The organism is Kitasatospora acidiphila, from assembly GCF_006636205.1.
In the GTDB taxonomy this organism is placed as follows: domain Bacteria; phylum Actinomycetota; class Actinomycetes; order Streptomycetales; family Streptomycetaceae; genus Kitasatospora; species Kitasatospora acidiphila.
On the sequence record NZ_VIGB01000003.1, the window covers coordinates 2,519,534 to 2,634,876 of the forward strand.

Annotated in this window: 92 protein-coding genes, 1 tRNA gene, 3 rRNA genes and 3 pseudogenes (2 of these 99 running past the window's edge); 37 read left to right on the plus strand and 62 right to left on the minus strand. The window is 72.1% G+C overall.

The annotated features are described in order from the left end of the window. From kdpC to E6W39_RS12100, 5 genes are all read left to right on the plus strand, one after another. Positions 1 to 389: the 3' portion of a K(+)-transporting ATPase subunit C gene (gene kdpC, locus E6W39_RS12080; protein ID WP_141633553.1), read on the plus strand. The gene continues 232 nt to the left of window position 1, outside the view; only the last 389 of its 621 coding nucleotides appear in the window; its start codon lies off the left edge, out of view; its stop codon occupies positions 387 to 389. 176 nt (positions 390 to 565) lie between these two features. Then, positions 566 to 3,115: a sensor histidine kinase gene (locus E6W39_RS12085; protein ID WP_228718108.1), complete on the plus strand. Its 2,550-nt coding sequence runs from the start codon at positions 566 to 568 to the stop codon at positions 3,113 to 3,115. 27 nt (positions 3,116 to 3,142) lie between these two features. After that, on the plus strand, positions 3,143 to 3,820 hold the full coding sequence (locus E6W39_RS12090) for a response regulator (protein WP_141633555.1): 678 nt from the start codon (positions 3,143 to 3,145) through the stop codon (positions 3,818 to 3,820). Positions 3,821 to 4,257: 437 nt separating this feature from the next. Beyond that, positions 4,258 to 5,625 (plus strand): hypothetical protein, encoded by a 1,368-nt coding sequence (locus tag E6W39_RS12095; RefSeq protein ID WP_141633556.1) that lies wholly within the window; start codon positions 4,258 to 4,260, stop codon positions 5,623 to 5,625. Between the two features lie 55 nt (positions 5,626 to 5,680). Next, positions 5,681 to 5,893: a hypothetical protein gene (locus E6W39_RS12100; protein ID WP_141633557.1), complete on the plus strand. Its 213-nt coding sequence runs from the start codon at positions 5,681 to 5,683 to the stop codon at positions 5,891 to 5,893. A gap of 153 nt (positions 5,894 to 6,046) precedes the next feature. Here the strand turns inward: E6W39_RS12100 and E6W39_RS12105 are convergent. Both E6W39_RS12105 and E6W39_RS12110 read right to left on the minus strand, forming a co-directional pair. Next, positions 6,047 to 7,908 (minus strand): annotated as a pseudogene (locus E6W39_RS12105) (APC family permease). A gap of 676 nt (positions 7,909 to 8,584) precedes the next feature. Beyond that, positions 8,585 to 11,113: an ATP-binding protein gene (locus tag E6W39_RS12110; RefSeq protein WP_220140206.1), complete on the minus strand. Its 2,529-nt coding sequence runs from the start codon at positions 11,111 to 11,113 to the stop codon at positions 8,585 to 8,587. A gap of 525 nt (positions 11,114 to 11,638) precedes the next feature. Here E6W39_RS12110 and E6W39_RS12115 point away from each other — a divergent pair. Then, positions 11,639 to 12,859 (plus strand): site-specific integrase, encoded by a 1,221-nt coding sequence (locus tag E6W39_RS12115; RefSeq protein WP_220140207.1) that lies wholly within the window; start codon positions 11,639 to 11,641, stop codon positions 12,857 to 12,859. A gap of 159 nt (positions 12,860 to 13,018) precedes the next feature. Here the strand turns inward: E6W39_RS12115 and E6W39_RS12120 are convergent. The 8 genes from E6W39_RS12120 to E6W39_RS12155 all read right to left on the minus strand — a co-directional run bounded on the left by E6W39_RS12120 (position 13,019) and on the right by E6W39_RS12155 (position 20,492). Next, a tRNA-Pro gene (locus tag E6W39_RS12120) sits at positions 13,019 to 13,092 on the minus strand. Between the two features lie 123 nt (positions 13,093 to 13,215). After that, entirely contained in the window at positions 13,216 to 14,499 is a 1,284-nt protein-coding gene (locus tag E6W39_RS12125; protein WP_228718109.1) for an MFS transporter, read from the minus strand. A gap of 53 nt (positions 14,500 to 14,552) precedes the next feature. Then, positions 14,553 to 15,383: a DUF1684 domain-containing protein gene (locus E6W39_RS12130; RefSeq protein ID WP_141633559.1), complete on the minus strand. Its 831-nt coding sequence runs from the start codon at positions 15,381 to 15,383 to the stop codon at positions 14,553 to 14,555. Between the two features lie 282 nt (positions 15,384 to 15,665). Then, positions 15,666 to 16,532: an acyl-CoA thioesterase gene (locus E6W39_RS12135; protein ID WP_141633560.1), complete on the minus strand. Its 867-nt coding sequence runs from the start codon at positions 16,530 to 16,532 to the stop codon at positions 15,666 to 15,668. Positions 16,533 to 16,665: 133 nt separating this feature from the next. Next, positions 16,666 to 17,406: an alpha-ketoglutarate-dependent dioxygenase AlkB family protein gene (locus E6W39_RS12140; RefSeq protein ID WP_141633561.1), complete on the minus strand. Its 741-nt coding sequence runs from the start codon at positions 17,404 to 17,406 to the stop codon at positions 16,666 to 16,668. Further along, a complete protein-coding gene (locus tag E6W39_RS12145) occupies positions 17,403 to 18,425 on the minus strand; it encodes a ribokinase (RefSeq protein ID WP_228718110.1) in 1,023 nt (340 codons plus the stop codon). Before E6W39_RS12145 ends, E6W39_RS12140 begins: the two co-directional genes overlap by 4 nt. A gap of 189 nt (positions 18,426 to 18,614) precedes the next feature. Then, positions 18,615 to 19,259 (minus strand): transglycosylase family protein, encoded by a 645-nt coding sequence (locus E6W39_RS43485; RefSeq protein ID WP_323809010.1) that lies wholly within the window; start codon positions 19,257 to 19,259, stop codon positions 18,615 to 18,617. A 489-nt stretch (positions 19,260 to 19,748) separates the two neighbouring features. Further along, positions 19,749 to 20,492 (minus strand): LysM peptidoglycan-binding domain-containing protein, encoded by a 744-nt coding sequence (locus E6W39_RS12155; protein ID WP_141633563.1) that lies wholly within the window; start codon positions 20,490 to 20,492, stop codon positions 19,749 to 19,751. 595 nt (positions 20,493 to 21,087) lie between these two features. Here E6W39_RS12155 and E6W39_RS41440 point away from each other — a divergent pair. Continuing rightward, positions 21,088 to 21,402: pseudogene (locus E6W39_RS41440) on the plus strand (hypothetical protein); the annotation flags it as partial. Between the two features lie 293 nt (positions 21,403 to 21,695). After that, positions 21,696 to 22,244 carry a hypothetical protein gene (locus tag E6W39_RS12165; protein WP_181799230.1) on the plus strand — a complete coding sequence of 183 codons (549 nt, stop codon included), beginning with the start codon at positions 21,696 to 21,698 and terminating at the stop codon, positions 22,242 to 22,244. Between the two features lie 969 nt (positions 22,245 to 23,213). Here the strand turns inward: E6W39_RS12165 and der are convergent. The 3 genes from der to E6W39_RS12185 form a co-directional block, all read right to left on the minus strand. Beyond that, positions 23,214 to 24,659: a ribosome biogenesis GTPase Der gene (der, locus tag E6W39_RS12175; protein WP_141633566.1), complete on the minus strand. Its 1,446-nt coding sequence runs from the start codon at positions 24,657 to 24,659 to the stop codon at positions 23,214 to 23,216. Positions 24,660 to 24,829: 170 nt separating this feature from the next. After that, complete coding sequence (gene cmk / locus E6W39_RS12180) at positions 24,830 to 25,546, minus strand: (d)CMP kinase (RefSeq protein ID WP_141633567.1); 717 nt, start codon at positions 25,544 to 25,546, stop codon at positions 24,830 to 24,832. A 102-nt stretch (positions 25,547 to 25,648) separates the two neighbouring features. Next, a complete protein-coding gene (locus E6W39_RS12185) occupies positions 25,649 to 26,860 on the minus strand; it encodes a prephenate dehydrogenase (protein ID WP_323809011.1) in 1,212 nt (403 codons plus the stop codon). A 177-nt stretch (positions 26,861 to 27,037) separates the two neighbouring features. On the opposite strand from E6W39_RS12185, the gene E6W39_RS41445 reads away from it, so the two are divergent. The 4 genes from E6W39_RS41445 to E6W39_RS12200 are packed head-to-tail and all read left to right on the plus strand — an operon-like array spanning position 27,038 to position 31,104. Continuing rightward, positions 27,038 to 28,345, plus strand: a complete 1,308-nt coding sequence (locus tag E6W39_RS41445) for a DUF4139 domain-containing protein (RefSeq protein WP_228718111.1) — start codon at positions 27,038 to 27,040, stop codon at positions 28,343 to 28,345. Further along, a complete protein-coding gene (locus tag E6W39_RS41450) occupies positions 28,267 to 29,136 on the plus strand; it encodes a DUF4139 domain-containing protein (protein ID WP_228718112.1) in 870 nt (289 codons plus the stop codon). The genes E6W39_RS41445 and E6W39_RS41450 overlap by 79 nt, the downstream gene beginning before the upstream one ends. A gap of 3 nt (positions 29,137 to 29,139) precedes the next feature. Continuing rightward, a complete protein-coding gene (locus E6W39_RS12195) occupies positions 29,140 to 30,726 on the plus strand; it encodes a mucoidy inhibitor MuiA family protein (RefSeq protein WP_141633569.1) in 1,587 nt (528 codons plus the stop codon). 15 nt (positions 30,727 to 30,741) lie between these two features. Then, the gene (locus tag E6W39_RS12200; RefSeq protein WP_101382940.1) at positions 30,742 to 31,104 is read left to right on the plus strand and encodes a DUF952 domain-containing protein; all 363 of its coding nucleotides are present in this window, start codon (positions 30,742 to 30,744) and stop codon (positions 31,102 to 31,104) included. 27 nt (positions 31,105 to 31,131) lie between these two features. Here the strand turns inward: E6W39_RS12200 and E6W39_RS12205 are convergent, their stop codons facing one another. The 12 genes from E6W39_RS12205 to E6W39_RS12260 all read right to left on the minus strand — a co-directional run bounded on the left by E6W39_RS12205 (position 31,132) and on the right by E6W39_RS12260 (position 44,312). Further along, on the minus strand, positions 31,132 to 32,112 hold the full coding sequence (locus E6W39_RS12205; RefSeq protein ID WP_181799231.1) for a helix-turn-helix domain-containing protein: 981 nt from the start codon (positions 32,110 to 32,112) through the stop codon (positions 31,132 to 31,134). A 173-nt stretch (positions 32,113 to 32,285) separates the two neighbouring features. Beyond that, the gene (locus tag E6W39_RS12210; RefSeq protein ID WP_141633571.1) at positions 32,286 to 33,458 is read right to left on the minus strand and encodes a pseudouridine synthase; all 1,173 of its coding nucleotides are present in this window, start codon (positions 33,456 to 33,458) and stop codon (positions 32,286 to 32,288) included. 54 nt (positions 33,459 to 33,512) lie between these two features. Beyond that, positions 33,513 to 34,070, minus strand: a complete 558-nt coding sequence (scpB, locus tag E6W39_RS12215; protein ID WP_181799685.1) for an SMC-Scp complex subunit ScpB — start codon at positions 34,068 to 34,070, stop codon at positions 33,513 to 33,515. A 311-nt stretch (positions 34,071 to 34,381) separates the two neighbouring features. Next, complete coding sequence (locus E6W39_RS12220; protein ID WP_141633572.1) at positions 34,382 to 35,257, minus strand: segregation and condensation protein A; 876 nt, start codon at positions 35,255 to 35,257, stop codon at positions 34,382 to 34,384. Between the two features lie 89 nt (positions 35,258 to 35,346). Beyond that, positions 35,347 to 35,520, minus strand: coding sequence for a hypothetical protein (locus tag E6W39_RS41455; RefSeq protein WP_228718113.1), 174 nt, complete (start codon positions 35,518 to 35,520; stop codon positions 35,347 to 35,349). 378 nt (positions 35,521 to 35,898) lie between these two features. Further along, a complete protein-coding gene (locus tag E6W39_RS12230) occupies positions 35,899 to 37,059 on the minus strand; it encodes a ParA family protein (protein ID WP_407658382.1) in 1,161 nt (386 codons plus the stop codon). A gap of 286 nt (positions 37,060 to 37,345) precedes the next feature. Continuing rightward, on the minus strand, positions 37,346 to 38,473 hold the full coding sequence (gene ald, locus E6W39_RS12235) for an alanine dehydrogenase (RefSeq protein WP_141633573.1): 1,128 nt from the start codon (positions 38,471 to 38,473) through the stop codon (positions 37,346 to 37,348). A gap of 141 nt (positions 38,474 to 38,614) precedes the next feature. Further along, positions 38,615 to 40,102 (minus strand): hypothetical protein, encoded by a 1,488-nt coding sequence (locus E6W39_RS12240; RefSeq protein ID WP_141633574.1) that lies wholly within the window; start codon positions 40,100 to 40,102, stop codon positions 38,615 to 38,617. Positions 40,103 to 40,188: 86 nt separating this feature from the next. Further along, positions 40,189 to 40,587, minus strand: a complete 399-nt coding sequence (locus tag E6W39_RS12245) for an ATP-binding protein (RefSeq protein WP_141633575.1) — start codon at positions 40,585 to 40,587, stop codon at positions 40,189 to 40,191. A gap of 241 nt (positions 40,588 to 40,828) precedes the next feature. Further along, positions 40,829 to 41,773 (minus strand): hypothetical protein, encoded by a 945-nt coding sequence (locus E6W39_RS12250; RefSeq protein WP_141633576.1) that lies wholly within the window; start codon positions 41,771 to 41,773, stop codon positions 40,829 to 40,831. A 140-nt stretch (positions 41,774 to 41,913) separates the two neighbouring features. Continuing rightward, a complete protein-coding gene (locus E6W39_RS12255) occupies positions 41,914 to 42,540 on the minus strand; it encodes an NUDIX domain-containing protein (RefSeq protein ID WP_141633577.1) in 627 nt (208 codons plus the stop codon). A gap of 98 nt (positions 42,541 to 42,638) precedes the next feature. After that, positions 42,639 to 44,312, minus strand: a complete 1,674-nt coding sequence (locus E6W39_RS12260; RefSeq protein WP_407658383.1) for a CTP synthase — start codon at positions 44,310 to 44,312, stop codon at positions 42,639 to 42,641. Positions 44,313 to 44,997: 685 nt separating this feature from the next. On the opposite strand from E6W39_RS12260, the gene E6W39_RS12265 reads away from it, so the two are divergent. After that, positions 44,998 to 46,926 (plus strand): glycoside hydrolase family 15 protein, encoded by a 1,929-nt coding sequence (locus E6W39_RS12265; RefSeq protein ID WP_141637693.1) that lies wholly within the window; start codon positions 44,998 to 45,000, stop codon positions 46,924 to 46,926. Positions 46,927 to 46,967: 41 nt separating this feature from the next. On the opposite strand, the gene E6W39_RS12270 is transcribed toward E6W39_RS12265, so the two are convergent. The 3 genes from E6W39_RS12270 to yczE form a co-directional block, all read right to left on the minus strand. Beyond that, a complete protein-coding gene (locus E6W39_RS12270; RefSeq protein ID WP_141633578.1) occupies positions 46,968 to 48,140 on the minus strand; it encodes a glycosyltransferase family 4 protein in 1,173 nt (390 codons plus the stop codon). Between the two features lie 73 nt (positions 48,141 to 48,213). After that, complete coding sequence (gene recN / locus E6W39_RS12275) at positions 48,214 to 49,947, minus strand: DNA repair protein RecN (protein ID WP_141637694.1); 1,734 nt, start codon at positions 49,945 to 49,947, stop codon at positions 48,214 to 48,216. 22 nt (positions 49,948 to 49,969) lie between these two features. After that, positions 49,970 to 50,665, minus strand: coding sequence for a membrane protein YczE (gene yczE / locus E6W39_RS12280; RefSeq protein ID WP_181799232.1), 696 nt, complete (start codon positions 50,663 to 50,665; stop codon positions 49,970 to 49,972). Between the two features lie 121 nt (positions 50,666 to 50,786). Between yczE and yczR the strand changes: the two genes are divergently transcribed. After that, positions 50,787 to 52,295, plus strand: a complete 1,509-nt coding sequence (gene yczR, locus E6W39_RS12285) for a MocR-like transcription factor YczR (protein WP_141633579.1) — start codon at positions 50,787 to 50,789, stop codon at positions 52,293 to 52,295. A gap of 108 nt (positions 52,296 to 52,403) precedes the next feature. Here the strand turns inward: yczR and E6W39_RS12290 are convergent, their stop codons facing one another. From E6W39_RS12290 to E6W39_RS12305, 4 genes are all read right to left on the minus strand, one after another. Then, a complete protein-coding gene (locus E6W39_RS12290; protein ID WP_181799233.1) occupies positions 52,404 to 53,306 on the minus strand; it encodes an NAD kinase in 903 nt (300 codons plus the stop codon). 65 nt (positions 53,307 to 53,371) lie between these two features. Further along, on the minus strand, positions 53,372 to 54,178 hold the full coding sequence (locus E6W39_RS12295) for a TlyA family RNA methyltransferase (RefSeq protein WP_228718654.1): 807 nt from the start codon (positions 54,176 to 54,178) through the stop codon (positions 53,372 to 53,374). 13 nt (positions 54,179 to 54,191) lie between these two features. Then, the gene (locus E6W39_RS12300; protein WP_141633582.1) at positions 54,192 to 54,443 is read right to left on the minus strand and encodes a hypothetical protein; all 252 of its coding nucleotides are present in this window, start codon (positions 54,441 to 54,443) and stop codon (positions 54,192 to 54,194) included. Further along, the gene (locus tag E6W39_RS12305; RefSeq protein ID WP_141633583.1) at positions 54,436 to 55,332 is read right to left on the minus strand and encodes a histone H1-like repetitive region-containing protein; all 897 of its coding nucleotides are present in this window, start codon (positions 55,330 to 55,332) and stop codon (positions 54,436 to 54,438) included. Before E6W39_RS12305 ends, E6W39_RS12300 begins: the two co-directional genes overlap by 8 nt. Before the next feature lie 138 nt (positions 55,333 to 55,470). Between E6W39_RS12305 and E6W39_RS12310 the strand changes: the two genes are divergently transcribed. Next, on the plus strand, positions 55,471 to 55,818 hold the full coding sequence (locus tag E6W39_RS12310) for an SCP2 sterol-binding domain-containing protein (RefSeq protein ID WP_101382926.1): 348 nt from the start codon (positions 55,471 to 55,473) through the stop codon (positions 55,816 to 55,818). 52 nt (positions 55,819 to 55,870) lie between these two features. On the opposite strand, the gene E6W39_RS12315 is transcribed toward E6W39_RS12310, so the two are convergent. Together E6W39_RS12315 and E6W39_RS12320 are read right to left on the minus strand one after the other, a co-directional pair. After that, the gene (locus E6W39_RS12315) at positions 55,871 to 56,902 is read right to left on the minus strand and encodes an HAD-IIA family hydrolase (protein ID WP_141633584.1); all 1,032 of its coding nucleotides are present in this window, start codon (positions 56,900 to 56,902) and stop codon (positions 55,871 to 55,873) included. After that, the gene (locus tag E6W39_RS12320; RefSeq protein ID WP_141633585.1) at positions 56,899 to 57,447 is read right to left on the minus strand and encodes a tetratricopeptide repeat protein; all 549 of its coding nucleotides are present in this window, start codon (positions 57,445 to 57,447) and stop codon (positions 56,899 to 56,901) included. Before E6W39_RS12320 ends, E6W39_RS12315 begins: the two co-directional genes overlap by 4 nt. A 204-nt stretch (positions 57,448 to 57,651) precedes the next feature. Between E6W39_RS12320 and E6W39_RS12325 the strand changes: the two genes are divergently transcribed. Beyond that, complete coding sequence (locus tag E6W39_RS12325) at positions 57,652 to 59,031, plus strand: DUF1015 family protein (protein WP_141633586.1); 1,380 nt, start codon at positions 57,652 to 57,654, stop codon at positions 59,029 to 59,031. A 114-nt stretch (positions 59,032 to 59,145) separates the two neighbouring features. Here the strand turns inward: E6W39_RS12325 and E6W39_RS40375 are convergent, their stop codons facing one another. From E6W39_RS40375 to E6W39_RS12365, 7 genes and pseudogenes are all read right to left on the minus strand, one after another. Further along, positions 59,146 to 60,060, minus strand: coding sequence for a tetratricopeptide repeat protein (locus tag E6W39_RS40375; RefSeq protein ID WP_228718655.1), 915 nt, complete (start codon positions 60,058 to 60,060; stop codon positions 59,146 to 59,148). Between the two features lie 474 nt (positions 60,061 to 60,534). Beyond that, positions 60,535 to 61,263: pseudogene (locus E6W39_RS44125) on the minus strand (tetratricopeptide repeat protein); the annotation flags it as partial. A 323-nt stretch (positions 61,264 to 61,586) separates the two neighbouring features. After that, positions 61,587 to 61,703 (minus strand): 5S ribosomal RNA (gene rrf, locus E6W39_RS12340). Positions 61,704 to 61,844: 141 nt separating this feature from the next. Beyond that, positions 61,845 to 64,958, minus strand: a 23S ribosomal RNA gene (locus E6W39_RS12345). 280 nt (positions 64,959 to 65,238) lie between these two features. Then, positions 65,239 to 66,760 (minus strand): 16S ribosomal RNA (locus E6W39_RS12350). The 16S, 23S and 5S rRNA genes sit together here, the layout of an rRNA operon. Before the next feature lie 642 nt (positions 66,761 to 67,402). Further along, complete coding sequence (gene tyrS, locus E6W39_RS12360; RefSeq protein ID WP_141637696.1) at positions 67,403 to 68,668, minus strand: tyrosine--tRNA ligase; 1,266 nt, start codon at positions 68,666 to 68,668, stop codon at positions 67,403 to 67,405. Between the two features lie 103 nt (positions 68,669 to 68,771). Then, the gene (locus E6W39_RS12365) at positions 68,772 to 69,437 is read right to left on the minus strand and encodes a DNA-3-methyladenine glycosylase (protein ID WP_141633589.1); all 666 of its coding nucleotides are present in this window, start codon (positions 69,435 to 69,437) and stop codon (positions 68,772 to 68,774) included. A gap of 153 nt (positions 69,438 to 69,590) precedes the next feature. Between E6W39_RS12365 and E6W39_RS12370 the strand changes: the two genes are divergently transcribed. Further along, positions 69,591 to 70,109, plus strand: coding sequence for an HNH endonuclease (locus E6W39_RS12370; protein WP_101382919.1), 519 nt, complete (start codon positions 69,591 to 69,593; stop codon positions 70,107 to 70,109). Between the two features lie 88 nt (positions 70,110 to 70,197). Here the strand turns inward: E6W39_RS12370 and E6W39_RS12375 are convergent, their stop codons facing one another. The 6 genes from E6W39_RS12375 to E6W39_RS12400 all read right to left on the minus strand — a co-directional run bounded on the left by E6W39_RS12375 (position 70,198) and on the right by E6W39_RS12400 (position 76,091). Further along, positions 70,198 to 72,057, minus strand: a complete 1,860-nt coding sequence (locus tag E6W39_RS12375; protein WP_141633590.1) for an outer membrane protein assembly factor BamB family protein — start codon at positions 72,055 to 72,057, stop codon at positions 70,198 to 70,200. A gap of 65 nt (positions 72,058 to 72,122) precedes the next feature. Next, complete coding sequence (locus E6W39_RS12380; protein ID WP_141633591.1) at positions 72,123 to 72,419, minus strand: 4a-hydroxytetrahydrobiopterin dehydratase; 297 nt, start codon at positions 72,417 to 72,419, stop codon at positions 72,123 to 72,125. A gap of 115 nt (positions 72,420 to 72,534) precedes the next feature. Beyond that, entirely contained in the window at positions 72,535 to 73,293 is a 759-nt protein-coding gene (locus E6W39_RS12385) for a sulfite exporter TauE/SafE family protein (RefSeq protein ID WP_141633592.1), read from the minus strand. Between the two features lie 219 nt (positions 73,294 to 73,512). Beyond that, complete coding sequence (locus E6W39_RS12390) at positions 73,513 to 74,574, minus strand: SPFH domain-containing protein (protein WP_141633593.1); 1,062 nt, start codon at positions 74,572 to 74,574, stop codon at positions 73,513 to 73,515. A 66-nt stretch (positions 74,575 to 74,640) separates the two neighbouring features. Then, positions 74,641 to 75,063: an NfeD family protein gene (locus tag E6W39_RS12395; protein ID WP_141633594.1), complete on the minus strand. Its 423-nt coding sequence runs from the start codon at positions 75,061 to 75,063 to the stop codon at positions 74,641 to 74,643. A 236-nt stretch (positions 75,064 to 75,299) separates the two neighbouring features. After that, positions 75,300 to 76,091, minus strand: coding sequence for an ABC transporter ATP-binding protein (locus E6W39_RS12400; protein ID WP_101382914.1), 792 nt, complete (start codon positions 76,089 to 76,091; stop codon positions 75,300 to 75,302). A gap of 183 nt (positions 76,092 to 76,274) precedes the next feature. On the opposite strand from E6W39_RS12400, the gene E6W39_RS12405 reads away from it, so the two are divergent. Next, positions 76,275 to 77,078: a hypothetical protein gene (locus E6W39_RS12405; protein WP_141633595.1), complete on the plus strand. Its 804-nt coding sequence runs from the start codon at positions 76,275 to 76,277 to the stop codon at positions 77,076 to 77,078. A 120-nt stretch (positions 77,079 to 77,198) separates the two neighbouring features. Here the strand turns inward: E6W39_RS12405 and E6W39_RS12410 are convergent, their stop codons facing one another. The 3 genes from E6W39_RS12410 to E6W39_RS42905 form a co-directional block, all read right to left on the minus strand. Continuing rightward, positions 77,199 to 77,858: a response regulator gene (locus E6W39_RS12410; RefSeq protein WP_141633596.1), complete on the minus strand. Its 660-nt coding sequence runs from the start codon at positions 77,856 to 77,858 to the stop codon at positions 77,199 to 77,201. Next, positions 77,851 to 78,990, minus strand: a complete 1,140-nt coding sequence (locus tag E6W39_RS12415; RefSeq protein WP_141633597.1) for a GAF domain-containing sensor histidine kinase — start codon at positions 78,988 to 78,990, stop codon at positions 77,851 to 77,853. Before E6W39_RS12415 ends, E6W39_RS12410 begins: the two co-directional genes overlap by 8 nt. A gap of 139 nt (positions 78,991 to 79,129) precedes the next feature. Then, the gene (locus tag E6W39_RS42905) at positions 79,130 to 82,249 is read right to left on the minus strand and encodes an AfsR/SARP family transcriptional regulator (protein WP_181799235.1); all 3,120 of its coding nucleotides are present in this window, start codon (positions 82,247 to 82,249) and stop codon (positions 79,130 to 79,132) included. A gap of 268 nt (positions 82,250 to 82,517) precedes the next feature. Here E6W39_RS42905 and E6W39_RS12425 point away from each other — a divergent pair, with 268 nt between their 5' ends. After that, positions 82,518 to 85,340 carry an AfsR/SARP family transcriptional regulator gene (locus tag E6W39_RS12425; protein WP_141633599.1) on the plus strand — a complete coding sequence of 941 codons (2,823 nt, stop codon included), beginning with the start codon at positions 82,518 to 82,520 and terminating at the stop codon, positions 85,338 to 85,340. Positions 85,341 to 85,364: 24 nt separating this feature from the next. Here the strand turns inward: E6W39_RS12425 and E6W39_RS12430 are convergent, their stop codons facing one another. Together E6W39_RS12430 and E6W39_RS12435 are read right to left on the minus strand one after the other, a co-directional pair. Continuing rightward, the gene (locus tag E6W39_RS12430; protein WP_228718114.1) at positions 85,365 to 85,943 is read right to left on the minus strand and encodes a sigma-70 family RNA polymerase sigma factor; all 579 of its coding nucleotides are present in this window, start codon (positions 85,941 to 85,943) and stop codon (positions 85,365 to 85,367) included. A 244-nt stretch (positions 85,944 to 86,187) separates the two neighbouring features. Next, on the minus strand, positions 86,188 to 86,547 hold the full coding sequence (locus tag E6W39_RS12435) for a hypothetical protein (protein WP_141633600.1): 360 nt from the start codon (positions 86,545 to 86,547) through the stop codon (positions 86,188 to 86,190). 390 nt (positions 86,548 to 86,937) lie between these two features. Here E6W39_RS12435 and E6W39_RS12440 point away from each other — a divergent pair, with 390 nt between their 5' ends. After that, a complete protein-coding gene (locus tag E6W39_RS12440; RefSeq protein ID WP_141633601.1) occupies positions 86,938 to 87,669 on the plus strand; it encodes a hypothetical protein in 732 nt (243 codons plus the stop codon). Here the strand turns inward: E6W39_RS12440 and E6W39_RS12445 are convergent. Both E6W39_RS12445 and E6W39_RS12450 read right to left on the minus strand, forming a co-directional pair. Then, a complete protein-coding gene (locus tag E6W39_RS12445; protein WP_141633602.1) occupies positions 87,662 to 88,198 on the minus strand; it encodes an RBBP9/YdeN family alpha/beta hydrolase in 537 nt (178 codons plus the stop codon). The two genes, E6W39_RS12440 and E6W39_RS12445, sit on opposite strands and share 8 nt — an antisense overlap. A gap of 67 nt (positions 88,199 to 88,265) precedes the next feature. Beyond that, entirely contained in the window at positions 88,266 to 89,117 is an 852-nt protein-coding gene (locus E6W39_RS12450; RefSeq protein WP_141633603.1) for an NAD(P)-dependent oxidoreductase, read from the minus strand. A 58-nt stretch (positions 89,118 to 89,175) separates the two neighbouring features. Between E6W39_RS12450 and E6W39_RS12455 the strand changes: the two genes are divergently transcribed. Further along, positions 89,176 to 90,117 (plus strand): LysR family transcriptional regulator, encoded by a 942-nt coding sequence (locus E6W39_RS12455; protein WP_228718115.1) that lies wholly within the window; start codon positions 89,176 to 89,178, stop codon positions 90,115 to 90,117. On the opposite strand, the gene E6W39_RS12460 is transcribed toward E6W39_RS12455, so the two are convergent. Then, positions 90,077 to 90,355 (minus strand): hypothetical protein, encoded by a 279-nt coding sequence (locus tag E6W39_RS12460; RefSeq protein WP_141633605.1) that lies wholly within the window; start codon positions 90,353 to 90,355, stop codon positions 90,077 to 90,079. The two genes, E6W39_RS12455 and E6W39_RS12460, sit on opposite strands and share 41 nt — an antisense overlap. On the opposite strand from E6W39_RS12460, the gene E6W39_RS39305 reads away from it, so the two are divergent. From E6W39_RS39305 to E6W39_RS12490, 7 genes are all read left to right on the plus strand, one after another. Next, on the plus strand, positions 90,332 to 90,502 hold the full coding sequence (locus E6W39_RS39305) for a hypothetical protein (protein ID WP_181799236.1): 171 nt from the start codon (positions 90,332 to 90,334) through the stop codon (positions 90,500 to 90,502). The genes E6W39_RS12460 and E6W39_RS39305 overlap by 24 nt on opposite strands. Positions 90,503 to 90,700: 198 nt before the next feature. Next, positions 90,701 to 93,766: a CHAT domain-containing protein gene (locus E6W39_RS12465; protein WP_228718116.1), complete on the plus strand. Its 3,066-nt coding sequence runs from the start codon at positions 90,701 to 90,703 to the stop codon at positions 93,764 to 93,766. 76 nt (positions 93,767 to 93,842) lie between these two features. Continuing rightward, complete coding sequence (locus E6W39_RS12470; protein WP_141633607.1) at positions 93,843 to 94,214, plus strand: hypothetical protein; 372 nt, start codon at positions 93,843 to 93,845, stop codon at positions 94,212 to 94,214. A 4-nt stretch (positions 94,215 to 94,218) separates the two neighbouring features. Then, positions 94,219 to 95,124 (plus strand): hypothetical protein, encoded by a 906-nt coding sequence (locus E6W39_RS12475; RefSeq protein ID WP_141633608.1) that lies wholly within the window; start codon positions 94,219 to 94,221, stop codon positions 95,122 to 95,124. A gap of 137 nt (positions 95,125 to 95,261) precedes the next feature. After that, on the plus strand, positions 95,262 to 95,789 hold the full coding sequence (locus E6W39_RS12480) for a GNAT family N-acetyltransferase (RefSeq protein WP_141633609.1): 528 nt from the start codon (positions 95,262 to 95,264) through the stop codon (positions 95,787 to 95,789). Positions 95,790 to 95,926: 137 nt separating this feature from the next. Next, positions 95,927 to 97,462: an MFS transporter gene (locus E6W39_RS12485; RefSeq protein WP_141633610.1), complete on the plus strand. Its 1,536-nt coding sequence runs from the start codon at positions 95,927 to 95,929 to the stop codon at positions 97,460 to 97,462. 127 nt (positions 97,463 to 97,589) lie between these two features. Next, positions 97,590 to 98,345 (plus strand): TetR/AcrR family transcriptional regulator, encoded by a 756-nt coding sequence (locus tag E6W39_RS12490; RefSeq protein ID WP_181799237.1) that lies wholly within the window; start codon positions 97,590 to 97,592, stop codon positions 98,343 to 98,345. A gap of 15 nt (positions 98,346 to 98,360) precedes the next feature. Here E6W39_RS12490 and E6W39_RS12495 read toward each other — a convergent pair whose 3' ends face one another. Together E6W39_RS12495 and E6W39_RS12500 are read right to left on the minus strand one after the other, a co-directional pair. Beyond that, complete coding sequence (locus E6W39_RS12495; protein ID WP_141633612.1) at positions 98,361 to 99,890, minus strand: helix-turn-helix domain-containing protein; 1,530 nt, start codon at positions 99,888 to 99,890, stop codon at positions 98,361 to 98,363. A gap of 90 nt (positions 99,891 to 99,980) precedes the next feature. Then, positions 99,981 to 102,608 carry an FHA domain-containing protein gene (locus tag E6W39_RS12500; RefSeq protein WP_141633613.1) on the minus strand — a complete coding sequence of 876 codons (2,628 nt, stop codon included), beginning with the start codon at positions 102,606 to 102,608 and terminating at the stop codon, positions 99,981 to 99,983. Between the two features lie 259 nt (positions 102,609 to 102,867). On the opposite strand from E6W39_RS12500, the gene serB reads away from it, so the two are divergent. Together serB and E6W39_RS12510 are read left to right on the plus strand one after the other, a co-directional pair. Next, on the plus strand, positions 102,868 to 104,106 hold the full coding sequence (gene serB / locus E6W39_RS12505) for a phosphoserine phosphatase SerB (RefSeq protein WP_141633614.1): 1,239 nt from the start codon (positions 102,868 to 102,870) through the stop codon (positions 104,104 to 104,106). Positions 104,107 to 104,184: 78 nt separating this feature from the next. Then, positions 104,185 to 104,721 (plus strand): Uma2 family endonuclease, encoded by a 537-nt coding sequence (locus E6W39_RS12510; RefSeq protein ID WP_228718117.1) that lies wholly within the window; start codon positions 104,185 to 104,187, stop codon positions 104,719 to 104,721. Between the two features lie 19 nt (positions 104,722 to 104,740). Here the strand turns inward: E6W39_RS12510 and E6W39_RS12515 are convergent, their stop codons facing one another. The 3 genes from E6W39_RS12515 to E6W39_RS12520 are packed head-to-tail and all read right to left on the minus strand — an operon-like array spanning position 104,741 to position 106,799. Continuing rightward, positions 104,741 to 105,271, minus strand: coding sequence for a SixA phosphatase family protein (locus E6W39_RS12515; protein ID WP_141633616.1), 531 nt, complete (start codon positions 105,269 to 105,271; stop codon positions 104,741 to 104,743). Positions 105,272 to 105,318: 47 nt separating this feature from the next. Further along, positions 105,319 to 105,441 (minus strand): SGM_5486 family transporter-associated protein, encoded by a 123-nt coding sequence (locus E6W39_RS42910; protein WP_267286692.1) that lies wholly within the window; start codon positions 105,439 to 105,441, stop codon positions 105,319 to 105,321. Positions 105,442 to 105,488: 47 nt separating this feature from the next. Then, the gene (locus E6W39_RS12520; RefSeq protein WP_141637698.1) at positions 105,489 to 106,799 is read right to left on the minus strand and encodes an MFS transporter; all 1,311 of its coding nucleotides are present in this window, start codon (positions 106,797 to 106,799) and stop codon (positions 105,489 to 105,491) included. Between the two features lie 171 nt (positions 106,800 to 106,970). Between E6W39_RS12520 and E6W39_RS12525 the strand changes: the two genes are divergently transcribed. Next, entirely contained in the window at positions 106,971 to 107,648 is a 678-nt protein-coding gene (locus tag E6W39_RS12525; protein WP_141633617.1) for a FadR/GntR family transcriptional regulator, read from the plus strand. Between the two features lie 88 nt (positions 107,649 to 107,736). On the opposite strand, the gene fabI is transcribed toward E6W39_RS12525, so the two are convergent. Further along, complete coding sequence (gene fabI / locus E6W39_RS12530) at positions 107,737 to 108,507, minus strand: enoyl-ACP reductase FabI (RefSeq protein WP_101382874.1); 771 nt, start codon at positions 108,505 to 108,507, stop codon at positions 107,737 to 107,739. Positions 108,508 to 108,512: 5 nt separating this feature from the next. Next, positions 108,513 to 109,232 carry a 3-oxoacyl-[acyl-carrier-protein] reductase gene (gene fabG, locus E6W39_RS12535; RefSeq protein ID WP_141633618.1) on the minus strand — a complete coding sequence of 240 codons (720 nt, stop codon included), beginning with the start codon at positions 109,230 to 109,232 and terminating at the stop codon, positions 108,513 to 108,515. A 304-nt stretch (positions 109,233 to 109,536) separates the two neighbouring features. On the opposite strand from fabG, the gene E6W39_RS12540 reads away from it, so the two are divergent. From E6W39_RS12540 to E6W39_RS12565, 6 genes are all read left to right on the plus strand, one after another. Continuing rightward, a complete protein-coding gene (locus E6W39_RS12540) occupies positions 109,537 to 110,676 on the plus strand; it encodes an MBL fold metallo-hydrolase (protein WP_141633619.1) in 1,140 nt (379 codons plus the stop codon). A 126-nt stretch (positions 110,677 to 110,802) separates the two neighbouring features. Next, the gene (locus E6W39_RS12545) at positions 110,803 to 112,353 is read left to right on the plus strand and encodes a TldD/PmbA family protein (protein ID WP_141633620.1); all 1,551 of its coding nucleotides are present in this window, start codon (positions 110,803 to 110,805) and stop codon (positions 112,351 to 112,353) included. Then, a complete protein-coding gene (locus tag E6W39_RS12550; protein ID WP_141633621.1) occupies positions 112,353 to 113,750 on the plus strand; it encodes a metallopeptidase TldD-related protein in 1,398 nt (465 codons plus the stop codon). The genes E6W39_RS12545 and E6W39_RS12550 overlap by 1 nt, the downstream gene beginning before the upstream one ends. Before the next feature lie 13 nt (positions 113,751 to 113,763). Next, a complete protein-coding gene (locus E6W39_RS12555; RefSeq protein ID WP_141633622.1) occupies positions 113,764 to 114,318 on the plus strand; it encodes an RNA 2'-phosphotransferase in 555 nt (184 codons plus the stop codon). A 119-nt stretch (positions 114,319 to 114,437) separates the two neighbouring features. Beyond that, complete coding sequence (locus E6W39_RS12560; RefSeq protein WP_101382869.1) at positions 114,438 to 114,788, plus strand: DUF3099 domain-containing protein; 351 nt, start codon at positions 114,438 to 114,440, stop codon at positions 114,786 to 114,788. A gap of 399 nt (positions 114,789 to 115,187) precedes the next feature. Continuing rightward, positions 115,188 to 115,343 carry the 5' portion of a hypothetical protein gene (locus E6W39_RS12565; RefSeq protein ID WP_101382868.1) on the plus strand. Its footprint extends 87 nt past the window's final position, so only the first 156 of its 243 coding nucleotides appear in the window; its start codon is at positions 115,188 to 115,190; its stop codon lies off the right edge, out of view.

The window sequence follows — 115,343 nt, forward strand, 5'->3', positions numbered from 1 at the left end:
CGGACCCGAAGTTCTTCCAGCCCCGGCCCTCCGCCGCCGGCACCGGCTACGACCCGCACGGCTCCAGCGGCACCAACCTCGGCCCGAACAGCGACAAGCTGCTCAAGTCGGTCAACGACACCCGCGCCGCCGTCGCCGCCTTCGACGGCGTCGACCCGGCCAGCGTGCCGGCCGACGCGATCACCTCCTCCGGCTCCGGCCTGGACCCGCACATCTCGGTCGCCTACGCCAAGGAGCAGGTCAACCGGGTCGCCAAGGCCCGCAACCTCTCGCCGGACGTGCTCAACCAGCTGATCGACAAGTACACCGACGGCCGTTCGCTCGGCTTCCTCGGCAACCCCGGCGTCAACGTCGTTCTGCTCAACAAGGCACTCAGCGAGCAGCAGTGACGACTCCATATCCAACCGACAAGTGATCCGGCCGACCCGGGCACAGGGCCTCATCCCCCTGTGCCCGGGTCGGTCGCCCATGTGCCGAGTCCGCTGAGCGGGGCCGACCGTCCCGCCCGGCTGCAGCATCATCCACCCTCATGTCCGGCCCTCTCTCGCAGGAAAGAGCAGCGCCCATGTCCCGTGACCTCACGCCCGGCTCCTTGAAGCGCCGGGGACAGCTGAGGGTCTACCTCGGTTCGGCCCCCGGCGTCGGCAAGACCTACCGGATGCTGGACGAGGCCCACCGCAGACATGACCGCGGGACGGACGTCGTGGTGGGCTTCATCGAGTGCCACGGCCGCCGGCACACCGAGAACCTGCTCCAGGGTCTGGAACTCATCCCGCGCCTCACCCGCCACTACCGGGACACCGACTTCCCGGAGATGGACCTCGACGCGATCCTCGCCCGCAGGCCCCAGGTGGTCCTCGTCGACGAGCTCGCGCACACCAACATCCCCGGCGGCCGGCACGGCAAGCGCTGGCAGGACGTCGAGGAACTCCTGGACGCCGGGATCGACGTCATCACCACCGTCAACATCCAGCACCTGGAATCGCTCAACGACGTCGTCCAGAAGATCACCGGCATCCCCCAGCGCGAGACCGTCCCCGACGACGTCGTCCGCCAGGCCAACCAGATCGAACTCGTCGACATGGCCCCGCAGGCCCTGCGCCGCCGAATGGCCCACGGCAACGTCTACAAGGCCGAGAAGGTGGACGCCGCGCTCTCCAACTACTTCCGCGTGGGCAACCTGACGGCCCTTCGCGAGCTCGCCCTGCTGTGGGTTGCCGGCCGCGTGGACGAGGGTCTTCGCGACTACCGCGCCACCCACAACATCGACCGGGTCTGGGAGACCCGCGAACGCGTCGTGGTCGCCATCACCGGCGGGCCCGAGGGCGAGACCATCATCCGCCGGGCCGCCCGCATCGCCGACCGCACCGCCGGCGGCGAACTGCTCGCCGTGCACGTGACCAAGAGCGACGGCCTGGCCGGCGCCTCCCCCGGCGCGCTGGCCCAGCAGCGCCAACTGGTCGAATCCCTCGGCGGCACCTACCACGTGGTCGTCGGCGACGACATCCCCACCGCGCTGATGGCCTTCGCCCGCGCCCACGACGCCACCCAGCTGGTCCTCGGCACCTCCCGGCGAGGGCGGATCAACCGCTTCCTCACCGGCCCCGGCAACGGACAGACCACCATCGACCTGTCCGAAGACATCGACGTCCACATGGTCACCCACGAGTTCACCGGACGCGGCCGGCTTCCCTCCCTCGGCCGGCGGCACTCCAAGCGGCGCACCATCGCCGGCTACCTCTCCGGCCTCGTCCTACCCGTGCTCCTGACCGCCTGCCTCTCACCCTTCCGACATGCCATCAACCTGACCACCGACGCGCTGATCTTCCAGCTCGGCGTCGTCGCCGTGGCGCTGCTCGGCGGCGCGTTCTCCGCACTGGTCGCCTCGCTCATCGCCTCACTCCTGCTCAACTACTACTTCATCCCGCCGATCCACACCTTCACCATCGCCGAACCCAACAACATCGTCGCCCTCCTGGTCTTCGCGACGGTCGCACTCACCGTCTCCTCCGTCGTCGACCGAGCCGCCCAACTGGCCGCCCGCGGCGCCCGCGCCACCGCCGAGGCCGAGACCCTCTCCACCCTCGCCGGAAGCGTGCTGCGCGGAGCCGACGCCGTACCCGCGCTCCTGGACAAGACCCGCACCGCCTTCGGCATGGACTCCGTCGCCCTGCTCGACCGCACCACCGGCGAGGCCATCGCCCGCAGTGACAGCGACGACGCGGCCACCGGCGACCGCGAGGTCAGCGAAGTCCCGGTCAACGGGAACGCGTTGATGGTCCTGGCCGGACGGCGGCTGCCCGCCTCCGACCAGCGCGTGCTGACCGCCTTCGCCGCCCACGTCGCCGCCGCGCTGGAGCGCGACCGGCTCGCCACCGTCGCCGCCGAGATCGAACCCATCAAGGCCGCCGACAAGATGCGCACCGCCCTGCTCGCCGCCGTCAGCCACGACCTGCGCACCCCGCTGGCCGCCGCCCTCGCCTCCATCGGCTCGCTGCGCAGCCCCGACGTCGAGTTCTCCCCCGAGGACCAGGCCGAACTCCTGGACCTCGCCGACGAATCCCTGGTCAAGCTGACCCGCCTGGTGGACAACCTGCTCGACATGAGCCGCCTCCAGGCCGGCGCCCTCACCCTCCACCTCGCCCCCACCGAGCTGACCGACGTCCTCATGGGAGCCATGGACTCCCTCTCCCGCCCCGACGCCGCCGTCCAGCCGCTCGACCTGGACACCGCCCCCGCCGTGCTCGTCGACCCGCCCCTGCTGGAACGCGTGTTGGCCAACGTCATCACCAACGCCCTGCGCCACAACGCCCCCGGCGCACCCGTCCTGGTCACCGCCAGCCACCACCAGGACCGCGTCGAAGTGCGCGTCATCGACCACGGACCCGGCATCGCCGCCGAAGACCGCGAGCGGGTGTTCCTGCCGTTCCAGCGTCTTGGCGACAACGACAACACCACCGGCCTGGGTCTCGGGCTCGCCCTCTCCCGCGGCCTGGCCGAGGCCATGGGCGGCACGCTCGACGTCGAGGACACGCCCGGCGGCGGCACGACCATGCTCCTGGTCCTCCCGGCCGCCCCGGACGACGCAGAGCAATTGGTCGCGGAGGAGGGGTAGTGATCACCAGTCGAGAGGGGGAAGGCGATGAGCCACATTCTGGTGGTGGAGGACGAGCCCGGGCTGCTGCGGGCCCTGCGGATCAACTTCCACGCCCGGCGCTACTCCGTGCTGACGGCGAGCACCGGGCAGCAGGCCCTGGACTCCGCCAGTCAGGACGCACCCGACGCCGTGCTACTCGACTTGGGCCTGCCGGACTTCGACGGCATCGACGTCATCAGGGGGCTGCGCTCCGCCCTGGCGGTGCCGATCATCGTCCTGTCCGGTCGCAGCGGGCTCCAGGAGAAGATCCGGGCGCTGGACGCGGGCGCCGACGACTACCTCACCAAGCCGTTCGAAGTCGACGAGCTCTTCGCCCGGCTACGCGCAGCCCTCAGGCGCGCGGCCACCGACACCAGTCCGCTTGAGACGGCGAGGATCGGCGACCACACCGTGGACGTCGCGGCAGGTACCGTCACCGGTCCGGACGGCGTCGTCCGGCTCACTCCCACCGAGTGGCAGATCCTGAAGGTGCTGCTCGCCGCGCCCGGGCACCTGGTGCCCGGCCGGGAGATCCTGCGCCAGGTCTGGGGTCCGGAACAGCAGCACCGCACCAACTACCTGCGCGTCTACATCGCGGGACTGCGCCGCAAACTGGAACCCGACCCAAGCCGGCCGCGCCACCTGATCACCGAACCAGGCATCGGCTACCGCTACCAGCCCTGAACCCCGCCGCCCCGATCCGAGGCCGACCGACGCCGACCGGATCAAGGAACCGTCAAGACCGTCCCGGCCGGCGCGAAGATGCCGTCAGGAAATCCGGCATCAGGATTTCCGGCACCTAGCGTTCTTCACGGAAGCCCGGTTCCGCTCCGTGGGGGAGCAGAGACCGGGACCAGTTCCGCCGGTGGGCGAAAGGGCTTCGGACCACCGGTGGTCGGGGTGACGGGGAGCACGCGGCAATGAGAGAGCGGATACCGGCCGGAACGACCGGGCTCGGGAAGACGAGCCTGACGGGGGCGGCACGTCCCGGTACGGTATCCGCGCCGCGTGCCTCCCGCACACCGTTCACGGGGGCACCGTTCGCGGGCCGGACCGCACGGCCCGGCCCGCGGAGGTGGTCGGCACCGCTGAACCGGACCTGGTGGAACACCCCGCGCCTGGTGCGCGGCCTCACCGGCCTCTGCCTCGTCGCGCTCCTCGCCACGGCCACCGCGATCGCCGGCGTCCTCAGCGACGCACGGGACGGCATCGACGACATCGGCCACCGCGACGCCCCGCAGGCCGTCCGCACCGCTGACCTGTACTTCGCCCTCAGCGACATGGACGCCCAGGTCGCCAACCTCCTCCTGCTCGGCGCCGATCCGGGGTACGCCACCCAGCGCCAGCAGACCCTCGAAACCTACGACCAGCGCCGCACCCAAGCCGACGGCGACCTCCAGAAGGCCGCCGAAGCATCCGCCGACGACCCGAACGGACAGCGGGCCGTCCAGACCGTCCTCGACCAACTCGGCCAGTACGAGGCCCTCGTCGCGCGCGCCCGGCTCCTCGAAGACCAGGCCCATGCCCCGGCCGGCCAGCCCTCGGCCGACGCCCTCGCCGCCTACCGCCAGGCCACCGACCTACTCCGCCAGCAGCTCCTGCCGGCCGCCGACCAGGTCACCGCCGCCAGTGCCGCCACCGTCGACCGCACCTACACGGCCCAGCGCAGCGCCATCACCGGCGGCTGGTGGTGGATTCTCATCACCATGGCGCTCGCCCTGGCCGCCCTCGTGCTGCTGCAGCGCCTGCTCTCGGTGCGCTTCCACCGCATCATCAACCCACCGCTGGCCGCCGTCACGCTACTCGCCGTCCTCGCCGCGGCCGCGGGCCTCACCCTCGCCTCAGGCGCTGAGGACCACCTCATCGTCGCCAAGAGCAACGCCTACGACTCGGTCATAGCCCTCAGCCGTGCCCGCGCGGTGGCCTACGACATGAACGCCGACGAGAGCCGCTACCTCACCGACCCGGCGCGCGCCGCCGCCTACCAGCAGAGCTTCCTCGACAAGAGCCAGTCCATCGCCCGCCTCGACGGCGCCACGATCGACACCTACGACGCCAAGCTCGCCCAGGCCGCCGACCAGCACCGCGCCGACCACCGCACCGTCCCGTTCGGCGGCTACCTCGGCACCGAACTCGACAACATCACCTTTCCCGGCGAACAGGACGCCGCCGAACGCCTCCTGACCACTTTCCAGCAGTACGAGAAGGACGACCGGACGATCCGCAGCCTGCGCAACCAGGGGAAGCTCAAGGACGCCGTCACGTTCGACACCGGCACCGCCGCCGGCCAGTCCGACGCCGACTTCGCCCAGCTCAGCCACGCCCTCGACGATGTCCTGGCGATCAATCAGCACGCCCTCGGCCAGGCCGTCACAGACGCCGATGACGATCTCGGTCTCGGCGTCGCCCTCACCGGCGGCCTCACCCTGGCGGCCGCCCTCGCCCTGACCGTGCTCGGTGTCCGCCCGCGGCTGCGGGAGTTCCGCTGACGAGCCGCCCGCTCCCGCGGTGCCCGCACCTCGTGGATGCGGAGCGGGAGATGAAGTGGTCACCGCCCCTGCGATCGAGGGCGGCGACCTCACGGGCAGCCTGGGCAGCGGCGCCGAAGTCCCCGCGCCGGATCGCACCGTGGCGACTCGCGACGTTCGCGCTGATCCGGATGTTTGGGTTGCGGGCGGTCGCCCCGGCGAGGCCGACCCGTATCCGTTCCTGCTCGACACCGCGGCTTCCGACGACAACTCCGACGCGCCCGCGTAGCGCGCCGGGACGGTGATGCTGTCCACCACCGGTCCAGAGGCGCTCGCGGTGCGATCACGCGGGCCGCGATGCTGTTCACGAGGGCCCATCGAGACCTCGATCGCGGGCAGGCAGCACATGCCCACCAGCAGGTGCGCTGCGCGATCGATTCCCCTACATGCGCATGCGGAGCCGGCAGACCACGGCGTCGGTGTGGCGGCGCAGCGCGCGGTCGATGACGGCGCCGCGCTGGTTCTGCAGGGCACGCTGCCAGAGACGGACGGGTTCGACCTCGGGGATGAGGACGGTGACGCGGTCGTAGGCGTACTCGGCGGCGAGGTCGTTGACGAAGGCAGCCAACGGGGTACCGAGACGGCGGCGGGCGTCCGGGACCTCGACGAGCGGGACGCCCGGCTGCCAGAGCTCCCAGTCGCGGCGCAGCGCCTCGGCAGCTTGGCGGTCCTCGGCGTCGGGCGCGGTGTGGACGACGGTGACGGCGAAGACCTCGTCGCCGAGCGAGAGCGCGGTCGACAGGGCGTCGCGGGTGAGCCGGGTGATCGAGGTGACCGGGACGACCACGAGCGAGCGCTGCGGGGTGAGCGGGCCGGGGATGCGGCCGAGCCGCAGCCGGTCGCCGATCCGGGCGTAGCTGCGGTGGATGAGCTCGAAGAGCAGGACCAGCAGGGCAGGGCCAGGACGATGGCCCAGGCGCCCTCGGTGAACTTGGTCCCGGCCACGACCAGCGTGGCGGTGCCGGTGAGCAGGGCGCCGAAGCCGTTGAGTGCCGCCTTCCCGCGCCAGCCGGAACAGCGACAGCGGTTCCAGTGCCGGACCATGCCGATCTGGCAGATGGTGAAGCCGACGAAGACGCCGATCGAGAAGAGCGGCACCAGGCTGTTGACGTCGCCGCCGGAGGCGACCAGCAGGCCAGCGGAGACGGCGGAGAGGAAGAGGACGCCGTGCCGGTGCACCTGGCGGTCGGCACGCAGGGCGAAGACGTGCGGCAGGTGGTTGTCCCGGGCGAGCAGGTGCATCAGGACCGGAAGACCGCCGAAGGAGGTGTTGGCGGCCAGGGCGAGCAGGACGACGGTGGCGAACTGGACGACGTAGAAGCCGAGTCCGTGGCCGAGGGAGGCGTCGGCGAGCTGGGCGAGGACGGTCACCCCCTCGACCGGCTGGAGGTGGAAGCGGCCGATCAGCACGGCCAGCCCGATCAGCATCACGCCGAGGAGGGCGCCGAGGGCGACCTCGGTGCGCTGGGCCCGCTTGGCGCGCGGGGTGCGGAACTCGGGAACGGCGTTCGCTACCGCCTCGACGCCCGTCAGGGCGGAGCAGCCGGCGGCGAAGGCCCTGAGCAGCAGCAGCGCACCGACAGTGGTCGCGTTGCCGGCGAGGGCCGAGGCATGTCCGGCGGCGGCAACGGTGGAGGCCGGTGCGTCGCGGAACAGGCCGATCACGATGATCGCCAGAATGGAGAGCACGAAGACCGCCGTCGGCGCCATGAACCAGCGGGCCGACTCCGCGATCCCGCGCAGGTTGACCGCTGTCACCAGGATCAGCACGCCCAGGCAGAGCCAGAGCCGGTCGCCGTACAGGCCGGGGCACGCGGAGGTCAGCGCGGCCACGCCGGCGGTGACGGAGACCGCGACGTTCAGGATGTAGTCGATGACCAGGGAGGCGGCGGCGGTCAGTGCAGCCCTGCGTCCCAGGTGCGCCTTGGCCACGGCGTAGGAGCCGCCACCGTCCGGGAAGGCCGCGATCACCTGGCGGTAGGAGGCCACCAGCACCGCCAGCAACACCGCGATCGCCAACGTGACCGGCAGCGTGAACCCCAGCCCGTATCCGCCGGCGGCGGCCAGCACCAGGACGATCGACTCCGGCCCGTACGCCACCGACGCCATCGCGTCCAGGGAAAGGGCGGCCAGGCCACCAAGGGCGGTGAGCCGGTGGCGCTCGTTCGGCGCGCCGGTATCAGGAGGCACCGGTTCGGCGGTCTCCTGGACCGCGGCGGGCAACGGATCGGCGGTGCCGGACATCGATCGACCTCCATGGGACGGCTGTCGTCCGATCGTGAGGCACCCGTGGGAGTGGGCGCAGCAGTCCGTACGGCGTCCTGACAGCTGGATGGGCGATCCTGACAAGATCTTGACGCTCCGAACGGCTCGATGTCCCGGAAGCCGGTGGGCTCCCGGGACATCGAGAACACCTATCGGTCATCGCTACGGCGCCGGAGGATCAGGACGGTTGATCCACGGGCTCGCGACCGTGGTCAGGGCGAGTCGTCCGCACAAGTCACCATTGGTGTTGTGGACCGCCGTATGCAGAGTCGGCGGCTCCCTCAGCCGGTGGGACACAGGCCCACCCGTACCGCGGGAACAGCGCGGTATCAGCGATGCCGGGGGCGCGCGGCGCGGTATTCGGATCCGTCGTCACCTGACCCGCCAACGCGGGCTGGCTTACTTCCGGCCTCACCCGTGTCTCGCCGCGCGCCCCCTCCCTCAACACCTGGCCGCCGATGTCGGACCCGGTGGAGGGTCCACCGAGCTTGGTTGTCATCAGCGTGGCCCGGTCCCCGCCCTCACGGGCGGAAGCGGGCCCTCTCGCACAGCTCACGCTATGCGACGGGGACGATTGCGGCCGGGCCCTGACGCTTCCTTGGCGCTCCGGGGGCTCGTCTTGACGCATCACTGGCGCGACAGCGGCCGTGACGCGTCAGCTGTGGGCGGTCGGTGGCCCTGCCCGCAGACCGAAGACGAACGTGGTTCCCCCACCCGGAGTGGTCTCGACCGTGAGCTCGCCGTCCATGGCCTCGACGAACCCCCGAGCGACCGTCAGGCCCAGTCCCACCCCGCCGGCCGTGCCGTCGGGATGCCGCTCGGTGCGGCGGAAGGGCTGGAAGAGGCTCTCCGGGTCCGTCGCCGCGATCCCTGGTCCCCGGTCGATGACGCGAACGTCGATGCGACCGGCGACGGCGCCGGCATCGATCCTCACCTCCGCGCCCGGCGGCGACCACGTCCGGGCGTTGGCCACCACATTGGCCAACGCCCGCTCCAGCAGGCCCGGATCGGCCTCGACCTTCGGCAGGCCGTCGGGAAGCGCGATCCTCACCCCGACCGCGCGCTCCTCGTCCGGAAGGCTCGCGAGCGCCGCGTCGACGACCGCTGCCAGCTCGGTCGGACGCGGCGTCACCGGCACGGCGCCGACCTGCAGCCGACTCAGGTCGAGCAGGTTCGCGACCAGGTGCAGCGTTCGAGCCGACTCCGTGCCGATCCCGGCGCCGAGCCTGCGGATCTCGCGCGGCCCGGTGCCCTCGTCGACCGCCTCCAGGCGGGCTGCCGCCGTGGCGATCGCCGCCAGCGGTGTGCGCAGGTCGTGCTCGACGGCCTCCAGCAGGGTGATGTGGAGCCGGTCGGTGTGGGCCAGCGCCTCCGCCGTCGAGGCGGCAGCGGCAAGCCGCTCCCGTTCCCGGGCCAGCCGCAGCTGGGTGACGAACGGCCCGAGCAGCCGCGCGTCCTCCTGGCTCAGCGCCGGACCGGCCAGGACGAGCACGGCACCCTGCCCGAGGTCGGCGGCGAACGCGGCGTCCTGCGGCTGCTGTGGCAACGGTCCGCCCGAGGCCACCACCGGCCGCCACTCCTCACCCGCGCGGACCAGGACCCCGGCGCCGTCGAGGGCGAAAACCTCCCGCAGTTCCGCGAGCAGCTCGGGCAGCGCCCGCGCACCGGACTCGACGGTCTCGCCGGCGAGTCGGGCCAGCACCTGGGCCTCCGCCTTCGCCCGAGCGGCCTGCTGCGAACGCCGCGCCAAGCCGTCGATCAGGTGCGAGATGATCCCCGCGACGGCGAGAAAGACCAGCAGCGGCGCGACATCCGCGGCCCGGTCGACGACCAGGCTGTGCACGGGCGTGGTGAAGAAGAAGTCCGCAGCCAGCGCCGCCGCCGCGGTCGTCCCGGCGGCCGGCAGCAGGCCGCCCAGCCGGGCCACCCCGGCGACCGCCAGCAGCAGGCACAGCAGGGCCCCGGACAGACCCAGCGAGCCGCGCAACGGGGACAACACCGCGGCCAGCGCGATCGCCTCGGCCGGACCGAGCAGCCACGCCGCCCACTGCCGCCGCGCGGACACCGGCGCGGGCCGGCGCCGGCGAGGCCCCGGCGGCACCGCGAGCAGCTGCGAGTCCAGCGGCGGCAGCACCCGGACATCGATCGGCCCGGCGATGCGGATCACCCGGTTGATCACCGAGCCGCTGACCAGCTCCCGCAGCCGCGAGCGGCTGGTCGGCCCGAGCAGGATCTGCGTCGCGCTCTCCGTCCGGGCGAAGTCCACCAGCGCCTGCGCCACGTCACTGCCGCTGATCTCCACGTAGGCGCCGTGCAGCTCCCGTAGCAGCCGTCGCTGCACCTCCAGCCCGGGCGGCTCGGACTGCAGGGTGCCGTCGTCCGGCCGGACGTGGACACCGATCAGATCGCCGTGCACGCGGGTGGCCGTGCGCGCGCCCCGGCGGATCAGGTTCTCTCCCTGCGGTGCGCCGTTCAGGGCCACCAGGATCCGCTCCTTGGTCTCCCACGGTGCGCGGATGCCATGCCGGGCCCGGTAGTCCGCGAGCTCCTCCTCCACCCGGTCGGCCAGCCACAGCAGCGCCAACTCGCGCAGCGCGCCGAGGTTGCCGGCCCGGAAGTAGTTGCCCAGCGCCACGTCGATCTTGTCGAGGGCGTAGATCTCTCCCCGCGTCATCCGGGTGCGCAGCGCCTCCGGGCTCAGGTCCACCAGCTCGATCCGGTCAGCCGCCCGGACCACCTCGTCCGGGATCCGCTCGCGCTGCACGATCCCGGTGATCTGCTCGACCACGTCGTTCACGCTCTCCAGATGCTGGATGTTCAGCGTGGTCGCCACGTCGATCCCCGCCCGCAACAGCTCCGACACGTCCTGCCAGCGCTTCCCGTTCCGGCTGCCCGGCACATTGGTGTGCGCCAGCTCGTCCACCAGCGCCAACGCCGGACGACGGGCCAGCAACGCGTCCACATCCATCTCGGACAGCTCGATCCCCCGGTACCGCACCACCCGCCGCGGCACCACCGGCAGATCACCGAGCTGCTCCTCGGTCCCCCTGCGGCCGTACGTCTCGACGAAACCCACGACCACGTCCAGGCCCTCCGCACGCTGCCGACGGCCCTCGGCGAGCATCCCGTACGTCTTGCCCACCCCAGGCGCCGCCCCCAGGAACACCCGCAGTTTTCCACGCACGGCCCTCTCCCTCACGCCACGGACCAGGGGGCACCTACCCGTGGAGCCACCGGGGGCTGCCCCGCAGCTCCATGGTCACTCCGCCTTCCCCGCACCGGCGCGTCGGCAGCCACCGACCCCGAACACCTACCCGACCCAGCCGACGAGAGTCACGTTGAGTGACCGAACTCGCGAGAAGAAACGAGAAGTCCCCGCAGACCGCCGACACGGACCACTACATATGGAAACGGCGGCCTCGCTTCAGAAGGCATGCCCGAAAGGAATGACATAAAGGGCTTCACGCCTTCGCCTTCCAGCATGCCGCCCTTGATCCTCCGAACCTCGGAATTGAGTCGCCGAGTACTCGAAATTCCCGCCGAATGGGGAAACGCCGTGCCCTTGTGCGCTTTCCAAGGGGATCACCGCAGCTCACGGACCCAGGTGGTCGCCCGGTTCGCTGCCCCTGCGCCATGATCCGCCCCCTGCCACGCCAGGCCACTCCGCCGTGAAGCTAGGTCCAGCTGATCACACAAGGAGTCGAATCCCGTGAACCTGACCGATCCTCAGCGCGGACGCGTCTACCGGCGCTGCGGCTGCCGTGACACAGACGGCCGCCAGTACGGAGCCCACTGCCCGAAACTGAACACCGTCCCCGACCACGGCAGTTGGGCCTACGCCGTGGACATACCCTCCCTGACCGGCAAGCGTGAGACCCGGCGCCGCAGCGGCTTCCCCGACCAGACCACAGCCCTCACCGCTCTGCAGAACTTCCTGCTGGCCGAGCGCACCGGCATCGCGGTGGACGAGGCCCTGACCGTCGCCGACTACCTGAGGGAGTGGCTGCTCTCCAAGCAGGAGTTCCTCAAGGCCACCACCTATGCCGGCTACCACCGCCACGTCCACCACGACCTCATACCGGCCTTCGGCCCCCTACCCCTGACCGGCTTGCGCGACCGGCACGTCACTACCTGGTCCCGCCGACAGCTGGCCGCAGGCCGCGGACGCCCCACCGTCCACCGCTGCTGCGCCATCCTGTCCACCGCCATGAACGCCGCGGTCAACGCCGACCTGCTGGCCAGCAACCCTGCCCGCACCGCCGCGCTGAGGCGACCCGCCGCACCCGAGCGGCTGTGCTGGACCCCGCAGCAAGCCTCCGCCTTCCTGCACCACAATGCCGAGACCTACAACGACGTCTACGCCGACATCTTCGAGGTCATCCTCGGCACCGGCATGCGTCGCGGCGAAGTCCTGGGCCTGCACTGGCCCGACATCCACTTCCAGCAACGCGTCCTGTTCATACGCTGGACCCTCGCCTCAGTGAACAACGCCCGCCTACACCTCCAAGCACCCAAGACCCTCTCAAGTCGCAGCTGGGTCAGCCTCTCCCCTCGCGTCACGGCCGCTCTACGCCGCCAAGCCGCCCGCCACCGCAGCACGCACCCCGACCAGCCCCGCCTGCAGGGCATGGCCTTCACCCGCCCCGACGGCAAACCCATCAACCCCGAGCGCCTCCTGCACACCCTGCGCCAACGCTCGGCCGAGATCGGCCTACCCAAGATCGGCCTTCACGACCTCAGACACACCGCCGCCACCATCATGATCAGCTCCCAGGTACCCCTCGCCGTTGTCTCCAAGACCCTGCGCCACTCCACCCTGGCCACCACCGTCAACATCTACGGCCACCTACTCCCCCAAGCCGCCCGAGAAGCCGTCACCGCCCTCGCCGACGCGCTCGACCATGCAGACCTCCCCCGCGAGATCAACTGACGGATCATCAGACGGTGCGATCACCTCGCACCCACCTAGCCCACAAACCGCCAGGTCAGCGCGCCGGACGCGACCACCCTGCGACCACGCGCCCTCCGGAAACGAGTGAGAGCGGGCACCTGGTTTCCCAAGTACCCGCTCTCACAACCGACTTCACAGTCGGGACGACAGGATTTGAACCTGCGACCCCTTGACCCCCAGTCAAGTGCGCTACCAAGCTGCGCCACGTCCCGTGGTCTCGCCGCCGATCAGCCTTGGCTGGTCTGCTTTGCGACCTTCGCGCCGATCTCTCGGCGACGTGGAAAACAATACAGCACGGTGGGGGGTGCTCGCTGCCAGGTATGGGTGCAGGTCAGTCAGGGGGTCGGGTGGCGGGCGTCGTAGCGGAGGAAGGCGGGGCGGCGGGCGGCGAGGAGGAGGACGCAGGCGAGGCAGGCCAGGCCTCCGGTGATCACGGAGGTGACGGGCGAGGTCAGGGCGGCGACGCTGCCGGACTCGAAGTCGCCGAGGCGGGGGCCGCCGGCGACCACCACGATGAAGATGCCCTGGAGGCGGCCTCGCATCTCGTCGGGGGCGGCCACCTGCATCATGGTGTTGCGGAAGATCATGCTCACGGTGTCCGCGCAGCCCGCGACGGCGAGCAGCAGCAGGCCGACCCAGAGGTGGCCGGCGGTCAGGCCGAAGCCGGCGATGGACAGGCCCCAGGCGGCGACGGCAGCCAGGACGGCCAGGCCGTGGCGGTGGATGTGGGAGATCCAGCCGGAGAACAGGGCGCCGCTGAGGGCGCCGACGGCGGGGGCGGCGACCAGCAGGCCGACCGTGCCGGCGTGGCCGCCGTAGCTGGAGGCGGCGAGGGCGGGGAAGAGCGAGCGGGGCAGGCCGAAGATCATCGCGGCGAGGTCGGCCAGGAAGCTGGTGCGCAGGTTGGGCTGCTCGCGCAGGAAGCGCAGGCCGTCCAGGACGGACGCCCGGGCTCCGGGGGTGCCGGTCGGGCGGAGTTCGGGGAGTCGCCACATCGCGTAGAGCACGGCGGCGAAGGCGACGGTGTCGGTCAGGTAGGCAGCTTGGGCGCCGTAGGAGGCGATCAGCAGGCCGCCGAGCATCGGGCCGACCGTCATGCCGAGGTTCATGCTGACCGTGTTGAGGGCGTTGGCGGCGGGCAGCTGCTCCGGCGGCAGCAGGCGGGGGATCATCGCGGACCGGGCCGGGCCGGAGATGGCGAAGAATCCGCCTTGCAGGGCCACGGCGGCGTAGAGCACGCCGACCTGGTGCAGGCCCAGCAGTGCCTGGACGGACAGCACGGCGGAGACGGCGGCGAGCCCGGCCGAGCCGATCAGGCCGAGCTTGCGCCGGTCGACCCGGTCGGCGACGGCTCCGCCGTAGAGGCCGAAGCCGACCAGGGGGATCAGCGAGCAGAGGCCGACCACCCCGGTGGCGAAGGCCGAGCCGGTGAGTGCGTAGACCTGGACGGCGACCGCGACGGCGGTCATCTGCTGGCCGATCGAGGAGACCGACTGGCCGAACCAGACCCGCCGGTAGTCGGCGCTGGAGCGCAGCGGGGTCAGGTCGGCGAGAACCCGGCGGCGCGGGGTCGCGGGCGGGGGCTCCAGGGTGGCATTGGTTGGATGATTGGTCGACACAGCGACCTATCGTCGCCTGAACGGCCCACCCTGGAGTAGTCGGGGTACGGGTTTCAGTCCGCGATGTCCAACTCGCCGTCGCGACTGTGCGTGGGCCCACCCCGCAGGACCGACTTCTCGCCGGCGCGGACCGCGATCGGCAACCGGTTGCCCGGCGGCGGGAACGGGCACATGAAGTGGTCGGAGAAGGCGCAGGGCGGTAGGAAGGCGCGGTTCAGGTCGAGCACGGTACGGCCGTCGCGATCCGGCTCGGGCAGCGTGATGAAGCGGAACCGGTAGGTGTCCGTGCCGCTGCTGGCGTCGGCGATCACACCGGCCAGCGCGGTCCCCTCGCCGCCGGCCCGACTGACCGTCAGACTGTAGGGCTCACCGCCCAGCTGGAAGGTGATCTGCCCGGCCACGGGCATCGGGCGGTCCCGGCCGTCCACGTTGGGGACGGTCACCGTGCGGTCGCCGCTCTCGTAGGCGGTGAAGACGGCGGGGACCGACCACTCGGGCGCGTACGGGAAGACCGCGATGCCCGCGAAGGTGGTCCGGTTCTCCGCCTCGGGGTCGAAGATGCGCAGGGCGAGCTCGCCCTCCCGCTCGATCGGGACCAGCAGTTGGTCGCCGTAGCGGGCGGTACCGGCTCCCGGGTGGGTGTCGGGGGGCAGCACCACGGCGCCGTCCAGCGCGGCATCGCCGGCCCGCAGGCCGTCCGCGGCGGCGGCCACCACGCGCACCCCCTCCGGCGTCACCGACCACCGACCCGGAATCCCGGGGATCGCACCCGGCTCAGCCGTCAGCCAATGGGTGCCGGTCAGTGCGAGCACACCGTGTGGGGCGCTGACGCTGGCGGCACGGGCCTCGGTCCAGTGCTGCCACTCCTCGGCATCGATGGTCATCGGCTGGCTCTCCTCTCCTCGACTCTGCTCGACACGGGCGGTGCCTCAACCTGGACGGTGTCCCAGGCGCAATCGGTTTCCTCGTTGTGGTCGCTTCCTCGGTGCGGACGGCTATTGGAGACTGACGGGCTTCTGGATGCGGACGGTCATCGGCACGGACGGCCATCGATGCGAACGGATCTCGCTACGCGATTGTGGACGAACCCTCCGAAACCGGACCCCAGTGGACACCGAGGGGACGGCATCCGCGCCGCACGTTCACCCGCCAGGGTGGGTACCTGCTCAGCTCCTGTCGACCAGCGGACGGAACAGGCCCTCCTGCACCACGGACACGACCAGCTGACCGTTGTGGTCGAAGATCTCACCGCGCGCCAGGCCGCGGGCGCCGTGTGCGATCGGCGACTCCTGCTGGTAGAGCAGCCACTCGTCGGCGCGGAACGGGCGGTGGAACCACATCGCATGGTCGAGCGAGGCCATGTCGAAGTTCCGCTGGCCCCAGAGCGGCTCCACGGGGGCTCGCACCGAATCCAGCAGCGTCATGTCGCTGGCGTAGGTGAGGGCGCAGACGTGGATCAGCGGATCGTCGGGCAGCTTGCCGTTGGTCCGGAGCCAGACCCCGCTGCGCGCCTTGACGTCGGCCAGCTCCTCCGGGGTCCAGCGAAGCCGCTCGACGTAGCGGATGTCGAACGGCTGGCGGCGACTGATGAAGGGCGGCAGCTCGCCGAGGCGGTCGCCGACCTCCTCCAGGGCGCTGGGCAAGGCCTCGGGCGGGGCGACGTCCGGCATCGGGACCTGGTGCTCGATGCCGCCGGGCTCGGGGCGGTGGAAGTCCGCGGTCAGCGCGAAGATGCTGCGGCCCTGCTGGATGGCGAGCACCCGACGCGTGGTGAACGAACGGCCGTCCCGGATCCGGTCGACCTGGTAGACGATCGGGACACCGGGGACGCCGGGGCGCAGGAAGTAGGCGTGCAGCGAATGGACCGGGCGGTCGTCCCCCACCGTGCGGCCGGCGGCGACCAGCGCCTGACCAGCCACCTGCCCGCCGAAGGTGCGCTGCAACGACTCCTCGGGGCTGCGCCCTCGAAAGATGTTGAGCTCGATCTGCTCCAAGTCCAGCAGATCGACCAGGTGATCAACAGGCGTTCCCATGGCGCTTCCTCTCCGCACGGGGACGCTGGTGACGCCCGCGTCGCACCGATGCCTTCCTTTCAGAAGTCCATGAGGCGCCGCGGAATTCCCGCTCGCCAGGCGAGCGGGACGCCGCTACCGACTACTCGGGCTGTCAATCCGCCAACCCGGTGCATCGCACGGTGATGTTCAGCCTGCCGGACAGGCCGAGAACCGGGTCGGCGGTGCCCGGAAGAGTGCGCAGCACACCGTGGTAGGCGTAGCGGGCGGGGCCGCCGAAGACGAGCAGGTCACCGCTGCGCAGTTCCACGTCGGTCCAGGGCCGGTTCCTGGTGCTGCTGTTTCCGAGGCGGAAGACGCAGCTGTCCCCGAGCGAGAGCGAGACCACGGGGGCGTCGGTGCGTTCCTCGAGGTCCTGGTGCAGGCCCATGCGGGCGCCCTCACCGTAGTGGTTGACCAGGGCGACGTCCGGCGCGTAGTCGAGCGCGCCGGGGATCTGGGCCACCCGGGGGCCGTAGGCCGCGGCCACGGCACGCCGGGCCAGCACGCCGAGCGGCGCGGGGAACGGCTTGACCGGGGCGCCGTCGCCGTCGGCGGTGGTGCGCAGATAGGCGTACGGGAACCAGTGCCGCGGACAGCCCTCGGCGGCCTTGCGGGCGACACCGCAGGTCGGGCAGCGCGGGACAACCGCCCAGTGCCAGCCGAGGCAGACCTGGCGGACCGACATCTCGGCGCCGCCGGGCAGCCGCACCCGGCGCAGTCCGGCGGGCGGCCTGGCCCACTCCCGGCAGGCGGCGACAAGTTCCCGTTGCTGCGTCAGGTCGAGCCAGTCGGGCAGCAGTACCGCACCGGGGGCGAGCTCGCGGCTCGGGCGCGGGAACAGTTCGCCGGTCATGATCCGTCTGCGGTGTCGAGGGCCGCCCGGGTCGGCATGGCCGTGCGCGCACCGGTCCTGGTGACGCTGAGCGCGGCGGCCCGCACCGCGAACCCGGCCGCCGCTGCCAGCGGGCGGCCCTCGGCGAGCGCCACCGCGAGGGCGCCGCAGAAGGTGTCCCCGGCGCCCGTGGTGTCCACCGCGTGCGTGGTCGGCGCCGGGATCAGTTCGATGGCCGAACCTTCACGGACCAGGGCGCCGTCGGCGCCGAGGGTGACCACCACGCGCTCACAGGGCAGGGCTGACGCCTGGCGCACCAGCTCGGCGAAGGCGGGTTCGGTCATCGGAGCCGGTGGTTCAGTGACCGAACCCGTAGGTTCAGTGACCGAATCCGTGGGTTCAGCGGCCGAACTCATAGGTTCAGTGACTGAACTCGTAGGTGCGCTCATCGAACTCAGGCTGGCCAGCTCGGTTCGGTTCGGCACCAGCACGCCGATCAGGCCCCACAGCTCCTCCGGGAGCCCGTCGGCGGTCGGGGCGGGGGCGGGATTGAGGATGAAGGTGCCCCGAGTCAGCCGGGCGGCGGTGAGCACGGCGGGGAGTCCGATCTCCAGCTGCGCCAGCACCACGGCCGCCCGGGCGAGGGGTTCGCGGGCCACCGTCACCTCGGCCGGCCCGACAGCGGCGTTGGCCCCGGGCGAGACCACGATGCAGTTCTCGGCCGCCGCATCGACCAGCACGATCGCCTGCCCGGGCGGGCCGGGCACCGAGGCGAGCCGATCGACGGCGACTCCCTCGGCAGCCAACTCCTCGCGCAACCGGGCGCTGTCCGCATCGGAGCCGACCGCGCCGACGAGCGCCACCGAGGCGCCCAGGCGAGCCACGGCCACCGCCTGGTTCGCCCCCTTGCCCCCACCGAGGCGCAGCACCGGCCCGCCCCGCACGGTCTCCCCGGGCCGGGGCAGCGCCCCGACCTCGATCACCTGGTCGAGGTTGACGCTCCCCACCACCACGACTGCATGATCCACGGTATCGGCCACGCCCTCATTGTCGCCCGCACGACCTGGCCCGCCGGGTCACCCCACCCCCAGGCCCCGGGCGCAGCACGGCAACCAGCCACCGCCACACCCGACCGCGACGTCACCCACCCCCAGACCCCCGCGCAGCACGGCACCCCCAGACCCCGGGCGCAGCACGGCAACCGGCCGCCGCCACACCCGGCAGCAGCGTCACCGCAGTCCCAGGTCCTGGGCGCAGCCACCCCACGCCCGCCATCCCTGGCGCGCCCGGATCTCCTCGGCCACCTCGATCTGCTGCTGCCGAGTCGCCTGGTCAGGGCGCGACGCATAGCGGAGCCCGCCGGCCGTCCGCCAGGTCCCGGGCAGGATCTGCAGCCCGCCGAAGTAGCCGTTGCCGGTCGCGGCACGCCAGTCACCGCCGCTCTCGCAGGTGGCCAGCCGGTCCCAGACGGCACCCGACCCAGCCCCGGCCGGGGCGGGCTTGCCCGCGGGCTCGGGATCGGGCTGCTCGGAGGACTCCGGAGCGGACGGGCGCGGGGTGTCCAGGACGGGCCGCTGGGCGGACCTGGAGGGAGACGCAGAAGGGCTCGCCGCCTCGTCACCCGCCGCACTCGCCGCCTCCGAATCAGCTGGACCGGACGAGTCAGACGAATCGGACGGGCCGGACGGATCAGCGGACTCCTGCGAAGGCTGGTCGGCAGCCCCCGAGGCGACCGGGTTCGCCGGCCCCGGAACCGGCCGGCCGGTAGCCGGCGCGGTGGGCGCCCCCGTGACCCCCGGTGCGGGCGAGCCCGTGGGCGAACCGGTGGGCGAGCCAGCGGGCGAGCCACCAGGCGTCCACCCGGCGGTGGGCACCCGCGCACCACCCGAAGCCGCCGGGCCCGCAGGCCCCCGGCGCGGTCGGCCGGTCAGCCCCGGCGCCAGGGCTATCCCCTCCGACCACCGGGCGGACAATCCCCCACCTCCCGCCACCTCATGGACCACCGCACCCCCGGCCGGCGCCGAGGGCGCAGCCGAGCGCGGGGCCGGAGCAGCGGCGGCCGACCGGGAACCGGAAGCGGGGGCCGCCAGGCCGGCCGCCCCGACACCGCAGAGGCAGAGGCAGAGGCCGGTAACTACACGTGTTCGATAGCGCACCCTCCGACTCTCACCGCCGTGCCACGACCCCGCGAGCCAGGAGCGCGTTTTACTCCTCCGTTAGGCGCACCAGCGCGCCGACACGCCGACCATCGCCGAAACGCCGAAACGCCGCCCCCGAAAAAGGGGAGCGGCGGTCCGACGCACCATCAGGACCCAGCGGATCCAACCAAAGGATCAGCAGGAGACTCAGACGGATCAGACGGCTCAGAAGGAGAGGACCTGGCCCGGGAAGATCAGGTTCGGGTTGCCACCGATGACCGAGGCGTTCTTCTGGTACAGGGCGTGCCAGTCGGTGCCGTGGGCAGCGGCGATGGCGCTCAGGGTGTCACCGCTCTTGACGGTGTAGCTGCCACCGTTGCCCGTGGCGGCCTTGTGGCCGTGGTAGCCGTTGTCCGACTTCGGCGCGACCGGGGCGGCCGGCTTCGCGGACTGCGGGGCCGGGGCGGTGTTCTGCTTGACCGGGGCCTGCTGCTGCGCGGGGGCGGCCGGGGCCGGGGCGCTCTTGGTGCTGGCGGCCGGGGCGGAGGTGTCGACCTGCGCGGGGGCACCGCCGGCGGTCAGGCCCGCCTTGACGGAGCAGACCGGCCAGGCGCCGGGGCCCTGGTCGGCGAGCACCTTCTCGGCGATCGCGATCTGCTGCGACGGGGTGGCCAGGTTGGCCTGCGGGGCGTACTGGGTACCGCCGTACGCCGCCCAGGTGGAGGAGGTGAACTGCAGGCCGCCGTAGAAGCCGTTGCCGGTGTTGATGCTCCAGTTGCCGGTGCTCTCGCACTGGGCGACGGCGTTCCAGGTGGCGGTCGAAGCGGCGGAGGCCGTGGTGGCCGTGACGAGGCCCGCCACCGGGAGGGCGGCGACAGCGCCACCCAGGACAGCCAGCCGGGCCCAGTTGCGCTTCTTCTGGCCCGCATCGGCGGTGGTGGCAGCGGCGTTCTCGTTACGGAAAGACATGGAATCCCTCTCGACAGCCCCGGGCGGGCATGCGGAACCAGGCCCGGTGAGGAGCCTGTTGCGCTGTGCCACGTCCTGTGGGCGGCCGGGTACGTGTCCGACGTACGTGCCGCCCTGGCCACTCCGCCACGCACCGACCGGCCTGTACGAGTGGCCATCGGCGGGCACCCGACTGCGGGTGCGCTGGGGGTGAACCCGGGTGGTGCTCGTTGCACCGGAGAGAAAGCTAGGTGGGCCACCAGCACGGAATCAACAAATTCATGACCCGTTCAGAATCAGACCAGGTCAGAAAGGTGTTACCCGAGGTAACGATCACGCCTTTCCAAGGTCACCTGTCCGTTTTGCCATGATTTGCGAGGCTCAAACCCCTTTCTCGCGTGGCATCGGTCACTTCTCAAATCCTGTGACCTCGCGCACATTATCGACAGAACGTAGTCATTCGTGAACCACACGCAGTCACTTCAGCGCCAAAATCCGACACTCAACGGCCCAACCCGTGACTCCGACCACACCACTCCGTTGGTAATGGCGGCCGGGCCCGCCCGCGCCGCGCCGGGGCGTTCATACCGCCCAGCCGACTGATCTAGGAGTCCTGTTGCCGCGCTTGCTCGATGTCAGCGATGAGGTCCGCGCCGAGATCGGCGATGACGAGGCCGACCGCCTACTGGGCGGGGCCCACGCGCCTGACAGCTATGACTGCACGTCATGTCGCACGCCTGGCGACAGCCTCACCGAGCCGACCAGCACCGTGCTCTTCGTGGGCGAGGAGACGGCGGTGCTGGCCTTCGCCCACGCCCGCTGCATCCCGTCACAGGTGGTCCCGGTCTCGGAGGCGCAGCTGGTCGGCGCGGTGCGCAGCATCAACCAGACCCAGGGCAGCGCTCCGCTGCCACCCGGCATGCCGTCGGACCCGCTGACCGCACCGCTGACGAGCCCGGCCAACCCGGCCAACCCGACGAACCAGGCGAACCCGATGACCGACCCGCTGAGCCCGCCGCCGATCGACCCGTTCGCCACCCGCCTCACCGACCCGCGGCCCGACTCCTTGAGCTCCATGAGCCCCTTGAACGGCCTGAGCTCCTTGAGCGGCTTGCCCACCCCGTCCTTCGCCGACCCGCTGACGGCCTCGCTCGGCGATCCGCTGACCGCTCCACTGCTCGATCCGCTGACCGCCCCCTTGGCCGCCGCCCCCGACCGGCCACCGTGCCCACCGCACCGGCCGGCTCGCCCTATCCGACCGGAGCCCCGACGCCGGACTCGGCCACCCGGGCGCCCGCTCCGGGCGAGCCCGCCGTGCTCGGCGTCACCTGCGGCCTGGTGCTCTGCGGCGACACCGGCCATGCCGCCATCGTGGTCGAACCCACCGGGCCGGTCGGGCGTCCGGGCAGCACCAGCGGCACCGACGAGTTCCTGCCGCTGCTGCTGGACAACGGCTTCCACCAGGTCCCCGAGGTCAACGAGCCGCCGGCGCGGCTGAGCGGCTGGTCGGTGCTGTTCGCGATGGGGCGGCTGCACTCGATCCTGCAGCCCTCCGCGGCGGGCACCAGCGCCTGGTGGCAGGCGCACGCCCCGCTGGTGGTCACCGAGGCATGGCGGAACGCGGCCAACAGCCAGTCCACCGTGATCATGTACGCGGCGCCGGCCGGCACCATCGGCCGACAGCCCCGCGAGGACCTGCTGCGCACCGCGCTGGACCGGGCCGCCGCCCGCGGGCTGCTGGTCGCCGCCACCCTCCCGCTGGCCGGCACCTGATCAGCCAAGTCGCCAAGTATCCGATGAACAAGGAACATTGACGCGTCGTCGGGTTTAGACGCGGCACCCGACGTCCGCCCCCACGCCACACCGCGCGCCCGGGTCCGCCCCCGGGCGCGCGGTGCACTGCCGGCGCCGATGCCCGGCAGCGGACCCGCATCCCCGACCCGACTCGCTCGTTGGGCCCTGCGTGTACAGCTACGACGTGACCTCGGCCCTCCGCCACACCACCGCCCTCCGGAGCATCCCGGCGATGAGGCCGTCGTACGACGGGGAGCATCCGGTAGCCCCCGCCCCGACTCCGATCTACGACGAGCTCTACTCCGAGTACCGTCGACTCTTCCGTGCGCTGCCCGGTGACCGCTCCAACGAGGAGGAGCTGCGCTTCACCGGCTTCGCGAACCGCCCGTACGAATCCCGCGCCGCCTACCCGCCGCCGGCCACCGCCGAGTCGTACGGCGGCTCGCCGCAGCACCAGCCGTTCCCGGCCTTCGCCGGCCAACTGCCCGGCGCCCCGCAGTTCGTACCGGCGCACCAGCCCTCCCAAGCGCCGAACTCACAGGCACCGAACTCACAGTCGCCCCAGCCGTACCAGCCCCAAGCACCGTCGCACTCGTCCCATCCGGCAGCGCCCCAGGGCCACCAAGCCCACCAGAGCCACCAGGCTCAGCAGGCCCCCCAAGCTCAGCAGCCTCAGCAGAACCAGGGTGGCCCGGCTGCCCAGGCCCAACCCACCAGCGGCCAGGGCTGGGTGGCGGCCGGCTACCTCGCGCCGGCCGCGGTCGCCACCCCCGGTCGGCACCGCGGCAACCTGTTCTCCCTCCCCCGGGGCGCTCCTGACCGCCGCCCGGCCATACACCCCGCTGCAGGGGGGGCCGGCGCAAAAGCAGAGTGGGCCCGGCGACTCCCCCCAGTCGCCGGGCCCACTCCTCTATATAGGGGCCCCCACACACCCCCTGTATATGAGGTCTACTTCTTCTTGCGCTTCTCCCGCACCCGCACCGAGATCGAGATCGGCGTACCGGTGAAGCCGAACTCCTCGCGCAGCCGGCGCTCGATGAACCGCCGGTAGCCGGCCTCCAGGAAGCCGGAGGCGAAGAGCACGAACCGCGGCGGCTTGATGCCGGCCTGAGTGCCGAACAGGATGCGCGGCTGCTTGCCGCCCCGGATCGGGTGCGGGTGGGCGGCGACCAGCTCGCCGAGGAAGGCGTTCAGCTTGGCGGTCGGGATGCGGGTCTCCCAGCCGGCCAGCGCTGTCTCGATCGCCGGGACCAGCTTCTCCATGTGCCGGCCGGTCAGCGCCGAGACGTTGACCCGGGGCGCCCACTGCACCTGGACGAGATCCTTCTCGATCTCGCGCTCCAGGTAGTAGCGGCGCTCCTCGTCCATCTGGTCCCACTTGTTGTACGCGACCACCACGGCGCGCCCGGCCTCGACGGCCATCGAGATGATCCGGGTGTCCTGCTCGGCCAGCGTCTCGCTGGCGTCGATCAGAACGACCGCGACCTCGGCCTTCTCGAGGGCCGCGGAGGTGCGCAGCGAGGCGTAGAAGTCGGCGCCGGCGGTCAGGTGCACCCGGCGGCGGATACCGGCGGTGTCGACGAACTTCCAGGTCTTGCCGCCGAGTTCGATCAGCTCGTCGACCGGGTCGCGGGTGGTGCCGGCCAGCTCGTTGACGACCACGCGCTCCTCGCCGGCCACCTTGTTGAGCAGGCTGGACTTGCCGACGTTGGGGCGGCCGATCAGCGCGACCCGGCGCGGACCGCCGAGGGCGGTGCCGAAGGTCTGCGGCGGCGCCTCGGGCAGCACGGCGAGGACGGCGTCGAGCAGGTCACCGGAGCCGCGGCCGTGCAGGGCGGAGACGGGGTAGGGCTCGCCGAGGCCGAGCGACCAGAGGTAGGCGGCCTCGGCCTCGGTGGACTGGCCGTCGACCTTGTTGGCGCAGAGCACCACCGGCTTGCCGGAGCGGCGGATCAGCTTGACCAGCGCCTCGTCGGTGTCGGTGGCACCGACCGTGGCGTCCACCACGAAGAGCACCGCGTCGGCGGTCTCGATGCCGAGCTCGGCCTGGGCGGCGACCATGGCGTCGATGCCGAGGACGTCGATCTCCCAACCGCCGGTGTCGACCACCTTGAAGCGGCGGCCGTTCCAGGTGGCCTCGTACTGGACCCGGTCGCGGGTGACGCCGGGGCGGTCCTCGACCACGGCCTCGCGGCGGCCGATGATCCGGTTGACCAGGGTCGACTTGCCGACGTTGGGGCGGCCGACCACGGCCAGGACCGGCAGCGGCACATGGGCGCCGGCCTCCAGGTCGAGGTCGCCGTCCTCGAAGCCCTCGCCCTCGGCGAGGGCCATGAACTCGGCGTACTCGGCGTCGTCAAGCTCGCCGTGGCCGGCGATGTGCTCGTTACTCATTGCTGTCTGTTCCAATTCCCGGCCCGCTCCCCGTCACCGGGCGCGGCCGTGCGTACCTGCCCGGGCATGGAGGCCGGGCAGCGCGAAAAACTCAGAGAACCCGGAAAATCTCGGAGAGCCGAGAAAATCTCAGGGCGAAACACCCAATGGTACGGGAAGCGCCGGGACTGCTACGCCGCGGTCAGGCCCTCGGCACGCTCGGCGACCAGCTCGACCACGGCGTCGATCACCTGGTCGAGGGTCAGGGCGCTGGTGTCGACCAGCACGGCGTCCTCGGCCTGGGTCAGCGGCGAGGTGCTGCGGGAGGAGTCGGCGGTGTCGCGGCGGACCAGGTCGGCGGCCATCGCGGCGATCGTCGCCTCGTCCACGCCCTTGCCCCGCAGCTCGGCGGCCCGGCGCTCGGCCCGGGCGTCGGCGGAGGCGGTGAGGAAGATCTTCGCGGTGGCGTCCGGGAAGACCACGGTGCCCATGTCCCGGCCCTCGGCCACGATCCCGCGCGGGGCGAGCCCGGCGCAGTCTCGCTGCAGCTCGACCAGGCGGGTCCGCACCGCCGGCACCGCCGAGACGGCGCTGACCTGGGCGGTCACCTCGGGGCCGCGGATCGGGCCGGAGACGTCGACGCCGTCGACCGTGATGGTGGGACCGTCGGCGTCGGTGCCGGAGACGATCACCGGCTTGCCGCAGGCGATCGCGACGGCCTCGGCGTCAGCGGTGTCGACCCCGTTGGTCAGCATCCACCAGGTCATCGCCCGGTACATGGCACCGGTGTCCAGGAAGCTGAGGCCCAGCCGGGCCGCGACCGCACGGGAGACGGTCGACTTGCCGGAGCCGGAGGGTCCGTCGATGGCGACGACGACCGGGGCGTTCGCTCGGCCGGCAGTGTCCACGGGGGAACCTCTCTTCTCGACACCCGGGGGAGATAACTCAAGGTTAGACGACCGCGACCAGTCCCCCAGCGGCGAGGCCGGGGGCTGCGCGGTCCGCGGGACTCAGTCCCGCACGTCCCAGCCGCGCTCGACCAGGGCGCTGACCAGCTGGTGGGTGGCGGTCGGTGCGATGGAGAGCTGGACCAGGCCGACCTGCCGGCCCGCCGAGTGGTCGATCGCGACGTCCTCGATGTTCACGCCGGCCCGCGCGGCCTCGCGGAACAGCCGCCCGAGCTCGCCGGGCTGGTCGCCGATCGCCACCACCACGGTCTCGTAGCGGGTCGGCGGGGCGCCGTGCTTGCCCGGGATCCGGGCCTGGCCGTTGTTGCCGCGGCGCATCACGCTCTCGATCCCGTCGGTGCCCTTCCGCCGGCCGGTCTCCTCATCGCCGGCCAGCGAGCGCAGCGCGCCCACGGCGGTGTTCAGGTCGACGGCCAGCTCCTCCAGGACGTCGGCGACCACGCCGGCGTTCGCGGAGAGGATGTCCAGCCACATCCGCGGGTCGGAGGCGGCGATCCGGGTCACGTCCCGCACACCCTGGCCGGCCAGCCGGACGGCGGTCTCGTCGGCGTGCTCCAGCCGGGCCGCAACCAGCGAGGAGAACAGCTGGGGAGCGTGCGAGACCAGTGCCACCGCGCGGTCGTGCGCACCCGCGTCCATCACCACCGGCATGGCACCGCAGAGCGCGACCAGCTCCAGTGCGGCGTTGAGCGTCTCGGTGGTGGTGTCGGCGGTGGGGGTGAGCACCCAGGGGCGGCCCTCGAACAGGTCGGCCCGGGCGGCCAGCGGGCCGGACTGCTCACGGCCGGCCATCGGGTGCCCGCCGATGTAGTGGGCGGTGTCGCAGCCGAGCGCGACCGCCTCGGCGCGGGGCCCGGCCTTCACACTGGCCACGTCGGTGTAGCTGCGGGCCAGGCCGCGCCGCTGGCAGTCCGCGAGCACGGTGCCGACCAGCGCCGGCGGGACCGCCACGATCGCCAGGTCCACCGGCTCCGACGGCTCGTCGGTGGTGCCCGCACCGAGCGAGGCGGCGGTGTGGGCGGCGTCCGGGTCGGCGTCCTCCAGATAGACCGCTATCCCACGGGCGGTCAGCGCGAGCGCGGCGGACGTGCCGATCAGACCGGTGCCGACGACGGCGGCTGTGCGCATGGTGGTGGAGGCTCCTGCACTGCGGGGGACGGACGGCGGACGCCCCCATCCTTGCGCACCGCCCCGGCGGCCGCTTCCCCAGCCCCGTCGATCCGCACCGACCACCAGGACAGCCGTCAGTCCCACAGGGCAGACTGGCCGAGCACACCGTGGAACTGCCGGCCCACAACGTGAAGGAGCGATGCTCCCGTGCCGATCCCAGCAGCCGACCCGCCACCGGCTGAGCCCCCGTCAATCGACTCTCCGTCAGCCGACTCGCCGTCAAGCGCGCCATCAGCCGATACCGCGGTCAGTGCGCCCACGGTGCTGGACGCGGTGGTGGTGCACGCCTCGGGCGCGCTCTGCACCCGGGTGGCCGGCGTGGCGCTGCCCGCCGAGGGGCCGGTCCGGCTGCGGCTGACCGGCCTGCCGGCGGTGCTGGAGCCGGGCACGGTACGGGCCCGTCTGGCGGCCGCGCCGGCGGGCTGGCGGATCACCGAGCTGCGGCCGTCGCTGGAGGCGGCGCCGAGTACGGCGGCGGAACCGACCGAGCTGGCGGAGCTCGTTACGGCGGCCGCCGAGCGGGTCGCGGCGCTGCGCCTGCGGGCGGAGCTGCTGGACACCCGGATCACGCGGACGGCCGAGCTGCGCGCGGTGCCGCCCGAGCCGGCCCGGGACCGGCCCGCCGAGCTGCGCCGGGCCCCGGTGGCGGCGCTGCGCGCGCTGGCCGACTTCGTCGACGGCCGGCTGGCCGCGCTGCACCAGTCCGCCGAGGAGGTGCGGGAGCAGCTGGAGCGGGCCGAGCGTGAGCACGCCCGGCTGGTCGACGAGCTGGAGCGCGCCTCCCGGGACCGACCGGACCGCACGGTGGCGGCCGGCACCGCCGTGCTGGTCACCCTGGCGCCGGACGATCCCGCGCTGCCCCGGCCCACCATGGGGGTACCCCCGGCCGAAGGCTGGGGGACGGTCACCGTCGAGCTGGAGTACCGGGTGCCGGGGGCGTGCTGGGTGCCCAGCTACCAGCTGAGCCACCGGCAGGGCGAGGCGGTCGGCACGCTGACGCTGCGGGCGGCCGTCGCCCAGCGCACCGGTGAGGACTGGACGGGGGTGCGGCTTGCGCTCTCCACGGCCGATCTGCTCCGCCCGGCCGAGCTGCCCAAGCTGCGGTCGCTGCGGATCGGGCGCCGCCAGCCGGCCCCGGCGCCGTCCGGCTGGCGGGAGCCGCCGAGCGGGCTGAACGCGCTGTTCGCGGATTACGACCAGGCGCCGGCGCCCCCCGGGCCGGCGCCGGTGGCGGTGGCCGCGGCGGCCGCCGGGCCGATCCGCCACGCCGCGCACATCGAACCCGACGACTTCCTGATCGGCGGCGCCGCCGCCCCGGCGCCGAGCCAGATCGCCTACGGCGCAGCGGCGCCCGCCCCGGCCCCGCAGGGCTACGGCGCACCGCCCCCGCCCACCGGACCGCCCGCCCCACAGGCCCCAGGCGCCGCCGGCCCGCAGCACCGGATGCGCGCGATGGTCGCGATGGCCGCGCCCGCCCCGGCGGCGGCGCGATGGCCGCACCTCCCCCGCCACCGCCGCCGCCCGCGCCGCCCGTCCCGGCCGCCGAGCTGCTCGACTACGCGGCCCTGACGCTGGCCGGCCCGGGCAGCGCGCCGGCCCAGCGCGGGCGGCTCCAGCCGGCCGGGGCCGGCTCCGGCGCCGCCGGGTACGCCGCGGCCCGCCTGGACCGCACCGTCCCGCCGCTGCCGCCGCACGCCGTGCCCCCGCGCCAGTCGGCCGGCTCGTTCGACCAGCGGTACGAGGCCGCCTCCCGGGTCGTGGTGCCCTCGGACGGCACCTGGCACACCGTCAGCCTGACCGAGCTGCCGGTGTCGCTGACCGCCGAGTACGTCTGCGTGCCCGCGGTGGACCCGGCCGTCTACGCCACCCTGCTGCTCGGCAACGACACCGCGCACGCCCTGCTGGCGGGCCCGCTGGACGTCACGGTGGACGGCGACTTCCTGCTGGGCACCGCCCTGCCCACGCTCGCCCCGGGTGCCCGCCGCCGGATCGGCCTGGGTGTGGCGCAGGGCGTGCGGGCCACCCGCCGCACCGAGACCCAGGAGTCCACGGCCGGCCTGCGCGGCGCGACCACGGTGGTCAGCGAGCGGATCCACATCGAGCTGGCCAACCAGCTGCCCGGGCCGGTGACGGTGGAGGTCCGGGAGCGGATCCCGGTCAGCGCCGAACGCGACATCCGGGTGGACGAGCAGCCCGCCGATCCGGCGTGGCAGCCCTCGGACGACCCGCACCACCCGCGCGGCACCCGCCGCTGGCGGGTCGAGCTGGCGCCGGGCGGGCGCACCCGGCTGACCGGCGGATACGAGATCCGCTTCCCGGCCGGCAGCTCCCTGACCGGCGGCAACCGAAGGAGCGGCTGACCCGTGACCCACGACCGGACCACGCATCCGACCGCCATCCCGCTCCCGGTCACCGCCGCGACCTGCCTGGAGGACCGCGCCCACCTGGAGCGCACCGCCCGCCTCGGGCTCGCCCCCGGCACCCACCGGCTGCGCCTGGGCCCGCTCACCCCGCTCGCCGTCGACCACACCCTCCGCACCGAGCTGGGCAGTCCGGACGGCCAAGTGCTGGACGCCCGGCTGGTGCGCAGCTGGGAGCCGCGCCCGGTGGGGCCCGACGAGGCCGACTCGCCGCTGCGGAGGCGGCTGCACGAGCTGCGCGCCGCGTTCCGGGCCGGCTCCGCCGAGCAGCAGCGGGTGGCGGCCCGGTTGGCGCTGCTCGGCCAGCTGTCGGAGGAGCTGCTGCGCGAGGTCGCCGAGGGCACCGGGCTGGGCGCGGCGGAGCCGGACCTGTGGGCGGCCGAGCTGGACGGCCTGGGCGCCGAGCAGGACGAACAAGCCGAGCGGCAGCGCGAGTTGAGCAGTCGGCTGGCCCAACTGGCCGCGCAGGAGCGCCAGGTGGCGGCTGCCCTGGAGGAGACCGAGTCCCGGCCGCTCGAACTGCGCTGCTTCCTGGAGTTGACGGTGCAGGCCGAGGCCGCCGTCGACACCGTTCTGACGGTCCGCCACCTGACGGCCTGCGCGCTGTGGCGGCCGGCCTACCGGGCGGTGCTGGGCGACGGCCGGCTGCGGCTCGCCTCGGACGCGGTGGTCTGGCAGGCCACCGGCGAGGACTGGACCGATGTGCGCCTCACCCTGTCCACCGCACGCTCCGCGCTGGCCGCCGAGCCGCCGCTGCTGCACGAGGACCGGCTGACGCTGCGGCCGCTCACCGCCGAGGAGCGGCGCACGGTGGCCGTGGAGGTGCGGGAGGAGGAGATCGCCACCCTGGGCGCGGCCGGCCCCGAGCCGACCAGCGAGCTGCCGGGCGTGGACGACCGCGGCGAGGTCCGGGTGCTCACCGCCCCGGCGCCCGCATCGGTGCCCGGGGACGGCCGGGCGCACCGGGTGCCGCTGGGCTCGTTCACGGGCCGGGCGGCGGCCGAACTCGTCGCGGCGCCGGAGCTGTCGCCGCTGGTCAGCGAGGTGGTGTCGGTGCGCAACGAGAGCGGCGGGCCGCTGCTGGCCGGGCCGGTCGAGCTGGTCCGGGAGAGTGGCTACCTGGGCCGCGGCGAGCTGCCGTACACGGCGCCGGGAGCGGTGGTCGAGCTGGCGTTCCCCGGTTCGGACGAGTACCGGCTGGTGCGCGAGGTGGTCGAGGAGCAGGGCAGTGCGGGCCTGCCGGTGGCGGGGCGGCGCAGCACGGTCACCCGCACGGTGCGGGTGCACGTCTCCCGGCCGACGGCTCCGGGGGTGACCGGCGAGCAGGTGGTGACGGTGCGGGAGCGGATCCCGGTCTCGGAGGTCTCGGCGGTCCAGGTGCGGCTGCACGAGCAGAGCTGCGATCCGCGCCCGGCGGAGCTGGACGCCGAGGGAATCGTCAGCTGGCGGCTGCCGCTGGCGCCGAACGCCCGACGGACCGTCACGCTGGTTTACGAGGTGGCCGCCTCCACCAGAGTCACGGGGCTGTAGAGGTACAACAGACACATGATCCTGCATCTCGCGCCCCTGGATGACTGGCTTCGCGATCCCGGTCGGCCGTACAGCGCCACCTCGCTGCTGACCGACGGCTACATCCACTGCTCGCCGGACGAGCCGACGGCGTTGGCGGTGGCGAACGTGTTCTTCGCCGCGGCGCCGGATCCGCTGATGGCGCTGCTGATCGAGGAGGACCGGGTGGAGCCGATGATCCGCTGGGAGGCGCCGACCGGCGACCGCCCGCCGGGGACGGCTCCCGATGTGCTGTTCCCGCACATCTACGGGCGGCTGAACCGCACCGCGGTGGTCGGTCTGGAGAAGCTGGAGCGCGGTCCGGACGGCCGCTGGGCGCGCTTCCTGCCCTGGAGCTGACCCGCCGCCCCCGCGAGCGCGCCGGTGCTACAGCCAGCCGCGCTCGCGGGCCGAGATTCCGGCCTGGAAGCGGGTGCTGGCGCCCAGCTCCCGCATCAGGGCCTGGAGCCGGCGCTGGGTGGTGCGGGCGCTCCAGCCGAGCGAGCGGGCGATCGACTCGTCGGTGAGGCCGGCGGCCAGCAGGGGCAGCAGCTTGCGGTGGTCCTCGTCCGGCTCGGCGGGACCGACCTCGGAGTTCAGGCTGGCCTGCAGCGGCACCGCCCGCTCCCACTCGGCCTCGAAGAGCCGGTCCAGCGCCTGCAGCAGCGCGGACGGGTGAATCACGTAGGCGGCGTCCAGCACGCTGTCGCCGACGCTGATCGGGATGATCGCCATCCGGTCGTCCGACATGATCAGCTTCATCGGGAGAGTGGTGCGCACCCGCGCCTCCTCGCCGTCCCGCACGCCGACCAGGATGTCGTCCTCCAGCCGCCCCGGCCAGGCCACCGCCTCGCGGTCGTAGATGGCGCGGTAGCGAACGCCCTCGATGAGCTTGCGGCGCTGGTGGACGAGGTTGGCGGCGACGTCCTGCACATAGGGCGGGCAGTCGAAGCCGCGCACCTGCTGCACGCTGGTGTCCTGCAGGTACTCGATCCGCTGGGCGATCGCCTCGGCACCGGTGAGCACCTCCACCGAGCGGGCCGGGTCGGTGTACCGGGAGGCCTCGCGGAAGGCGTCCATCAGCCGGTGCATCTCGGCCCGGGCGCTGCGCAGCTCGGCCTCCCGGTGGCCGATCAGGGTGCCGATCGCCACGTCGGGGGCGACCGCCAGGTAGTGGTCGCGCTCCACCGGGGCCCTGGTCGCCATGCCCTGCTGGGCGAGGCGGCTGAGCGACTTGCCGCTCTGCTGCACCGTGAGCCCGCAGCGCTCGGCCAGATCCGCGGCGGTCGAGCGGGGCGCCGCCACCAAGGCCGCGTAAACCTGACCGTCGGGTTCGGAGAGCCCGAGCGCGCCGAACGCTTCAGACATGACGACCCCTCCCCCGAGCATGGCGAGTTCACGCCATTCGTTGAGTGCTGATTTCATGGCCATCTTGTGCCACGGAGTGGTTGGTTGACAACCCGACCGCCGTGGCGACCACATGCCGGACAGTGCGAAGGGCCGGGCGGAGTGCCCGGCCCCTTCGCGGGGATCGCGCGAACCTACAGGCCGACGGCGCGCATCAGCTGGCCGACCTCGGGGTTGGTCAGCCGGCGCAGCCAGCCGGACTTCTGGTCACCGAGCGCGATCGGCCCGAAGTGGGTGCGGACCAGCTTCTCCACCGGGAAGCCCGCCTCGGCCAGCATCCGGCGCACGATGTGCTTGCGGCCCTCGTGCAGGGTGACCTCGACCAGGTAGTTCTTGCCGACGTTGGAGACCACCCGGAAGCCGTCGGCGCGGGCGAAGCCGTCCTCCAGCTCGATGCCCTTGGCCAGCTGCTTGCCCAGGTCGCGCGGGATCGGGCCCTGGATGGCGGCCAGGTAGGTCTTGGTGACGCCGTACCGGGGGTGGGTCAGCCGGTGGGCCAGCTCGCCGTGGTTGGTGAGCAGGATGATGCCCTCGGTCTCGGTGTCCAGGCGGCCGACGTGGAACAGCCGGGTCTCCCGGTTGTTCACGTAGTCGCCCAGGCACTGGCGGCCGTCCGGGTCCTCCATGGTGGAGACCACGCCGGCCGGCTTGTTGAGCGCGAAGAACAGGTAGGACTGGGTGGCCACGGTGAGGCCGTCCACCTTGATCTCGTCGTGCTGCGGGTCGACCCGCTTGCCCTGCTCGGTGACCAGCTGGCCGTTGACCTCGACCCGGCCCTGCGCGATCAGCTCCTCGCAGGCCCGCCGGCTGCCGACGCCGGCCCGCGCCAGCACCTTCTGCAGGCGCTCGCCGGCCTCGCCGCCGTCGCCCTGGGCGGCCGCGGCCGGCCGCTCGTGGCGGCGCAGCACGGCGTCCTCGATCCGGGCCTGCAGCTCGCGCGAGCGCTGCGGGGCGGGGCGCTGGCCGCCCTTGGCGCCCGGGCGCTGCGCGGGGCCGCGACCGCGGGACGGGGCGGCGTTCGGGCCGCCGCCGTACTCCGGGCGGTCGTAGCGCCGCTCCTCGGGGCGCATCGGGCGGTCGGGGTAGCGGCGGTCGTCCCGCCGGTCGTCCCGCCGCTCGCCGCCCTGGCGTCCGCCGCCGCCCGCACCGCCGCGGCCACCGCCGCTGCCGCCGCTGCGGAAGCCGCCACCGCTGCCGCCCCGGGACGCACCGCCGCCGCGCGCGCCGCCGTAGGAGGAGCCGCCCCCGCGACCGCTGCCGCCCCGGCCGCCCGCGCCGCTGTTCCTGCCGTTACCGCTACTACGCATCAAATGTCCGTACGTCGTCGTTCGTCGGGAAGTGCAAGTCGTGCCCGGCCGACCTCACTGCGCTTCCCGTGCGCTTGCGGCGGCCACCGCGTCCGCGATCGCCGTGCCTTCGAGGGACTCCGCTTCCACGTCGTCGACCTCGGGCAGGAAGGGCGCCAGTTCCGGAAGCTCGTCCAGGCCGCGCAGCCCCATCCGTTCCAGGAAGTAGCTCGTCGTCCGATACAGGATCGCACCTGTTTCGGGCTCGGTCCCGGTCTCTTCCACCAGGCCTCGCTGTACCAGGGTACGCATCACGCCGTCACAGTTCACACCGCGTACCGCGGAAACCCGGGATCGCGACACCGGCTGGCGGTAGGCGACCACCGCCAAAGTCTCCAGCGCGGCCTGCGTGAGCCGGGCCTGCTGGCCGTCCAGCACGAAGCGGTCGACCACCGGGGCGCAGGCGGCGCTGCTGTAGTAGCGCCAGCCGCCGGCGACCAGGCGCAGCTCGAAACCGCGGTCCTGGGCAGCGTACTCGGCGGCCAGCTCGCGCAGGGCGGCGGCCACCTCGGCGACCGGGTGCTGGACCGCCTCGGCCAGGCGGGCCTCGGTGATCGGCTCGTCGGCGACCATCAGCACCGCCTCCAGACCGGGGCGCAGCGCGACCTCGGGGGCCTCAGTGGCCTCAGTGGCCTCGGAGGCCTCAGGAGCCTCGGGGGCCGCGCCGGCCTCGGGGGCGCCCGGCTGCTCGGGGACGGCGGCCACGGGCTTTGCCTCGGCCGGGGCCCACACGTCCGGTACCGGCTCCGCCGGGGCCCGGAGAGCAGGTACCGGCTCCGCCGGGTAGGCAGGCTCCAGCCATTCGTCGTCGCGCGACTGACCGGGCAGGCCGAGGCTGCGCCGGGCCGGCCGGTCGCCGGGGACCCCGGGGGGTGGCACGGTGCTCACGGCTGCTCCTTCTCCTTCTCCGGCTCGCCGGCGGGCCGGTCGAACTCGTCGGTCACCTCGATCGCCGCCCGGTCCGCCTCGGCCACCCAATGGACCGTCAACGAGCCCAGCGGCTCGGCCTGGTCGAAGGCCAGCGCCCGTTCCCGGTAGAGCTCCAGCAGGGCCAGGAACCGGGCCACCACGACCAGCTCGCTGTCCGCGTCGGCCACCAGGTCGGCGAAGACCGCCGAGCCGTGGGCGGCCAGGTAGTCGGCGACCAGCTGGGCCTGCTCGCGCACGCTGACCGGCGGGGTGTGGATGTGGTCCACGTAGACAACCGGCTTGGGCTTGGGCGTCATCGCCCGGGCGGCCAGCTGGGCGAATCGTTCCAGCCCGACGTGGATCACCACCTCGGGCAGCAGCTCCGCGTGGTGCGGTTCCAGGCCGACGGTGCGCGGGCGGCGCCGCCCCTCCTCGGCCCAGCGCTGCTCGAAGACCGCCGCGACCCGCTTGTAGGCCCGGTACTGCAGCAGCCGGGCGAACAGCAGGTCGCGGGCCTCCAGCAGGGCCAGGTCCTCCTCGTCCTCGACCTCGGCGGCGGGCAGCAGCCGGGCCGCCTTCAGATCGAGCAGGGTGGCCGCCACCACCAGGAACTCGGTGACCTGGTCCAGGTCCCAGTCCGGCCCCATGGCGCGGATGTGCGCCAGGAACTCGTCGGTCACCTTGGAGAGCGCGAGCTCGGTGATGTCCAGCCGGTGCTTGGCGATCAGGCCGAGCAGCAGGTCGAACGGGCCCTCGAAGTTGGCCAGCCTGACGGTGAAGGACTGGTCGCGTGGGGCGCCGCGCGGCTGGTCCTGCTCAGGGGCGGTGTCGGGGGCGGTGGTGGTGGCCATGGCGGTCCATCTTCACACGCCAGGTGACCCCGCCCGGTTGTACGCGCGGGGCGGCCGCACGGCGGCACGCGCCCGGCCCGCGGACCGGCTCAGCGGCCCCGCAGCCGCCGCACCAGGATGCTCGCCTCGCCGCGCTGCTCCAGGTCGGCCAGCACGACGGCGATCGCCTCGCGCACCACCCGGCCGCGGTCCACCGCGAGCCCGTGCTCGCCGCGCAGCACCAGGCGGGCGTGCTCGAGGTCCATCAGCTCTTCGGCGGACACATAGACGGTGATCTTCTCGTCGTGCCGCTCACGGCCGCTGGGCCGCCGCGGTGCCCGGCCGCGCGGGCGGCGCCGCAGCGGGTCGGCCTGCTGGTCCTCGGGGCCGGCCGGGGCGGGGGCGGCCGCGGTGCCGCTCTGGGGGCGACGCGGGGCGCCGGGGCACTCTCGGCGCTCCGACCGGCGGGCACCCTCCCCCTGCCATCGGCGGGCCCGCCTGCGGGCGCGGCGCCGGTGCTGCCCGAGGGAGCGTCAGCGGAGGCGGCGTCAGGCTGCTGGGCACCGCTGCCGTCCGCCGGTTCGGCGTTCTGACGGCTGGCCAGGGAGGGCGACAGCGCCATCCCCCGGTGGTGCGGAACAGCTCGTCGGCCCCCGGGAGGCTCACTCGACGGGGCGGCACCGGTCGAGCACCTCCCTGGCGAGCTGGCGGTAGGCGGCGGCACCCACCGAGTTGGTGGCGTAGGTGGTGATCGGCTCACCGGCCACGGTGGTCTCCGGGAATCTGACGGTCCGTCCGATGACGGTGTGGAAGACGTGCTCGCCGAACGCCTCGACCACCCGGGCCAGCACCTCGCGGCTGTGCACGGTGCGCGAGTCGTACATGGTGGCGAGGATGCCGTCCAGGCGCAGCTCCGGGTTGAGCCGCTCGCAGACCTTCTCGATGGTCTCGGTCAGCAGGGCGACGCCGCGCAGCGCGAAGAACTCGCACTCCAGCGGCACGATGACGCTGTGCGCGGCGGTCAGCGCGTTGACCGTGAGCAGGCCGAGCGAGGGCTGGCAGTCGATGATGACGTAGTCGTAGTCCGGCAGCAGCGGCTTGAGCGCGCGGGCCAGTGCGGACTCCCGGGCCACCTCGCTGACCAGCTGCACCTCGGCGGCCGACAGGTCGATGTTGGAGGGCAGCAGGTCCATGCCGGGCACGGCGGTCTTCAGCAGCACCTCATCGGCCGTCAGGCCCCGCTCCATGAGCAGGTTGTAGACCGTGACGTCCAGCTCCATCGGGTTGACGCCCAGGCCCACCGAGAGGGCGCCCTGCGGGTCGAAGTCGACCAGCAGCACCCGGCGGCCGTACTCGGCCAGCGCGGCGCCCAGGTTGATGGTGGAGGTGGTCTTGCCGACGCCGCCCTTCTGGTTGCACATCGCGATGATCTTCGCGGGACCGTGCTCGGCGAGCGGGGCCGGGATCGGGAAGTACGGCTGCGGGCGACCGGTGGGACCGATCCGCTCGCGGCGCTGGCGGGCCGCGTCGGGGGCCAGGGTGGCGGCGTACTCGGGGTCGGGCTCGTACTCGGCGTCCGGGTCGTCGTAGGAGCCGTAGGCGGCGAACTCGGAGTAGCCCAGCTGCTGGGCCGACAGGTCCGCTTCGTAGACCGGGGTGCGGGCGGTGGCCTGGCGCGCCTCGAAGGTCCTCACCGCCACCGTGCCGATCTCCTCGGCCCCGACGGTGGAATATCCGGCCCCGGTGTCGTCGGTCGGCTGTCCGGTGATGTGCTCCGCCAGACCTGGCTGACCACCCCCGGGAGCAAATGTCGACTCATTCACAAGTCGTCTTACCTCCTTGGGCATCCAGGGCATTATGTCGATTCGTCAGCCTGACACCATGCCGACGGTTTGCGACTCTAGGCCGTTCCGGGCGTTCGCAGCAACACAATCCACGGTAGTAGGACCGATGTGTCGGCCATCCGACCGGGTTCTGTCAAGGGGTGGGTGATCCAGCCCACAGCTGATTGACGCATGGCGAAGCCCCCGACCGGCGACCGCCGGCCAGGGGCTCACGACATGCCTCCGCTGCGCCTGATCGAACGTCAGGCGAGCGCGTGGTGCGGCGTCAGGCGAGCACGCTCTCCAGGGAGACGGAGGGCAGGTTGAACGCCTCGGCGACCGCCGGGAAGGTGATCTGGCCCTCGTGCACGTTCAGGCCCTTGGCCAGCGCGGCGTCGCGGCGCAGCGCCTCCTTCCAACCGCGGTTGGCCAGCTCGACCACGTACGGCAGGGTGGCGTTGGTGAGTGCGTAGGTGGAGGTGTTCGGCACCGCACCCGGCATGTTGGCCACGCAGTAGAAGACCGAGTTGTGGACCTGGAAGGTCGGCTCGGCGTGGGTGGTCGGGTGCGAGTCCTCGAAGCAGCCGCCCTGGTCGATCGCGATGTCGACCAGCACCGAGCCCGGCTTCATCTTGGCGACCAGCTCGTTGGTGACCAGCTTGGGGGCCTTGGCGCCCGGGATCAGCACGGCGCCGATCACCAGGTCGGCCTCGACGACGGCCTTCTCCAGCTCGAACGAGTTGGACATGATGGCCTTGATCTTGGTACCGAAGATCTTGTCGGCCTCGCGCAGCTTGTTGATGTCGCGGTCCAGCAGGGTCACGTCGTAGCCCATGCCGATCGCGATGGTGGCCGCGTGCCAGCCGGAGACGCCGCCACCGATCACCACGGCCTTGGCCGGGTGGGTGCCGGGGACGCCGCCCGGCAGCACGCCGCGGCCGCCGGCCGGGCGCATCAGGTGGTAGGAGCCGACCTGCGGGGCCAGCCGGCCCGCGACCTCGGACATCGGGGCGAGCAGCGGCAGCGCGCCGTTGGCCAGCTGGACGGTCTCGTAGGCGATCGCGGTGGTGCCGGAGGCGACCAGCGCGTCGGTGCCGGCCCGGTCGGCGGCCAGGTGCAGGTAGGTGAAGAGGGTCTGGCCCTTGCGGAGGCGGTGGTACTCCTCGGCGATCGGCTCCTTGACCTTCAGCAGCAGGTCGGCGGTCGCCCACACCTCGTCGGCAGTGGGGAGGACGGTGGCACCGGCGGCCACGTACTCCTCGTTGGGGATGGAGGAGCCGACGCCGGCGCCGTCCTCGATGTAGACCTCGTGGCCATTGCGGACCAGCTCATGCACGCCGGCCGGCGTGATGGCCACGCGGTACTCGTGGTTCTTGACCTCGCGGGGATGCCGACCTTGGTCACGGTTAAACACGTCCCTCTTGCCATGGGGGTCCCTACCGGGGGAAGACCGGAGGGTGGGTGCGCGGAGGCATGCCTCCGGCATGGGCACGGCCAGGCCGGGACACGCTGCACTGCGCGACTAAGTCGAGTGTAATGAAGCCCAGCTGATCCGTCAGCCTTCCAAAGTGACTAAATCTCCTCGACCCATTGGCAGATTCGTAGGCTTGCTCTGGGAAGTTCCTGGCGAACGGCGATCTTCCAGGCAAATCTCCCAAACAGTGCACGGGTCACCGCAAGGACGCCGGGAAGATGCCCGCCGGTCAGCCGGAGTGCAGCTTCTCCAGGGTCGCCGCCACGGCCGTGACCCCCGGTCGTCGCCGAGGCGGCGCAGCAGCGCGAGCGCCGCCCGGTACTCGCGGACCGCCTCGTCGGTGCGGCGCTGGGCGGCGTGCGCCTCGGCGATCCGGACCAGCAGCCGGGCCTGGGCGGCGGGGTCGTCCAGGTGCTGGCGCAGCACGAGGGCCCGGCCGTAGGCGTCGGCGGCCCGGACCGCCTCACCGAGCGCGCGACGACACTCGCCCACGCCCTCCAGGGCCCGGGCGGCCGCCGCGTCGTCGCGCGGCTCCCGGGTGTGGGCGACGGCACGCTGGTAGAGCTCGGCGGCCGGCGCCCAGTGGCCGGCGGCGGCCCGCAGGTCGGCCAGGTTGAGCAGGGCGGCGGCGGCCCGGCGGGGTGCGGCCTGGCGTTCGGCCAGTTCCAGGACCAGTTGGTGCAGCCGGTAGGCGTCGGCAGGGCCCGGTCGGCCGGGGCCGGTGAGCGGGAGGGTGCGCAGTAGGGCGCCGACCAGGCGGGCCACCGAACCGTCCAGGTCGCCCTGAGCAAGCGCTTTTTCGGCGCTGCTGAGCAGGAGTTCGCGCTCGCCCGCCAGCCAGGCCCGGGCCTGCGCGGCGCCGCGCAGCCGCAGCGGACCGGGCAGCGGGTCGGGGGCCGGCACGGCCGGGTCCAGCAGCGCCCGCGCCGAGTCCACCAGCCGGATCAGCCGCTCCAGCAGCCGGGCCCGGGCCAGCTGCAGGGCGGCCGGGCGGTCGTGCTGCTCGCGCAGCGCGACCAGTTCGGCGTGGAACCGCCCGGGCACCCGGTAGCGGGCGGTGCCGTCGGCGGTCGGCTCGGCCGGGTCCAGCAGCTCCTGCTCGGCCAGCGCCTGCAGGGCCACCACCGCCTCGGGTGCCGGGCAGCCGGCCAGCGCGGAGGCGGTGCGCGGGTCGCCGAAGCCGCCCGGCGCCAGGGTGAGCATCCGCAGCAGGCGGGCCTGGGCGACGGGGAGGGCGCGGTAGCGCAGGTGCAGGGCGGCGACCAGGGGGTCCCCGGCTCCGGTTCCCCGCTCCTCGGCCACCGCGCGCAGGGCGGCGCCCGCCTCGGGGACGGCCACCTTGGGGTGCGCCCGCAACCAGCCGGCCAGCAGCCTCAGCGGTGCCGGCCGGCCCGCGCAGGCCTCGGCCAACTCGGCGGCGGCGACCGGGTCGCAGCTGATCCGGGTGCCGCCGACCAGTGCGGTGAGCAGGTCGACGGCGGCCGGCTCGTCGATGCCGCGCAGGATCACCGGGTCGACGGTGAACCGGTCGGCCAGCCCGGTCAGCGGACGGGCGGCCACCGCGAGCACCAGGCAGCGCGGCTCCTCGGGCAGCAGCGGGCGCAGCTGCCCGGCATCCGCGACGTCGTCCAGCAGCAGCAGGGTGTCCCGGCCGGTCAGCGCCTCGCGCAGGCGGGCGCAGGCCGGGTCCTCCTGCTCGGGGCCGGCAGCGGGAGCGCCTCCGTTTCCTCGCCGAGCTCGCTGAGCAAGCGCTTGGCCACCAGCCCGGGCGGATGCGGGGTGCCATCGGGATCGGAGAGCCGAAGGGCCAGCACCCGCCGCTCCCCGGCCGCGGTGGCGGCGAACCGCCGGGCCAGCGACGTCCGCCCCGACCCGGGCCGCCCGGCCACCAGCAGCACCCGGCACCCGCCCCCGCTCGCCGGGCCCCGCAGCCGCAGCGTGAGCGCCGCCAACTCCGCCGCCCGTCCGACGAACGGCTCGGGCACCCCGGGCGCGGGCGCCGCCGCCCGCTCGGAAGCGGGCCGCACACCCATCGTCGCCGTCTCCCTCGCCACCAGCGCCACTCCCGACCCAGTCGCCCAGCTTCCCGTCAGCGAAGCGTAGTTCGCCGACGCCCCGCTGCCGAGGGGCCAGCCATCCGGCCGAGCGCCGAATCACCCGGACAGTCGCGCCGGCGAGTGGACGCCGCCGCGGCCGCGCCGCTCCGCGGGCAACTCACCGGCCGACGGCCTCCCAGGTGTCGGGCTCGCCCGCGGCAGCAGCCACCTGATCGCCACCGCGGCCCGCTGACCCGCGTCAGCCCAGGGCCTTGGCCCTCCAGTAGCCGAACTGGCCGACCGGGTCGCCGTCCAGGGACCACGGCCAGGGCGTCACCGTGTCGCCGATCAGACGGAAGGCCTCAGTGCTCTCACGTACCCGGCCGGCTTGGACCAAGGCGAACACAAGCAGGTTGAGGTCGGCCAGGGCGGCCGCGTGCTGCAGCCGGCCGGGGTGCGGCCAGTCGGCCAGTGCGGTGCCCAAGGCGGTGGTGCCGCGGTTGTTCGACCACATGTTGCGGGCCAGCAGCGCCTCCACGCCGCCCTTGGCGGTGACCCGGGCGTGGTCCTCGACCAGCGCGGTCAGCTCGAGACCGGCCGCCGGTGCGGTCGCCGGCACCGCGGCCCGGACCGCGTGCACGAAGTCCGACTGGCTGCTGCGCGAGCCGCACTCCTCCGGCGAGAGGTAGTGCAGCATCTGCAGGTGGGCCTCCCGGTGCCAGGGGTCGCGGGAGGTCACCTCGTGCCACACCGGGAAGACTTCGCGCGTGTCGGCACGGGCCAGTCGCAGGATCCCGAGCAGCACCACCCAGGGAGTGGGGTCCTCCGGCGCGGCGTCCGCAGCGCGGTAGCAGTGGTCGGCGACGGCCTGCAGGTCGGCCATCTTCCCCTCGGCCCGGCCGCGGACCAACTCGACCCAGGCCTCGAAGATCAGCGCGTCGGCGCTGCGCGGGCGGCGCATCCGCCAGGAGCGGGCCAACGCCGAGGGCGCAGCCGCGTCGGCGAGCACGGCGAACCGGTGCGCACGGCGGTCCCAGTCGTCCCCGGCCTCCTTGAGCAGCCGTTCGACGTGGTCGACCAGGATCTCGTCCTGCCCGGGGAGACCGGGGGAATTCACCTGCCGCCGTACTCGACCGAGTTTGACGTCGTCGAGTTCCGGCAGCAGCCGCGGACCGGAAGCACGAAATCTTCGAAGGATCGACACGCGCCGCAGCCTAGGACCAGGAAAAGCTCTCAGACAGCCCTCGGAAGGGAATCGTTATTCGCTGCGGAACTACCGTCTCGTATGGTGAGCTGCGGGTTACTCCGGAGCACCGGGAGCGGCCCGGTGGTCCGCGTTCAGGCTCACCCCGCCGTGAACGGCCGGGCCGGCCACGGTGCGTCGGCCGGGCGCAGGGCGCCCAGGCCGCCGCCGCTCAGCGCCGTCTGCAGGGCGAGGGTGCCGGTGACCAGGGTGGGGTTGTGGAGTTCGCCGGCCAGCACCAGGCTCACCAACTCGGTCAGCGGCACCCGGGCGGTCTCGATCTCCAGCTCCTCACCGTGGGCGTCGAACTTCTCGCCCTCGGCCTCGGACAGCCCGGTGGCCAGGAAGATCCGCAGCGCCTCGTCGCTGCCGCCCGGCGAGGTGTAGATGTCGACGAGCACCCGCCAGTCGCCCGCCTTGCAGTACGCCTCCTCGAACAGCTCGCGCTGGGCGGCGTGCAGCGGGTTCTCCCCCGGCACGTCGAGCAGCCCGGCGGGCAGCTCCCAGAGCCGCTGGCGCACCGGGTGCCGGTACTGCCGCACCAGCAGCACCCGCTGCTGCTCGTCCAGGGCCAGCACGGCGACCGAGCCGGGGTGGGTCTGGTAGTCCCGGCGGGCGTAGGAGCCGTCGGGCATCCGCACCTCGTCGCTGCGCACCCCGGTGATCTTCCCCTGGAACGGCTGCGCACTGGACCGGACCGCGAATTCCTCCGCCATGTCCTTGATCATGCCGACACTCCCCTTCTCGTCAGTACGACATAATCTAACGCCGAACGGCGGCTCCCCGGCCAACCGGGAAACCGCCGTCCGATGAACCGACGCTCCTACTACTCGTCGGTCTTGATCTTGATGGCCGCGGCCACCAGACCCGCGAAGAGCGGGTGCGGGCGGGTCGGGCGGGACTTCAGCTCCGGGTGCGCCTGGGTGGCGACCAGGTAGGGGTGCACCTCGCGCGGGTACTCGACGTACTCCACCAGGTCACCCTTCGGCGACAGGCCCGAGAACTGCAGACCGGTCTTCTCCAGGTCGGCCCGGTAGGCGTTGTTGACCTCGTAGCGGTGGCGGTGCCGCTCGTCGACGTACTGCTCGCCGCCGTAGACCTCGCGGACGATCGAGCCCTCGGCCAGCTTGGCCGGGTAGAGGCCCAGGCGCATGGTGCCGCCCAGGTCGCCCTTGCCGTCGACGATCGCCAGCTGCTCGGCCATGGTCGAGATCACCGGGTGCTTGGCGGCCGGGTCGAACTCGGTGGAGTTGGCCTCCGGCAGCCCGGCCAGGTTGCGGGCCGCCTCGATGACCACGCACTGCAGACCCAGGCAGAGGCCGAGCAGCGGGATCTTGTTCTCGCGGGCGTAGGTGATCGCGCCGACCTTGCCGTTCACACCGCGGTCACCGAAGCCGCCCGGGATGCAGATCGCGTCCACGTCGCCGAGCTGCTCGCGGGCGCCCTCGGGGGTCTCGCACTCGTCCGAGGTGACCCACTTGATCTCGACCCGGGCGTTGTTGGCGAAGCCGCCGGCCCGCAGCGCCTCGGTCACCGAGAGGTAGGCGTCCGGCAGGTCGATGTACTTGCCGACCAGCGCCACCTTGACGATGTGCTGGGGCTCGTGGACCCGGCGCAGCAGGTCGTCCCAGGTGGTCCAGTCCACATCGCGGAACGGCAGGTCGAGCCGGCGCACCACGTAGGCGTCCAGGCCCTCGCCGTGCAGGACCTTGGGGATGTCGTAGATCGACTTGGCGTCGATGGCCGCGACCACGGCCTCCTCGTCCACGTCGCACATCAGCGAGATCTTGCGCTTGATCGCCTGCGGCACCTCGCGGTCGGCGCGCAGCACGATGGCGTCCGGCTGGATGCCGATGTTGCGCAGCGCGGCCACCGAGTGCTGGGTGGGCTTGGTCTTCAGCTCGCCGGACGGGCCGATGTAGGGCAGCAGCGAGACGTGCACGAAGAAGACGTTGTCCCGGCCGACCTCGTGGCGCACCTGGCGCACGGCCTCCAGGAACGGCAGCGACTCGATGTCGCCGACGGTGCCGCCGACCTCGGTGATCACCACGTCGACGTCCTCGGTCGCCATCCGGCGGATCCGGGACTTGATCTCGTTGGTGATGTGGGGGATCACCTGCACGGTGTCGCCCAGGTACTCGCCGCGCCGCTCCTTGGCGATCACGGTGGAGTAGACCTGGCCGGTGGTCACGTTGGCCGAGCCGTGCAGGTTGGTGTCGAGGAACCGCTCGTAGTGGCCGATGTCCAGGTCGGTCTCGGCGCCGTCGTCGGTGACGAACACCTCGCCGTGCTGGAACGGGTTCATGGTGCCCGGGTCCACGTTCAGGTACGGGTCGAGCTTCTGCATCGTCACCCGCAGGCCGCGGGCCTTGAGCAGGGCACCGAGGCTGGAGGCGGTGAGCCCCTTGCCGAGCGAGGAGGCGACACCCCCGGTGACGAAGAGGTGCTTGGTCGTCACGGCGCGGCCGCTGGCCGTCTTGCCGGAATGGGGCTGTGCCAAGAGGGGGCTCCCGTGGGTCGCATGTCGAAGCTGACGCTGGTGGAGACGGACGCCTTGGACTGATCCTCCGGGTGAATCCGGGGTCGTCAGTCAGCGGGTCCGGGGCGGTTGATCCCACCAGTCCACGGGGTACCAGGGTATCAGCGCGGTGGACGTCGCGCGGTCGCACGCCTCTGCGCTGGTCCGCCCGGGTGATCCCCGGCCGCCGCGGGAGCCAGTCGGGTCACTGCGCGGTGGCCCGGAATGATCACCGCCGGATGCCCCGTTCAACCGCCACTCTCACCCGACCGGGCTACTTTCGCCGACTCGTCCTGTGCAGACGGCTGTACCTGATCGTTTCCGGGTGCTGAGGCCCGTTCCGCCGTCGTATCCTGCACGGACGCATCGCCGACAGCAGAGCACGCCGAGGACGAGGGCCTGGACGAGGCCTTCCGTTCCCGCTGCGCGACCGGACTCCCTTGCTCCACCCGTTCCCCAGCAGCGCCCAGGCCCCGGAGCCCGATCGGCTCCGAGCGGCCCGCCCCCGCCGAGCCGCCACCAGCGGACAGGAGGGGGCGCCCGCCCGGGCCGCGCCCTCCCGGCGCCGCAGGAGCCGCTCTCGCCCCGGTCGGCGACCGCCGAGCACTACCGCGAACTGGAGATTCACGTGGCCGGCCGTATCGAGGACTACGCACTTATCGGGGACATGCAGACCGCCGCCCTGGTCAGCAGAGACGGCGCCGTGGACTGGCTCTGCCTCCCGCGGTTCGACTCCCCCGCCGTCTTCGCCGGTCTACTGGGCACCGATGAACACGGGTTCTGGCGGATCGGCCCCGCGGAGGCCGCGCCGGCCGCCCCGGTGACCAACAGCGCCCCGGCGCCGCGCGCGCCGTTCACCGATTCGAGTGAGCTGCGGACGGTCCCGAGCAGCGCCGCGGCCCCCGCGGTGCCCGCCGACCGCCGCCGCTACCGGGGCGACTCGCTGATCCTGGAGCAGGAGTGGGACACGCCGAAGGGCAGTGTCCGGGTGATCGACTTCATGCCACCGCGCCACCTGGCGGACCAAAAGCCGGTGCCGCAGATGATCCGCGTGGTGGAGGGGCTCAGCGGCACGGTGCGGATGCGCTCCGCGCTGCGGATGCGGTTCAGCTACGGCAAGGTCGTGCCCTGGGTCCACCGGGTCGAGCAGCCCGGCGGCGCGCACCGCACGGTCGCCGTGGCCGGCCCGGACTCGGTCTGGCTGGACGGCGCGTCCGAGACCTACGGGCGCAACCTGACCACCTACGCCGACTTCACCGTCACCGCCGGCGAGCGGATCACCTTCGCGCTCACCTGGCAGGCCTCCCACCTGCCGCCGCCGGAGGTCCCCGACGCCGAGGCCTCGCTGGCGCTCACCGAGGAGTTCTGGTCCGACTGGGTCTCCCAGTGCACCTACCAGGGCCCCTACCGGGACGCCGTGGTCCGCTCGCTGATCACCCTGAAGGGGCTCACCTACGGCCCCACCGGCGGCATCGTGGCGGCCCCCACCACCTCGCTGCCCGAAGACATCGGCGGCGAGCGGAACTGGGACTACCGCTACACCTGGCTGCGGGACGCGGCGATCACCCTCTCCTCGCTGCTGCGCACCGGCTACCGCGACGAGGCCAGGGCCTGGCGCGAGTGGCTGCTGCGCGCGGTCGCCGGCGACCCCGAGAACCTGCAGATCATGTACTCGATCACCGGCGAGCGGGAGCTCACCGAGACCCACCTCGACTGGCTGCCGGGCTACGAGAACTCGGCCCCGGTCCGGGTCGGCAACGGCGCCGCCGGCCAGCTCCAGCTGGACGTCTACGGCGAGGTGGTGGAGGCCCTCTACCTGGGCCAGATGATCGGCCTGTCCCGCAGCGACCACGCCCACCTGCTGCAACTGCGCCTGATCAGCTACCTGGAGGAGCACTGGAAGGCCCCGGACGAGGGGATCTGGGAGGTCCGCGGGCCGCGCCGGCACTTCGTCCACTCCAAGGTGATGGCCTGGGTGGCGGTGGACCGCACCATCAAGCTGATCGAGCAGAGCGAGGCCGATGGCCCGCTGGAGCGCTGGCGGGCGCTGCGCGACGAGATCCACGCGGACGTCTGCGAGAAGGGCTACGACCCGGAGCGCAACACCTTCACCCAGTACTACGGCGGCACCGAGCTGGACGCCTCGCTGCTGCTCATCCCGCAGGTCGGGTTCCTGCCGCCGGACGACAAGCGGGTGATCGGCACCATCGAGGCGATCCAGCGCGAACTGTCCACCCCGGACGGCTTCGTGCTGCGCTACCCCACCCATGACGAGACGGGCGCCAACGTCGACGGGCTGTCGGGGCACGAGGGCGCGTTCCTGGCCTGCTCGTTCTGGCTGGCCGACGACCTGGCGATGATCGGGCGGGTCGGCGAGGCCCGGGAGCTGTTCGACAAGCTGCTGGCGCTGCGCAACGACCTCGGGCTGCTCGCCGAGGAGTGGGACCCGGTGTCCAAGCGCCAGGTGGGGAACTTCCCGCAGGCGTTCAGCCATGTGCCGCTGATCGACACGGCGCTGCGGCTGACCGCGTGCGGCGCCGCCTACCTGGCCCCGCAGACCCAGCCCGCCGGCCGGCCGGTGAGCCAGCCGGTCTGAGCGCCGTCGAGGTCCCGGCTCGCGACCGCCGGCCGGGACCGTCAGCCGCGCTGCACCAGCTCGTCGTAGGTGCTGAGCACCTGCGCCACGGTGGCGGCCTCGTCGGGCCAGGTCGCGGCCTGCGCCGGCCCGGCGGCGGCCAGCGCCGCGCGGCGGTCCGGGTCGGCGAGCAGCTCCCGGACGGCGGTGCCGAGCGCGGCCGGGTCGCCGCCGGGCACCAGCACCGCCGCGTCCCCCACCAGCTCCGGGATCCCGCCGACCGCGGTGGCCACCAGCGGCACCCCGGCGCGCAGCGCCTCCTGGGCGACCGCCGAACGGGCCTCCCAACGGCTGCTGATCACCACGGCGTCGGCTGCCGTCAGCAGCTCCGGCACATCGGTGCGGTGGCCGAGCAGCCGCACCGGCAACTGCTCGGCGGCGATCCGCTCGCGCAGTTCCAGGGCCTGCGGCCCGTCCCCGGCGAGCAGCACCAGCGGGGTCGGCCCGGCGCCGCCGACCAGCCCGCGGGAGGCCTCCAGCAGCTGGCCGAACCCCTTGTGCGGCACCAGCCGACCGATCGCCAGCACCAGCGGCCGGTCCGGCTCGTTCGGGCCGAGCAGCATCGCCCGGGCCGCCGCGCGGTCCAAGGTGCCGGGCGCCAGCGGCGGTGCGGCCACCGGGCCGAGCCGGGCGTCGGTGGCGCCCAGCTCGCGGGCCCGGGCCACCAGGTCGGAGGAGGCGCCCAGCACCAGGTCGGCGGCCCGCGCCACCCGGCGCTCCATCAGCCGCTGCAGGCGCCGCTCCAGGCCGGTGGCGAGCAGCGCGTGATGCGACGTCACCACCAGCGGGGTCTCCGGACGCAGCCCGGGCAGCCGGCCGGCGGTGCGCAGCGCCAGGTCGGAGAGCAGCCCGGCGCGCAGCCCGTGGGCGTGCACCAGGTCGGCGCTGGTGAAGGCGCGGCGCAGCTCGCCGATCGCGGTGGCGTCGCTGCGCCAGTCGGAGGTCGCGGTGATCTCCACCGGCTGGAAGACCGCGCCGGTGCGGGAGAACGCGAACAGCGCGTCGGAGTCCGCCGGGGCGCACAGCGTCACCTTCACCCCGTGCGCCACCAGCCCCTGGGCCAGTGACCGCACATGGGCGCCGATCCCGCCGCTGCCGGCGGACAGCACCAGCACCACATGCAGCTGGCCGCTGGAAGGGCCGGCCGCGCTGCCCCGGGCGGAGGAATGCTCCACGTCGTCTCGCTCCGACTCGCTAGGGAACTCGCCACTGGAGTGGCCCACTACTGGGGAGAACGATAAACGGTTGTTAACCCTCCCTGGGCGAACGCGCGGTGGCGAGCAACTCCTCGGCATGCGCACGACCCAGCTCGGAATCCTCCAGGCCGGCCAGCATCCGGGAGAGTTCGCGCACCCGCTCCTCGTCGGTCAGGGTCTTGACGCCGCTTCGGGTGACGGTGCCGTCGTTGGTCTTCTCCACCACCAGGTGCCGGTCGGCGAAAGCCGCCACCTGCGGCAGGTGGGTGACCACCACGACCTGGGCGCTGCGGGCCAGCTTGGCCAGGCGGCGGCCGATCTCCACCGCGGCCTTGCCGCCGACGCCCTGGTCGACCTCGTCGAAGAGATAGGTCGGCACCGGGTCGGCACCAGCGAAGACCACCTCGACGGCGAGCATCACCCGGGACAGCTCACCGCCGGACGCGCCCTTGGCGATCGGGCGCGGCGACGCGCCCGGGTGCGGGGCCAGCAGCACCTCGACCTCGTCCACGCCGTGCGGGCCGTAGGCGACGGCGCGGCCGTCAAGCTCCAGACCGTCCGGGTCGTCCAATCGAGTGAGGTCGAAGGTCACCCGGGCGTGCGGCATGGCGAGCTCGGTCAGCTCGGCGGAGACCGCGTCCGCGAACCGGCCGGCCGCGCCCTGGCGGGCCGCGGAGACCTCGGCGGCCAGGGCGGCCAATTCGGTGCGCAGCAGGGTCTGCTCGGCCTGGAGCTCCTCGATCCGGTCGTCGTCGCCGTCGAGTTCGGCCAGCCGCAGCGCGCCCTGCTCGGCCCAGGCGACCACCTCGGCGGTCCCTCCCTCGGGCGAACCGTACTTGCGGATCAGCTGGGCGAGCACCGCCCGGCGCTCCTCGACGGCGGCCAGCCGGGCCGGGTCGGCGTCCAGGTCGTCCGCGTAGATCGCGAGGTCGCCGGCCACGTCGGCGAACAGGTAGCCGACCTCGGCCAGCCGGTCGGCCAGGGCGGCGAGGCGCTCGTCGTGCCCGCGCACCGCGTCCAGCGCGCGGCGGGCCTGGCCGAGCAGGGTGCCGGCGTCCACCAGGTCGGGGTCGGCCGGGTTGCCGGCCAGCGCGGCGTGCGCCAGCTCGGCGGCCGAGGAGAGCGCGTCGGCGTGGCCGAGCCGCTCGGCCTCGGCCGCCAGCTCGACCTCCTCGCCGGCCACCGGCTCGGCGGCGGCGATCTCCTCCAGGCCGAACCGCAGCAGATCGGCCTCCTGGACCCGCTCCCGGGCCTGGGTGGTCAGCTCGGCCAGGGTCTCGGTGACCTCGCGCAGCCGCCGGTAGCCGGTCCGGTAGCGGGCCAGCGGCTCGGCCAGCGCCTGACCGGCGTAGCGGTCCAGGGCGCCGCGCTGGCGGGCCGGGCGGAGCAGCCGCTGCTGGTCGCTCTGGCCGTGCACCGCGATCAGCTCCTCGCCGAGCTCGGCGAGCAGGCCGACCGGCACCGAGCGGCCGCCGACGTGCGCCCGGGAGCGGCCCTCGGCGGAGACGGTGCGGCTGATCAGCAGGGCGCCGTCGTCCAGCTCGGCGCCGGCGTCCAGCGCCCGGGCGGCGGCCGGGGAGCCGGCGGGCAGGTCGAGCCGGCCCTCCACCACGGCGCGCTCGGCGCCGCCGCGGACCAGGGCCGGGTCGGCACGGCCGCCCAGCAGCAGGCCGAGGCTGGTCACCACCATGGTCTTGCCCGCGCCGGTCTCACCGGTCACGACGGTCAAGCCGGGGGCCAGCTCCACCACCGCGTCGTCGATGACGCCCAGATCCCGTATCCGCATCTCGTCCAACACGGAGACGACCTTACGAGACCTCGCCCCCGGAGCGCGACGAAGGACGACCTACGGCCGTGAAGTTCATTCGTTCCGGGCGCTCGGCATCGGTGCGGGTGCTCGAAGGTGTGAACACCGCGAGGAAGTACTGTGTCAGCGGCCCGATCGCGAGCGCGTAGGCGATCGTCCCCACCCCGGCGTCACCGCCCAGCAGCACCCCGGTGAGCAGCACGGTCAGCTCGACCCCGGTGCGCAGCAGGCGCAGCGAGCGCCCGGTGCGCCGGTGCAGGCCCGTCATCAGCCCGTCGCGCGGGCCGGGGCCGAGCCGGGCGCCGATGTACATCCCGCCGGCCAGGCCGTTCAGCACGATGCCGCCGACCAGCAGTGCGAACCGGGACGGCAGGTCGTGCGGGGCGGGCAGCACCGCGTCGGTGGCGTCCATCGCCACCCCGAGCACCAGCACGTTGGCGACCGTGCCGACGCCAGGGCGCTGGCGCAGCGGTATCCAGAGCAGCAGCACCACGACACCCACCAGCAGCACCACGGTGCCGATGGACAGCCCCAGGTGGGCGGCCGCGCCCTGGTGGAAGACGCCCCACGGGGACTGGCCCAGTGAGGAACGGAACGCCATCGCCATGCTGACCCCGTAGAGCACCAGCCCGGCCATCAGTTGGGTCAGCCGCCGACCGAGGCCGGCGGTGTCACGGGGCAGCACGAGGATCGCCATCTCAACTCCTTGGATCTAGCCGTGGTACAGGCCGCTCTGCCATGATGAGAAGTCCACCTGGGCTTACGACAGAGCCAATTCGAGCGAAGTGGACTGCTCGGCATGAGTGAATGGCCTCGGCATGACTGAATGGCACAGCACCGTCACCCCGCCCGCGCTCGCCCGCCTGCTGCGCACCGCCCAGGCGCCGGCCGGTCCGGGCCACCCCGTCTACCGGGCGCTGGCCCGCCAGGTGCAGCTGCTGCTCACCGACGGCCGGCTGCCGGTCGGCACCCGGATGCCCGCCGAACGCGAACTCGCCGCCGCCCTCGCGGTCAGCCGCACCACCATCGCCGCCGCCTACGACGCCCTGCGCGAGACCGGCTACCTGCACAGCCGGCGCGGCTCCGGCAGCTGGACGGCGCTCCCCGAGGGCAGCCGCCCACCGGTGGACGCGCTCTTCCCGGTGCCGCCCGAGGGCGCGGGCCAGGTGATCGACCTCGGCGCCGCCACCCCGCCGGCCCCGCAGCCGCTGTTCACCGAGGCCACCGCCCGAGCCGTCGAGCAGCTCCCCGCCTACGCCCAGGGCCACGGCCACTACCCCACCGGGATCCCGGCGCTGCGCGAGGCGGTGGCCGACCGGTTCACCCAGCGCGGCCTGCCCACCACCCCCGACCAGATCCTCATCACCAGCGGCGCGATGAGCGCCCTGGTGCTGGTCTTCGGCGCCCTGCTGCGCCCCGGCGAACGGGTCGCGGTGGAGACCCCCAGCTACGCCCATGTGCTGCAGGCGCTGCGCAACACCGGCGCCCGGCTGGTTCCCGTGCCGCAGCGGCGCGACGACCCGTGCGGCATGCCGCGCTGGGACCTCACCGAATGGCGCCAGGTGATGCGCGGGGCCGCTCCGCGGCTCGCCTATGTGATCCCCGACTTCCACAACCCGACCGGCGCCCTGATCGACGAGCAGCAGCGCCGCGACCTGCTCGCCGCCGCCCGATCCGCCGGCACCCTGGTGGTGGTCGACGAGACCATGGCCGAACTCGCCTGGCGGGACCCGGCGCTGCAACTACCGCGCCCGACGGCCGGGCTGGACCGGGCGGCCCAGCTGATCACCGTCGGCTCGGCGAGCAAGCTGGCCTGGGGCGGGCTGCGGGTCGGCTGGGTCCGGGCGGCGCCCGCGCTGATCCGCCAACTCGCCGCCGAGCGGCTGCACCACGACCACGGCACCGCCGTGCTGGAGCAGTTGATCTGCGCCCACCTGCTCGGCGAACGGCTGCCCGCGCTGCGCGAGCTGCGCCTCGGCCAGCTGCGGGCCGGTGCCGAGGCGCTGCTGCCGGCGCTGCGCGAGCGGCTGCCGCAGTGGCGGTTCGCCGAGCCGGCCGGCGGGATCACGCTCTGGGTCGACACCGGCGGGCTGTCCGGCACCGCCATCGCCAGGGCCGGCGAGCGCACCGGGGTACGGGTCGCGCCCGGGGCGCTGTTCGGGCTGGACGGCGCCTTCGAGGGCTTCGTCCGGCTGCCGCTGACCGTGCCGCCGGCCGCCGCGGCCCAGACCGTCGAACGGCTCGCCGCCACCGCCGAACTGGCCGCCCGGGAGGACGGCCGCGGCTGGGCCGGCACCCTCGGCACGGCCGCCGCGCTGGCAGTCTGAGGCAGCCCGGGGCCGGTACGTGAGCCAGCCCGACGGGTGGTGCTGGCGCGTGGGGCAGCCCGACGGGCGCCAACCCGGCAATGGCTGCCCGACCGACTGCCGGGTGCGTCAGTGGCCGCCCGAGCGCCCCCGCCAACCGGTCACCGGCAGCGCGAACTTGGCCACCAACCGGTCGGTGAACGGCGCCCGGTGCAGCCGGGCCAGCCGCACCGGCACCTGCCCGCGCCGGACCTCCACCCGGGCCCCGGCGGGCAGTTCGAAGGAGCGCCGCCCGTCGCACCAGAGCACCCCGTGCGGGGTCTTCGGCTGCACCTCGACCGCCAGCACCGACCTCGGCGAGGTGACCAGCGGGCGGGCGAACAACGCGTGCGCGCTGATCGGCACCATCAGCAGCGCCTCCACCTCGGGCCAGACCACCGGGCCGCCGCCGGAGAAGGCGTAGGCGGTGGAGCCGGTGGGAGTGGACAGCACCACGCCGTCGCAGCCGAAGTTGGAGACCGGGCGGCCGTCCACCTCGGTGACCACCTCCAGCATCCGCTCCCGGGACGCCTTCTCCACCGAGGCCTCGTTGAGCGCCCAATCCTGGTGCATCACATCGCCGTTGGTCCGCACCAGGACGTCCAGCGTCATCCGCTCCTCGACCTCGTAGGTGCGGTCCACCACCCGCTCGACCACCACGGCCAGGTCGTCGCGCTCCGCCTCGGCCAGGAAGCCCACCCGGCCCAGGTTCATCCCGAGCATCGGCAGCCCGGAGTCCCGGGCCAGCTCGGCACCGCGCAGCAGGGTGCCGTCCCCGCCGGCCACCAGGATCAACTCGCAGCCGTCCGCCGCGCCATGGCCGGCCGGCACCGTCTGCACGCCCTCGGGCAGATCGAGGTCGACCGCCTCGGCCTCCAGCAACCTGATCTTCAGGCCTGCCTTCAGCAGACCCTGGACCAGCTGCTCGACGCTGCGCAGTGCCGTCTCCCGGCCGGTGTGCGCGATCAGGAAGACCGTACGTTCCTCGCTCAAGTGCCCTCTCCCTACGTCCACCCGATCTCCCGTAGCCCTGCGGCAGCCTATCCAGGGCCCTCCCGCTAGCGGGGACCCTCGGCCACCGCCCGGTCCGCCTCGGCCGGATCGAGCTGCGCGGCATCACGGCGCATCCACAGGAAGTACTCGACATTACCCGACGGACCCGGCAGCGGGCTGGCCGTTACCGCACGAACTCCCCAGCCCAACTCCCAGGCCTGACCGGCGACCTGACGGACCATCTCAGCGCGCAGCTGCGGGCTGCGGACCACGCCGCCGCTACCCAGGCGCTCCTTGCCGATCTCGAACTGCGGCTTCACCATCAGCACCAGGTCGGCGTCCGGGGCCGCGCAGCCCGACAGCGCGGGCAGCACCAGGCCCAGCGAGATGAACGACAGGTCGCCGACCACCAGGTCGACCGGCTCGCCGCCGATCAGCTCCGGAGTCAGCTCCCGCACATTGGTGCGGTCCATCACGACCACCCGGTCATCGCTCTGCAGCGACCAGGCGAGCTGGCCGTAGCCGACGTCGACCGCCAGCACCCGGGCCGCCCCGGCGCGCAGCAAAACATCGGTGAAGCCGCCGGTGGAGGCGCCCGCGTCCAGCGCCCGGCGGCCCTCGACCACCAGGCCCTGCGGGATGAACGCCGTGAACGCGCCGGCCAGCTTGTGGCCGCCCCGGGAGACGTAGTCCGGGTCGTTCTCGTCCTTGGCGACGACCACGGCGGCGGCGGTCTCCACCTGGGTGGCCGACTTGGTCGCCACCGTGCCGCCGACCGTCACCCGGCCGGCGGCGATCAGCTCGCTGGCGTGCTCACGCGAACGGGCCAGATTGCGGCGGACCAGTTCGGCGTCGAGTCGGCGTCGTGCCACTGCCACGGGTGGTTCAGCTCCTAGCGTGTTCGTCCAGCGAGGTGAGGATCGTGTTGAGCCTCTGCTGGACATTTTCGTACACGGCGGGGTGCTCCACCGTCGGCACCCCGTCCAGCCGGGACAGGCCGGCCAGCTCGGCGTCCACCTCGTCGTGGCCGGTGGGGAGCAGCTCGACGCCGAGCGGCTGCGGCTCGGGGGTGTGGAACAGGGGCTCGGCGGGCTCCGCGGGCTCGGCGGAGGTGGTGGCGGGCTGCTGGTCAGACATCGGTCTCCCCGGCCTCCGGGCGCTTCGGGGCGGCCTTCCTGGGCGCGCTCTTCCTGGTCGGGGCCTTCTTCGCGGCGGTCTTCTCGGCGGCGGTGCTCTTGGCGGCGGCCGTCTTCTTGGCGGTCGCGGTGGTCTGCTCGGTCGCCGTCTTCTTGGCCGCGGTCTTCTTGGCTGCGGTCTTCTTCGCCGCGGTCTTCTTGGCGGTCGCGGTGGTCTTCTTCGCGGCGGTCTTCTTGGCCGTGGCCTTCTGCGCGGTCGCGGTGGCCTTCTTCGCCGTGGTCGCCTTCTTGGCCACCGTCTTCTCAGCCGCGGCCTGCTTCGCCGCCGCCTTCTTCGCCGGTGCCGTCCGCTCGGGCGTCTCGGTTGCCTCCGCCGCCCCGGCCTCCGCCGCCTCGGCGACCGGCGTCACCGGCGTGACCGGCGCCCCCTGGGCGTGCAGCGGCTCCGGGTCCCGCTCGACGCCGCCGGCCTCCCGTTCCTGCTCCGGCGCCCAGTCGTCCGCGAACAGCCCGTCCGCCCGTCCCGCACCGCCGGCCGTCCCCCACGCCGGCGACGAGGCGGCCGGCGGCTCGCCGCCGTCCTCCAGGCCGCGCAGCTTGCCCTCCAGGTACTCCAGGACCACGCCGACCTTCACCACCTGGTCCCCGAGCCGGCCGACCCGTTCCACGGCCTTCTCGGCCTCCGTCCGGGCGACGCCGATCGCCAGGTCGATGCCGCCTCGGGAGACCGTGACCACCTCGTGGGCCAGCGTGGTCACCGTCCGCTCGGCGGCCACCACGTCGACGCCGGCTCGATCCAGCAGCTCGGCGGCCGTCCCCACCACCCGCTTGCCGGCCTCCTCCGCCAGACCGGCGGCCAACTCCACGTACTGCCGAAGCCCCTGCCGCATCTCCTGCTGCCTCCTCCGCACCGTCGTCGGTCCTGACGCTACCGCCTGATCCCGGTGCCGCGCGGCAGCAAGCGGCGGCCGACGCCGGGTACCGTGGCCGAACAGCCGCCACCGGACCCCTGCGAGGAGCGCGAGACCATGGCCGACGTCGAGGAGTGCCGCGTGGCGCTGGAGCAGTTCAGCCGCAACCTGGCCACCGCCGACGGCAAGGTGCGCAGCGCCGCGGCCGTGGACCGCTCGCTCAGCTGCCGGCTCACCGACCTGGAGCTGACCTTCACCGGCATCCTGCGGGACGGCCGGATCCAGGACGTCACCCAGGCCCTTGGCACGCCCGACCGCCCGGCGGCGATCCGGCTCACCATGACCAGCGACGACCTGGTCGCCCTGGTCAACGGGCAGCTGAACTTCGCCAAGGCCTGGGCGTCCGGCCGGGTCAAGCTGGAGGCCGGCCTGCGCGACCTGCTGAGGCTGCGCACCCTGCTCTGAGCCGCTGGGCCCGACAACTCAGCGGCTCAGCGACTCAGCGCAGCAGGCCCGCTCAGAAACCCAGCTCAGCCAGCGCCTTTCGCCCGTCCACCGGCTCCCCGTCGCGGTCCAGCGCCGCCCAGGCCGCCGCGCAGAGCGCCCGCAGGCCGTCGAACCGGTCGCCCGCGCTGCTCGCGCCGTCGAGCCGCAGCTCACCGTCCAGCACGCCGGCCCGGACGCCCCGGCAGGCGAAGCCACCGTCCGGCAGCGCCGTCACCTCGGGGTGCGGCTCCAGCAGGCCGCGCAGGTCGGCGGCCAGGTAGGTGGGCCGGTGCGGCAGCGGCGCGGTGAGCAGCTGGGCCGGGGTGGTCACCCCGGTGAAGACCAGCAGGCTGTCCACCCCGCCGTTGTGGGCGCCCTCGATGTCGGTGTCCAGCCGGTCGCCGACCACCAGCGGCCGCTTGGCGCCGGTGCGCAGCACCGTCTCCCGGTGCATCGGCGGCAGCGGCTTGCCCGCCACCTCCGGCTCCACCCCGGTGGCGACCCGGACCGCCGCCACCAGCGTGCCGTTCCCCGGCGCGATGCCGCGCGCGGTCGGGACCGTCATGTCCAGGTTGGACGCCACCCAGGGCAGCCCGGCGGCCACCGCGTAGGAGGCCTCCGCCAGCCGCGCCCAGCCCACCGACGGGTCGAAGCCCTGCACCACCGCCGCCGGGCCGTCGGCCAGCGACTCGACGGCCACCAGACCGCGCTCGGCCAGCGCCTCGACCAGCCCGGCACCGCCGATCACCAGCACCTTCGACCCGGCCGGCACCTTCTCGGCGACCAGCCGGGCGGCGGCCTGCGCCGAGTTGATCACGTCGGCGGGCTCGGCCGGCACCCCGAGGGAGGTCAGGTGCTCCGCCACCACCCGCGGCGGGCGCGATGCGTTGTTGGTCACATAGGCGAGCCGCATGCCGCCGGACCGGGCCGCGTCCAGCGCCTCCACCGCGTGGTCGATCGCGGCCGCCCCGGCGTAGACCACGCCGTCCAGGTCGAGCAGCGCGGTGTCGTACGCCATGGCCAGCGGCTGATCGCTGTGACCGGGTATCTGGGCGGTCGTCATGCCTGTTCATCCTCGTCGGTCGACTTCGGCTGGTCTGGCTGGTTTGGCTGGTCTGGCTGGGGCGGGACGTAGCCGGGGGCACCGGGCTGCAGCGGCCCGAAGGCGCCGGCCCGGGCCGCCAGGGTCGCCCGGGAGTGCCGCAGCGCCTTGCGGTAGTGCTCGTCCTGCGGCCGCATCGCCACCGCCAGCGCCAGGTGCTCCACGGAGGTCTCGAAGTCGCCGAGCCGGGCGGCCGCGATGCCCCAGCCGAACTGAGCGTAGTCGTCCGACGGATCGGCCTGCGCCACCGCCCGGAAGTTGTCCGCCGCCTCGGCGTACCGGCCGCCGTCGAACTGGGCTCTGGCCAGCGTCTCCCGGATGCTCTTGGAGTCCGGCTCGGCGGTCGCGGCCCGCGCCAGCAACTGCTCGGCCGCCGCCGGATGGCCCTCGGCGAGCAGCCGCTGGCCCCGCCGGAACCACTCGTAGACGTCCCCCAGCGGCCGCCCGCTGTCGGCCACCGGCCCCTCGCCCGCCCCGCCGGCGGCCTGCCCTTGCCCACCACTCATGCTCGGCCTCGCTCCGATCGACGGATTCTTCCCCAAGATCTGGGAACAACCTGGTTCCCGGATACCCTTCCCAGATTGACCATCTCCACCGCATGGCGGAGGGGACGACTCAAGCACGGACATTCACCGGCGCCGCGGCGATCCCGCGACGGCGGGCCAACTGAATCTCCGCCGGCATCGCCGGAGACCCTCGGGAGAGAACTGATGAGTGCACCCAGTGCAGGGCACGAGGCGACGGCCTCCGCCGGCGGCCCCGGCGACCCCGGGCATGTCGCCACTGCGGGGCTGTCCCTGTCACCGTTCCGCGGGCTGCGTTATGTCCGAGAGCGTGTCGGCAGCCTCTCGGCAGTCACCTCCCCGCCCTACGACGTGGTGGATCCGCACCGCCGGCTGAGCCTGGAGACCGCCGATCCACATAACGTAGTCCGGCTCATCCTGCCGCGCCCCGAACCGGACGACACCGGGGAGCGCCCGGACCGCGACACCCGCTACCGGCACGCCGCCCGGCTCCTCGACTCCTGGCTGCGCGACGGCGTGCTCGCCCCCGACCCGACCCCCGCGCTCTACGTCTACGAGCAGCACACCGCCGCCGACAGCCCCAGCGGCGACCAACTGCAGCGCGGCCTGATCGGCGCGCTCGCGGTCAGCGGCAGCGAGGCCGGTGTGGTGCTGCCGCACGAGGACGTGATGCCGCGCCCGGTCGCCGACCGGGTCGGCCTGATGCGCACCACCCGCGCCAACCTGGAGCCGCTGCTGCTCACCTACCGCGGCAAGGGCGGCGCGGCGGCCGTGATCGAGCGCACGGTGACCGGTGAGCCGCTGCTCACCACCACCACCTCGGACGGCACCCGGCACCGGCTCTGGGCCGTCACCGACCCCGCCGAACTGGCCGAGGTCGGCCGTGACCTGGCCACCTGCCGGGCACTGATCGCCGACGGGCACCACCGCTGGGAGATGTACCTGCGGCTGCAGCGCGAGCACCGCCACCTGCCGTTCAGCCCCTGGGACCGCGGCATGGTGCTGCTGGTGGACACCGCCCGCTACCCGCTGCGGGTGCGCGCCATCCACCGGGTGCTCTACCGGCTGCCGATCGAGGAGGCGCTGGCCGCGCTCAAGCCGGAGCAGGACGGTTGGCGGCTGCAACGGCTCGACGGCCCGCTCAGCGCCGCCCTGGACGCCCTGGCCCGGGCCAAGGAGTCGGGCCAGAACGCGTTCGTACTGACCGGCGGCACCGGCGAATACCACCTGCTCACCGGGCCCGACGAGGCCCTGCTGGCGGCCTCGGTCCGCCGGGACCGGCCCGAGGAGTGGCGCCACCTCGATGCCACGGTGCTGCACGCGACGCTGCTGGAGCACGTCTGGCGGGTGCCCGACAGCGCCGAGGAGATCGGCTACCTGCACACCGCGGTGGCCGCCGAGCGCGAGGCCGCCCAGTCCGGCGGCACCGCGGTGCTGCTGCACCCGGTGGCGGAGCGGGTGGTCCGCCGGCTCGCCGAGCAGGGCGTCACCATGCCCCGCAAGTCCACCTCGTTCGGCCCCAAGCCGGCCACCGGGCTGGTGCTGCGCAGCCTCGAACTGGGCTGACGCAGAAGGGGGTGCGGTCCCAACCCGGCCGATCACTCGGCGGGTTGGGACCACACCCCCTTCAGTGGTGCGTCTTCAGCGGTGCGTTTTCAGTGCGTTCCGCGGTGCGGGATGTCAGTCCCGGTCGTCCTCGTCACGACGGGCGGCGCGGTCGCGCTCGATCTGGTCGGCCTCCTCGGCGGAAGCGTCCTCCAGCTCCAGGTCGTCCTCGTCGTAGTACTCCTCGACGTCCTCGTCCTCCTCGAAGATGACCTTGTCCTGGCCCTCGTCGGTGCGAGTGTCCCGGGAGCCGCGGCCGGCCGCCGGACGCTCGGCAGGCGCCTCGGCCTCCTCGGCCTCGGGGTCCAGAGCGTCCACGAACTCCAGGCCGTCGATCTCGGCGAGCCGCTCGGAGGCGTTGGTGTTGCCCTCCGGGTCCGCCTCGGCAGCCTTGGCGAACCACTCGCGCGCCTCGTCGCCACGGTCGGCGGCGATCAGCGCCTCCGCGTAGGCGTACCGCAGGCGGGCCGTCCACGGGTGCACGGCGTTCGAGGCCAGCTCCGGGCTCTGCAGGGTCACCACGGCGGCGTCGAACTGGCCCATGTCGGCGCGGGCACCGGCCGCGACCAGTCGCATCTCGACCTGGCCGGCCTTGTCCAGCTGCTTCACCTCGGGCTCACCGGCCATCGCCAGCGCCTTCTCCGGGCGGCCGAGGCCGCGCTCGCAGTCGGCCATCACCGGCCACAGGTCGGCACGCCCGGTCATCCGGCGGGACGCACGGAACTCGGTCAGCGCCTCCGAGTAGCGCTGCGTCATGTACGAGGCGAACCCGGCCGCCTCCCGCACCGACGGCACGCGCGAGGCCAGGCGGAGCGCGACCCGCGAGTACTTGTAGGCCTCCTCCGGCTCGTTGTCGAGCAGGCGGGCCACCATGACCAGGTTGCGGGCCACGTCGTCGGCCAGCGTCTTCGGCAGGCTCCTCAGCTCCTGGTGCACATCGGCGTCCAGCTCGCTGCCGGTGACGTCCTCCGGGATCGGGAGGCGGTGCACCGGCTCCTGGGTACCGCGCCGGTCCTCGTAGCCACCGCGCTCACGGTCGCCACCGCGCCGGCCCTCGAACGAGCGCCCACCACGGTCGCGGTCGCCGTACGGCCGACCACCGCGCTCGCCGCCACGCTCGCCACCGGGCCGACCCTCACGGCGGAACCCGCCGCGGTCGCCACCACGGTCACGGTCGCCGTACGACGGACGGTCGTCGCGGCGGAAGCCGCCGCGGTCGCCGCCACGGTCACGGTCGCCGTGCGAGGGGCGGTCATCCCGGCGGAACCCGCCACGGTCGCCACCGCGCTCGCGGTCGCCGTAGGACGGACGCTCCTCGCGACGGTAACCGCCACGGTCACCGGACGGACGGTCGTCACGACGGAACCCGCCACGGTCGCCACCACGGTCACGGTCACCGTACGACGGACGCTCCTCACGGCGGAACCCGCCGCGGTCGCCACCACGGTCACGGTCACCGTGCGAGGGACGGTCATCGCGACGGAACCCGCCACGGTCGCCACCGCGCTCGCGGTCGCCGTAGGACGGACGCTCCTCCCGACGGTAACCGCCACGGTCACCGGACGGACGGTCATCGCGACGGAAGCCACCGCGGTCGCCACCACGGTCACGGTCACCGTGCGACGGACGGTCGTCACGACGGAAGCCGCCACGGTCACCCGACGGACGGTCGTCACGACGGAAGTTACCGCGGTCGCCACCACGGTCACGGTCGCCGTAGGACGGGCGCTCCTCGCGACGGTAACCGCCACGGTCTCCGGTGGGACGGTCATCGCGACGGAAGTTACCGCGGTCGCCACCACGGTCACGGTCACCGTACGAGGGACGGTCGTCACGACGGAACCCACCGCGGTCGCCACCACGGTCACGGTCACCGTACGAGGGACGGTCGTCACGACGGAAGCCGCCACGGTCACCGGACGGACGGTCGTCGCGGCGGAAGTTGCCGCGGTCGCCACCACGGTCGCCACCGCGGTCGCGGTCGCCGTAGGACGGACGGTCATCGCGACGGTAACCGCCACGGTCACCCGACGGACGGTCGTCACGACGGAAGCTACCGCGGTCGCCACCACGGTCACGGTCACCGTACGAGGGGCGGTCGTCGCGGCGGTAACCGCCACGGTCGCCGGAGGGGCGGTCGTCACGACGGTCACGGTCGTCGCGGCGGTGACCACCGTCGCGGTCGTCCCGACGCGGACCACGGTCATTCGACCAGCCGCTACGGGAGCGCGGCTCGTAGCCTCGGCCTTCGCCAGAGCGGCGCTCGGGGCGGTCCTGGGGCGGGTTCGACATCGCGGTGACTCCTTCTACATCATCAGCTTCGCCGCGATTCGGTTCGCCGAAACGCCGCACGCGGCTTGGGTGCCGGGCCGCCGGCCAGGCACCACTTTCATTGTCAAGCATCAGCTCCGGCCTCGCGCCTGGAGTGGCGGGCGGAGCGTTTGAGCATCGGTGTTCGGAAAAACAAATAGGCCGTGGCCCCAGCTCATCGCTGGGGCCACGGCCTATGAAGAATTGTTCGGCGGCGTCCTACTCTCCCACAGGGTCCCCCCTGCAGTACCATCGGCGCTGTAAGGCTTAGCTTCCGGGTTCGGAATGTAACCGGGCGTTTCCCTCACGCTATGACCACCGAAACCCTATCGGGTATTCAGCGAACACACTTTTCAGTTGATAAGTGTTTTGCTTCTGTTTTGGCGGAGCCGAACAAATCGACTCAGTGTTCGCCGGCGATAGCTGTTCGCTACCCGGGAACCACACAGTGAACGCGAGCGTCTGAGGACAAGCCCTCGGCCTATTAGTACCGGTCAGCTCCACCCCTCACAGGGCTTCCACATCCGGCCTATCAACCCAGTCGTCTACTGGGAGCCTTACCCTCTCAAGGAGGTGGGAGTGCTCATCTCGAAGCAGGCTTCCCGCTTAGATGCTTTCAGCGGTTATCCCTCCCGAACGTAGCCAACCAGCCATGCCCTTGGCAGAACAACTGGCACACCAGAGGTTCGTCCGTCCCGGTCCTCTCGTACTAGGGACAGCCCTTCTCAACACTCCTACGCGCACAGCGGATAGGGACCGAACTGTCTCACGACGTTCTAAACCCAGCTCGCGTACCGCTTTAATGGGCGAACAGCCCAACCCTTGGGACCTACTCCAGCCCCAGGATGCGACGAGCCGACATCGAGGTGCCAAACCATCCCGTCGATATGGACTCTTGGGGAAGATCAGCCTGTTATCCCCGGGGTACCTTTTATCCGTTGAGCGACGGCGCTTCCACAAGCCACCGCCGGATCACTAGTCCCTGCTTTCGCACCTGCTCGACCCGTCGGTCTCACAGTCAAGCTCCCTTGTGCACTTACACTCAACACCTGATTGCCAACCAGGCTGAGGGAACCTTTGGGCGCCTCCGTTACCCTTTAGGAGGCAACCGCCCCAGTTAAACTACCCACCAGACACTGTCCCTGATCCGGATCACGGACCCAGGTTAGACATCCAGCACGACCAGAGTGGTATTTCAACGGCGACTCCACAACAACTGGCGTTGCTGCTTCACAGTCTCCCACCTATCCTACACAAGCCGAACCGAACACCAATATCAAGCTATAGTAAAGGTCCCGGGGTCTTTCCGTCCTGCTGCGCGAAACGAGCATCTTTACTCGTAATGCAATTTCACCGGGCCTATGGTTGAGACAGTCGAGAAGTCGTTACGCCATTCGTGCAGGTCGGAACTTACCCGACAAGGAATTTCGCTACCTTAGGATGGTTATAGTTACCACCGCCGTTTACTGGCGCTTAAGTTCTCAGCTTCGCCCCGACGAATCAGAGCTAACCGGTCCCCTTAACGTTCCAGCACCGGGCAGGCGTCAGTCCGTATACATCGCCTTACGGCTTCGCACGGACCTGTGTTTTTAGTAAACAGTCGCTTCTCGCTGGTCTCTGCGGCCACCCCCAGCTCAGGCAGCACGTGCCATCACCAGGAGGGGCCCCCTTCTCCCGAAGTTACGGGGGCATTTTGCCGAGTTCCTTAACCATAGTTCACCCGAACGCCTCGGTATTCTCTACCTGACCACCTGAGTCGGTTTGGGGTACGGGCCGCCATGAAACTCGCTAGAGGCTTTTCTCGACAGCATAGGATCATCCACTTCACCACAATCGGCTCGGCATCAGGTCTCAGACTATATGTGAGGCGGATTTGCCTACCCCACGTCCTACACCCTTACCCCGGGACAACCACCGCCCGGGCTGGACTACCTTCCTGCGTCACCCCATCGCTCAGCTACTACAGACTTGGGTCACCGGCTCCACCACTCCCCTTTGTCCGAAGACTCCGGGGCGGCTTCACGGGCTTAGCATCACCTGGTTCGCCGTTGGCGCTTCAAAGCGGGTACGGGAATATCAACCCGTTGTCCATCGACTACGCCTGTCGGCCTCGCCTTAGGTCCCGACTTACCCTGGGCAGATCAGCTTGACCCAGGAACCCTTGGTCAATCGGCGCAAGAGTTTCCCACTCTTGTATCGCTACTCATGCCTGCATTCTCACTCGTATACCGTCCACGACTCGATTCCTCGGCCGCTTCACCCGGCACACGACGCTCCCCTACCCATCCACAGCGCCGTTGGGCGTATTCTGTGAATGACACGACTTCGGTGGTGTACTTGAGCCCCGCTACATTGTCGGCGCGGAATCACTTGACCAGTGAGCTATTACGCACTCTTTCAAGGGTGGCTGCTTCTAAGCCAACCTCCTGGTTGTCTCTGCGACTCCACATCCTTTCCCACTTAGCACACGCTTAGGGACCTTAGTCGGTGTTCTGGGCTGTTTCCCTCTCGACCATGGAGCTTATCCCCCACAGTCTCACTGCCGCGCTCTCACTTACCGGCATTCGGAGTTTGGCTAAGGTCAGTAACCCGGTGAGGCCCATCGCCTATCCAGTGCTCTACCTCCGGCAAGAAACACGCGACGCTGCACCTAAATGCATTTCGGGGAGAACCAGCTATCACGGAGTTTGATTGGCCTTTCACCCCTAACCACAGGTCATCCCCCAGGTTTTCAACCCTGGTGGGTTCGGTCCTCCACACGGTCTTACCCGCGCTTCAACCTGCCCATGGCTAGATCACTCCGCTTCGGGTCTTGGGCATGCAACTCAGACGCCCTATTCGGACTCGCTTTCGCTACGGCTACCCCACACGGGTTAACCTCGCTACACACCGCAAACTCGCAGGCTCATTCTTCAAAAGGCACGCAGTCACGGCCACCCAAAGGGTGACGACGCTCCCACGGCTTGTAGGCACACGGTTTCAGGTACTATTTCACTCCGCTCCCGCGGTACTTTTCACCATTCCCTCACGGTACTATCCGCTATCGGTCACCAGGGAATATTTAGGCTTAGCGGGTGGTCCCGCCAGATTCACACGGGATTTCTCGGGCCCCGTGCTACTTGGGTGTTCTTCAAGCGAGCCGTACAGATTTCGTCTACGGGGGTCTTACCCTCTACGCCGGACCTTTCGCATGTCCTTCGACTACCCATACGGTTTCTGACTCGCCGACCGGCCGGCAGACCGATCAAGAAAAATCCCACGACCCCTCAAGCGCAACCCCTGCCGGGTCTCACACGCTCAAGGTTTAGCCTCATCCGGTTTCGCTCGCCACTACTCCCGGAATCACGGTTGTTTTCTCTTCCTGCGGGTACTGAGATGTTTCACTTCCCCGCGTTCCCTCCACATACCCTATGTGTTCAGGTATGGGTGACAGCCCATGACGACTGCCGGGTTTCCCCATTCGGACACCCCCGGATCAAAGCTCGGTTGACAGCTCCCCGGGGCCTATCGCGGCCTCCCACGTCCTTCATCGGTTCCTGGTGCCAAGGCATCCACCGTGCGCCCTTAAAAACTTGGCCACAGATGCTCGCGTCCACTGTGCAGTTCTCAAACAACGACCAGACACCCACACTCAACACCCGCAACAGGGCATCTCGCATGAGACCGGCTCACCGAGGTTCCAGCCTTACGGCCGTTCCCTCAGGACCCAACAACGTGCCCGACACACCCGATCACTTGAACCCGTTCCACGCCGAAGCAGTACTAGGAGACAACCAACCCTGTGCGCCGAATAGTCAACGTTCCACCCATGAGCAACCGTGCGAGACATTCGCTCGCATCCGGCTATGTGCTCCTTAGAAAGGAGGTGATCCAGCCGCACCTTCCGGTACGGCTACCTTGTTACGACTTCGTCCCAATCGCTGGTCCCACCTTCGACGGCTCCCTCCCAAGGGTTAGGCCACCGGCTTCGGGTGTTACCGACTTTCGTGACGTGACGGGCGGTGTGTACAAGGCCCGGGAACGTATTCACCGCAGCATGCTGATCTGCGATTACTAGCAACTCCAACTTCATGGGGTCGAGTTGCAGACCCCAATCCGAACTGAGACCGGCTTTTTGGGATTCGCTCCACCTCACGGTATCGCAGCCCTTTGTACCGGCCATTGTAGCACGTGTGCAGCCCAAGACATAAGGGGCATGATGATTTGACGTCATCCCCACCTTCCTCCGAGTTGACCCCGGCAGTCTCCTGTGAGTCCCCATCACCCCGAAAGGCATGCTGGCAACACAGAACAAGGGTTGCGCTCGTTGCGGGACTTAACCCAACATCTCACGACACGAGCTGACGACAACCATGCACCACCTGTATACCGACCACAAGGGGGCGACTATCTCTAGCCGTTTCCGGTATATGTCAAGCCTTGGTAAGGTTCTTCGCGTTGCGTCGAATTAAGCCACATGCTCCGCTGCTTGTGCGGGCCCCCGTCAATTCCTTTGAGTTTTAGCCTTGCGGCCGTACTCCCCAGGCGGGGAACTTAATGCGTTAGCTGCGGCACCGACGACGTGGAATGTCGCCAACACCTAGTTCCCAACGTTTACGGCGTGGACTACCAGGGTATCTAATCCTGTTCGCTCCCCACGCTTTCGCTCCTCAGCGTCAGTAATGGCCCAGAGATCCGCCTTCGCCACCGGTGTTCCTCCTGATATCTGCGCATTTCACCGCTACACCAGGAATTCCGATCTCCCCTACCACACTCTAGCCTGCCCGTATCGAATGCAGACCCGGGGTTAAGCCCCGGGCTTTCACATCCGACGCGACAGGCCGCCTACGAGCTCTTTACGCCCAATAATTCCGGACAACGCTCGCACCCTACGTATTACCGCGGCTGCTGGCACGTAGTTAGCCGGTGCTTCTTCTGCAGGTACCGTCACTTGCGCTTCTTCCCTGCTGAAAGAGGTTTACAACCCGAAGGCCGTCATCCCTCACGCGGCGTCGCTGCATCAGGCTTTCGCCCATTGTGCAATATTCCCCACTGCTGCCTCCCGTAGGAGTCTGGGCCGTGTCTCAGTCCCAGTGTGGCCGGTCGCCCTCTCAGGCCGGCTACCCGTCGTCGCCTTGGTAGGCCATTACCCCACCAACAAGCTGATAGGCCGCGGGCTCATCCTGCACCGCCGGAGCTTTCCACCCGGAACCATGCGGCTCCAGGTCATATCCGGTATTAGACCCCGTTTCCAGGGCTTGTCCCAGAGTGCAGGGCAGATTGCCCACGTGTTACTCACCCGTTCGCCACTGATCCACCCCGAAGGGCTTCACCGTTCGACTTGCATGTGTTAAGCACGCCGCCAGCGTTCGTCCTGAGCCAGGATCAAACTCTCCGTGAATGTCTGCTCGTAATCGAGCGAACACTCGCGCAGAGCGGCACAGCAACCACCGGAATAGGGCGGCCCCGTGCACTGCGTCCTCGCTAGTGTTTATTTCAAAAGGAATCTCCAACCCCGATCCGGAAGGATCAAGGCCGGGGATGTCAACATATCTGGCGTTGACTTTTGGCACGCTGTTGAGTTCTCAAGGAACGGACGCTTCCTTCGAATTCGCTTCCGCGTTTTCTCCGGGCATTCGTTTCATTAGGTACTGCGTTCTTTCGTGTTTCCAGCTTATCAGATCCGGCTTGGTGCCTTTTCTGGCTTCCTGGCTGGCCAGGGCCGCTTTCTGCTCTTGCGACGGCCATCACTCTACTGCATTTCCGGACCAGGTCCGGACCATGCTGATTTCCGAATGGAAAGTAGCTTGGCTGATAAATCCGTAAGTGTGATGGTCGCACCGGATGGGATCGAGCCAGCCTCTCGACTGCCTCTTGCGTCCCCCGGTTCAGGCGACTCGATCCACCTTAGGTCAGCTGAGCAGCGCCGTCAAACATGCAGGGGCCAGATCTGTCCAGATCTGGCCCCTGCGGGGTGTTTCACCAGGTCAAGCCGGGTGTGATTTCAGGCCGGCCGAAGCTGCCCGGCCCGCCTGACGCGGCCTCAGGCGCTGACCAGCTCCACCGCGGCGAGGTTCCGCTTGCCGCGGCGCAGCACCAGCCAGCGGCCGTGCAGCAGGTCGCCCTCGGTGGGGACGGCCTCCTCGTCCGCGACCTTGGCGTTGTTCAGGTAGGCGCCGCCCTCCTTGAGGGTGCGGCGGGCCGCCGAGCGGCTGGGGGCCAGGCCGACCGCGACCAGCAGGTCGGCGATCGGGGCCAGCTCGCTGACCTCGGCCCGCGGGACCTCGGCCAGTGCGGCGGCCAGCGTCGCGGCCTCCAGGTCGGTCAGCTCGCCCTGCCCGAAGAGCGCCTTGGAGGCGGCCACCGCGCGCTCGTACTGCTCGGCGCCGTGAACCAGGGTGGTGAGCTCCTCGGCGAGTGCGCGCTGGGCGAGGCGCAGGTGCGGGCGCTCGGTGGTCTCCCGCTCCAGCTCCTCGATCTCCTCCCGCGAGCGGAACGAGAAGATCCGCAGGAAGTTGGAGACGTCGCGGTCGTCGGAGTTCAGCCAGAACTGGTAGAAGGCGTAGGGCGTGGTCAGTTCGGCGTCGAGCCAGATGGTGCCGGACTCGGTCTTGCCGAACTTGGTGCCGTCGGCCTTGGTGATCAGCGGGGTGGCCAGGGCGTGCACCGACTTGCCCTCGGCCTTGCGGATCAGGTCGGTGCCGGCGGTGAGATTGCCCCACTGGTCGCTGCCACCGGTCTGCAGGGTGCAGCCGTAGCGGCGGTTCAGCTCCAGGAAGTCCATGCCCTGGAGGATCTGGTAGCTGAACTCGGTGTAGCTGATGCCCGCGTCGGAGTTGAGGCGGCGGGCCACCGCCTCCTTGGCGATCATGTTGTTGACCCGGAAGTACTTGCCGATGTCGCGCAGCAGGCCGATCGCGGACAGGCCCGAGGTCCAGTCCAGGTTGTTGACCAGGCGGGCCGCGTGGTCGCCCTCGAAGTCGAGGAACTTCTCGACCTGGCCGCGCAGGCGCAGCACCCAGGCGGCCACCGTCTCCGGGTCGTTCAGGACCCGCTCGGCGGTCGGCTTGGGGTCGCCGATCAGACCCGTGGCGCCACCGACCAGGCCCAGCGGCAGGTGGCCCGCCTGCTGGATCCGGCGCATGGTGAGCAGCTGCACCAGGTTGCCGAGGTGCAGGCTCGGCGCGGTCGGGTCGAAGCCGCAATAGAAGGTGACCGGGCCGTCCGCGAACGCCTTGCGCAATGCGTCCTCGTCGGTGGAGAGGGCGATCAGCCCGCGCCACTTCAGCTCGTCGACGATGTCCGTCACGGTCACGGTTCTCCTTGGTCGGGTCGGGTCCGCCCGGTGGCGGTCCGACGGGATCCGGTGCAGTCCAGCGTGTCCGAGACTACGCGTTCCGTGCCATCGGCCCCTACTCGGTTTCAGCGGCCGACGTGGAGGGGCCGCGTCCGGGTGTGCGGCGCCGCGGGGTGTGGGCGCGGTAGGGGCTGACGGTGGGGTCGCCGTCGATCCAGAACCGCCACGGGACGTCGGTGGCGGTGGCGATCCCGGTGCGCGGGCCGGTGCGGACCAGCCGGGCCGGCGGCGGGGTGCCGGGGAAGAGGCGGAAGACCGGACCGTCGATCACGTCCTCGCCGTCCTGTGCCCGGTCGATGCCGAGGGCGACGGCGAGCCGGGCCGGGCCCTGGGCCAGGTCGTGGTCCCGGCGGCTGGTGGTGCGGCGCTTGCGGGCCTGCTCCACTCCCCCGATCACCTCGCCGGCCCGCAACAGCACTGCACCGGGGTGGAGTTCGGGGCCGCAGACCAGGTTCACGCAGAAGTGCATGCCATAGGTGAAGTACACGTAGGAATGTCCCGGTGGTCCGAACATCACTGCGTTGCGGGCGGTTTGGCCGCGGTAGGCGTGCGAGGCCGGGTCGTCGGGGCCGGTGTAGGCCTCGACCTCGGTGAGGCGCAGTTCGACGGTGCCGGTCGGCAGGGTGCAGCGCAGGGTGCGGCCGAGCAGGTCGGGTGCCACCTCGGGTGACGGGCGGTCGAAGAAGGAGCGCGGCAGCGGGGTGCCGGAGTCGGTAGCCACGGAACCGAGCCTAGAGCGCGGCGCTGACTACTCCGACGATTGCTCCGAGCGGGCGAAACCTGCCGGAAATTCCGTTGTCCGGGGCAGACCTCGGCGGTCACAGTGGTTTGAGTCCGCCAAGCGGGCGGGGACGGGCCGGGGAGGTGCTCCGAAGTGCGCAACACGTTGGTGCTGAATGCGAGTTACGAGCCGCTGTCGACAGTGTCGCTGCAACGTGCCGTGGTGCTGGTGCTGCAGGACAAGGCGGTGGTCGAGCAGGCCCATCCGCTGCGGATGGTGCGGGCGACCGGTCTGTCGGTGCCGGTGCCCCGGGTGATCAGACTGAGGCAATACGTCAGAGTGCCGTTCCGACAACGGGCGCCGTGGTCGCGGCGGGGTGTCCTGGTGCGGGACCAGCACCGGTGCGCCTACTGCGACCGGCGGGCGACCACGGTGGACCACCTGGTGCCGCGCTCCCGGGGTGGCGCGGACAGCTGGCTGAACACCGTGGCGGCCTGCGCCGAGGACAACCAGCGCAAGGCGGACCGGACTCCGGAGCAGGCCGGGATGGTGCTGCTGCGGCGGCCGTTCGAGCCGACGCCGCAGGCCTCGCTGATGCTGGCGCTGGGCCTGCGGGCCGGCGAGGCCGCGGAGCTGGCGCAGTGGCTGCCGGGTCGGCCGGCGGTGGCCTGAAGCGCGCCGCCGGCTGGGCGGAGTGCGGCGGTCACCGGGCCACTGGCTCAGCCGGGCTGCGGGCAACCCTGCTGAGCCAGTGGGCCGGTCAGCCCTTGGCTGCCTGGAACGCGGTGGCAGTACCGAAGTTGGTGGAGTGCTCGGGTATCACGACCACCCGGTCGCTGCCGGTCAGCACCCGCCCGGAGGTGAGCAGTGAGCCGGTGGCCGGCGGGAAGTTGCCGCCGACCGTCTCCTGGCCGCCGTTCAGCGCGAACCGGCTGAGGTGGGCGGGCTGTTCGACGCGCTCCTCGGTGGCCAGCACCAGGGTGCCGTTGTCCAGGCCGACCGCGCGGACGTTGCCCTTCTCGCTTATCGCCGTGTGCCAGGACTCCTTGCCGCTGGCCAGGTCGTAGGCGACGACGCTGGTCTTGCCGTCGGTGGCGGTGCTGGTGGCGACGGCGAGGTGGTCCTGGAAGAAGATCGCGGGCGTCGGGTCGAAGGTGCCGGCGGTGGCGTTCAGCCGGCCGGTGTTGGAGACCAGCTGGATGGTGGCGGACGGGTTGCCGTCCTGGCCGAAGGAGACCAGCTTGTCGTCGGTGGGCTGGTCACCGGTGGTGAGCACGGCCGCGGGCTCCGCGGAGAGCACGGTGACGGTCTTGGGCTGCCCGTCCAGGCCGTGCGACCAGAGCACCTTGCCGTCGGCCGCGCCCATCGCGACCATCTGGTCGCCGGGGTTGCTGTCGGCGCAATTGCTGTGCACCAGCACGGTGTTGCCGTTGGCCCCGCCGGAGAGGGTGCAGTACTTGCCCTGTCCGGCGTACTGCCACAGGTCGTGGCCGTCGGCGGCGCCCCAGGCGTAGACCTTGTCGTCGCCGACCGCGATCACCTTGTCGTCGAAGACGGCGGCGTGCGCGGCGTACGGGTTGGTGGTGTTGGAGAGCTGCTTGTTCCAGGCGGCCTTGCCGGTCTTGGTGTCGACGGCGACCAGCAGGGTGCAGGGGCTCTTGGGGTCGGCGCCGGTGCGGAAGAGCGCGGCGCCGAGGCCGGACGAGTTGACGGTGGGTGAGAGGCCGCAGGGGACTGCTCCCTGGGCGGGGGCGTCCAGCGACCAGGTGGGCTTGCCGCTGGCGGCGTCATAGGCGTGCACGCCGGTGCTGTCGGCGCGGACCAGGGCGTTGGCGACCAGCCAGCTGCCGGCCAGGGTGTCGTCGCTGCCCTGCTGAGGGGCGCTGGCCGGCTGGGCCGTCCAGATCTTGTTGTGGGCGACGGCGAAGCCGGTGTCGGTGCTGGGCGGCGTCGCGGCCGGGGCGTGGTGGCTGCTGCCGCCGCTGGTGGCGACCACCCCGGCGGTGACCAGCACGCCGAGGGCCAGCACGCCGGCGGCGCAGCGGATCAGCAGGGTGCGGCGGTCCGGGCCGCCGTCCTTGGTGAGCACGCCGTCCAGCACGCCCTGGGCGCGGTCACGCAGCGAGCCGCCGCTGCCGGCGTCCGAACGGCGGCCGCGGCCCGGCCGTGCGTCGGGGTCGCCGTCGTCCTGGGCTCCGGTGCCGCCCGTGGGCTCGGTGCCTGCGTCGGTGCCGAACTCCGCGAAGGGGTCCGAGGTGCCCGGCTCAGCGGTGACGGGCCCCTCGCCCGGTATCCGAGGCATGGTCTCGGTGGCCTGGGCGTGCATGCCTTGGGCGTGCGGGTCCTGGTAGGGCGCCTGGTACTCGGCCCCCGCCGGATACTCGGGCGGGGCGGCCGGGGGCTGCGGGTAGCCGTACTGATCGGCGGACTCCCCCTGGTACCCACTGCCGTGCTCCGCGCCGTACTCCCCCGTGCCGGGCTGCTGGTAGGGCTGCTGCTCCTGCTGGCCCTGCCACGCCCACTGCTGCTGCTCGCCGGTCCCATCGGGATGGGGCTGGGGCTGCTGGTTTGGCTCGGTGGGGTACCACGAGTGCTGGTAGTCGTACCCGTCCTGACTCATGAGTTCCCGTTCATCCGACTGCGTACTGCCGCCCGCCAGCATCTCACGGCGACGCGTGCGGGCGGTCAGGCCCTCTCGAACGCCTGGTCGATCAAGGCGGCGAGCTGGAAGTCCAGGCCGGTCAGACCACCCGCGCTGTGCGTGGAGAGCACGAAGGTGAGGGTGCGCCAGCGGATGTCGATGTCCGGGTGGTGGTTGAGCCGCTCGGCGGCCTCGGCGACCGCGTTCACCACCCGGATCGCGGCCGGGAAGTCGGCGGCGTCGGCCGTCCTGGTGATCGAGTCGCCGCTGCGCTGCCAGTCGGGCAGGACGGACAGCGCCGCGGTGATCTCGTCCTCGGTGAGGAGGGTGCTGCTGCTCATCAGGTCGCTCCCGGTCCGCTGGGTCGCTGGGCTGCCGGTCGGCAGTGCCTTCGCGCCGAGCATAGGGGACCGGGAGCGGAGTCTGATGGAACGTCAGATGCCGTCCGTCGAGCCGTCAGCCGATCAGCAGTTTGGTGACCGCTGCGAGTCCGACCAGCACGATCAGCGTGCGCAGCGCGATCGGCGGCAGTCGGCGGCCGACCTTGGCGCCGATCAGCCCGCCGATCGTCGAGCCGGCCGCGATCAGCAGGGCGGCTAGCCAGTCCATGTGCGTGGTGAACATGAAGAACACCGCGGCGACGGCGTTGACGATCAGGGCCAGCACGTTCTTGACCGCGTTCATCCGCTGCAGGTCGTCGCGGAGCAGCATGCCCATCAGGGCCAGCATCAGCACGCCCTGGGCGGCGCCGAAGTAGCCGCCGTAGATGCCGCAGCAGAAGATGCCGAGGACCAGCGCCCAGCTGCCGTCGGGGTGGGCGGGGGCGCCGCCGCGAGCCGCGACCGCGCGGGCCACCCGGGGCTGAATCACCACCAGCACCAGGGCCAGCAAAATCAGCACCGGCACGATCGCGTTGAACGCGGATCCGGGCAGGCGGGTGAGCAGCACCGCCCCCAGCAACCCGCCCAGCAGCGAGGCCACGCCGAGCCGGAGCAGCCGCCTGCGCTGGCCGACCAGCTCCTGCCGGTAGCCGATCGCACCGCTGATCGACCCGGGCACCAGCCCCAGCGTGTTGGAGACATTGGCGGTGACGGGCGGCAGCCCGATCGCCAGCAGGACCGGGAACGTGATCAGCGTCCCCGATCCCACTATGACGTTGATGGTGCCCGCACCCGCCCCGGCTGCGAAGACCGCCAGCCCTTCCCATGGAGTCATGGAGTCGTCCCTACTGTTCGCGTGTCCGCCCCCGGGCGGGGTGGCGGCGTTCGCGATGATCCCGGACGGGGCACCACAGCGCCCAGTCGGTTTCAGGATGAGAGACGAATCTTCACATCACATGAAATGACTCGGTTCAGTCGGAGTCGAGTTCACTCGGGGCGGGCTCAGTCGGGGTTACTCGGGGTCGGGTGAGCTCGGGGTCACGCGGGGTCGAGTTCACTCGGGGTCGATCTGCGGGTACTCCCGGGTCGGGTTGACCCGCGGCCGGGTGGCGCCGGAGTCATCGGTGTCCAGCGGGCGCGGACCGTTGGCGGAGCCGACCGGACGCGGCACCGAGCCGTCCGCCACCGGCTGCTTGGTCAGATCGGGACCGACCTTGGGCGCGGCACCCGGACCGGCCCCCTGCCCGCTGAGGCCGCCGAACGCACCGCCCAGGCCCTTGAGCGCGTCGCCCACCTCGCTGGGGATGATCCACAGCTTGTTGGCGTCACCCTTGGCCAGCTCGGGCAGGGTCTGCAGGTACTGGTAGGCGAGCAGCTTCTGGTCGGCGTCGCCCTCGTGGATGGCCTCGAAGACGGTGCGGATCGCGGCGGCCTCACCGTCGGCGCGCAGCACGGCGGCCTGCGCCTCACCCTCGGCGCTGAGCACCGCGGCCTGCTTCTCACCCTCGGCCCGCAGGATCGCGGCCTGCCGGGCACCCTCGGCGGTGAGCACGGCGGCGCGCTTGTCCCGCTCGGCGCGCATCTGCTTCTCCATCGAGTCCTGGATGGAGGTCGGCGGCTCGATCGCCTTCAGCTCGACCCGGTTGACCCGGATCCCCCAGCGGCCGGTGGCCTCGTCGAGCACCCCGCGCAGCCCGGCGTTGATCACCTCACGCGAGGTCAGGGTCGACTCGAGGTCCATCGAGCCGATGATGTTGCGCAGCGTGGTGACGGTGAGCTGTTCGATCGCCTGGATGAAGCTGGCCACCTCGTAGGTGGCGGCCCGGGCGTCGGTCACCTGGTAGTAGATGACGGTGTCGATGTTGACCACCAGGTTGTCCTGGGTGATCACCGGCTGCGGCGGGAACGGCACGACCTGCTCGCGCAGGTCGATCCGGTTGCGGACGGTGTCGACGAACGGCACCACGATGTTCAGCCCGGCGTTCAGGGTGCGGGTGTAGCGGCCGAACCGCTCCACGATCGCAGCACTGCCCTGCGGGATCACCTGGATTGTCCGGATCAGTGCGATGAGGGCCAGCACCACCAGGACGATCAGCACGATGAGGACGGGTTCCACGGTGTCTCCCCTGGACAACTCGGACAACTGGCCACGACTCGCACGACCGGCCGGTCTGGCGACCGGCTAGTCGACCAGGGCGGTCGCGCCCTGGATTTCGATCACATCCACTTGCTGGCCCACTTCGTAGACCCGGTCGGGGTGCAGCGCCCGGGCTGACCAGATCTCGCCGTTGAGCTTGATCCGACCGTCCAGGCCGTCCACCCGTTCCTGCACCACGGCCCGAGCCCCCACCAGCGCCTCGATCCCCATCCGGACCCGCGGGCCCTTCTGGAGCCGCCGGTAGGCGACCGGGCGGAGCAGCGCCACCGCGGCGACCGAGACCACCAGGAAGGTGAGGAACTGCCAGACCACACCCGCCCCGAGGCCGGCCGCCGCAGCAGCGACGCCCGCCCCGATCGCGAACAGGCCGAACTCCGGCAGTGCGGTCGCCACCAGCGGCACTCCGAGCAGCACGGCGACCAGCAGCCACCACAGCCAGCTGTCCACATGCCCATCCTAGGGAGGAAACAACGTCCGGTGTGGGCCCTTCCCGCAGGTGGAGGGCCGGAAACCGGTCAGCTGTGCGGCACCTGATCGACCGTCGGTCGAACGGAGCCCCGCAGGGTCGAACAGAGGGTGAGCGGAGTGGGGCCTGCCGACTCGAACTGATGACCGACCGAGCGGGGCCTGCCGAGTCGGACGGAGGGCCGGCCGAGCGGGGCCCGCCGAGTCCGAGCAGACGGTCAGCCGAGCGGCAGGCCCTGGGCCGCCCAGCGGTCGCCGTGGCGCTCCAGGGTGAGCGGCAGGCCGAAGCAGAGCGACAGGTTGCGCGCCGTCAGCTCGGTGTCGATCGGGCCGGCGGCGAGCACCTTGCCCTGACGCAGCATCAGGACGTGGGTGAAGCCGGGGGCGATCTCCTCGACGTGGTGGGTGACCATCGCCATGGCGGGGGCCTGCGAGTCCTGGGCGAGCGCACCGAGGCGGCGCACCAGGTCCTCACGGCCGCCGAGGTCCAGGCCGGCGGCCGGCTCGTCGAGCAGCAGCAGCTCGGGGTCGGTCATCAGGGCGCGGGCGATCAGGGTGCGCTTGCGCTCGCCCTCGGAGAGGGTGCCGAACTTGCGCTGCTCGTAGCCGCCCATGCCGAGGCGGTCGAGCAGCAGCAGCGCCCGCGACTCGTCGAGGGACTCGTACTCCTCCTGCCAGGTGGCGGTCATGCCGTAGGCGGCGGTGAGCACGGTCTGCAGCACGGTCTGCTCGCGCGGGATCCGGTCCAGCAGCGAGACGCCGGCCAGGCCGATCCGCTGGCGCAGCTCGAAGACGTCGACCGAGCCGAGCTTCTCCCCGAGCACCGCGACGGTGCCGCTGGTCGGGTGCAGATAGCTGCTGGCGACCTGGAGCAGGGTCGTCTTGCCGGCGCCGTTCGGGCCCAGGATCACCCAGCGCTCGCCCTCGGCCACCGACCAGGAGACTTGGCTGATCAGTGCGCGGCCATCCCTGACCACGGAAACGTCAACCAGCTCCAGCACGTCGCTCATGCCTCTGCCTTCCCCAACTTCGGATGCCACTCGTGTCGACCAGTCGGTGCGGGCGGGCAGCCTACTCCGCCCGTCGGATAGGCGGGGAGGGAGCGCAACCGCGGGCACGGTGGCACAGCTGCTCGCACAGCACAGCCCAAACCTACGCCACCCAGGTGGCCGCCTTGTCCGTAGGCTGGCGGGATGCCGCTGACTCCCGCCGCCGCTGACTACTTCGCCGAGCCGCGTTCCGCCCGGCTGACCGCCTGGGGCAACTCCCTGCTGGCCGGCCACACCCCGCCCGACCACGTGGTGGAGGAGGTGGTGGGGAGTGACGAACGGCACCGGGTGGTCGGGCTGCCGGGCGACACCGAGGGCGAGCAGCACGCGCTGACCTGGGCAATCGGGCGGCTGCGGGTGCTCGGGGTGACCGGGCTGCGGCTGGCGCTGCCGTCCGAGGGACACCCGCTGGGGCTGACCGGCCCGGCGGAGTTCAACAGCGCCGCCATGGCCGTCGGCGAGGCGGTGCTCGCGGTGGGCCTGCCGATCGGATTCGTTCCCGAGATCGACGCCTACGGGCCACCCGGTGACCAGTCGGTGACGGTGCTGTGGCGATGCTGGGAGGTGCGGAACGCGCCGCCGGCCGACGTTCCCTCGCTGTACGAGGCCGAACGCGAACTGGCCGACGGGCTGCGCGAGGCCACCGAGCTGCTGGCCCGGCTGGACGTGGCCGGCGCCGGACCCGAGGCACTGCGGGCGCTGGAGCAGTACCGCAGACGCGGGCACAGCAAGCTCCTGGCACCCGGCTACCCGCCGCGGGCGGTGCGGGTGCTGGAGTCGGCGCGCCAGGTCTCGGCGCTGCTGGCGATCGCGGCCGACGGACACGGCGCCGCGGTGAGCGCCGGGGAGATGGCCGCGCGCACCGCCGTGCTGACTCCGCTGCGGCGCACCGCCCGCCGGGCGCAGGTGGCTGCCTACAACGCGATCGTGGACGAGCGGGGGGACTGAGGCGCGGGGTGGGGCGGGGGCACGGCCGGGGCGGCCGGGTGGGCGGGCCCGCCGGCGCCGGGGGGAGCGTTGGCGGGCGGGCCCGCCGTCAGGAGGACCTGCTGTCAGGAAGGCCCGCCGTCAGGAAGGCCCGTCGGCGCCGTGGCGGACCGCCCAGAGGGCGGCCTGGGTGCGGTCGGCGAGGTCCAGCTTCATCAGGATGTTCGAGACATGGGTCTTGACCGTCTTCTCGGAGAGGGTCAAGGCCCGCGCGATCTCCCGGTTGGAGCGGCCATCGGCGATGTGGCCCAGCACCTCGCGCTCCCGCTCGGTCAGGGTGCCGCCCCGGCCGTGCGCGGGGCGCGGCGAGTCGTCGGCGAGCAGGGTCGCGGCCAACTCGGGCTGGAGCAGCACATGGCCGGCGTGGACCGAGCGGATCGCACCGGCCAGCGCCTCGGGGTCGACGTCCTTGTACACGTAGCCGGCGGCGCCCGCGCGCAGCGCCGGAACCACGGTGCGGTGCTCGGTGAAGCTGGTGACGATCAGCACCCGGGCCGGGTTGCCCTCCTCCTTGAGCCGGCGCAGCGCCTCGATGCCGTCCATGCCGGGCATCTTGACGTCCATCAGCACCACATGCGGGCTCAGTTCCCGGGCCTTGGCCACGCCCTCGGCGCCGTCCGCGGCCTCGCCGACCACCTCGATGTCGTCCTGCACCTCCAGGAAGGTGCGCAGCCCCCGGCGGACCACCTGGTGGTCGTCCACCAGCAGCACCCGGATCCGATCCGACGTCTGCTCAGGCACCGGGCACCTCCAGTTCGATGACGGTCCCTCGGCCGGGCCCCGAGGTGAGGACGAGTCGGCCGCCGACGGTCTGCGCCCGGTCCCGCATCGACACCAGGCCGAGGTGGCGGCCGGCCCGGCGGACCGACTCGGGGTCGAACCCCTGGCCGTCGTCGCTGATGGTGAGTCTGGCGCCGCGGCTCCTGGTGCCGCGCAGGGTCACCTGGACCTTGCGGGCGCCGGAGTGGCGCAGCGCGTTGTGCAGTGCCTCCTGGGCGATCCGCAGCACGGCGGCCTCCTGGGCGGGCGGCAGGGTGCGCACCCCGCCGTCCTCGTCGAAGGCGACGGTGGCGCTGTGCGCCCGGTCGAGCACCTGCACCTGGGACGCCAGGGTGGCGACCAGGCCGTCCTCGTCCAGCGCCGCCGGGCGCAGTTCGACCACCACGGTGCGCAGTTCGTCGGCGGCCTCGGCGGCGAGCCTGGCCACCTCCTTGAGCTCTGCGCGGGCCCGGGTCGGGTCGCGGTCGACCAGGGTGGCGGCGGCCTTGGCGGTCAGGCGCAGGCTGAACAGCTTCTGCGACACGGCGTCGTGCAGGTCGTGCGCGATCCGGGCGCGCTCGCCGGCCAGGGTGAGCTCGCGGCTGCGCTCGTAGAGGCGGGCGTTGCCGAGGGCGATGGAGGCATGGGCGGCGAGGATCCGCAGCAGCCGCTCGTCCTGCTCGGTGAAGCCGCCCTCCTTGTTGGCCAGGAAGATGGCGCCGAGGATCTCCTCACCGTCGAGGATCGGCATGCCGAGGAAGTCCTTGAGCTCGGGGTGCGCCTGTGGCCAGCCCTCGAAGGCGGGGGCCCGGCGGACGTCGGCGAGCCGGGTGGGAGTGAGCTCGTGCAGCATCGTGGCCAGCACGCCGTGCTGCCGGGGCAGCGGGCCGATCGCCTTCCACTGCTCGTCGCTGACCCCGTCGACCACGAACTGGGCGAAGCCGCCGTGGTCGTCGGGCACGCCGAGCGCGGCGTACTCGGCACCGAGCAGGCTGCGCGCCGAGGCGGTGATCCGGCGCAGCACCTCGCGTACCTCAAGATGCCCGCTCATCGCGAGCACCGCCTCGCTGACCGCCTCCAGGTCGCCCAGGGCGGCGCCGTCGATCGTCCCCATGCCGCCAAAGGTAGCGCGCCGGGCGCGGCCCGCGGCTCCGGCTGCGGACCGGGCCGGCTTACGCCTCGGGGCCTAGGACCGGGGGTGGGAGGTGGGGGTGGGGCCGGGGCCCGGGGGCGTGGGCGGGGGCCTGGGTGGTTCAGGCGTCCGAGGTTGTGGCCGGGAGGGTGGCGGCGAGGGGCGGAGCGGCTTGGGCGTTGATGGCCGCTTGGGCGTTGATGACCGCGCGGACCGTGGCGATGAAGTGGCGGGTCTGGCTCTCGATCCGCAGGTTGCCCTGGGTCTGGCCGAGGGTCAGGGCGTGCTGGGCGGTGGCCAGGGCGGCGCGGTGACGGCCGAGGGCGTGCAGCGCTTCGGCCCGGGTCAGGGTGGCGCTGATCAGCTTGGGGTCGTCGGGGTGCGCGGTGAACAGGCGCACGGCCTCGGTCGCGTGGGCCAGCGCGCCGGTCGGCTGGCCGGCGACCACCAGGGCGTTGGCGAGGTTGTTGAGCGTCTGCGCGAGTAGCAACGGGGCGGCCAGGGAACGGGCGTCGGCCACGATCGCGGTCATCAGCGGGATCGCGCGCTCGTGTTCGCCGGCCCGGACCAGGGCGTTGGCCAGCAGCATCCGGCACTGGTGCAGGAGTTGCGGGTCGCCGAGTTCGTCGGCCAGGGCGGCGGCCCGCTCCAGCAGGGCGGTCGCGGTGGCGAACTCGCCGTGCTCGATCTGGACCACGGCCAGGTCGACGTGGCTGCGGACCACGGCGGCCGGGTCGCCGCACGCCTGGGCGGTACGCAGGCCCGCCTCGGCGGTGATCCGCCACTCGCGGCGGCTGCGGTTCTCCTGGTAGTAGAGCGCGCACGCCTGGTGGGCGAGCCGCCAGGCGAGGGCGGGCCGGCCGTACTGCTCGGCGCAGAGCACCAGACCGCGCACCGCCCGCTCCTCGCGGCGGAACCACTCGACGGCCTGTCCCGGGGTGCCCAGTGCCGGCAGCACGTCGGCGGGAGTGGGGGTGGTGTGGGTGCGGATGGTGGTGAGGGTAGGGGTGGTGGTGTGGGTGGTGTCAGTGCCGACGGTGGTGAGGGTCGCGGGGGCGATGTGAGTGGCGTCGGCGGGCGCTGCGTTGCTGACGGCGCCAACGCGGGTGGCGGGGGCCGGGGTTGCGCGGGGGTGGACGGCATCGGCGCGCACGGCATCCGCCCCGGCCAGGTGCACCGGGCCGGCCACGGCGTCAGCAGCGCCAACGGTTGCGCCGGTGGAGCCGGCGGTGGTGGCCCCCGGGGCGGGGTGGGTGGTGAGGACGTTGGCGATGCGCAGGCCCGCACAGGCGGCGGCGGTCGCGGCCAGGTAGTGGTCGAGCATCCGGTCCATCGCCGCCTCCCGCTGGTCGCAGCGGAGTTCGGCGGCCAGGTTGGCGCTGTAGAGGCGGACCAGGTCGTGGCGGGCGAACAGCCCCGGGGCGGTCTCCTCGACCAGGTGGGCAGCGTCCAGTTGGGCGAGCAGGGTGCGGGCCTCGGCGGGTCGGACGCCGGCGAGCACGGCGGCGGCGTGCGGGTCGATCACCGCGCCGGGGTGCAGCCCGAGGTAGCCGAAGAACCGCTCGGCGGGGGCGTCCAGGGCGCGCCGGGTGAGGTTGAGGGTGGCCGCGATGCCGAGTGAGCCGCCGCCTGCGGTGCAGAGCGCGGCGAGCCTTGACTGCTCGTCGGAGATCTCCTCGGCCAGGTGGCGCAGCGACCAGTCGGGCCGGGCGGCCAGCCGGGCGGCGGCCAGCCGCAGGGCCAGTGGCAGCCGGTCGCAGCGTTCGGCGATCTCGGCGGCGGCCTGCGGCTCGGCGTCGATCCGCTGCGGGTCGAGGGCCCGGCGCAGCAGGTCGAGCGCCTCGGTGAGCGGCAGCACGTCGAGTGGCAGCGGGACGGCGCCGGCCTGGACGAGCAGGTCGCCGAGCCGGCTGCGACTGGTGATCACGGTGACCGGGGTGTCCTCGGCCGCGGGCAGCAGCGGGGCGAGCTGGGCGTAGTCCCGGGCGTTGTCGAGCACCACCAGGAGCTGACGTCCTGCCAGCAGCTCGCGGTAGCGGCGGGACCGGTCGTCCAGCGCCGCCGGCAGCTCCTCCTCGGACACCCCGAGGGCGGTGAGGAAGCCGGCCAGCACCTCGGCCGGGTCGCGTGGTTCGGTCTCGTCGAAGCCGCACAGGTCGGCGTAGAGCTGGCCGTCGGGGAACCGTTCGGCGACCTGGTGCGCCCAGTGCAGCACCAGGCTGGTCTTGCCGACCCCGGCCGGTCCGGTGACCAGCACGGGGTGCCGCTCGGCGCGGCCGGCCGCGGCACTCGTCAGCCCCGTGGCACCCACCGGGCCGGTGCCCGCGGCGTCGGCGATGGCCGCGTCCAGCTTGCTGAGTTCCGTCGCCCGGCCGGCGAAGCGGCGGTTGCGGCGCGGGAGTTGGGAGACCTTGGGGCGCTGGGCGACTGTGGGGCGCTGGGCAGCCGTGGAGCGTTGGGTGACCGTGGGGCGCGGCGCGGGCCGGGGTTCGCCGGTGGGCGGTCGCGGCGGGGCGGCTCTGGCGGTCAGCCGCTGGTGGGCGGCGCGCAGCGCGGGGCCGGGGGTGGCGCCGAGCTCGGCGGCCAGCCGCCTGACGGTGCGCTGATGGACGGTCAGCGCCTCGTCCCGGCGGCCGGCCTGCGCCAGGCAGTCCATCAGTTGGGCGGCCAGCTGCTCCCTGGTCGGGTCGGCGGCCAGGGCGCTGTCGAGTTCGTCGATCGCCTCGGCGCCCCGGCCGAGCCGGCAGAGGTGCTCGCCGAGCCGCTGCAGCGCCCGCGTCCGCAGTGCGACCAGTCGCGGTGCCTCGGCGCTGCGCAGCAGTTCGGAGCCGCAGTCGGCCAGCGCCGGGCCGCGCCACAGGTCGAGTGCCCGGTGCAGCAGCGGCAGGGCGGCGTCGCTGTCGTCGGCGGCGGCGCAGGCCTGGGCGCAGCACTGTTCGAAGTCCCGCACGTCGACCTGCTCGGGGTCGCCGTCCAGCTGGTAGCCGATGTCCCGGGTGGTCAGGGTCAGCTGATGGTCGAGCAGGCGGCGCAGTTCGGTGATGTGGCCGTGCAGCGCGGCCCGGGCGGTGGGCGGCGGGTGGCCTTCCCAGACGGTGTCGAGCAGCCGGGTGATCGGCACGGTGCGGCCGAGCTCCAGGGCGAGCGCGCTCAGTACGGCCCGGCGCTTGGGCGCGCTCGGTGTGACCGGTGTGCCGTCCTCGGTCCGCACGGCGATCGGTCCCAGCAGGTTGATCCGCATCCGCACCTCCGCCACGAGAATCCGCCCGACGCCACGAGAAGACGGGTCATCGGTGCCGATCGGTTGCCACGGCACCCCGCGATGACCGCTCGGAAGGATACGGCCGCCCGCGTCCGAAAGCATCCGCCGGGGGTGGCTGGAACCGCATCATCGCAGGTCCAGGCATAGACCAGACCGTTCAGATCAGCTGTAATGAGCGCGCTAAACCGGTCTACACTGCTCGGACGAAGCAGCCCGGGCATCGGGATATGCGCAAGGTGGGGAACATATGGTGATCCGGCTCCTTGGACCGGTGGAGCTGCGGACCGCTGACGGCGAGCCGGCTGAGCTGGCCGGCGCACAGCGGCGTGCGGTGCTGGCGCTGCTCGCCCTGCGGTCCGAGCGCGTGGTGCCGATCGAGCGGTTCTTCGAGCTGCTCTGGGGTGACGAGCCGCCGGCCCGGGCCAGGGCGGCGCTGCAGGGGCACGTCGCGGCGCTGCGCAAGGTGCTGACCGGTTCGCCGTTCGAGCTGCGCACCCGGGCTCCGGGGTATCTGCTCACCGGCGCCACCGAGTTGATCGACGTGCGGCGGTTCGAGGCGCTGGCCGCGACCGCCGTCGAGGAGTCCGACGACGCCGCCGCGGTGGCGCTGCTGGAGCAGGCGCTCGGTCTGTGGAGCGGGGCGGCGCTGGCCGATCTGCCGGACACCGAGCTGCGCCGGGCCCTGGTGGACCAGTTGGACGCGGCCCGGACCACGGTGCTGACCGCCTGGGCCGAGCGGCGGCTGCGGCTGGGCAGTGCGGCGGTGGCGGTTCCGGCGCTGGAGCAGAGTGTGCGGGCGAACGGGCTGCGCGAGCCGGTGGTGGCACTGCTGATGCGCGCGCTGCAGCAGGCGGGGCGGCTTTCGGACGCGTTGGCCGTCTACCACCATGCCCGGGAGCGGCTGGCCGGCGAGCTGGGGGTGGTGCCGGGGGCGCAGTTGCAGGCGGCGCTGGCCGAGGTGCTGGGCGGCGGGCCCGCCGACGGCCGGGTGCCCGCGCAGCGCCGCCGACCGGAGCCGGAGCGTCCGGCTCCGCCTGGCGACGGTCCGTCAGCGGTCGAAGAGCCGGCCCCCGTGATGCCGCGCCAGCTGCCCCGCCAGCCGGCCGGGTTCGTGGGGCGCTGCGCCGAGTCCGAGTGGCTGGACCGCGAGTGCGGCCCCGAGCGCACCGGCGACGGCTTGGCCCTGGTGGTCGGCCCGGCCGGGGCCGGCAAGAGCGCCACCGTGATCCGCTGGGCGCACGCCGTGGCCGACGGCTTCCCGGACGGCCAGCTCTTCGTCGATCTGCGCGGCTTCGACCCCGCCGGCCCGGTCGACCCGGTGGAGGTGCTGGGCCGGTTCCTCAAGGCGCTCGGGATGCCGGAGGCGGCGATCGCCCAGGACGGCGCGGGCCGGGCCGCCCAGTACCGCGCCGCCACCGAGCCGCGCTGCCTGCTGGTGGTGCTGGACAACGCCCGCAGCGCCGAGCAGGTGGCCGAGTTGCTGCCGGCCGGCGCCGGCAGTGCCGCCGTCGTGACCAGCCGCAACACCCTGGAGGACCTGGTGGTCACCGAGGGTGCCGCGCTGCTGCGGCTCGCCGCCCTGCCCGGCGACGACGCACTGCGGCTGCTGGAACGCAGCCTGGCCCCGGAGCGGGTGCGCGCCGAGGAGGCGGCCGCCCGCCAGCTGACCGCGCTCTGCGACCAGCTGCCGCTCGCGCTGCGGATCGCCGCCTCCCGGCTGGCGGCCCGCCCCAACTGGACGATCGCCGACCTGGTCACCGAACTCTCCGACGAGCGCACCCGGTTGCTCACCCTGGACACCCACGGCGCGGTCAGCATCCGCACCGCGCTCTGGCTGACGTACCGCCATCTCTCGCTTCCCGCAGGCCAGTTGCTGACCCTGCTGGCCGCCCATCCGGGCAGCGAGGTGGATGCCTACGCCGGTGCGGCGCTGCTCGGCACCGATCTGCCGACCGCCCGCGGTGCGCTCGGCGAGCTGGCCGCGTACCACCTGCTGAGCGAGAGCACCCCGGGCCGCTACAGCCGGCACGACCTGATCCGGCTGTTCGGCATGGAGCTCTTCGCCGACCAGCCGGAGCAGGTGCGCCGGCGCAGCACCGAGCGACTGCTGGACTACTACCAGGAGGCGGTCCGGCAGTGCGGTGACCATGTGGACCCGGGGCAGGACGCCTACGGTCCCCGGGCCCATCCGCCGCGCGCGGTGCCGCAACCTGCCGACGCCCGGGCGGCGTTGACCTGGTTCATCGCCGAGGAGCCGACCATCCGGGCGCTGGTGGCGACCGCCGCCGACCAGGATCCGGAGCGGGCCTGGCGGTTGGCCCTGCAGGCGAGCGGCCTCTACTACGCGGCGAGCCGGCTGATCGACTGGCTGAGCTGCCTGCGCTCGGGCCTGCGAGCCGCCGAGCGGACCGGCCCGCAGTGGGCCGTCTCGATGCTGGAGTCCACCATCGCCAACGCCCTGATCGGCGTCGAACGGATCGTCGAGGCCGTCGAGTTGTGCACCATCGCGGTGGATCGCACCAGTGCCGCGGACGGTTTTCCGCACGTCCGCGCCCAGGCCACCCTGGCGCTGGCCGAGGCGGTGCTGGGCAACACCGCCAAGGCCGGGCAACTCGTCGACCGGGCACTGGAACTGGCCCGCCGGGGCGGCCGCTCCGAGCAGCTCGCCTCCGCGCTCGGCTACGCGGGTGCGGTGTCCGCGATGGCCGGCGACCCGACGACCGGACTGGCCCGGGTCCGCGAAGCCCGAACCCTGCTCGCCGACCACCCGGCCGCCACCATCCACGCCTGGGCGCTGATGACCGAGGCGCAGTCGCTCCAGGCACTCGGCTGCCACGAGTCCTCCGAGCAGGCCTGGATCCGGCTGCTGACCACCTGCCGGGAGGCCGGCTTCCTGCACCTGCACGCGATCGCCGAGCAGTCCTACGCCAACTTCCTGCTGGGGCTGGGCCGGGAGGCGGAGGCCGCCGAACACCTGCGCTCCGCCATCCTCCTGCACCGCTCGCACGGCCACCTGGCCGTCGCGGTCACCGACCTGCTGGCCAAGGTGGAGCAGTCGCTGGAGAGTTGACATGAGCGCAGGCCCTCGATGGGCTCAGGCCGCCGGGAGCGGGTCCGGCGCGTACTCGTGGTGCGTCGCCAGCACCGGGCGCAGCGCCCGGATCGCGTAGAAGTTGCGGGACTTGACGGTGCCCGGCGGCACCCCGAGGCGCTCGGCGGTCTCCGCCACCGAGCGGTCCTTCAGGTGCAGCTCCACCAGCACCTCGCGGTGGTGCGGCTGCAGGTTCTCCAGGGCCACCTCGATGTCCCGGGCGGCCAGCACCCCCTCGTACGGGTCGTCCGGCAGCGGGCGGTCCTCCAGCATCTCGCCCGCCACCTCCTGGGCCCGGGCGGCCGCCATCCGGAAGTGGTCGATGGCGATCCGGCGGGCCACCGTGAAGAGCCAGGGCCGGCTCTGCGCCGCACCGCGCGAGATCGACTCCGGGTGCTGCCAGGCCCGCAGCAGGGTCTCCTGCAGGATGTCCTCGGCCTTTCCGCGGTCGCCGTTGGTCACCCGCAGCAGCGCACGCAGCAGGTAGCCGCCGTGCAGGCGGTAGAGCTCGGCCAAGGTCTCCTGGTCGAGTGTGGAACGCGCCGACAAGGGCATGGTCGGGGCGGCAGGTTGGTTGGTCACGCACTTACCTCTTCGGTCCAGGCGGGTCTGCTGCTCGGACAGGCCGTGTGGGCGGCCGCGGCGAGATCGGGAGGGGAGACCCCGACCTCGCCTAAGCCACCGTGCCGGGCCGCGCCAACGTGACGCCAAGAACGGACCAACGCGATCATGGCGGCGGCCGCGCACGGCATTGGCGCGTGCGGCATTCGCGTTGCGCGGCATTCGCGTGCGCAGCATTCGCGTTGCGCGGCATTGGCGCGTGCGGTCAGGCCGCGCTCGCCAGCTGCCGGACCAGCTCCTGAACCCCCTCCTCGCCGTGCCGTTCGATCAGCACGGCCACCCAGTCGAGCAGTTCCTCGCGTTCCTCCCGGGACCAGTTCCACACCGACGGGTGCTCGTCGACCACCAGTGCCGCAGCCAGCGGGAGCAGCGCGGTCGGCGGGGTGGGGCAGGGCTGGTCGGCCGTCGCACAGCCGGCCACGAGCCGGCGCGCCGCGGCGATCACCTCAGCGGCCTGCGCCCGGGGAACCTCCAGCGCGGGCACGCCGGGCAGCACCGGTGGCGGCTCCAGCAGCCAGTCCGCGATCAGCCGCCGCACCCCGGGTGACGACCCGTCGTCGGACATCCGCTCCCTCTCTCCATGTACCGGCAACCGAGCTCCCCGTGCCATACCTAGGGACGGTACCGGGTGGTAGCCGGGTTCAGCTGCCGAATATCGAGGTCCGCAGCAAGGTCCGCGGGGAGTGAACGCCGCGTCGTCCGGGAGCCGTTGACCGAAGCGGAACGACCGGCCGGCGCGGCCGGACCCGGGCACGCGGAGGGAGCCGGCGGTGGCAGCGGTGGCGGGCGGCAGGACGAACGCGGGCTGGAGCTCGCCGCCCTGGTGGGGGGATGCGCTGGCGGGCTGACAAGCGACGCTGAGAGGCGACGCCTTGGCGGGTGACGCATTGGCGGGTGACGCGTTGGCGGAAGGCGGGCGCGGCGGCGTGACGCCGGCTCGCGCTACCCTCCCGCCATGACGACCACCGTGCGCATCCCGCCGTACTCCGACGACGACCTGGTCGCGGGCGAGCACCTCGCGGGCGACCCGGCCTTCTGGCTGGCCCATCTGCTCATCACCCTCGGCACGTTGGACGAGGACGTGACCGAGTACGGGGTGGCGGCGTCACGCTTCGAGGAGCTGCTGGAGCGCCTCGGCGACCCCGAGCAGCCGCCGACCGTGCTGCGGGTGCCGTTCGCCGGCGGGCACCAGGCCTGCGCCGTGTACGTCAACGACGAGGACGAGAGCAACATCGACTTCATCGTCCAGCACCCCGCCTGGAGCCGAGTCGGCTGGCTCGGGCAGCACGGTCCGCACGGCTCGGGGGACGGGCTGTCCTGGCGGGAGTTGACCAAGCTGGCCGCCGGCGCCCCGGATGGTTATTCTGACGGACTGTCAGCTCCCGCTCAGCGCTTGCTGCTGCTCCTGCCGATGCTCGGCGACGCGGCCACCCCGGCCACCCCGGCCGCCGAGGCCGTGGACACCGTGGCGCGCGCCATCGTCGAGGTCGGCCTCTGCCCGGACACTGCAGGCGAGTTGGCCGCCTACCTGCTCAACGTGCCCGGACTCTCCCGGCAAACCGTCTGGACGGTCACCCCCGAGAGCCCGATCCCCGTCTGCGACTCCGACTACAGCCCGCGCCGCATCCCGCTCGCCCTCGGCATCACCCCGGCCCAGGCGCAGGCGCTGGCCGACGCGCTCAGCTGAGCAGCTGCCCGAGCAGCTCCCGGCCCTGCGCCCAATCACCCAGCCCGGCGGCCGAGTTGAGGTGACCGTAGGCGCCGGCCACCGCAAGCCGGGCACCCCACGCATCGGCGAACTGCTGGGACCGGTCGAGCGTGCACCACGGGTCGTCCGAGCTGGCGACCACCAGGGTCGGGAACGGCAGCGGCTCCAGCGGGATCGGGCAGAAGTTGTCCAACGCGGCCACCCCCGCGGCTTCGATGTCCGCGGGCGCCACCAGGAACGCCCCCGCGACCGCCGCCCCAGCCCGCTGCGCCGCCCAGTGCGCCACCAGGATGCAGCCGAGGCTGTGCGCGACCAGCACCACCGGCTGCTCCTGGGCTGCCACGGCCGCGTCCAGGACCTCGACCCACTCCCCCAGCACCGGGTGGTCCCAATCCGCCTGCTCCACCCGCTGGAACGCGGGGTCCGCGGCCTCCCAGTGGCTCTGCCAGTGCTCCGGGCCGGAGCCCTCATAGCCGGGCAGGACGAGGAAACGCGGCTGGGCGGTCATGACTGGCAGCTCCTGTCAGATCGGGGAACGCGGTGGATTGTATCCACTCGCCGGCTGCCGATGATCTTCACACGGGGTCGACGCCGACCTGCCGCGCCCGCACCCTGGTGACGAGCTCCGCCAAGTCGAGCTCCCCGACCGAGGGGTCGGCGGTCAGGACGCGGTGGACGGCCGCTGCCACCGGGAGCGGGGTGGCGGCGGCGGCGAGGGCGACGTCCTTGGCGGCGAGGCGGATCGGGAAGTGGGCGTCATCGGCGAAGGCGCGGGCGGCGGCGCCGGCGAGCGGACTGTTGGTCAAGGCGGTGCGGACCTGCTCCTCGGGGAGGCCCAGCGCGTCGCCGAGGGCCATCGCCTCGGCGACCACCGCGACGCCGCCGATCACCGCGTTGATCAGCACCAGCTTGACCGCGGCACCGCTGCCGACCGGCCCGCAGGGCGTGACCGTGCCGAGGAGGTCCAGGATCGGGCGGACGGCCGTCGTGTCGCCGCCCGCCACGAGCAGCAGGGTGCCGGCGGCGGCCCGGTCGACGCTGCCCATCACCGGGGCGTCCACCAGGGTGACCGTCTTGGGCAGCAGGCCGGCCAACTCCCGGACGGCGTCCGGGCCGATGGTGGAGACGTCCACCAGGGTGGCGCCCGGCTTCAGCGCGGGCGCGAGGGCGGTGACCACCTCCCGGACGGCGGTCGGGTCGGCGAGCATGGTGATCACGACGTCGGCGTCGCGGACGGCGTCGGCCGGGGTGGCGGCGACGGTCGCGCCGGCGGCGGCCAGGGCCTGTGCGCGGGCGGGGGTGCGGTTCCAGACGGTCAGCCGGTGGCCGGCCGCCAGCAGGCGCCGGGCCATCGGGGTGCCCATGCCGCCCAGGCCCAGGAAGGCGATGGTTCCGGAGAATGCGGGCGCGGTGGTGTTGGTGTCCATGGCTCTCACCGTAGGCAGCGGCTACGGATGCGACCAGCGAATGTCTAGCATGGCAGTCATGCCTACCACGCATGACTTCTCCACTCCGCTGCTGCGGGTCTTCGTCGAGGTGGCGCGGCTGGGGTCGTTCACGGCCGCCGGCGCCTCGCTCGGCTACACGCAGTCGGCGATCTCCCGCCAGGTGTCGGCATTGGAGGAGGAGGCCGGCAGCGTGCTCTTCGACCGGCTGCCGCGCGGCGTGCAGCCGACCGAGGCCGGGCGGCGGCTGCTGGTGCACGCCTCAGCGGTGCTGGAGCGCATCGCCACGGCACAGCAGGAGCTGCGGCAGCTACGGGAGTTGGACATCGGGCGGCTGCGGGTCGCGGCCTTCGCCACGGCGGAGGCGGCGCTGGTGCCGCAGACCATAGCCGCGTTCCGGCGAGCACATCCGGGGGTGTCCGTCACCCTGGAGGAGGGGCTGACTCCGGCGCTGGTGGGAATGCTCACCGACGGATCGGTGGATCTCGCGGTGCTCAGCACCGCGTTCGGCGAAGTCCCGGAGGGAGTCGAACTCCACAAGCTCGCCGACGACTTCATGCTGGTGGCGCTGCCGGCCGGGCACCGGCTGGCCGGCCGGCGACGGCTGCGGCTGGCCGAACTGGCGGACGAGGACTGGATCGCGGCCAGCACCCGGCCCGAGGAGACCTTGATCAGCTCCTGCCTGCGGACCGGGTTTCAGCCCCGCGTGGGGTTCGTGGCGCGCGACTGGATGGCCAAACTCGGCCTGGTAGCCGCCGGGTTGGGGATCACACTGGTGCCGACCCTGGCAGCCGACGCGGTCCGGGCCGATGTGGCGGTGGTCCCGCTGGACCGGCGGGACCTGCCGGTGCGCGAGGTGCACGCGGCACTGGCGCGCGGGCTGACGCCATCGCCCGCCGCGCACGCCTTCCTGAAGCTGCTGAAGGAGCGCAGTGCCGCGCTCACCGCGGCCGCCGGCCCTGGCGGCGGCCACGGGGGATGACCACCGCCGCGGCGCCGGTCAGGACGGCCGCGCCGAGGGCGCCGGCGGCGATCGGGGCGGCCTGGCGCGGGGCCGGCGAGCCGGGGGCGGCCGGGGGCATGGCGAGGTGGGATGGGGGCGCGGCGGCGGGCGGGGGGCCTGCGGGGGCCTGGGTGACGGCGGCGACCAGGTCCAGGGTGGGGACCGGCGAGGGGTAGGCGCTGGCGAGCAGGCGGTGGCGGAGCTGGTCGGCGGTCAACTGGGCACCGCCAAGCCGGCCACCGACCGCCTGCGCGCCTGGCTCCAGAAACGCGACGCCTTCCCACCCGCAGACCGCCGCCCGCTCCCCGATCCCGAGCACCACCGCCCCACCCAGGCCATCGGGATCCCGGCAGCCCGCTACTGAGTAACCACCTCGAAGCCCCACTGCCACAGCTCACCATGCGCCGGTCAGCCGGCTCGGCGGCGCACCGAACGCCCCAGCCCGCAGCGCCATGAATCGACCGGAAGATCTTTGTCCGTTCGGCGCACACGCGGCCTCCCGCACCGGGTACGGTGACCGTCACCCGGGGCGGGGAAAGTGGGGGGACCACTGGTGTCCGAAATGAGCGCGGCCTTTCGTGCCGCCGTTCGGGAGGCGATGGCCGCGCCGGACGACGGGCTGCCGTTCCTCTCCGACGAGCCGGAAGGCGTGCTGAGCCAGGAGCCTCACTTCCTGATGGCCTCGATCCTGTACGACGCACGGGAGCGGCTGACTCCCGATCAGGCCGGCGGGCCTGAAGGTGTCGACCTTGAAACGGTGTTCCTGGCGGCCTGCTACTACCTCGCACGGGTGAACCGACTACCCGAGGGCGGGAGCGAGTGGGAGCACCACACGTTCGTCTTCCTCTTCGCCGTCGTGCACGCACTGCGTCCCGACGCGGTGCCACAGGTGCTGCGCGAGGCGTTCGAGAAGGACCCGCCGCAGTTGGTGCCCGCGTACGAAATCCTGCACGCGGCCGGCAACGCGCTGTGCCTGGCGAGCGAAGCGGCCTCGGACGCGGAGGGGGTCGCGCTGGCCGCAGCGCTCATGATCGAGGCGCTGGAGGGTGCGCGGGGGCGGGAGTCCGAGGCGCCCATCGGCGTCAATCTCGGCACGGTCTTCACCGTGCTGGCCGAACTCGGCGGTGACGGTGTCCCGGAGGGGCTGAGGGCCGCGGCCCTCCACCACATGCGCGAGGCGCTCGCCCTGGTACCCCTCGGGGATCCCTCGCGCGAGCCGATGCTGGCCCTGATCGCCTGGGCGCAGGCGAAGGCGCCATCGGTCGCGGTGTACGAGGGCAGCATCGGCGTCGAGATGGAGCAGTACCACCGGGACCCGGATCCGGCCCGGCTCGACGCGATGATCAACGGGTTGCGAGCCACGGTGGCCACGGCGGCCGAACCGGGGCGCACCCTCCGCCGCGTCGAACTGGGCCAGGTCCTGCGGATGCGTTTCGAGATCAACGGCGACCTCGACGACCTCGACGAGTCGATCAGCGAGCTCACGGACGCCCTGGCCGGCCCGCTCAACGACGAGCAGCGGGCGTCGGCCTGCTCGTTCCTCGGCCTGGCCTACCTCGACCGGTACGGCTCCCTGGGAGCCCCTGCCGATCTGGAGGCGGCCTCGGCAGCGGTCCGCGATGGGCAGACCACCGGGACGGCCGCCTCGCCCGCCCACTCCCAGCGGCTCACCAACCTGGCCGGCGTCCTGACCACGCGGTTCGACGCTTACGGAGATCCCGCCGAACTGGACGAGGCTGTGGCGCACCTGAGGCACGCGGTGGCCGTCACTCCGCCGTCCCAGCAGGACTACCCCGTGATGCTGGTCAAACTCGCCGTGGCACTGCGGAAACGCGGCATGCACACGGGCCGGGACGAAGACCTCGCCACCGCCGAGGCGATCCTCAGGCAGGTGGCGGGTCAGCCCTCGGACACCGGGCTGACCCAGCCGATCGCCCGCGTGGAGCTGAGCGGCCTGCTGGCCGTGCGGGGCCTGAGCCGGAACACCGGCGCAGACCTCGTCGATACGGTCACGCAGTCCCGCGTCACCGCGCTGGCACCGACCCAGGACGTGCGGACCCGGCTGTACGGCGCGGAGATGTGGGCGATGAGCTGCGTCCTGCTGGGTGATCTGGCGCAGGCGCACACGGCCTACGGCGTGGCGCTGAACGACCTGCTGCCCAAATTGGCCGGACGGACACTCAACAGGGCGGCTCAGGAGGTGCGGCTGCGCCTGGTGGGCGCGTTGGCCAACGACGCGGCTGCCGTGGAGATCACAGCGGGCCGGCCCCGCGAGGCGTTGATCCGGCTGGAACAGGGACGTGGCGTCCTGCTGGCCCAGGCGCTCCAGCTGCGCGGACGGCATGACGACCTGCGTGCGGCCGCTCCCGGACTCGCCCAGCGTTTCGAGCGGGTCTGCGAGGAACTGGTCGAGCAGCAGGGCGGACGGGAGGAGCGCAAGGCGTCGGCGGCGGCGTTCGAAGAGGTGGTTCGGCAGATCCGCGCGCTTCCCGGTTTCGCGGACTTCCACCAGCCGCCGGACTGGAAGCACTTGAGGCAGTCCGCAGCACAGGGGCCCGTCGCCGTCGTCAACGTCTCCCGGGCGCGCTGCGATGTCCTCCTGCTGCGCCGCCGGTTCGGCCGTGCCGTCATCGAGGTGCTGCCGCTGCCGGATGTCACGGTCCAGGAGATCAACAGCCGGACCGTAACCTTCCGGGCGACCGTCGCGAAGCTCACGACGCCGGGCACCCCGGCCGGCGAGAAGTACCGGTACGACCGCGAGATGAAGCAGACGCTGCGGTGGTTGGGCGAGACCGTCGTGTGCCCGGTCCTCGACCGGCTGGGCTTCGACCGACCGGCGCGGCCGGGCAAGCCCCTGCCCAGACTGTGGTGGTGCCTGACCGGTGCGCTCTCCCAACTGCCTTTGCACGCGGCCATTCTCGACACTCCCGAGCCGCACCAGCGCCCAACTCCCGTGTACGCGCACGACCGCGTGGTCTCCTCCTACGTACCGACACTGAGCTCGCTGCTCCACGCCCGCGCCAGGTTCGCGCCGGACAACGTCCGGGCCTCGCTCCTGGCCGTCGCCGTGGACGCGGGGAGCCCCTACCCGCGACTCACCGCCCTCGACGACGAACTGGCGGCGACGGATCAACTGCCCGGCCCCCGGTCCGAACTCCGTCACACCGACGCCACCCCGGACGCGGTGCTGGCGGCGCTGCGCACGCACTCGCACGCCCATCTGGCCTGCCACGGCGTGCGGAACCCTTCCGACCCGTCGAACAGCAGACTCCTGCTCCACAACGGCAGTCTGACGCTGCGTCAGCTAGCCTCAGAGCGGTTGCTCGATGCCGAGTTCGCCTATCTCTCCGCCTGCCACAGTGCCGCGCCGGGCGAGGAGTTGGCCAATGAGGCCATCTCGGTCGCCTCGGCCTTCCAACTGTGCGGCTACCGGCAGGTGATCGGAAGCCTGTGGACGGTGGAGGACGGCATGGGTCCGCTGCTGGCCCGCGAGGTGTACCGGCGGCTCGCCGCAGCCGGCGCACCGGATGTTGCGCGGGTCCTGCACCAAGCGGTGGGAGCGCTGCGCGGTCATCCACGCTACGGCGAACCGCTGTTCTGGGCTTCGATGATTCACAGCGGGCCGTGATCCACAGCGGGCCATAGTGCACAGCGGGCCGTGATTCACCGCGGGCCGTAGTGGGCCCCGGGGAGGGAGAAGGTAGATGAACCTGGATCGGGATCGGCGGGCCGCGCTCTGCTCGGCCCTGCCCTGGCTGACGGAGGATCTGGCGGAGCAGGGCAGGGCGGCTGAACTGGCGGCCGCCGTACGGGCGGTGCTGGCGGACGTACCGGTCCTGGTGGCAGTGGCGGCGCTGGGCATCCCGCAGCACGTCCTGGACGAGACCGGGCCGGTGCGAGGGGAGGAGCCGGGGCCCGGCGACATGATCGGAGCCAGGCCGCGCGCCGCGGGCGAGTCGTACCGCTGCCCCGACGGCTGGTGCAGCCTCAGCCTGGTCCGGGAGCCCGGCGGGCCCGTTCCGGCCGGGGGCCGCTGCTGGCTGCGCGACCGCGCCCTGCTCGTCACCGAGGCGTGAGACGGTGGCCACGATCCTCGACGGCCTGGGCGAGAAGCTGGTCGACAGGTGGCTGTCCGCGCTGGCCGTCCCGGGTCTGCTGTTCATGGCCGCCGCAGCGACCGGCGCGGTGCTCGGCCAGGGGGCCGCACTCGATCCGACCGCCCTGCGCGAGCGGGTCGGGCGCTGGGCGGCGGAGGCGGACAAGTGGTCCACCGTGGGGCAGTTGGCCGTGGTCGCGGTGATCGTCCTCGGCTCCGTGGCGGTGGGGACGTTGGTGCAGACGTGCGCCGGGGGCGTCGAGCGGGTCTGGACCGGAGACTGGCCCGCCCCGGCGAGGCAGCCGGCGAAGCGCTTGACCTCGTGGCGGCGAGCGCGCTGGGAGGGGATCCAGCGGGAGATCAGCGGGCTCCGCGCGGCGGTACCGGCAGCTCGGCGCGGGGAGGAGACGCGGGACGCCATCGACGAGCTCACCGCCCGCCGCGACGGGATCGCACTCGCCGTGCCGAGCCGGCCGACCTTCACGGGTGACCGGTTCGCCGCGACCGACACCCGGCTGCGCAACCAGTACGGCATCGACCTCGCCTCCTGCTGGACCCGGCTGTGGCTGGTGCTGCCGGAGCCCGTCCGGGCAGAGCTGCGCACCTCCCGAGCCCGCTTCGGTGCGGCGGTGAACGGGTCGACGTGGGCCGTCTGCTACGTCGTGCTGGGCGTGTTCTGGTGGCCGGCGGCCGTGGCCGGCATCGCGGCCGGGCTGGTGGCCTGGAGCCGTGGCCGGCGGGCTGCCGCGCTGCACGCCGAGCTCATCGAGTCGACCGTCGACCTGCACCTGAAGACGCTGGCGGAGGAGCTCGGTGTCACCGTTGCCGGCCCGGTCCCCGACCTCCAGGTGGGGAAGGCCCTGAACCGCGTGTTCCGCAAGGGGGCGTAGGCCCGCGGGGCCCGGCCGCAGCCGCCTCCCGGCAAGCCTCGGCTGCCGGCGAATCCCAGGCGAATCTCAGGTGCCGGCCGACCGCCCACCGGCTAGGGTCGCGAGCTCACCAGCAACGTCCGGAGAGTGAGCACCGCATGACCACGCCTGCCGCCGATGTCCGCATCGAACCCTGGGCCGAGGACGACCTCGACCTGCTCCGACTGATCAACACCGAGGAGATGCGCAAGCACGTCGGCGGCCCGGAGGGACCGGAGGCCCTGCTGGTGCGCCACCGGCGCTACCTGGAGTTCCCCGGCCTCGGCGCCGGCCAGATGTTCCGCATCGTCACCGACCAGGGCCGCAGCAAGGCGGGCAGCGTCGGCTACTACTCCCGCCGCTGGCACGGCGAGCAGGTCTTCGAGATGGGCTGGAACGTGCTCCCCCCGTTCCAGGGGCGCGGCATCGCCGCCGTCGCGGCCCGGCTGGCCGCCGAGCACGCGGCGGCCACCGAGCGGCACACCTGGCTGCACGCGTTCCCCTCGGTCGACAACCCGGCCTCCAACGCGGTCTGCCGCCGGGCCGGCTTCACCCTGGCCGGCGAGACCGAGTTCGAGTACCCGCCCGGCCGCTTCATGCTCAGCAACGACTGGCGCATCAACCTCACCGAGCTGGCCGCCAGTTGACGAGGACCCGGAACTGACCCGCAGTCAGAACCGACTGGCGCGCACCCACGATCCCTTGTACGGTGTAGAACACTTCTACACCGTACAAGAGTGTGCGCGGTGACACTGCCGTGCACGGAAGCACCGGGGGCTCAGCCATGCCAGAAAACGCCGTAACACGCCGGCCAGACCGCTGGCTGGTGCTGGCCGTCATCTGCCTGGTGCAGATGGTCGTCATCCTGGACAACACCATCCTCAACGTCGCGCTGCCGTCGCTGGCCACCGGCCTGCATGCCGACACCGGGCAGCTCCAATGGGTCATCGGGGCCTACTCGCTGGCCCAGGCCGGTCTGCTGATCGCCGCCGGCGGCATGGCCGACCGGTACGGGCGCAAGAAGGTGCAGCTGATCGGTCTGGCCCTGTTCGGGCTCGGCTCGGCGGGCGCCTCGCTCGCCTCCGACCCGGCGCAGCTGATCGCCGCCCGGGCCGGCATGGGCGTCGGCGGCAGCCTGCTGCTGGCCACCAGCCTGGCGATCGTGGTGCGCACCTTCGACGCGGAGGAGCAGCCCAAGGCGATCGCGGCCTGGTCCGCCGTGGCCATGCTGGGCTTCGCGGTCGGCCCGGTCATCGGCGGTGTGCTGCTGCGGTTCTTCTGGTGGGGCGCCTGCTTCATGGTCAACCTGCCGGTGGTGGTGCTCGGCCTGATCGCGGTCGCCCGACTGGTGCCGGAGTCCAAGGACCCGCGCGGTGCCCGGCCCGACGTGCTCGGGGTGCTGCTCTCCACGGCCGGCATGGTCGGCGTGGTGTTCGGGATCATCCAGGGCCCGGAGGCCGGCTGGACCTCGGCCCGCACCCTGGTCTCCGGCGGCCTCGGCCTGCTGCTGCTGGTGGCCTTCGCACTGTGGGAGCAGCGGATCGAACACCCGCTGCTCGACATGGGGTTCTTCCGCAACGGCAAGTTCCGGGGCGCGGTCTCCGGCGGCGTGCTGGTCAGCTTCGGCATGGGCGGTTCGCTCTTCCTGCTGACCCAGCACCTGCAGTTCGTCCTCGGCTACGGCCCGCTGAGCGCCGGTCTGCGGACCGCGCCGATGGCGCTGACCGTGGTGCTGCTCAACCTCACCGGCACCGGGATGCGGCTGACCGGCAAGCTGAAGCCGGGGGTGGCGATCGCCCTGGGCCTGACCCTGCTGGCCCTCGGTCTGACCTCGGTCGCCGAGCTCGGCCGGCACGGCTCCTACCCGGGCATCCTGCTCGGCCTGGTGCTGATCGGGGCCGGGGTTGCCTGTGCGCAGCCCGCGATGGCCGGTTCGGTGATGTCCTCGATCCCGCCGGAGAAGGCCGGTGTCGGCTCCGGACTGATGGGCACGCTCAGCGAGTTGGGCAACTCGCTCGGCGTCGCGGTGCTCGGCGCGGTGCTCACCGCCGGGTTCACCGGCAAGCTGCCGGCCGGTCTGCCGTCCTCGGTGGGTCGCTCGCTGCCGGAGGCGCTGGCCGCCGCCGGTACGGCCGGTGAGCACCAGGTGCGGTCCGCCTTCGGGGACAGCCTGACCAACAGCCAGCTGATCGGCGCGGTGGCGGTGCTGATCGGCGGTCTGCTGGCGGGCTGGCTGATCCAGCGGGCGGGCCGGGTCGAGCCGCCGGTGGCCGCCCCCGGCGACCAGCCCACCGACCAGCCGGTGGTCCAGGCCGGCTGAGGCATGGCGACGATCTACCATCACAGCACGGCCGTCCGCGCGGATGCGGGCGGCCGTGCCGTCGTCGTACCACCAGGCAGAACCGCGCTCCGAAGAAGCGCACCACGAAGGACAGAGGGCAGCAGGCATGGCAGACAAGCCCCGTGACCCGGCCATGAGCGTCTGGCTCACCCCGCCCAAGCGGAAGAAGCGGGGCTCTGCGCCGACCGGGCTGAGCCGGGAGCGGATCATCGACACCGCGGTGGCGCTGCTCGACAGCGAGGGGATCGACGCGTTCTCGATGCGCAGGCTGGCGGCCGAGCTCGACGTCACCCCGATGTCGGTCTACTGGTACGTGGACAGCAAGGACGATCTGCTCGAACTCGCCCTGGACGCGGCCTTCGGCACCATGAAGGTGCCGCCGCTGGAGGACCACGGCGACTGGCGCCGGCACGTCTACGTGATGGCCCATGAGTACCGCAAGTGCTACCTGGAGCACCCGTGGGCCGCCGAGATGGTCGGCCGCTACCTGTCGGTGGGCCCGAACGCGATGCTGCTGTCCAGCAGCGTGATGAGCGCGCTCTCCGGCACCGGGCTGACCGGCGACGCCCTGGCCGGCGCCGTCGCGCTGGTCTTCCAGTTCGCCTACGGCGTCGCCATGGCGGAGTCCATGTGGGCCCGGCGGGTCCGGCAGCAGGAGGGCGACGAGGACACCGTCTACCGGCAGATGCAGGACATGCTGTCGGAGCACGACTCCCGCTTCACCGTGTGGGAGCAGCAGTTCGGCTACGACCGGCGCCAGGACTTCGCGAGCGCCCGCAACCGCCAGTTCGACCAGGGCCTGGAGATGGCGCTGGCCGGCATCGAGGCCGCGATCGCCGCGCTCCCGAAGGGGCACGGCTGACCGCGGCGACCAGCCCTAGATGTCGCGGAAGGTCTCGATCTGGGCGCCGATCGAGTTGAGCCGCTCGGCCAGCTCCTCGTAACCGCGGTTGATCACATAAACGTTGCGCAGCACCGAGGTGCCCTCGGTGGCCAGCATCGCCAGCAGCACCACCACGGCCGGGCGCAGCGCCGGCGGGCACATCATCTCGGCCGCCCGCCAGCGGGTCGGGCCCTCCACCAGCACCCGGTGCGGGTCCATCAGCTGCACGTTGGCGCCCAGCCGGGTCAGCTCGGTCAGGTAGATGGCCCGGTTCTCGTAGACCCAGTCGTGGATCAGCGTGGAACCCTGGGCGGTTGCCGCGATGGCGGCGAAGAACGGCACGTTGTCGATGTTGATGCCGGGGAACGGCATCGGGTGGATCTTGTCGATCGGCGACCGCAGCTTGGACGGGCGGACCGTCAGGTCGACCAGCCGGGTGCGGCCGTTGTCGGCGAAGTACTCGGGGCCGCGGTCGTAGTCGAGGCCCATCTCCTCCAGCACCGCGAGCTCGATCTCCAGGAACTCCACCGGCGCCCGGCGGACCGTCAGTTCGGAGCCGGTGACCACGGCGGCGGCCAGCAGGCTCATCGCCTCCACCGGGTCCTCGCTGGGCGCGTAGTCCACGTCGCAGGTGATCTGGGGCAGGCCGTGCACGGTGAGGGTGGTGGTGCCGACGCCCTCGATCCGCACGCCCAGCTTCTCCAGGAAGAAGCAGAGGTCCTGGACCATGTAGTTGGGGCTGGCGTTGCGGATCACCGACACGCCGTCATGCCGGGCGGCGGCCAGCAGCGCGTTCTCCGTCACGGTGTCGCCGCGCTCGGTCAGCACGATCGGGCGGCCGGGGCTGACGGCGCGGTCCACCTCGGCGTGGTAGATGCCGGTGGTGGCGGTGACCTCAAGGCCGAACCGGCGCAGCGCGGCCATGTGCGGCTCGACGGTGCGGGTGCCGAGGTCGCAGCCGCCGGCGTAGGGGAGCTTGAAGCGGTCCACCCGGTGCATCAGCGGGCCGAGGAACATGATGATCGATCGGGTGCGGCGGGCCGCGGCCTGGTCCATGGCGTCCAGGTCGAGCTCGGCCGGCGGGGTGATCTCCAGGTCGGCGCCGTCGTTGATCCAACGGGTCTTCACGCCGATGCTGTTGAGCACCTCCAGCAGGCGGTAGACCTCCTCGATCCGGGCCACCCGGCGCAGCGTGGTGCGACCGGTGGTCAGCAGCGAGGCGCAGAGCAGCGCGACGCAGGCGTTCTTGCTGGTCTTGACGTCGATGCTGCCGGAGAGCCGGCGGCCGCCGACCACCCTAAGGTGCATCGGTCCGGCGTAGCCGAGCGAGACGATCTCGCTGTCCAGCGCCTCACCGATCCGGGCGATCATCTCAAGGCTGATGTTCTGCCCGCCGTTCTCGATCCGGTTGACGGCACTCTGGCTGGTGCCGAGGGCCGTGCCGAGTTCCGCCTGGGTCCAACCGCGGTGCTTGCGGGCGTCCCGAATGAGCTTGCCGATGCGCGCCAGGTAGTCATCTGCCATGGGCGAGACGATATCTCATCCATGAGATACGACTACGGGCGGTACCCCCGTTCAGGGGATACCGCCCGCAACAGCCCAGGTGAGGCCGGGTCAGCCCTTCTGCATGACCTCCGGCTCGTGACGGCGCAGCAGTCGCTGGACCACGAAGGCCAGCAGCACCGAGAGCACCACCAGCATGCCCGCGTCGATCGCCCACTGCGCGACGCTGTGCTTCCACAGGCCGTCGTGGTCGTTCATGTGCGCGGGGTCGAGGATCATCATGTGGCCGAGGTCCAGCGTGGTGCCGACCGTGGCGACGCCCCAGCGGGCCGGCATGAGCCAGGCCAGCTGGGCCAGGCCCGCCTTGTCGAAGAGCTGGAAGAGGCAGCCGGTGAAGACCACCTGGATGATGGCGAACATCACCAGCAGCGGCATGGTCTTCTCCGCCGTCTTCACCAGGGCCGAGATCACCAGGCCGAACATCATCGAGGTGAAGGACAGCAGGATGATGCCGATCGCCATCTCGATGGCCGGCGCGCTGGAGAAGAGCAGGCCCGAGGTGGGCAGCTTGCGGGTGGAGAAGCCGACCGCGGCGATGATCGTGCCCTGCAGCAGGCTGAAGAACCCGAGCACGATGATCTTCGACATCAGGTACGCACTCCGGGACAGGCCGGTCGCTCGTTCTCGTTCGTAGATCGCCCGTTCCTTGATCAACTCACGGACCGAGTTGGCCGCTCCGGAGAAGCAGGCACCGATCGCCAGCACCAGCATGATGGTGCCGGCCGCGTTGTTGGTGCCGTGCGGGTTGGCCCGCAGGCCGAAGGTGGCCGGGACCACGGTGGAGACCACACCGAGGACCGCGGGCAGGATCACCGACAGCGCCATGAAGCCCTTGTCGGAGCCGATCACCGACAGGTAGCGGCGGATCAGCGTCCACAGCTGCGAGCCCCAGCTCTGCGGCTTGGGCGGCAGCACCGGCTGCTGGTTGACCGGCGCCTGCTGCACCGCCACTCCGTCGACGGCCGCCGCGTACTGCTGGTAGTGCACCGAGCCCTTGTAGCGGCCGGCCCAGTCGTGGTCCGGGTAGTTCTCGAACGCCTGGAAGACGTCCGCCCAGGTCTCGTAGCCGAAGAAGTGCAGGGCCTCGTCCGGCGGGCCGAAGTACGCCACCGAACCACCCGGCGCCATCACCAGCAGCCGGTCGCAGAGCGCGAGTTCGGCCACCGAGTGGGTCACCACCAGGATGGTGCGGCCGTCGTCGGCCAGCCCGCGCAGCATCTGCATGACCTCGCGGTCCATGCCCGGGTCGAGGCCCGAGGTGGGCTCGTCCAGGAAGATCAGCGAAGGCTTGGTGAGCAGCTCCAGGGCGACCGAGACGCGCTTCTGCTGACCGCCGGAGAGCGCGGTGATGCGGTTCTCGGCCCGCTTGTCCAGGCGCAGTTCGTAGAGCACCTCGTCGATCCGGCGCTCACGCTCGGACGGCTCGGTGTCGCCGGGGAAGCGCAGCCGGGCCGCGTACTTCAGACCGGTGCGGACCGTCAGCTCCTTGTGCAGGATCTCCGACTGCGGCACCAGGCCGATGCGCTGGCGCAGCTCGGCGAACTGCTTGTAGAGGTTGCGGCCGTCGTAGAGCACCTCGCCGCGGTCGGCCGGGCGGTAGCCGGTCAGCGCGCGCAGCAGCGTGGACTTGCCGGAGCCGGAGGGGCCGATCACCGCGACCAGCGACTTCTCCGGGACGCCGAAGCTGACGTCGTTGAGCAGCACCTTCTTGGCGCCCTTGTGCTCGACCTCGACGGTCAAGTGGTGCGCGGAGAAGGAGACCGGGCCGTTGTCGATGAACTCCTGCAGCTGGTCGCCGACCAGTTGGAAGGACGAGTGGCCGACCGTCAGGCGGTCCTGCGGGCCGAGCAGCTGACGCTGCACCTGCTGGCCGTTGACGTAGATGCCGTTGTGCGAGCCGAGGTCGACGATCTCGTAGCGGCCGTCGGTGAGCTGGCGCAGCTCGGCGTGGTGCCGGGAGACCTGCAGGTCGGAGACGACGATGTCGTTGTCCAGGGCACGGCCGATCCGGACCATCCGCATCGCGGAGGTCAGGTTCCGGATCATGGTGGGGTTGCGCTCGCTGACGTAGCCGGCCGGGCCGCCGCCGACACCGTGGCCGAAGTCCTGGTGGACCCCGGGGTACGGCTGCTGCTGGGGCTGCTGCGCCTGCTGCTGGGGGATGGCCCCCTGCTGCGGGTAGCCCTGCTGCTGCGGGCTCTGCTGGTAAGAAGTGGCGCCCTGCTGGGGGTAGCCGGCCTGCTGCTGGTAGCCCTGCTGCTGCGGGATGGCGCCCTGCTGCTGGTAGCCCATCGGCTGGGCCGGCGGGGTGTGCCGGTAGGTCTCCGCCTCGTGCACCGGCGGCTGCCCCATCGGCTGGCCGACCGGCTGGGCCACGGGTTGCGCCACCGGGGCGGAGAAGACCAGCCGGGGGCCGTTCTCCGCGTTGCCCAGGTTGAGCACGGTGCCGGGCAGCAGCTGGGTGTGCAGGGTCCGCCCGCCACCGATCCAGGTGCCGTTGGTGCTGCCGTGGTCCTCCAGCTGCCAACTGGCGCCGTTGAACGAGATGGTGGCGTGCCGCCACGACACCCTGGCGTCGTCGAACGGGAGATCCGCCTGCGGATCCCGTCCGATGGTGTAGGACTGCCCCGGTTCCAGCGTCCGCTGCTGTCCGTTGACTTCTAGAAGGAGTTGCGGCACTGTCCGCCTGCCCCGCTCTCTCGGTCCCCCGATGGCATCCCCGTGTGGATTGGGGAGGGTGAGGAATATCGCGTCTGACGGGGGGTAATCATTCCAGCTCGGCCCTGAGGGCGAAAAGTCGGCCCCACGGACTGTGACCTGGTGGCAACGTTCTCACGGCAGCCCGGTGACGGGCGGTGCCGGGGAGGTGAACGGTGCGCGTCCACGAGCCGGACGACCCCTGGCCGACCCGGGTTCGCCAGGTAGCGTGGGCAGCACCATGGACAGCACACCACCGCAGCCCCGGATTGCCGACGACGAGCGCACCCTGCTGGTCAAGGTCTTCGGCAAGGACCGCCCGGGCATCACCACCGGCCTCTTCGCCACCCTGGCCGGCTTCGAGGTCGACGTGATCGACATCGAGCAGGTCGTCACCCGCGGCCGGATAACGCTCTGCGCCCTGGTCACCCCGCCCGCCGTGGTCGGCCCCGGCGTCGAGGGCGCGCTGCGGGCCACCGTGCACCGCTGGGCCGAGGACCACCGGCTGCAGGCCGAGATCATCTCCGGCACCGGCGACAACCGGCCGCGTGCCGAAGGCCGTTCGCACGTCACGGTGCTCGGCCACCCGCTCACCGCCGCCGCCGTCTCGGCGGTCACCTCCCGGATCACCGAGTGCGGCGGCAACATCGACCGGATCTTCCGGCTCGCCAAGTACCCGATCACCGCGGTCGAACTGGCCGTCTCCGGCGTGGCCACCGAGCTGCTCCGCCCGGCGGTGGCCCGGGAGGCGGCAGCCCAGCGGGTGGACGTCGCGGTGGTCGCCGCCGGGCTGGAGCGGCGGGCCAAGCGGCTGGTGGTGATGGACGTGGACTCCACGCTGATCCAGGACGAGGTGATCGAGCTCTTCGCCGCCCACGCCGGCTGCGAGGCCGAGGTGGCCGAAGTGACGGCCGCCGCGATGCGCGGCGAGCTGGACTTCGCGGATTCGCTGCGGGCCCGGGTCGAGCTGCTGGCCGGGCTGGACGCCTCGGTGGTGGACAAGGTCCGCTCCGAGGTCCGGCTCACCCCGGGGGCCCGCACCCTGATCCGCACCTTGCAGCGGCTCGGCTACCAGGTCGGCATCGTCTCCGGCGGGTTCACCCAGGTCACCGACTACCTGGTGGAGCTGCTCGGCCTGGACTTCGCCGCCGCCAACACCCTCGAGGTGGTGGACGGCAAGTTCACCGGCAAGGTCAGCGGCGACATCGTGGACCGCGCCGGCAAGGCCCGCTGGCTCACCCGCTTCGCCGACCAGGCCCGCGTCCCGCTCGCCCAGACGGTCGCCATCGGCGACGGCGCCAACGACCTCGACATGCTCAACGCCGCCGGCCTCGGCGTCGCCTTCAACGCCAAGCCGGTCGTCCGCGAGGCCGCCGACACCGCCGTCAACGTCCCCTTCCTGGACACCGTCCTCTACCTCCTCGGCATCACCCGCGAAGAAGTGGAGGCCGCCGACCTCCACGCCGCCCCGGAAGAGTGACCCACCCCCGCGGGCCGGGCTCAACGCCCCCGGCCCGCGCTATGGTCGGCGGTGGCCCCCGGAGGAGGTGTGCGCACCGTGCGTCCCCTGATCACCGCCGAGCAGTACGACTCCTGGTCCGAGGAGGTCTGCGCGGACATCGAGGTCTCGGACGGTCTGCTCGTCAGACGGCCCAGCAGGTCCCACATGCACAACCGGCTGGCACGCTTTCTCGCCAACGCGCTGGAGACCGCGGCCGGCCCGGAGTGGTACGCGGACGGCAACTTCGATGTCCGGCTCCAGGATGTTCCGCTCACCAACCGCTGCCCTGATGTCGTGCTCTACCGCGCGAGCACCATCGACGTCATGCCAGCCCGCCCCGAGCACATCCTGCTCCTGGTCGAGGTGGTCTCCCCCGGCCCGGAGACCACCGACCGCATCACCAAGCCCGCCCAGTACGCCAAGGCGGGCATCCAGTACTACTGGCGGGTCGAGCAGTTCAGCAATGCCGACCCGAAGGTCTTCACCTACGAGCTCGACCCGAAGACCGCGACCTACCGCGCCAGCGAGGCCTTCACCGGGCTGGTCAAGGCAACCGCTCCGTTCAAGGTCACGGCCGACCTCACCGGCCTCTGAATCCGCCCTCTGACTCCCGTCACTCCAGCCCCGGCACGTAGTACGACACCAGCTTCGCCACTCCCGGCTCCACCCCGTCCCACTTGCCCTCGAAGGCCAGCACCGCGACGCCCGCCGTCGGGAAGCCGCGCTGGCGCAGTTGGGTGAGGGCGTCGCCCAGGGACTCGTCGCCGGCGAGGACCTCGACGAGGTTCTGCACGCCGGGGTTGTGGCCGACCAGGAGGAGGTCGGCCACATCGTCGGGGGTCTCCTTGAGCACCTCGATGATCTCGCCCGCGGTGGCGTCGTAGATCCGCTTCTCGAAGACCGTGTGGCGCTGGCGCTTGGGCAGCTCATGGGAAACCAGCTTCCAGGTCTCCCGGGTGCGCACCGAGGTGGAGCAGAGCACGAGGTCCGGGTTGAGCCCGGAGTCCGCGAGCCACTCGCCCGCGACCGGTGCCTCCGCCCGGCCGCGCTCGGCGAGCGGCCGCTCATGGTCGTCCACCTGCGGCCAGTCGGCCTTGGCGTGGCGGAGAACGATGATCCTGCGGGCGGTCGCGTCGTCGGTCATGGGGTCAGCTTCCCAGAAAACCGGCCGGCCGGCTCAGCTGTTGCGGATCAACCCATCGACTGGGCGATGGTGGCGATGATCGAGACGACGACGACCACACCGAGGAACATGCCGAGGATCCCCAGCAGCTTGCGGTGGCTGTTCGACGGATTGGGTTCGAGAACGGGCATGTGCAGAGTGTCGCATCCATTTCCGCCCGGGCCGCACCGGGGTCGGGTCAGGCCGCCCCGACCTCGTCCTCCACGAAGCGGTTGCGCGCCGCGCGGAGCCCGATCAGCAGCTGCGGCACCAGCAGGGCGCCCATGAAGGCCAGCGGCAGGTACCAGCCGCCGGTGCCCTGGTAGAGGATGCCGACCACGATCGGACACGGGATCGAGATCAGGTAGCCGACCCCCTGCGCGAAGGCGGACAGCTGCGCCACCCCGCCGCTGGTGCGCGCCCGCAGCCCGATCATCGTCAGGGTGAGCGGGAAGGCGCAGTTGGACAGCCCCACCAGCAGCGCCCAGAGCCAGGCGCCGCCGGCCGGCGCCAGCGCCAGCCCGAGGTAGCCGGCGATCCCGCACAGCGCCAGCACCACCACGAACAGCCGCTGGTCGCTGCGGCGCGCGGCCAGGTTGGGCAGGAGGAAGGAGACCGGCACGCCGACCGCCATCACCACGGCGAGCAGCACGCCCGAGGTGCCGGCGCTGAGGCCGGAGTCCTGGTAGATCTGCGAGATCCAGCCCATGGTGGCGTAGGCGCCGCCCGCCTGGCAGCCGAAGAACCCGGCCAGCGCCCAGGCTGTGCCGCTGCGGGCGATCCGCAGCCGGCCCTCGGCCGCGCCCTGCGAGCCGTCGCCCCGGCCGTCCCGGCGCAGCACCACGGTGACCAGCCAGACCAGCAGCCCGACCGCGGCGAGCACCGCCCAGCTGCCGAGGCCGAGCCGCCAGCCGCCGCCCAGCGCGTTGGTCAGCGGCACGCTGACGGCGGCGGCCAGCGCGGTGCCCAGCGACAGCGCCATCGCGTAGAGGCCGATCATCGGGCCGACCCGCTGCGGGAAGTAGCGCTTGATGACCACCGGGATGAGCACGTTGGCCACCGCGACGCCGGCCAGCGCGACCGCGGTGAGCAGCAGGAACACCCCGGTGCTCCCGGCGAAGGAGCGGGCCGCGACCCCGGCGGTGATGGCGCCCGTGCCGGCGGTGACCACGAGGGTCGGCCCGAACCGCCGGGCCAGGGCGGGCGCGGCGAAGCCGAACAGCGCGAAGCAGACCGAGGGCACGGCGGCGAGCAGGCCGGCCACCGTGGCGCTCATGTGCAGGTCGGTGCGGACCTTGGAGAGCAGCGGGCCGAGGCTGGTGACCACCGGGCGCAGGTTGACCGCGGCGAGTGCGACGGCGAGTGCGAGCAGGGCGCCGAGCAGCCGGGCGCGGCCCTCGGTGGCCTCAGTGCCCTGGGTGGCCTCGGTGCCCTGGGAGTGGGGCGGTGCGGGGGCGGTGGGGGTTTCGGGGTGCTGGGTGGTCTTCTCGGCCGTGGACATGGATCGCATCATAGAATGATGGGATGAATTTACCCAAGGCGATTCGGGGCTGCTGCGTTTCAGGGGCAAGATGGTGCTTCTGAACGAGCCGGGACAGTCCTTGAGCGCAGCGACCGCAGCCGGCTGCCCCGGGGCCCGACCGCCTGAGCCCCGACCGACCCTTCGATTTCGAGGAGACCGATGACGCTGTCCTCGCCCCGGCGCGCCCCCCTGGCCGACCAGGTGATCGCCCAGTTGCGGGCGCAGATCACCTCGGGCGAGTGGCCGGTCGGCTCCCGGATCCCCACCGAGGCCGCCCTGGTCGAACAGCTGGGAGTGGCCCGCAACACCGTGCGGGAGGCCGTCCGGGCGCTGGCCCACAACGGCCTGCTGGACATCCGGCAGGGCTCGGGCACCTATGTGCTGGCCACCAGCGAACTGGCCGGGGTGATGCACCGCCGGTTCTCCGACGCCGAGCAGAGCCAGGTGGCCGAGCTGCGTTCACTGCTGGAGGCCTCGGCGGCGTCGCTGGCCGCCGGGCGCCGCACCGACCGCGACCTGGGGCTGATGGAGACCGCACTGGCCCGCCGTGACGAAGCCTGGTTCGGCGGCGACGCCGAGGTCTTCGTGCAGGCCGACGCCGCCTTCCACCAGTCGGTGGTGGCCGCCGCCCACAACGAGGTGCTGGCCGACCTCTACGCCGACCTGGGCGAACTGCTCCGGGCGCATCTGCGCCGGGACGTCGGCCCGGTGCTCTCCCCCGACAAGTACGTCGGGCACGACCGGATCCTGGCCGCGATCCGGGAGCGGGACGCGGCCGCCGCCGCCCGCGAGTCCGCCGAGGTGATCAACACCTGCAACCAGCCCGAGCACGACTGACCGGACTGGGACATCGGGGTCGAACAACGCACCGCCCCGGCCGCGCACATCGCGCGACCGGGGCGGTGCTTACGAGAACGAGGCGGTGTCAGGCGCCGATCGCGTGCAGGCCGCCGTCCACGTGGATGATCTCGCCGGTGGTCTTCGGGAACCAGTCCGACAGCAGAGCCACGATGCCGCGCCCGGCCGGCTCCGGGTCCGAGAGGTCCCACTTGAGCGGCGAGCGGACGTCCCAGGTGCTGGCCAGCTGCGGGAAGCCGGGGATCGACTTGGCGGCCATCGACCCGAGCGGGCCGGCCGAGATCAGGTTGCAGCGGATGTCCCGCTCGCCCAGGTAGCGCGCCAGGTAGCGGTTGGTGGCCTCCAGCGCGGCCTTGGCCGGGCCCATCCAGTCGTACTGCGGCCAGGCGACCTGCGCGTCGAAGGTCAGGCCGACCACCGAGCCGCCCTCGGTCATCAGCGGCAGCAGCGCCATGGTCAGCGACTTCAGCGAGTACGCCGACACGTGCATCGCGGTGGCCACCGACTCCCACGGGGTGTCCAGGAAGTTGCCGCCCAGCGCGTCCTGCGGCGCGAAGCCGATCGAGTGCAGGACGCCGTCCAGCCGGTCGCCCAGCTCGGCCCGCACCTGGTCGGCGATGCCCGCCAGCTGCTCGGCGTTGGAGACGTCCAGCTCCAGCACCTTGACCGGGGCCGGCAGCTTCTTGGCGATCCGCTCGGTGAGGCTGGGCCGGGGGAACGCGGTCAGGATGATCTCGGCACCCTGCTCCTGGGCCAGCTTCGCGGCGTGGAACGCGATGGAGGACTCCATCAGCACGCCGGTGATCAGGATCTTCTTGCCCTCAAGGATTCCGCTCATGTTGCTCAGTGACCCATGCCCAATCCGCCGTCCACGGGAATGACGGCTCCGGTGATGTACGCGGCCTCGTCGGAGGAGAGGAACCGCACGGTGGAGGCGATCTCGTCGGGCGCGGCGTAACGGCCGAGCGGCACCGCCGAGACAATCTCCTTGCGACGCTCCTCGCTGAGCACCGCGGTCATGTCGGTCGCCACGAACCCGGGCGAGACCACATTGACCGTGATGCCGCGCGGCCCGAACTCGCGGGCCAGCGAACGGGCGAGGCCGACCAGGCCGGCCTTGGACGCCGCGTAGTTGGCCTGCCCGGCCGTGCCCGTCAGGCCGACCACCGACGAGATCAGCACGATCCGTCCCCGCCTGGCCCGCAGCATCTTCGCCGAGGCCCGCTTGACCACCCGGAAGGTCCCGGTCAGGTTGGTGTCGACCACCGAGGTGAAGTCCTCCTCGGTCATCCGGAGCATCAGGGTGTCCTTGGTGATGCCGGCGTTGGCCACCAGCACCTCCACCGGGCCCTGCTTCTCCTCGACCTCGGTCAGCGCGGCGTCCACCTGCGCGGCGTCGGTGACGTCGCAGCTGACCGCCAGCACGTCGTACTTGGCGAGCGCCTCGGGAACCTCGCCGGAGCGGCTGGTGATGGCGACCTTGTCGCCCGCCTCGGCGAAGGCCTGGGCGATGGCGAGCCCGATGCCCCGGTTGCCTCCGGTAACGAGAACCGACCGGCTCACGATTCACCTCTCCCTGTGTGGTCCCGCTGTGCGGGGGAAACGTACGCACTGTGACGCTATCGGTCGGCTCCGCGCCCAGGCGAATCGACCCTCGACAGGCCCTTCGGCGCAGAACTGTCGCCTTCTGACAATGGACCCTCCATTTCTGCGCGCCGCCCTCGGCCCAGGTCGGCGCCCCGCAGATCGATCCGACGCGCGGGAACACCAGCGGCCGGACGCCCGTTGCACCGTCGGCGCGGCACAGGCGATGCGCTGCCGCGCCGCGACCGATTGCCGATTCACTCCAAGTAAGGGCGGCATCCCGATGAGCGATGCACTCCTCCGGACCAGGCGCCGGGGCCGGCTGCTCACCTTGACCGCACTGGCCGCCGCCGCAGCGGGCGCCGCGGCCTGGGCCGTGCGCGGCCTGCCGGGCGCCTTCGGGCGCGACCCGGACGACCGCGACGACCGGATCCGCAACTCCCCGCAGTACGCGGACGGCACCTTCCACAACGCGCCGTCCGCGCTGGCCCGCACCTCGTCGGGCGAGCGGCCCGGCCCCGACACGATGCGCAAGGTGCTCTTCGAGAGCGAGGGCCGCACCCCGGCGCGCCCGGTGCCGCTGGTCCGGGAGGCGCCCACCGCCGCCCCGACCGAGGGCGTCGCGGTCACCTGGTACGGCCACGCCTCCGCGCTGGTCGAGATCGAGGGCAGCCGGGTGCTGCTGGACCCGATCTGGAGCGAGCGCTGCTCCCCGCTCACCAACCTGGGCCCCAAGCGGCTGCACCCGGTGCCGGTGGCGCTGTCCGACCTGCCCCCGGTGGACGTGGTGCTGATCTCGCACGACCACTACGACCACCTCGACATGGCCACCGTGAAGGGCCTGCTGCGCAGCCAGTCGGCGCCGTTCGCGGTGCCGCTGGGGATCGGCGGGCACCTGCGCCGCTGGGGCGTGCCGGAGCACCGGATCATCGAGCTGGACTGGCAGGAGACCTGCACCCTGGGCGACTTGACGGTCACCCTGACCGCCGCGCACCACTTCTCCGGCCGCACCCTGAAGCGCAACACCACGCTCTGGGGCTCCTGGGTGATCGCCGGCCCCACCCGCAAGGTCTTCTACACCGGCGACTCCGGCTACTTCGAGGGCTACCGGGCGATCGGCGAGCAGCACGGCCCGTTCGACGCCGCGCTGGTGGCGATCGGCGCCTACAACGAGGCCTGGGCGGACATCCACCTCAACCCGGAGGATGCCGTGCTGGCCCACCGCGAGTTGCAGGGCGGGCTGCTGCTGCCGGTCCACTGGTGCACCTTCAACCTCGCACTGCACCCGTGGGCCGAGCCGGTGGAGCGGCTGCTGGCCGAGGCCAAGGCGCAGGACGTACCGGTGGCCGTGCCGCGCCCGGGCGAGCGGGTCGAGGTGGCGAACCCGCCGGAGCCGGACTCCTGGTGGGTGGGCCTGGCCTGACGGCCCGTCCCTACGGAACGTCAACGCGCGGCCTTAACTTCTGGCCTCGAACCGCCCGCAGGGGACATGATGCGGTGTCGGACCTGTCCTGGTCCGACACCGCGTCCTCACACCTCAGGGAGTCCGATGCCGCCGACACCCAGCAGCGCGCCGCCGGCCCACCCCGTCGACCCGCTCTTCCTCGCGCTACCGACGCACCGGCTGGCCGATGCCGCGCTCGACCGGGCCCGCCGACTGGGCGTCAGCCACGCCGACTTCCGCCTGGAGCGGGTCCGCAGCGCCAGCTGGCGGCTGCGGGACGCCAAACTGGCGGGCAGCGCCGACTCCGTCCAACTGGGCTTCGCGGTCCGGGTGCTGCTGGACGGCGCCTGGGGCTTCGCGGCCGGCGTGGAGCTGACCGAGCAGGCGGCCGCCGAGGTGGCCGAGCAGGCCGTGGCGGTGGCCCGGCTGTCGGCCCGGATCAGTGCGGCGGCCGGCGGCGGCGACCGGGTGGAGCTGGCCGCGGAGCCGGTGCACCGGGACGCGGTCTGGGTCTCCTCCTACCGGATCAACCCGTTCGAGGTGCCGGACGCCGAGAAGACCGCGCTGCTGGCCGACTGGAGCGCCGCGCTGCTGGCCGCCGACGGCGTGTCGCATGTGACGGCCACCCTGCTGACCGTGCAGGAGAACAAGTTCTACGCGGACACCGCGGGCACCGTGACCACCCAGCAGCGGATCCGGCTCAACCCGGAGCTGGAGGCGCTGTCGGTGGACGAGCGCACCGGCGCCTTCGAGTCGATGCGCACCGTGGCGCCGCCGGCCGGCCGCGGCTGGGAGTACCTGCTCGGCGAGGGCTGGGACTGGGCGGACGAACTGGGCCGGATCCCGGGCTACCTGGCCGAGAAGGTCAAGGCGCCCAGCGTCGAACCGGGCCGCTACGACCTGGTGATCGACCCCACCAACCTGTGGCTGACCATCCACGAGTCGATCGGCCACGCCACCGAGCTGGACCGCGCGCTCGGCTACGAGGCCGCCTACGCGGGCACCTCGTTCGCCACCTTCGACCAGCTCGGCACCCTGAAGTACGGCTCCGAGCTGATGCACGTCACCGGCGACCGCACCGCCGAGCACGGCCTGGCCACCATCGGCTACGACGACGAGGGCGTGGCCACCCAGTCCTGGGACCTGATCCGCGACGGCATCCTGACCGGCTACCAACTCGACCGCGGCATGGCCCACTTGAAGGATCTGGGCCGGTCAAACGGCTGCGCCTTCGCCGACTCCCCGGCGCATGTGCCGGTGCAGCGGATGGCCAACGTCTCCCTGCAGCCGACCATCGACGGGCCGGACACCGAGGGCCTGTTCGAGGGCGTGGAGAACGGCCTCTACATCGTCGGCGACCGCTCCTGGTCGATCGACATGCAGCGCTACAACTTCCAGTTCACCGGCCAGCGCGCCTACGCCATCAAGAACGGCCAACTGGCGGGCCAGGTCAAGGACTTCGCCTATCAGGCCACCACCACCGACTTCTGGGGCTCGATGACCGCGGTCGGCGGCCCGCAGACCTACCTGCTGGGCGGCGCCTTCAACTGCGGCAAGGCCCAGCCCGGCCAGGTCGCCGCGGTCAGCCACGGCTGCCCATCGGCGCTGTTCCAGCAGGTGAACGTGCTCAACACGCAGCAGGAGGCGGGTCACTGATGACGACGCGGAACAACGCGCCGCACGAACTGGTCGAGCGCGCCCTGGAGTTGTCCCGGGCCGACGGCTGCATGGTACTGGTGGACGAGGAGACCACGGCCAACCTCCGCTGGGCCGGCAACGCCCTGACGACGAACGGCGTCACCCGGGGCCGCCGGGTTACCGTGATCGCGACGGTGGACGGCACCGAGGGAACCGCCTCCGGCGTGGTCGCCCGGGAGGCGGTCGGCGCGGCGGACCTGGAGGAGCTGGTCCGGGCCGCCGAGGCGACCGCCCGCGATGCCGGCCCGGCCGAGGACGCCCAGCCGCTGCTGTCCGGCGAGGCCGCCTCCCCGGACTTCACCGCGCCGCCGGCCGAGACCTCGATCGCGGTCTTCGACGCCTTCGCCCCCGAGCTGGGCGCCGCGTTCGCCCGTGCCCGGTCGTTGGGCCAGGCGCTCTACGGCTTCGCCCGGCACGAGCTGACCTCCACCTACCTGGGCAGCTCCACCGGCCTGCGGCTGCGGCACGACCAGCCCACCGGCACCGTGGAGTTCAACGCCAAGTCCTCCGGAACCTCGGCCTGGGTGGGCGAGGCGACCCGGGACTTCAGCGGGATCGACGTGGCCGCCCTGCAGTCCCAGCTGGACGAGCGACTGGCCTGGGGCAAGCGGAAGATCGACCTGCCGGCCGGCCGCTACGAGACGCTGCTGCCCCCGTCCGCCCTCGCCGATCTGATGATCTATCTGGCGTGGAGCGCCTCGGGCCGGGACGCCGTCGAGGGCCGCACCGTCTTCAGCCGCCCCGGCGGCGGCACCAAGCTCGGCGAGCGGCTCACCGGACTCCCGCTCACCCTGCGCTCCGACCCGGCCGCCCCGGGCCTGGAGTGCGCGCCGTTCGTGATCGCCCACTCCTCCGGCGGCGACCAGTCGGTCTTCGACAACGGCCTGCCGATCGCGCCCACCGACTGGATCCGCGAGGGCGTGCTGAACGACCTGACCACCACCCGGCACTCGGCCGCCCTGACCGGGCTGCCGGTCCGCCCCTTCGCCGACAACCTGGTGCTGGAGAGCGCCGACCAGGCCGCCGCGCCGAGCCTGGCCGAGCTGGTGGCCTCCACCGAGCGGGCCCTGCTGCTCACCTGCATCTGGTACATCCGCGAGGTCGACCCGGCCACCCTGCTGCTCACCGGCCTCACCCGGGACGGCGTCTACCTGGTCGAGAACGGCCAAGTGGTGGGCGAGGTCAACAACTTCCGCTTCAACGAATCCCCGGTCGACCTGCTGTCCCGGATCACCGAGGTCGGCCGCACCGAGCAGACCCTGCCCCGCGAGTGGAGCGACTACTTCAGCCGCGCCGCGATGCCGGCCGTCCGGGTCAGCGACTTCAACATGAGCTCAGTGAGCCAAGCTTCCTAGGAGGACCCACGGTTTGGACGAGCATCGTCTGGTCAAGACCTCGAAGATGCTCGCGAAGATCCTGCGCCACGACCCCGACCGAATCGGGATCGAACTGGACGGGGGCGGCTGGGTGTCGGTCGACATCCTGCTCGCCGCCCTCGCCCGGAAGGGCAACCGGCTCACCCGCGAGCAGTTGGACCACGTGGTGGCCAACAACAACAAGAAGCGTTTCGCCTACAGCGAGGACGGCACCCGGATACGGGCCAGCCAGGGCCACACCATCGAGGTGGACCTGGGCTTGGAGGCCGTCCCGCCGCCGGCGGTGCTCTACCACGGCACCGCCGAGCCGAGCGTGGCGGCCATCTTCCGCGAGGGGCTGCGCCCGATGCGCCGCCAGGACGTCCACCTCTCGGCGGACGTCGAGACGGCCACCCGGGTCGGGGCCCGGCACGGTCGCCCGGTGGTGCTGCGGGTGGACGCGGCCGGGCTGGCCGCCGCCGGCCACCTCTTCCGCCGCAGCGCCAACGGCGTGTGGCTCACGGACACCGTGCCGCCCGCCTTCCTCAGCCGCCACACCATCGGCTGAGAAGCGGCCCGCCCCGGTCTGCCCGGGCGGCGGGCCCCGGCGTACCGTGGTGTCTGCTACCCGGGCAAACCGGGCAGGCGGAATCGGTACCGCGCGGGCACTCAGCGGAGGCGGAAGAGATGGGCAGGAGCTCGGACGGCGAGGTGTTCCGGATCACCGGGGCCCGGAGCAGCCTCACGGAGGACGTCCGCGGGCGGCAGCGCCGCTATGTGATCTCGATGCTGATCCGCACCGCCTGCGTGCTGCTGGCCGTGGTGCTCTGGAACGTGGAGCGCTATCTGGCGTTCGTCGCGCTGGCGGGCGGGGTGCTGCTGCCGTACATCGCGGTGGTCATCGCCAACGCCGGCCGGGAGCGCTCGCCCGGGCTGCCGAGCACCTTCGATGTGCCGCCCACCACACCGCTGATGCTCGGCCCGGGCGGCCGGGGCGGCGCCGGGGCGCCGGAGTCCGACCAGACCGAAAACCTCTGAGCGTAACCTGTCAGACCGTCAGACTGACTCTCCGTGACGGGCGAGTCGGGTCACCACATTCTCATCACAGAATAATGGTGCCCGATTCGCCCGTTTTTGTTGGCTTATGACGGCCGCGAACCTCAGGAAAAGCTCAAATAAATCTTGATAGCCCTAGCCAACGCCCCTATAGGCCGTGACATACTGCATACGCGCTCCGCATCCCCCGTCGGAGCGACGGACCGACGCCGGGCGGCTCCCCCCGTGGCTGCCCGGCGTCGCCATGCCGTCAGAGGGATGCTGCCCATTCTTTGACGCGATCATGCCAGCGATCATGCATGTCACTTCGGCATATTCACTGAGGCATAGTCCAGGCGCGACAGTCCGCGGGCATACCGTGCGGATGAGAGACTGTCGATCATGAGCATCGACTTCTTCGGCGACCAGCCCGAGGGGCCGCAGGGGCCACCGCAGTGCTCCGCCAAGGGCTGCCGGGCCGACGCGCACTGGGTCCTGGTCTGGAACAACCCCAAGCTGCACACCCCGGACCGCCGCAAGACCTGGCTCGCCTGCGAG

Bases quoted from the DNA above. Each gene is read 5' to 3' on its own strand.
- E6W39_RS12560 (WP_101382869.1), top strand. From the start codon at position 114,438: ATGGGCAGGAGCTCGGACGGCGAGGTGTTCCGGATCACCGGGGCCCGG.
- E6W39_RS12090 (WP_141633555.1), top strand. From the start codon at position 3,143: ATGAGCCACATTCTGGTGGTGGAGGACGAGCCCGGGCTGCTGCGGGCC.
- E6W39_RS12305 (WP_141633583.1), bottom strand. From the start codon at position 55,332: ATGCGGCAGGGGCTTCGGCAGTACGTGGAGTTGGCCGCCGGTCTGGCG.
- yczR (WP_141633579.1), top strand. From the start codon at position 50,787: ATGACTGAATGGCACAGCACCGTCACCCCGCCCGCGCTCGCCCGCCTG.
- E6W39_RS12380 (WP_141633591.1), bottom strand. From the start codon at position 72,419: ATGAGCAGCAGCACCCTCCTCACCGAGGACGAGATCACCGCGGCGCTG.
- E6W39_RS12255 (WP_141633577.1), bottom strand. From the start codon at position 42,540: ATGATCAAGGACATGGCGGAGGAATTCGCGGTCCGGTCCAGTGCGCAG.
- E6W39_RS12400 (WP_101382914.1), bottom strand. From the start codon at position 76,091: ATGAGCGACGTGCTGGAGCTGGTTGACGTTTCCGTGGTCAGGGATGGC.
- E6W39_RS12320 (WP_141633585.1), bottom strand. From the start codon at position 57,447: ATGAGTGGTGGGCAAGGGCAGGCCGCCGGCGGGGCGGGCGAGGGGCCG.
- scpB (WP_181799685.1), bottom strand. From the start codon at position 34,070: ATGGTCGCCGACGAGCCGATCACCGAGGCCCGCCTGGCCGAGGCGGTC.
- E6W39_RS12440 (WP_141633601.1), top strand. From the start codon at position 86,938: ATGACGACCACCGTGCGCATCCCGCCGTACTCCGACGACGACCTGGTC.
- E6W39_RS12140 (WP_141633561.1), bottom strand. From the start codon at position 17,406: ATGACCGGCGAACTGTTCCCGCGCCCGAGCCGCGAGCTCGCCCCCGGT.
- E6W39_RS42905 (WP_181799235.1), bottom strand. From the start codon at position 82,249: ATGCGGATCAACCTGCTGGGACCGATCGCCGTGCGGACCGAGGACGGC.
- E6W39_RS12310 (WP_101382926.1), top strand. From the start codon at position 55,471: ATGGCCGACGTCGAGGAGTGCCGCGTGGCGCTGGAGCAGTTCAGCCGC.
- E6W39_RS12525 (WP_141633617.1), top strand. From the start codon at position 106,971: ATGACGCTGTCCTCGCCCCGGCGCGCCCCCCTGGCCGACCAGGTGATC.
- E6W39_RS12485 (WP_141633610.1), top strand. From the start codon at position 95,927: ATGCCAGAAAACGCCGTAACACGCCGGCCAGACCGCTGGCTGGTGCTG.
- E6W39_RS41450 (WP_228718112.1), top strand. From the start codon at position 28,267: ATGGCCGCACCTCCCCCGCCACCGCCGCCGCCCGCGCCGCCCGTCCCG.
- E6W39_RS12415 (WP_141633597.1), bottom strand. From the start codon at position 78,990: ATGGGGACGATCGACGGCGCCGCCCTGGGCGACCTGGAGGCGGTCAGC.
- E6W39_RS12495 (WP_141633612.1), bottom strand. From the start codon at position 99,890: ATGGCAGATGACTACCTGGCGCGCATCGGCAAGCTCATTCGGGACGCC.
- E6W39_RS12205 (WP_181799231.1), bottom strand. From the start codon at position 32,112: ATGTCTGAAGCGTTCGGCGCGCTCGGGCTCTCCGAACCCGACGGTCAG.
- E6W39_RS12210 (WP_141633571.1), bottom strand. From the start codon at position 33,458: ATGCGTAGTAGCGGTAACGGCAGGAACAGCGGCGCGGGCGGCCGGGGC.
- E6W39_RS12375 (WP_141633590.1), bottom strand. From the start codon at position 72,057: ATGAGTCAGGACGGGTACGACTACCAGCACTCGTGGTACCCCACCGAG.
- E6W39_RS12445 (WP_141633602.1), bottom strand. From the start codon at position 88,198: ATGACCGCCCAGCCGCGTTTCCTCGTCCTGCCCGGCTATGAGGGCTCC.
- E6W39_RS12540 (WP_141633619.1), top strand. From the start codon at position 109,537: ATGAGCGATGCACTCCTCCGGACCAGGCGCCGGGGCCGGCTGCTCACC.
- E6W39_RS12405 (WP_141633595.1), top strand. From the start codon at position 76,275: ATGCCGCTGACTCCCGCCGCCGCTGACTACTTCGCCGAGCCGCGTTCC.
- E6W39_RS12155 (WP_141633563.1), bottom strand. From the start codon at position 20,492: ATGTCTTTCCGTAACGAGAACGCCGCTGCCACCACCGCCGATGCGGGC.
- E6W39_RS12325 (WP_141633586.1), top strand. From the start codon at position 57,652: ATGAGTGCACCCAGTGCAGGGCACGAGGCGACGGCCTCCGCCGGCGGC.
- E6W39_RS12545 (WP_141633620.1), top strand. From the start codon at position 110,803: ATGCCGCCGACACCCAGCAGCGCGCCGCCGGCCCACCCCGTCGACCCG.
- E6W39_RS12425 (WP_141633599.1), top strand. From the start codon at position 82,518: ATGGTGATCCGGCTCCTTGGACCGGTGGAGCTGCGGACCGCTGACGGC.
- E6W39_RS12470 (WP_141633607.1), top strand. From the start codon at position 93,843: ATGAACCTGGATCGGGATCGGCGGGCCGCGCTCTGCTCGGCCCTGCCC.
- E6W39_RS12515 (WP_141633616.1), bottom strand. From the start codon at position 105,271: ATGACCGACGACGCGACCGCCCGCAGGATCATCGTTCTCCGCCACGCC.
- E6W39_RS12220 (WP_141633572.1), bottom strand. From the start codon at position 35,257: ATGGCCACCACCACCGCCCCCGACACCGCCCCTGAGCAGGACCAGCCG.
- E6W39_RS42910 (WP_267286692.1), bottom strand. From the start codon at position 105,441: ATGCCCGTTCTCGAACCCAATCCGTCGAACAGCCACCGCAAGCTGCTG.
- E6W39_RS12550 (WP_141633621.1), top strand. From the start codon at position 112,353: ATGACGACGCGGAACAACGCGCCGCACGAACTGGTCGAGCGCGCCCTG.
- E6W39_RS12200 (WP_101382940.1), top strand. From the start codon at position 30,742: ATGATCCTGCATCTCGCGCCCCTGGATGACTGGCTTCGCGATCCCGGT.
- E6W39_RS12300 (WP_141633582.1), bottom strand. From the start codon at position 54,443: ATGTCTGACCAGCAGCCCGCCACCACCTCCGCCGAGCCCGCGGAGCCC.
- E6W39_RS12135 (WP_141633560.1), bottom strand. From the start codon at position 16,532: ATGGGAACGCCTGTTGATCACCTGGTCGATCTGCTGGACTTGGAGCAG.
- E6W39_RS12490 (WP_181799237.1), top strand. From the start codon at position 97,590: ATGGCAGACAAGCCCCGTGACCCGGCCATGAGCGTCTGGCTCACCCCG.
- E6W39_RS12465 (WP_228718116.1), top strand. From the start codon at position 90,701: ATGAGCGCGGCCTTTCGTGCCGCCGTTCGGGAGGCGATGGCCGCGCCG.
- E6W39_RS12265 (WP_141637693.1), top strand. From the start codon at position 44,998: ATGCAGACCGCCGCCCTGGTCAGCAGAGACGGCGCCGTGGACTGGCTC.
- E6W39_RS12130 (WP_141633559.1), bottom strand. From the start codon at position 15,383: ATGACCATCGATGCCGAGGAGTGGCAGCACTGGACCGAGGCCCGTGCC.
- E6W39_RS12480 (WP_141633609.1), top strand. From the start codon at position 95,262: ATGACCACGCCTGCCGCCGATGTCCGCATCGAACCCTGGGCCGAGGAC.
- fabI (WP_101382874.1), bottom strand. From the start codon at position 108,507: ATGAGCGGAATCCTTGAGGGCAAGAAGATCCTGATCACCGGCGTGCTG.
- E6W39_RS12520 (WP_141637698.1), bottom strand. From the start codon at position 106,799: ATGCGATCCATGTCCACGGCCGAGAAGACCACCCAGCACCCCGAAACC.
- E6W39_RS12315 (WP_141633584.1), bottom strand. From the start codon at position 56,902: ATGACGACCGCCCAGATACCCGGTCACAGCGATCAGCCGCTGGCCATG.
- E6W39_RS12085 (WP_228718108.1), top strand. From the start codon at position 566: ATGTCCCGTGACCTCACGCCCGGCTCCTTGAAGCGCCGGGGACAGCTG.
- E6W39_RS12455 (WP_228718115.1), top strand. From the start codon at position 89,176: ATGCCTACCACGCATGACTTCTCCACTCCGCTGCTGCGGGTCTTCGTC.
- serB (WP_141633614.1), top strand. From the start codon at position 102,868: ATGGACAGCACACCACCGCAGCCCCGGATTGCCGACGACGAGCGCACC.
- recN (WP_141637694.1), bottom strand. From the start codon at position 49,947: ATGCGGATACGGGATCTGGGCGTCATCGACGACGCGGTGGTGGAGCTG.
- E6W39_RS12435 (WP_141633600.1), bottom strand. From the start codon at position 86,547: ATGTCCGACGACGGGTCGTCACCCGGGGTGCGGCGGCTGATCGCGGAC.
- E6W39_RS12450 (WP_141633603.1), bottom strand. From the start codon at position 89,117: ATGGACACCAACACCACCGCGCCCGCATTCTCCGGAACCATCGCCTTC.
- der (WP_141633566.1), bottom strand. From the start codon at position 24,659: ATGAGTAACGAGCACATCGCCGGCCACGGCGAGCTTGACGACGCCGAG.
- E6W39_RS12385 (WP_141633592.1), bottom strand. From the start codon at position 73,293: ATGACTCCATGGGAAGGGCTGGCGGTCTTCGCAGCCGGGGCGGGTGCG.
- yczE (WP_181799232.1), bottom strand. From the start codon at position 50,665: ATGGCGATCCTCGTGCTGCCCCGTGACACCGCCGGCCTCGGTCGGCGG.